The organism is Streptomyces sp. B8-7 (assembly GCF_058833805.1).
The window spans coordinates 576,716-690,029 of record NZ_JBYRRL010000003.1; the positions used below are offsets into that span (position 1 = coordinate 576,716).

The window sequence follows — 113,314 nt, forward strand, 5'->3', positions numbered from 1 at the left end:
GTCACATTCCGTTTCGACCAGGAGCAGCGCATGCGCGACCTCGCTCTCGCTCCGCCCGTCGTCCCGCCGCCGACCGGCGGGCTCGCCGACAGCGTCTTCGAGACGGCTGCCCGCAGTCCGGGCCTGCCGCTGCTGGCCCGCCGCACGCCGTCCGGCGGCTGGCGGCAGGTGACCGCGGCCGAGGTCCGGGACCAGGTCGTCGACCTGGCCAAGGGGCTGGTGGCGTGCGGCATCCCGCCCGGGAGCCGGGTGGCCGTGATGGCCCGCACCCGCTACGAGTGGACGGTGTTCGCACACGCGCTGTGGGCCGTGGGTGCCGAGGTCGTGCCGGTCCATCCGTCGTCGTCGCGGGAGCAGGTGGAGTGGATCCTGCGGGACGCGGGCTGCGTCGCGGTGGTGGTCGAGGACGAGCACGCGGTGATGACGGTCGGCTCGGTGTGCGCGACTCTGCCGGGTCTGCGGCACGTCTGGCAGCTGGACGCCGGAGGCATCGACCAGTTGGTGCAGCGGGGGGTGTACATCCCCGCCGCGACGGTCGACTCGCTGCGCCGCATCGTGCTGCCGGACGCCACCGCCGTGGTCGCCTACACCTCGGGCACCAGCGGCCGGCCCACGGGGTGCGCGCTGAGCCACCGGGGGCTGGCGAACCCGTGCGACACCATCCTGGCGGGCTGGGGCCACACCGCGGCGCCCCCGGGGGAGCAGGCCAGGGTGCTGGCGTTCCTGCCGCTGTCGCACGCGTACGGGCTGATGATCCAGGAGACGTGCCTGCGCGGCGGTGTGCTGATGGGGCACGAGCCGGACCTGAGCGAGGCATCGTTGTCGGCGGCGCTGCGCTCCTTCCGGCCCACCTACTTCTACGGGGTGCCGTCCCTGTTCGAGAAGCTGTACAAGACGTTCCTCCGGACCGCCCAGCAGGCGGGCCACGGCGCGCTGTTCGAGCGCGCGGCGCGGACGGCGCGGGCCTTCGCCGCGGCGACCGAACGGCACCGGCTGGGCCGCGGCGCGGGGCCGGGGCCCAACCTGCGGTTCCAGCACGCCGTGTACGAGCGGACGGTGTACCGGAGGCTGCGTGAGGCGCTGGGCGGACAGGTGCGCCGGGCCACCTCGGGCGGCTGCCCGCTCAGCCGCGAACTCTCCCTGTTCTACGAGGGGATCGGCATCTACGTCCATGACGGCTACGGCCTCACCGAGACCAGCGGCGGCATCACCAACCAGCCGCTGGGCCGGGAGAAGTCGGGCACGGTCGGCAAGCCGCTGCCGGGCACGGAGATCAGGGTCGCGCCGGACGGGGAGATCCTGGTGCGGGGCCCGTCCGTGTTCCAGGGCTACGTCAACGACGAGGCCGCCACCCGGGCCGTGCTGCACGGCGGCTGGCTGGCGACCGGCGACCTGGGACGGCTGGACGCCGACGGCTATCTGACGATCACCGGCCGCAAGAAGGACGTCATCATCACCAGCGGCGGAAGCAGTGTGGCTCCGGCGCCGCTGGAGCAGCGGCTGCGGCTGCACCCGCTGGTGCACCAGGCCGTCGTGGTCGGCGACAACCGCCCGTGTGTGGGCGCGCTGATCACTCTGGACCCTGACTTCCTGGCCCACTGGCGCTCCGTGCAGCGCTGGCAGAGCGGGCTGCTGAGCCGGGAGGCCCGGGAGGAGAACGCGCTGCGGGAGGAGGTCGCGCGGGCGGTGGCCGCGGCCAACAGCGTGGTGTCGCGGGCGGAGTCCATCCGGGTGTTCCGGGTGCTGCCGGAGGCGTTCGACGTGGCGGGCGGGCTGCTGACCCCGTCGATGAAGCCCCGCCGGGACGCGATCGTGCAGCGCTACGCGCTGGAGATCGACGCCATGTACCAGGACGGCTCCCGCCCGGTGCGGCCGCCCGCCGCGGAGGACCCGCTCGGCTGGGACGACGCGGACGACGTGTTCCGCTGACGGGTCCGCGCGCATGACCGGTCCGTTCGGGGAAAGTCGTACGGCACCGGTCCGGTGGGGCCGGGGTGCCGCGGGGCGGCACCCCGCGGGCCGCGCGGGCCGCGCGGTTCGTCAGCCTGCCGCACTCGGCTGGCGGGACCGCCCGGGACACGGTGGGATCGGTGAGGTGCGACGCAGCGGCCCAGGCGGTCGGTCCGGCGCCCGCGCGCAGACCGCCCGGCACCGCGGAAAGGGATGGACACCGTGACACGACCCAGGATTCTGGTGGTGGGCGCAGGCTTCGCCGGCGTGGGGTGCGTACGCCGGCTGGAGCGCCGGCTCGCCCCCGGCGAAGCCGAGATCACCCTGGTGACGCCGTTCGCCTACCAGCTCTACCTCCCGCTGCTCCCCCAGGTCGCCTCCGGTGTGCTGACGCCGCAGTCGATCGCGCTGTCGCTGCGGCGCAGCCGCAGGTACCGCACGCGGATCATCCCGGGCGGGGCGATCGGCGTGGACCTGAAGGCCAAGGTGTGCGTGATCCGCACGATCACCGGCGAGGTTCTCGACGAGCGGTACGACTACATCGTGCTGGCGCCCGGCAGCGTCACCCGCACCTTCGACATCCCCGGCCTGACCGAGCACGCGTTCGGCATGAAGACGCTCGCCGAGGCCGCGTACATCCGCGACCACGTGATCTCGCAGCTGGACCTGGCCGACGCCAGCCAGGATCCGGCCGAGCGGGCCTCCCGGCTGCAGTTCGTGGTGGTCGGCGGCGGCTACGCGGGCACCGAGACGGCGGCGTGCCTGCAGCGGCTGACGCACAGCGCGATCAAGCGCTACCCGCGCCTCGACCCGGCCCTGATCAGGTGGCATCTGATCGACATCGCGCCGAAGCTGATGCCGGAGCTGGGCGAGAAGCTCGGCCGCAGCGCGATGGAGATCCTGCAGCGGCGCGGCATCGAGGTGTCGCTGGGGGTGTCCATCGGCAAGGCGGGCGCTCAGGAGGTCACCTTCACCGACGGCCGCGTCGTGCCGACCCGCACGCTGATCTGGACGGCGGGGGTGGTGGCGAGCCCGCTGATCGCGACCCTGGGCGCGGAGACGGTGCGCGGCAGGCTCGCGGTGAACGCCGAGATGACCCTGCCGGGACAGGACGGGGTGTTCGCGCTCGGGGACGCGGCCGCGGTGCCGGACCTGGCCGAGGGAGAGGAGGGCGCGGTCTGCCCGCCGACCGCGCAGCACGCCATGCGGCAGGGCCGGCAGGTGGCGGAGAACCTCATCGCGACGCTGCGCGGAGAGCAGCTGCAGCCGTACGTCCACAAGGACCTGGGGCTGGTGGTGGACCTCGGCGGCCGGGACGCGGTGTCCAAGCCGCTCGGGATCGAGCTGCGCGGGCTGCCGGCCCAGGCGGTGGCCCGCGGCTACCACTGGAGTGCGCTGCGCACGAACGTCGCCAAGACCCGGGTGCTGACGAACTGGCTGCTCAACGCGGTCGCGGGGGACGATTTCGTGCGCACCGGCTTCCAGGCCCGCAAACCGGCCACGCTGAAGGACTTCGAGTACACGGACTCCTACCTCTCGCCGGAGGAGGTGCGCGCGCGGGCCGAAGGGCCTGGTGGACCGGGGGGACCGGGCTGACCCGGCGGACCCGGTCGACGGCCGGCGGGCGGCGGGCGGCCGGCGGCGGGCGGCAGGCCCGGCGGAGGCGGAGGAGCCGTGGAAGGAAGCCCCGCGCGTAGGAGGTGTGAAACACGGGACCGGGTGAAACCCGTCACGGGAGCCTGTTTCGGTTGCGCGAAGCGATGGCCAATGGTTTATCGTTCATGCATATGGCGTGATCGAGTGCCACTGTCATGACGGTGTGACGGTCCACTGCGACCCCCGCGAGCTGCCCTGGCTGGTTTCCCCCGTCCAGCCAGGGCTCTTCCTTCTCCGGGTGGCGGCCCGCCGGTCCGCCGAGGTGCTCTCGCGGCCGTCGGCGGCTGAAATGGGCGTAGGGAAAACACCGGAACCTCACCCGGCAGGAGCCCCGCGCCATGACCAAAGCGACGAAACTGCTGACCGCTCTCCCTCCGGCGCAGCGCGAGCGTCTGATGGCCCTCGCCCGGGAGGTCTCCTTCCCCGAGGACGCCCGCATCTTCGAGGCCGGCGGCACCGCCGACCGGTTCTGGATCGTGCGTTCCGGCGCGGTCTCCCTCGACCAGCAGGTGACCTCGGTGCAGCGGGTGACCGTGGCCAGCCTCGGCTCCGGGGACCTGCTCGGCTGGTCCTGGCTGTTCCCGCCCTACCAGTGGGACTTCGGCGCGGAGGCGTTCAGCCCCGTACGCGCCTACGAGTTCGAGGCCGAGCCCGTGCTGGCGCTGTGCGAGGAGGACCCCCAGCTGGGGCTGGCCCTGATGCGCATCGTCTCCGAGATCCTCGCCCACCGGCTGGAGTCGACCCGCAACAAGCTGATGGACCAGTACGCGCTGCACCGGCGCGGCGTGCTCTGAGCCCGCCGGGTCCGCCGCGCCCGGGCGGAGAGGGAGACCGCCCGGGGCGGTCCGCCGGCACGGGCCGCCGCGGGGGCCCGCCCGGCCGGACGGACGCCGGCGCGTACGGCGACCCCGCGGTCCGCGATCTCAGCGGTCCGCGATCAGCAGCGCACCCAGCGTGATCATGGTGGCGGCGACCAGCCCGTCCAGCACCCGCCACGCGCCCGGCCGGGCCAGATGCCGGCCGAGCAGTCGCGCCCCGAAGCCGAGCGCGGTGAACCAGGACAGGCTCGCCAGCGTTGCTCCGAGGCCGAACGTCCAGCGCAGCGGGCCGCGGTCGGCGGCGACGGAGCCGAGCAGGAACACCGTGTCGAGGTACACGTGCGGGTTGAGCCAGGTGATGGCCAGGCAGGTGAGCACCGCCCGGCGCAGCGACCCGGCGGCCTCGCCCTGCGCGCTGAGCGCACCCTGCGGGCGCAGCACCCGGCGCGCGGCCAGGACGCCGTAGCCGATCAGGAACGTCCCGCCGGTCCAGGCGACCGCGGTCAGCGCGCCCGGCCAGGCCACCACGACCGCGCCCACCCCGGCCACCCCCAGCGCGATGAGCAGCGCGTCCGACACGGCGCAGATGCCGACGACGGCGAGGACGGCGTGCCGGCGCACGCCCTGGCGCAGCACGAAGGCGTTCTGGGCGCCGATGGCCACGATCAGGGACAGGCCGGTGCCGAACCCCGCGGCGGCGGCGGAGAGTGTGTTGCTCATGGCGTCGACGCTAGGGAAAGGATCACTGGCGGTACAGCTAAAGATTCTTACGTATCCTTAGCCGTTATGATGTCAGATGCGGTGGGCGGCCTGCCCGAGCTGCCCCTGGACCAGGTGCGCACGCTGCTCGCGGTGGTCGACGAGGGAACCTTCGACGCGGCCGCGGCGGTCCTGCACGTGACGCCGTCGGCGGTCAGCCAGCGGGTCAAGGCTCTGGAGCAGCGCACCGGGCGGGTGCTGCTGCTGCGCACCAAGCCGGTCCGGGCCACCGAGTCGGGCGAGGTGGTGGTGCGGTTCGCCCGCCAGCTGGCCCGTCTGGAACGCGACGCGCGGGCCGAACTGGGCATGCGGGGCGCGGGCGAGGCGACCCGGGTGTCGGTGGCGGTCAACGCGGACTCGCTGGCGACCTGGTTCCTTCCCGCGCTGTCCCTGGTGCCGCCGGAGGCGGCGCTCTGCTTCGAGCTGCGCTGCGAGGACGAGGACCACACCGCCGCGCTGCTGCGCGCGGGCGTGGTGATGGCCGCGGTGACCTCCTCGGCCGCCCCGGTGCCCGGCTGCACGGTGCGCGGGCTGGGCGTCATGCGGTATCTGGCCGCCGCGCACCCGGACTTCGCCGCCCGGCGGCTGACCGGCCCGCTCGCCGAGGCGCTGGCCGGGGCGCCGGTCGTGGTCTTCGACCGGCGCGACGACTTCCAGGACGGATTCGTGCGGAGCCTGGGGCGTCCCGCGGCGAGCGCGGCCAGGCACCATGTGCCGACCTCCGAGGGCTTCTGCGAGGCCGTCGCCGCGGGGCTCGGCTGGGGGATGCTCCCGGAGGCGCAGGCCCGCCCCCTGCTCGCCGCCGGCCGGCTCGTCGAACTCGCCCCCGGGCGGCCGGTCGACGTGCCCCTGCACTGGCAGCAGTGGAAGCTCGACTCCCCGGCCCTGGCATCGGTCGCGGAGGCGGTCGCCACCGCCGCGGCCGGGGCGCTGCGGCCCGCGCCCGGCACCCCCCGCTGACGCCCGGCCACCCCGGACGGTGCGCGGGCCGGCCGGCCGGGACCCGGGCGGGGACGTCCCGGTCCGCCCCGCCCGCGGTGTCCCCGGGTCCGCCGCCGCGGTCAGCCCGTCCGGGCCGCGGCGGCCCGGCCGGCCGCCCGGCCGGAGAACAGGCATCCGCCGAGGAAGGTGCCCTCCAGGGCGTTGTAGCCGTGGACGCCACCGCCGCCGAAGCCGGCCACCTCTCCGGCCGCGTAGAGACCCTCCACGGGCCGTCCGTCGGCGCCGAGGGCGCGGGAGTCGAGGTCGGTCTGGATGCCGCCGAGCGTCTTGCGGGTGAGCACGTGCAGCCTGACGCCGACGAGGGGGCCGGACCCGGGGTCCAGGATGCGGTGCGGGGCGGCGACGCGGCCGAGACGGTCGCCGATGTAGCGGCGGGCGGTGTGGATGCCCTGGATCTGGGAGTCCTTGGCGTAGGGGTTGGCGAGTTGCAGGTCGCGCGCCTCGATCTGGCGGCGCAGGGCGCCCGCGTCGAGGAGGTCCTCGCCGGTGAGGGCGTTCATCTTCGCCACGAGCCGTTCCAGGGTGTCGGCGACGACGAAGTCGGCGCCGTGCCGCAGGAAGGCCTGCACGGGGGCGGGGGCGCCCCTGCCGAGCAGCCGGTCGCGCAGCACGGCCTTGCGGTCCTTGGCGGTGATGTCCGGGTTCTGCTCGGAGCCGGACAGCGCGAACTCCTTCTCGATGATCTTCCGGGTGAGGATGAACCAGGAGTGGTCGTGGCCGGCGATGTCCTCGGTGGTGCGCAGGTGCCGGAGCGTGCCCAGGGTGTCGTAGCCGGGCAGGCAGGGGTCGGGCAGCCGGCGGCCGAGGGCGTCGAACCACAGGGAGGACGGGCCGGGCAGGATGCGGATGCCGTGGCCGGGCCAGACGGGGTCCCAGTTGTGCAGGCCCTCGGTGTAGTGCCACATGCGGTCGCGGTTGACCAGGCGGGCACCGGCCCGCTCGCTGATGCCGAGCATCCGCCCGTCGACGTAGGCGGGGACGCCGGTGACCATCCGGGCGGGGGGCGTGCCGAGCCGGTCGGGCCAGTGGCGGCGGACGAGGTCGTGGTTGGCGCCGATACCGCCGGAGGTGACGATCACGGCCTGGGCGGTGAGTTCGAACTCGCCCGCGGCGTCGCGGTGGGAGGCGACGCCGCGGGGCGCGTCGTCGGGGGCGAGGAGCGTGCCCCGCACCCCGCGCGCGCCGCCGCCCTCGATCAGCAGCTCGTCCACCCGGTGGCGGTGGTGGAAGGTGAGCAGCCCGTCCCGGGCGGCCTGCTGCGCGGACGCGACGAACGGCTCGACGACACCCGTGCCGGTGCCCCAGGCGATGTGGAAGCGGGGCACGGAGTTGCCGTGGCCGTCGGCGCGCAGGTCGCCGCGCTCGGCCCAGCCCACGGTCGGCAGCAGCCGGATGCCGTGCGCGTCGAGCCAGGAGCGCTTCTCCCCCGCCGCCCACTCGACGTAGGCGCGCGCCCAGCGCACCGCCCAGGAGTCCTCGTCGTCGGTGCGGTCGAAGCGGGCGCTGCCCTGCCAGTCGCTCCAGGCGAGGTCGAAGGAGTCCCTGATCCTCAGGCGCCGCTGCTCGGGCGAGTCGACGAGGAACAGCCCGCCGAACGACCAGTGGGCCTGGCCGCCCAGGTTGGCGGCGTTCTCCTGTTCGACCAGGGCGACCCTCCTGCCCCGGCTGGTGAGTTCGTGTGCCGCGACGAGGCCGGCCAGTCCGGCTCCGACGACGATGACGTCCGCGTTCATGGGTGAGCTGTTCCCCTCTCAGTCGGCGGTGCCGCTGCCGTCCGTCAGCAGCGCGGTGAGCAGGTCCCCCAGCCAGGTGCGGGCGCCGTCGACGTCCCGGTCCAGCAACAGCTGGACGGTGACGCCGTCGTAGGCGGCGACCACGGCACGGGCCGCGGCGTCGGGGGCGCCGAGCACGGCGGGCAGCGCGGTGCGGGCCCGGGCCAGGCGCCCGGCGATGGAGCGGCGCAGGGTGGCCCGGTGCTCCAGCAGGGTCCGGGCGACGGCCGGGTCACGGGCCGCGTGCACCAGGAAGTCGGTCTTCACCAGCAGCCAGTCCACGTCGAGCAGCAGCACCTCGGTGACCCGGCCCACGGAGGCGGTGACGTCCAGGTCCTGCTCCGGTCCGTCGGGCGCGAGGGCCGCGGCGACCTGTTCGGCGATGAGGTCGGCCCGCTGCCGGTAGAGGGCGAAGAACAGCTCGTCGAGGCTGGAGAAGTTGGAGTAGAAGGCGCCCCGGCTGTAGCCGGCGGCCTCGCACACCTCCTCGATGGAGACCCGCCCGAAGCCCTTCGCGGCGAAGACGGCGAACGCGGCGTCGAGAAGGTTGGCGCGGGTGCGCTCGCGCCGCCGCGTCACCCGCCCGGCCGTGTTCCCTCGCGTCGTCATGGTCAGCTCCCGGTCGATCGGATACGTCAATGTATTCGATACATCGACGTATCGAAAGGTCCCGGAGGCCGGGAACGCCGGTGGAGCCGGGGGCGGCCGCGAACACCGGTGGAGCCGGAGCACCGGGGAACGCCGGTGGGGCCGGGGGCGGCCGAATGCCGGGGAGAGCCGGGTCGGTCCGGACCCCCGCCGGACCCCCGCCGGGCCGCGCCGGGCCGTACGATCCGCAGCCGGATCATTCGATCCGAACACATTTTCGAACCTGGAGTACGCTGGACGCATGACCACGCACCTGCAGGGCTCCCTCTTCGACCAGGCCGACCGGCTGGGCCTGGCCCCGCTGGCCGGGCTGCGCCGCACGGTGCTCTCCGCGGGTGCCTGGATCGACGTGCTGCCGGGCTGGCTCAGCGGCTCCGACGCGCTCTTCGGGCGGCTGGCGCAGGAGGTGCCCTGGCGGGCCGAGCGCCGCACCATGTACGACCATGTCGTGGACGTGCCCCGGCTGCTGGCGCACTTCGGCGAGGGCGACCCGCTGCCGCACCCGGTGCTCGCCGAGGCACGCGCGGCGCTGTCCGCGCACTACGCCGCGGAGCTGGGCGAACCGTTCGCGACGGCCGGCCTGTGCTACTACCGCGACGGCCGGGACAGCGTCGCCTGGCACGGGGACCGCATCGGCCGGGGCGCCCGCGAGGACACCATGGTCGCCATCCTGTCCGTGGGCGCACCCCGCGACCTGCTGCTGCGCCCCGCGGGCGGCGGGCCCGCGGTGCGCCGCCCGCTGGGACACGGCGACCTGATCGTGATGGGCGGCTCGTGCCAGCGGACCTGGGAGCACTGCGTCCCGAAGAGCGCGCGCGCCGCCGGACCCCGTATCAGCGTGCAGTTCCGCCCGCGCGGGGTGCGCTGAGCCTGCACCGCGCACCGCACGCAGGCGCGGCCCACCGCCGCGAGACCGGCCGCGGGCCCCTTGAGGTCCGTGTCTCAGTCCATGGATCACGGCCCCGCCGCGGCAGCCGGTCTGCTGTGCTGTCCCCGCCGGACCACCTCACCTCACTCCGCGGGGACGACGATGCGCGCAGACGTACAGCAGGTCGCCGACGGCGCCTGGCTGGTGCACGGCAGCGACACCAACTGGGTGATCCTCCGCGAGGGCGACGACGTCACCCTCGTCGACACCGGATACCCGGGCGACCGCACGCGGCTGCTCGCCTCCCTCGCGGCCGTCGGCAGCGCCCCGGAGGCGGTCGCGGCGGTGCTGATCACACACGCCCACAACGACCATCTCGGCTCGGCCGAGCACCTGCGCACCGTGTACGGTACGCCGGTCCATCTGCACCCGGCCGAAGTCCCGCACGCCCGGCGGGAGTTCCTGCACCAGGTGTCCGTCGGCTCGGTCCTGGCGAACGCCTGGCGGCCCGGTGTCCTGCCCTGGTCCCTGCGCGCCCTGCGCGTCGGCGGCACCGCTCATGTACCGGTCGCCGAACCCACCGCCTTCCCCGCCGAGGGCCCCCTCGACCTGCCCGGCCGGCCGGTACCGGTGCACACCCCCGGGCACACCCCGGGCCACACCGTGTTCCACCTTCCGCAGCTGGGCGCGGTGCTCACCGGGGACGCCCTGGCGACCGGTCACGCCACCTCACGGCTGCGCGGCCCGCAGCTGCTGCCGGACATGTTCCACCACGAGCGGGACCGGGCCGCCGCCTCCCTCGACACCGTCGCCGCTCTGGACGCCGATCTCGTGCTGCCCGGCCACGGGCCGCTGCACCGGGGTCCGGTGGCGGAGGCCGCACGCCGCGCACAGCACCTCGCCGCATAGGGTCGGAGCATGGCATTGCAGATCAGCGCCACCAAGCCGGAGCACCCGGCCCTGCTGTTGGAACTCCCCTGGCACCTGCCGCTTCAGGACTGGCCGGACGACTGCCTCGTGCCGCTGCCCCGCGGCATCTCCCGGCACGTCGTGCGCTACGCCCGCGCCGGCGACGAGGTGATCGCCGTCAAGGAGCTCGCCGAGCGGCCCGCGCTGCGCGAGTACAAACTGCTGCGCGACCTCGACCGGCTCGGCATCCCGGCGGTGGACGCGCTCGCGGTGGTCACCGGCCGCACCGACGAGGCGGGCGACCCGCTGGAGCCGGTGCTGGTCACCCGCCACCTGGGCGGTTCGATGCCGTACCGCTCGATGTTCGAGACCACCATGCGGCCGGCCACCATGCACCGGCTGATGGACGCGCTCGCCGTGCTGCTCGTCCGACTGCACCTGTCCGGCTTCGCCTGGGGCGACTGCTCGCTGTCGAACACCCTGTTCCGGCGGGACGCCGGCGCCTACGCGGCCTACCTCGTCGACGCCGAGACCGGCGACCTGCACCCCGGGCTCAGCCGCGGCCAGCGGGAGTACGACCTGGACCTCGCCCGCGTCAACATCAGCGGCGAGCTGCTGGACCTGGAGGCGTCGGGGGCGCTGCACCCCTCGGTCGACCCCGTCGACTTCGGCACGGAGATCTGCGGCCGCTACGGGGAGCTGTGGCAGGAGCTGACCCGCGTCTCGGTCTACCCGGCCGGCAAGTACCACTACATCGAGCGGCGCATCCGCCGCCTGAACGACCTCGGCTTCGACGTGGCCGAGATGCAGATCGAGCACTCCCCGCAGGGCGACACCGTCACCTTCGTGCCCAAGGTCGTCGACGCCGGCCACCACCAGCGCCAGCTGCTGCGGCTGACCGGCCTGGACACCGAGGAGAACCAGGCGCGACGGCTGCTGAACGACCTGGAGAGCTGGATGGCGACCCAGGAGGACCACACGCCCGGGGACCCGCTCACGACCCGCCCGGAGGTACTGGCGCACCGCTGGGTGCGTGAGGTGTTCCGGCCGACCGTGCGGGCCGTGCCCGTCGGACTGCGCGGCTCCATGGACGCGGCGGAGATCTACCACCAGCTCCTGGAGCACCGCTGGTACCTCTCGGAACGCGCCCAGCACGACATCGGCCTGGACACGGCAGTGGCGGACTACGTGGCGAACGTCCTGCCCCGGGCCCGGGAGACCCTGGAGTCCCCCGGCCGCGCGTGACCCGGCCCGGGGCGTCCTCCGGGGCCGGAGCGCCCCGGGCCGGCGACCGGGTCACCGGTGCGGAGGCCGGGCCCCACCCGATCGGCCCGCCCGTCGAGGACGGGCGGGCCTCCCGGCCCCGGACACGGTCTTCGGCCTCGGACGCGTTCCCTCGGCGCGTCAGGTGTGCGGGACCACGGCGACCGGGCAGGGCGCATGGTGCAGCACGCCGTGGGCCACGGACCCGATGCGGGCGCCGACGGCGGTGCGGTGCGCGCGCCGCCCGACGACCACCAGCTGGGCGCGTCCGGCCACCGACAGCAGCACCTGTCCCGCGCTGCCCATCTCGACGTGCTCCACGACATGGACGCCGGGGAACCTCTCCCGCCAGGGCCGCAGGGCGTCGGCGAGCGCCTCCTGCTCGTACGGCTCCGGGCCGCCGGCCTCGTCGAGCAGCTTCATCGAGGCGGGGCTGTAGGCGAACACCGGCGGCAGTGTCCAGGCCCGTACCGCCCGTACGGCCGCGCCGCGCGCCGCGGCGGCCTCGAAGGCGAAGCCGAGCGCGTCGGCGCTGTCCTCGGGACCGCCGTGCTGTCCGACGACGATCTCGTGCCCGGCGACCTCGGCGGACGCCTTGTCGCCGGCCCGCACCAGCACCACGGGACAGGTGGCCTCGGCGATGACGGCCTGGCCCACGGAGCCGAGCAGGAAGCCGAGTACGGCGCCGTGCCCGCGCGAGCCGAGCACCAGCATCCCGGCGCCCCCGGCCGCGGCGAGCAGGGTCCGCGCCGCGGGCCCCTCGACCGCGTCGGCGGCGAGGTCCAGCCCGGTGTGCCGTGCGGCGACGTCCGCCGCGGCCGCCTCCACCGCCCGGCGCGCCCAGTCCGCCTGGGCGGCGCGGCCCCCGTCGAGTGCCTGGTGCTCCTCGTACTCCCACGCGTGCACGACCCGCAGCGGCCGGTCGCGCCGCACGGCCTCCCGGGCCGCCCATGCGAGGGCCGCCCGGCTCTCCTCGGACCCGTCGACGCCTGCCGTGATCGGCCCCGTCATTCCGGCTGCCTCCCTGTGTCGTCTGTTGCTGATCACCGCCAGTCTTCCCTACGCCCGCGGCGCCGGGCCGACCGGTCCGGCGCCGGACCGCTCCCGGCTCCCTCCCTGCTCCGTTCCCACGCCCCCGCGGCCCCGTGCCCCCGTGCCCCCGCGGCCTTCCGCCGCCGGCGCCTGCTGCGGCGTGCGGGCCCGGCCGGGCGGCCCCGCCGGGCCGGGCGGGTGGTGGGACGGGGTCGTCCGTGTGTCGCCCTGGGCGCTGTGACGGGATGCGGGACCGTTGCACCGCCCGGACACCGCGAGGCGCACACCGACTCCCGCCTCGTCCACGGACCCGACCAGCCGTCCGGGCGGAAGGAGAGCCCGAATGGCCAGGACGGCGCGGACGGCGGGACCGGTACGGCCGGCCGGGACGGGGAGGACTGCCGGGACGGCCAGGGCGGCCGGGGCGCGGCTGGGTGGCCGGGTCGCGGTGTCCGGGATGGCGATGCTGTCGCTGCTGGGGGCGGCCGTCCCCACCGCGGCGGCCGGTGGCGCGCCCCGGCCCGCGGCCCTGCCCGCTCCCGACCTCCCGGGACTGCGCGCGGTGCTGGACACCGCGCGGCGGCAGGGAGCGCCCGGTGCGCTGGCCCGGATCGACGACGGCACGGCCGTGCACCGGGTGGCCGCCGGGACCGCCGACCGGGCGACCGGGCGGCCGGTGGCGACGACCGACCGCTTCCGCGTCGGCAGCGTCACCAAGGTCTTCACCGCGGTGGTGCTGCTCCAGCTGGCCGACGAGGGCCGGCTGGACCTGGACTCCTCCGTGTCGAGGCATCTGCCGGGGCTGCTGCCGGACGACCGCATCACGGTGCGTCACCTGCTGAGCCACCGCAGCGGGCTGTACGACTACACCGACGACATGTTCGCCCGGTCCGTGGAGGGCTTCGAGGCGGTCCGCGACAGGGTCTTCACCTACCGCGAACTGGTGGGCCTCTCCCTGCGCCACCCGCGCACGGGCCGGCCCGGCGAGACGTACGCGTACTCCAACACCAACTTCGTCGTCGCCGGTCTGCTGATCGAGAAGCTCACCGGACAGCCGGTGGGGCGGGCCTACCGAAGCCGCGTCATCGAACCGCTGGCCCTGCGCGACACCTTCTACGTGCACCCCTTGGCAGCCCTGCCCGGCACCCACGCGCGGGGCTACCTCACACCGGACCGGGCCGGGGCCCGGCTGGTCGACTCCACCCGGCAGACGATGTCCTGGGCGCAGAGCGCCGGCGCGCTGATCTCCAGCGCCCGCGATCTGAACGCCGTCACCTCGGCCCTGTTGCGCGGGGAGCTGACCTCGCCCGCCGCGCTGGCCGAGATGACCCGGTGGACCCGGGTCGGCACCGACTCGGCGTACGGGCTCGGGCTGCGGCGGCGCGATCTGTCCTGCGGGGTGTCCGTGTACGGGCACACAGGCGCTGTACAGGGCTACTACACCTACGCGTTCACCACCCGCGACGGCACCCGCAGCCTCACGGCACTGGCCAACACGTCGAACAACGGACGGGTCCTGGACACCATGCTCGGGACGCTGGAGCCGGCGTTCTGCGGGAAGCGCGGCACGAAGCGGGCGGCCGCACCCGACGGGGCAGGCGCGGACGACGCACCGGGCACGCGTCCGCGTGTACGGGACGAGGGCTGACGGAGCCGGCGAGGCTACGAGGAGACGGGGAGGACCCCGGAGGACCGGAGGACCGGAGGACCGGAGGACCGGAGGACCGGAGGACCGGAGGACCGGAGGACCGGAGGACCGGAGGACCGGAGGACCGGAGGACCGGAGGACGGGGGGGACACGCCGAGGAGACAGGGGGACACCGGGCAGGGGCGGGCGGTCCGGGACGGGGCCCGGCCCGGGCGGGACGGGGCCCGCGCGGACGGTCCCGGGCGGCCTCGGCCGGTCCCGGACAGGCCGTCCGCGGCGGGTACGTCCTGACGTACGGTCAGTGTTGCCCGCCACGTTGAACGCACGGCCGCTCACCCGCCGTACCTGTGGGAAAGGGTGGCAGCACGGGGCACAGCGAGGGAATGACCATGGCCGAGGGGCGTGTCGTCGCGCACGGGTTGATCGCAGGCAGGTTCCGGCCCCTTGAGGTCGTGAGCGAGGAGACCAACCGCGCCGGATGGTACGGGCAGGACGTCGCGACGGGCCGGGCGTGCCTGCTGACGCGGGTGGGGCTGCCGGAGGCGACCGACGGGCACGGGGCGCGGCGGACGGCGGGCCGGGTGCTGCGCGCCTCGGAGGCGATGCGCGTGCAGTGCCCGGAGCAGGTGGCCGGCGTCGTGGACGCGGTGATCCACCGGGGCGCCCTGTGGACGGCGTCGGACTGGGTGGCCGGCACCCCGCTGGGGCAGCTGGTGGCCCGGGGCGGCGCGCTGGACCACGTGCGGGCGGCGCGGATCGGCCTGGAGCTGCTGGACGTGCTGGACGCCGCGCACACCGCGGGCATCACGCACGGCGAGCTCAGCCCCGGTCAGGTGATCGTGCCGGAGCGCGGGCCGGTCGTCGTGGGCGGGTTCGGGCTGGCGGGCTCGACCACGGTGCCGCGGCTGGCCGCGCCGTCGTTCGCCTCCCCCGAGCAGGCGCGGGACGAGCGGATCGGACCGGCGGCGGACCTGTGGGCGCTGGGCGCGATCCTGTACACGATGGTCGAGGGCTGCCCGCCGTTCCGGGAGCGGGAGCAGGCCGAGGCGACGCTGCGGGGCATCGACCTGCTGCCGCTGCGCGAACCGGTGCGGGCCGGCCCGCTCGGCCGGGCGGTGCTGGGGCTGCTGCGCCGCAACTCCCAGGACCGGCTGTCCCGTCCGGTGGTCCGCGAGGCCCTGGCCCGGGTTCTGCGGGAGGACACCGACGCGGTCGCATGCGCGACCGGACAGACCCGGCTGCGGCGCGCGTACACGGCGGTGCGGCATCCCGGTACGGGGCGGCGGGGCGGCCTGCTCGCCGCCGGTACCGCCCTGGCCGTCGTGACCGTCGCGGTCGCCGCGCTGCTCGCGACGGGCGCGCTGCCCGGCTCCGGCGGCACCGCGGGCCCGTCCGCTCCGGCACCGCCCGCGGGCACGGGGGCGGCGGCGTCCCCGTCGCGCGGAGCCGCTCCCCCTGACGGCCCGTCGGCGGACGCCGGCCTGCCCGCCGGGTTTGGCCGCTTCGCGTCCCCCGAGGGGTTCTCCGTGGCCGTGCCCGCGGGCTGGGGCCGGCTGAGCACGGACCGCGGGGCGGATCTCGCCTACCGCGTGGTGCTGGGCCGGTCGGGTGACCGGCGCACCCTCACCATCACCTACAGCGAGCAGCTCGGCCCGGATCCGGTGGGCGAGTGGCAGGAGGTCGAGACGGAGCTGCGGGCGGCCGGCGACTACCAGCGGGTCGGGGAGATCCGCGCCCTCACGTACCAGGGCCGGCCCGCCGCGGACCTGCAGTGGCTGAGCACGGGCTCCGGCACCCGGCTGCGGACGTTCGGCCGCGGCTTTCTGATCGGGGACGGCCGCGGCTACTCCCTGCGCTGGTCGGGCCCCGCCGCCGACTGGGACTCCGCGGCGAACCGGGACGCGCTGGACACCGCGCTGCGGACGTTCCGCCCTCCGCCCGGCGCATGACGCGTCCGGGCCGCGCAGGGGGCGCGGCCCGGACGGGACCGCGGACCCGCGGGGGCCGCGCCGCCGCTCACCGCTCGGTGTGACGGTAGCGGGTCCACAGCCCGACCCCGAACCAGCACAGCAGGAACCACACGACGACGGCTCCCACCAGATAGGGCACGAAGCCCGCGTCGGTGGCCACTCGGAGGATCAGCAGCAGGGAGCTGGTCATGGTGGCGAGCAGCAGGACCAGCCCCACGAGGGTCAGCCGGGCCGCCCAGCGGACCGCCTCCGGTTTGACCCTCCGGCCGGAGACGAGCCGGTGCAGGGAGACGGGGCCGATCAGGGCGCCGGTGGCGGCGGCACCGAGCACGACGGTCACGATGTAGATCGTCTGCTCGGTGCCGCCGAGTTTCGTGTAGGTCGGGGTGAAGACGACGGTCAGCAGAAAGCCGAAGAGGATCTGCACGCCCGTCTGGGCCACGCGGACCTCCTGGATGACCTCGCCCCACATGCGGTCCGCGCGCTCCTCCTCGGACTCGTCGCGGCCCGTGCGCTCCGACGGCTCAGTCATGTACGCCGGGTAACCGTGCGGCCGGCCGGGCAAACCGTGTGAACGCGGGGTCACCCGCACGGGTGGCGCGGTCCGGGCGCCCGCGCGCCCGGGGCGTGGCCGGGGCGTGGCCGGTGCCGTGGGCGTGCGGGTACGGGGGCTGCCGGGGCGGGCCGGGGCGGGTCCCGGCGGGCCGGGCGCGGTTCACCGCGGCCGGCGAGCCCCGTGGAGAGGCGCGGGGAACCGCGAGACCGGACGCGGCGGCACCGCGGTCGACGGACGTCGTGCCACGGCGCGTCCGGCGGAGCGTTCAGTCGCGGGGGGTCAGGGTGCGGGCGTGGACGGTGCGGGAGAGGTGGGGGCCCAGCCAGCGCTTGAGGCGGCGCAGGGGTTCCAGCCGGCCGGCCGCCCGGTCCAGTCGGTAGTAGAGCTGAGGCGGGATGTACGGGAGCAGGGGCGAGTGGCGCTGGCCGAGGAGGGCGAACATCCGCTCGGGGGGCAGGTGGATGTAGCGGGGCAGGTTCTCGTACCACTGGGCGCTGTAGCGGGCCGCGCTCTGCACCGGGAGCAGGGCCTGGCGGCGCTCCCGCTCGTAGTGGGCGAAGGCGTCGGGCAGCGCGGGGTGGGCGTGCAGGGCCGCGGCGAGGGCCATCGCGTCCTCCAGGGCGAGGGTGGTGCCCGCCCCGATGGAGTAGTGGGTGGTGTGGGCGGCGTCGCCCAGCAGGACGAGGTTGCCGTGGTGCCAGGTGCGGTTGGTCAGGGTGCGGAAGGTGAGCCACTGGGCGCTGTCGTCCGACTGGCCGCGGCCGATGAGCGGATGCCCGTCGAGGACGTCGGCGAACAGCTTCTCCAGCACGGCCAGCCCGTCGGCCTCACCGGCCCGGTCGAGTCCGAGGCCGGTCCAGGTCTCGGGGGCGCACTCGACGACGCAGGTGCTGTGGGTGGCGCTGTAGGCGTAGCCGTAGCACCAGATCCAGCCGTGGCCGGTCTCGACGAAGGCGAAGGTGAAGGCGTCGAAGACCTTGGTGGTGCCGAGCCAGATGTAGGAGTTGCGGCCGAGGCCGACCTCGGTGCCGAAGTGCCCGGCCCGGCGGGTGCGCAGGGTGCTGCGGACTCCGTCGGCGGCCACCGCGAGGTCCGCGCCGGCGGACAGGTCCGTGTCCCCGGCCTCGTGCCCGAAGTCGATCCGCACGCCGAGGGAGCGGGCCCGGTCGGCGAGGATTCCCAGCAGGCGGTGGCGGCCGATGCCGAAGCCCTGGTCGCCGTGGTGGCGGGTGGTGGAGCCGCCGACGTGGGCGATGCCGTCGCTCCACCGGACGGAGGCCTCGTCGACGGCCCGGGCGGAGACCGGGTCGTGCGCGTGGAGGTTGTCGAGCAGCCCCTGCCAGTAGGTGACGCCCCAGCCGTAGGTGGAGCCCTCCGGGTTGCGCTCGTGGACGGTGATGTCGTGGGCGGGATCCTGGAGTTTCAGCAGGATCGACAGATAGAGGCCGGCGGGCCCGCCTCCGGCGATGGCGACCTTCACACACTCCCCTGGTGATTACTCGGAGCAGTCGTTGCGCGACGCAGAGTAGCAGCGCATGGGTCGCGGATCGCGTCACTTTCCTCGCGCGGGTCGCGCCCCTCCCTGACCGCGGGTAACACCAAAGATCACCGCGAACGGCGTGCCGCTCGCAAGGAATTCCCCCTTCCGGGTGCGCCCGGGGGCACGCCACAGCAAGATCATCTTGGTTCAATCCTGCACCACATATAAGCAATTGTCCGGATCGGAGCCAACCGGTTCGGGGGGATTTCATGCCGTGCTCCCCGGCCCGGTAGGCATGCGGCGACGTCCGATTCCCGAACCAGGGAGGTCCGCATGCCGGAACTCACCCGCCGCCGCGCGCTCACCGCCGCGGCCGCCGTGGCCGCCGCCGCCGGCGCCACCGCGGCCGCCGCGCCGGCCGCCGCCGCCCGCCGCTCCGCCCCTCACGGCCACGACGGGCCGGAGCCCTTCGAGGAGGTCTACCGGGGCCGCCTGATACAGGGCCGGCCCGGCGGAGCCCACCACCACGGTGGCGGCTACGCGGTGTTCATCGACGGCGCCGAGCTGCACGTGATGCAGAACGCCGACGGCAGCTGGATCAGCGTGGTCAGCCACTACGACCCGGTGCCCACCCCGCGGGCCGCGGCCCGCGCCGCCGTCGACGACCTGCAGGGCGCGCCGCTGGTGCCGTTCCCCGCCAACTGACCCCGCCGCACGCACTCCTGGAGCAGCCCGTATGACCGTCCGCAAGAACCAGGCGAGCCTGACCGGCGAGGAGAAGCGCCGTTTCGTCGACGCCGTCCTCGCCCTCAAGCGCAGCGGCCGCTACGACGCCTTCGTCACCACGCACAACCAGTTCATCCTCGCCGACACCGACAACGGCCCCCGCACCGGGCACCGTTCGCCGTCGTTCCTGCCCTGGCACCGCAGATTCCTGCTGGAGTTCGAACGCGCCCTGCAGGAGGTGGACGCCACGGTCACGCTGCCGTACTGGGACTGGTCCACCGACCGCTCGCCGCGCTCCTCGCTGTGGGCGCCGGACTTCCTCGGCGGTACCGGGCGCAGCCTGGACGGCCGGGTGATGGACGGCCCGTTCGCCGCGGGTTCCGGCGGCTGGCCGATCAGCGTCCGCGTCGACAGCCGGACGTTCCTGCGCCGCTCGCTCGGCACGTGGGTGCGGGAGCTGCCCACCCGGGCCGAGGTCGAGTCCGTGCTGGCGATGCCGGTGTACGACATGGCGCCGTGGAACAGCGGCTCGGACGGGTTCCGCAACCACCTGGAGGGCTGGCGCGGGGTGAACCTCCACAACCGCGTCCATGTCTGGGTCGGCGGGCAGATGGCCACCGGGGTCTCCCCCAACGACCCGGTGTTCTGGCTGCACCACGCCTTCGTCGACAAGCTGTGGGCCGAGTGGCAGCGTCGCCACCCCGGCTCCGGCTACCTGCCCACGGGCGGCACCTCCGACGTGGTGGATCTGCGCGAGACGATGGACCCGTGGAACGACATGCGTCCGGCGGACCTGCTGGACCACACGCCGTTCTACACCTTCGACACCGACTGAGCGCGGCCGCGCCGCGGCGCTCAGGCGTCCCCGGCGCGGCACTCCGGGTGGCCCCAGCCCGAGGCGTTCTTCGCGATCGGCTCGCCGGCCGCGTAGGAGCGGCCGCACACGCAGCGGCCGGGGAACTTCGCCTTGAGCGTGCGGGCGCCGCCGCCCGCGGCGCCGGCGCCGGTGCGGGAGCCGCGCGCGGCGGGCCTGCGCCGCGGGGCGGCCTTGACCGGGGTGTCCGGCGCGGGCGGCGGCTCCGGGGAGCCGAGGGCGCTGCCCGCGCTCTCCTGGACGCTCGCCGCCTGGCTGGCGGCCCGGTCGGCGTAGTCGTTGAGCCGGTCGCCGTCGGCCTGGTGCGCGGGGACGTAGCGGAACTCCACCTCGCGCCCGGAGAGCAGGGTGTCGATGCGCACCACGAGGTCCTGGTTGGCGACCGGCTTGCCGGCGGCGGTCTTCCAGCCGTTGCGCTTCCAGTTGGGCAGCCAGGCGGTGACGGCCTTCATGGCGTACTGCGAGTCCATCCGGATCTCGATCGGCACGGCAGGGTCGGTGGCCGCCAGCAGGCGCTCCAGCGCGGTGAGCTCGGCGACGTTGTTGGTGGCCCTCCCCAGCGGCCCCGCCTCCCAGCGGACCGGGGTCTCGCTCTCGTCCGCGACGACCCACGCCCAGCCCGCCGGGCCCGGGTTTCCCTTCGAAGCCCCGTCGCACGCGGCCACCACACGTTCACGCATGGTCCGATCATGCCATGACCGGACGGGCCGCCCGTCCGGGGTCCGGCCTGCCCGGGCCCCGGGCCGGCCCCGGGCCGGCCGGGAACGAGCGGCCGGGGGCCGTCGGGCTGCTTCAGGTGACGTCCTCCATCACCGGCATGTCCCCCTCGGTCCGGTTCATGTCGATCACCGAGAAGCTCGCCCCCTGCGGGTCGCTGAGCGCGGCGAACCGGCCGAAGGGCGTGTCCATCGGCCCGAACCGCAGCACACCTCCCCGCTCGGTGGCCTTCGCGACGGCCGCGTCGCAGTCGGGGACCGTGAAGTAGACGTTGATGTACGGCGGCACCTCGGGCGGGAAGTCGTCCGTCATGGTCATCCGGCCGAGGACCATGGTCTCGCCGAGGCTGAACACCCGGAAGTCCACCTGATCGCCCTGCATCTGCTGCGCGCGGTAGCCGAACACGCCGGGGAAGAACGCGTCGGACCTGGCGGGCTCACGGGTGAAGACCTCGGCCCAGCAGAACGCGCCGGGCTGCTCGGGCTGCGCCTCGAAGCCCTCGTGCGTACCGCCCTGCCACACCCCGAACACCACCCCGCTCGGGTCACGGGCCAGGGCCATCGTGCCGAAGTCGCCGACCTGCATCGGTTCCATCAGCACCTCGCCGCCCTGCTCGCGGATCCGGCCCGCGGTCGCCGCGGCGTCGGGCGAGGCGAAGTACAGGCACCACTGCGACACGTCCTCCTGGCCCGGCATCGGCGGTACCACGGCGGCGGCGGCCTTGCCGCCCGCGAAGGCCTGCGTGTAGTTGCCGTACTCCGACGAGGCCTCCCCGAAGGTCCAGCCGAGGACGTCGCCGTAGAAGCTCTTGGCCCCCTCCAGGTCGGTGAACATCGCATCCGCCCAGCAGGGGGTTCCCTCAGGTAGTGCGGCCATGATCGGCCCTCTCGGATCGGGGACGGGTCCGGGAACTCACGCTAGCCACCCTCCGGCGCACCCGCGCGCCGAAGGGGTCCGGGGGCACGACACTGGAAGCGGACGGTCCCCGGGACGGCCCCGCGGGACACCCGCCGCAGAGGGGTGCGCGATGACGGGTGGCACACGATGACGGGTGACACGATGCGGGCCTGGTCGGTCGTGGCGCCGGGTCCGGTCACCGGGCGGCCGCTGCGGCTCGTCCGGCGTCCGGTGCCGGTGCCCGCGCCGGACGAACTGCTGGTGCACGTGCGCGCCTGCGGTGTGTGCCGCACGGACCTGCACGTCACCGAGGGTGACCTGCCGGTCCGGCGGGAGGGGGTGACACCCGGTCACGAGGTGGTCGGCGAGGTGGCGGCCCTCGGCGCCGGGGCCGACGGCTTCGCGGTGGGCGACCGGGTCGGCGTGGCGTGGCTGCGCCGCACCGACGGCACCTGCGCGTACTGCCGGCGGGGCGCGGAGAACCTCTGCCCGGCCTCCTCCTACACCGGGTGGGACGCCGACGGCGGATACGCCGAGTACACGACCGTTCCGGCCGCGTTCGCCCACCCGCTGCCGGCCGGCCTGGACGACGAGGCGGCGGCCCCGCTGCTGTGCGCGGGCATCATCGGCTACCGCGCGCTGCGCAGGGCCTCCCTCCCGCCGGGCGGCAGGCTGGGGCTGTACGGCTTCGGCGGCAGCGCCCACCTGTGCGCGCAGGTCGCACTCGCCGAGGGCGCCACGGTGCACGTCCTCACCCGCGGCGCGGCCGCCCGGCGGCTGGCTCTCGGCCTGGGTGCCGCCTCGGCGGGCGAGGCGTACGGGATGCCGCCCGAGCCGCTGGACAGCGCGATCCTGTTCGCCCCCGTGGGCGACCTGGTGCCGGTGGCGCTGCGCGCCCTCGACCGCGGCGGAGTCCTGGCGGTCGCCGGCATCCACCTCAGCGACATACCGCCGCTGCACTACGAGACGGACCTGTTCTACGAGAAGCAGCTGCGCAGCGTCACCGCCAACACCCGGGCCGACGCCCGGGAGTTCCTCGCGTTCGCGGCACGGCACGGGGTGCGCGCGACCACCCACGCCTATCCGCTGTCCCGCGCGGACGACGCGCTGCGGGACCTGGCGGCGGGACGGTTCGACGGGGCGGCCGTCCTGGTGAACGACCTGGGCCGGCCGGGCGCGGCACCCGAGTGACGGGGGCGTGTGCGCCGGGGCACGCGGAGTCGGAGGCCGGGAGACTCATCGCTCTGCCTGCGGCAGATCTGCCGCAGGCAGAGACATCCCCGGCGGGCGGGGTTCCCGGGCGAGAGTGGGGCGACGACGTCCACGACGAGACGAGGACCGATGCCCCCGTTCACCGCACTCGCGCCCCGGGCCGAGGAGGGCGGCACCCCGCCCACCCGGTTCGACGAACAGCTCGCGGCCCAGCTGCTCGGACAGCGGATCGTGCTGCTGGGCACCCAGGTCGACGAGGTGTCCGCCCAGCGGGTCTGCGCCCAGCTGCTGATCCTTTCGGAGGAGGACCCGCGGACCGACATCAGCCTGTTCGTCAGCAGCCCCGGCGGCTCGGTGTACGCCGGGCTCGCCGTGTACGACACGATGCGGCTGATCCCGAACGACGTGTCCACGCTGGCGGTGGGCTTCGCCGCCAGCATGGGCCAGTTCCTGCTCAGCGCCGGCACGGCCGGCAAGCGGTACGCGCTGCCGCACGCGCGGATCATGATGCACCAGCCGTCCGCGGGGATCGGCGGCACCACCGCCGACATCGAGATCCAGGCGGAGAACCTGGAGTTCACCAAGCGGACGATCGAGCGGATCACCGCCGAGCACACCGGGCAGAGCCCGGAGGCGGTCTCCCGGGACGGCGACCGCGACCGGTGGTTCACCGCCGAGGAGGCACGGGCGTACGGGCTGGTGGACCACGTCGTGGAGTCGCTCGCCGCGGTGCGGCCGGCCGCGGCCCGGCGGAGGATGGGGCTGTGACCGTGAGCTACCCGATTCCGAGCGTCATCGAGCGGACCCCGCGGGGCGAGCGGTCCTTCGACGTGTTCAGCCGGCTGCTCAACGAGCGGATCATCTTCCTCGGCACCGGGATCGACGACGGGGTGGCGGGCGCGGTGATCGCGCAGCTGCTGCATCTGGAGTCGGCGGCGCCGGACAGCGAGATCGCGCTCTATCTGAACTCGCCCGGCGGCTCCTTCACCTCGCTCATGGCGATCTACGACACCATGACGTTCGTGCGGGCGCCGGTCTCGACGTTCTGCGTGGGCCAGGCCGCGTCCACGGCGGCGGTGCTGCTCGCGGCGGGGGATCCCGGGCGGCGGTTCGTGCTGGAGCACGCGCGGGTGCTGCTCGGACAGCCGGCGTCGGGCGGCCGGCAGGGCACGGTGTCCGACCTGGCCCTGCAGGCCAAGGAGATGGTGCGGATCCGCGCGCAGGCGGAGGAGGTGCTGGCGCGGCACACCGGGCAGGACGCCGGGGCGCTGCGGGCGGACATGGACCGGGACAAGGTGTTCACCGCGCGGGAGGCGGTGGCGTACGGCCTCGCGGACGAGGTGCTGAGCCGGCGTCTCCCCCTCGGCTGAACCGGCGTCTCCCCCTCGGCTGAAGCGGCGTCAGGCGGCCAGGCACAGCCCGCCGGGCGTGGAGCGGACCGCACCGCGGCGGGGACCGGGCGCGGCGGCGGGCCGGCCGGTGAGCCGGACCAGCTCGTCCTGCGTCCGCGACAGCAGGGCGCCGAGGCCGAGTCCCAGGGCGTGGGCGGCGGCCGCGAGGACCTCCGAGGAGGCCTCCTTGCGGCCGCGCTCCACCTCGGAGAGGTAGGGCAGGGAGATCCGGGCGGCGTCGGCCACGTCCTTCAGGGTGCGGCCTTGGGCCTGCCGCTCTCTGCGCAGGACGCCACCGACCAGGTCGCGCCAGAGGGGCTCCCGGGGTGCGGCCGGTGCCGCTGGGGCGGGACCGGCCGCGGCGGGGCGGCGCAGGGGGACGGCGCGGGCTGCGTTCGGCGCGTGGTCGGTCACCCCTTCAGCCTAGGAGGCGACGCCGTGCGGGGAAGGGTACGGCGTTCCGCCCTCGGTGGAACCGGATGCCTGCATTCCGATCCGGGCGGGGACGGGCTCGGGACGGGTGGTCCTAACTCCGGGGGTGCCCTGCGCGTCGTCGGCCAGGCCGAGCAGGGCGCGCACCCGCTTGCCGACGGGGACGCGCTCGGCGGTGACCTCGGCGGCGAGGGCGTGCACGATCTCCAGGCCGTGCCGGCCGACACGGCCGGGGTCGCGGGGGAACCTCAGCGGCAGGGCGGCGCTGGAGTCGGTGACGCTCACCGCGACCGCGTCGTCGGTGCCCTCCAGCTCCAGGATGTAGGGGCCGCTGCTGTGCCGGTCGGCGTTGGTGACCAGTTCGCTCACCACGAGCAGCACGGCGCCCTCGGCGCGCTCGTCGACGGCGGCGCACCACTCCGTCCTGAGCCGTTCGAGGAAGCGCGCGGCGAAAGCCCGCGCTTCGGCTATGCAGCCCGGTTCGCCGGTGTAGTGCGCCGCCCTCCGCAGGGGTTCGACCGGCACGTCGAAACCCGCGCGCGTCACTGTGTCGTCCCGGTGCTCGATCATCCGTTTCTCTCTCCGAGTCCCGCCTGGCCGGCCGAGGGGGTGCCTGGCACCCCCTGGGCCGTACGGGTGCTCGTACCCAGTGTGCGGCCGGGCAGTCCCGGTCCCTCGTCACATCAGACCGGGGGCCGGTCCGCCGGTGGAGCCGGAGGTCGCGGGGGAGGCACTGCGCGGGGAGACGGGTTGCGGCTCCGACTGCGGCTGGGACTGTGTGCCCGGGGGTTCCGCCGGTGAGGCGGGGGCCTCGGAGGTCGGGCCCTGCGGGCTGGTGGGCGGCGTGGACGGAGGACTCGACGGGGCGGAGGGCGACGACGGCTCCGACGGGGTGGACGGCTCCGAGGAGCCGGAGGACGGGGAGGACGGCGGGGTCGACGGCGGCTCGGAGGTCGGCGGGCTGGTCGGCTCGTCCTTGCCCCCGGTGTCACCGGCGTGCCGGCTGATCCATTCGTCGTGCTCCGGGTCGAAGAGCACGAAGACGTTGATCACGACCGGTGCCGGGGTCACCACGACCACGTTCGAGGAGCTGTATCCGGGCCAGGAGTCGCCGGTGGTCTTGAGGGTGCCCTGCTGGGCGACCGGCGGGGTCAGCGGGTTGCCGCAGGCGCAGCGCACCCGCGGCACACCGCGGTCGTCGACCAGGACGGCGGTGCCGGCCTGGAGCACGGCCTGGTAGCTGGTGGCGGAGCCGTCGCGGTAGCCGTGGTTGGTGACCCGGGTGTCCATGCGCAGCTGTACGGGGGTCAGGGAGCGCAGGTAGCCGGGCACGGCATCGGGCGCGACGTCGGCGACGGAGGCGAAGGCCCGGTTCTTGTCGGGCTGCGTCTGGAGGGCCTTGACCTGCTTCTCCACGTCGCAGGCGGAAGCGTTGCGGGTACCTCCGTAGAGTCCGGGCTCGCCGCCCTCCACGCCGCGCACGGTGTTGGGCGAGGCGGTGGAGGGGGCCGGGCTGCTGGAGGCGGGGGGCGCGGAACTGTCGTTCGCGGTGGACTCGGTGAACGGTTCGGGCCCGGTCTCGCCGGCGGCCTGGAGGAAGACCTCACCCCCGGATCCGGAGGAGCCCCCGTCCGGGCGGGTCAGCACGACCGCCACGACGACGGCGGCGACCACGGCGGCGGCGGCCACGGCGATCCGCGGCCCGGACCGCCACCAGGGCCGCCGCGGCCCGGGGCCCTCCCCGCCGCCGGAGGGCTGGGAGGGCGGGCCGGACGGGGGCTGTGACGGCGGCTGCGAGCCGGGGCCGCCGGGGCCGGAGGCCGGGCGGTCGGGGCCCGACAGGGGGCCGGAGGGAGGTCCGGTGGGGCGGCCGGAGGCCGGCGGGTCCACACTCACGAGTCCTGCTTCCCGACGGGGACGGCACCGTGCCCGCCACCGTCTTGTACTGCATGACAGCGTTTCACCCTCATTGTCTGTATGGAGGCGGTTCATCCCGCAAGCGGACGCGGACGGACCACCCGGCGGGCGCGCCGCGCGCCCCCTGCCTAGCGTGGCAGGCGTGAGTGCGCACACCCCCTCCGAGCATGCCGTCGCCCGTCACGGCTGGGTGCAGGCGGTCGCCGTGGTGCTGGCCGCGGTGGTCGCGATGGGGATCGTCGCGGCCCTGGGACTGTGGGCGGCCGGCGCGACCGGACTGCCCGGCGGGGCGTTCTGGCGGGTGACCGCGGCGACCATGGTCACGGCGGTCGGCGGAAGCATCGAGCTCTCCGGCGACGTCGGCGGACTGGCCGAGTCCTCGGCCGGGCTGACCGCGATCCCGCTGTCGGTCACCCTGGTCGGAGCCCTGACGCTCGCCGCCGGATTCCTGCGGCCGCTGCGCCACCGGGCGGTGGCCGGTTCGGCGGAACTGGCCGGCTGGGCCGCCCGGATCGCCGTGCTGTGGGCGGCGGTGCTCCTCGGCCTGTCCCTCGCCGCCCGCCAGAGCTTCGCGGTCCCGCTCGGTGAGGGCACCATCGCCGACCTGGGCGACGTCTTCGGCATCTCGCCCGAGGTGCGCTTCGCGACGGACGTGCCGCCCACGCTGCTCTTCGGTCTGCTGTGGCTGGCCGGAATCCTGGTGCTGGCGCTGCTGGTGGCGCCGGGGGCACCGCTGCCGGGCCGGCTGCTGCGATTCCAGGCGTCGGTGCGCCCGGCGGCGTACGCCATGGTCCTGCTGCTGCTCGCCTACGTCGTCCTCGGGGTGCTGGTCGGGCTGGTCGTGGCGGCCACCCGGGGGCACACCGCCGAGACCTTCGCGGTGCTGCTGCTCGGCCTGCCGAACCTGGTGTGGCTGGCTCTCACGCTCGGCCTGGGCGCCGTCTGGCACGGCAGGGTGGACGGCCCGTTCGGGCTGCCGATGCCGCATGTGCTGGACGAGGTCCTGCGCGGGCGGGAGACCACCGAGCTCAGCCTGTCGACGCTCGCCGAGTACGACGGCCGGGTGTGGTGGCTCGTGGTGCTCGACGCGGTGCTGCTGCTGGCGGCCGCGTTCGTGATGGCGGTCCGGTCCCCCGCCGCGATGCGTCCCTGGCAGCACGCGCTGCACATGGCGGTGGCGCTCGCCCTCACCGTGCTGATGATCTGCCTGGTCGGCCGGATCTCCGCGGACTACGGCCTGTCGGTGCTCGGCATCGGGGACCTCGGCGGGGGGCTGAACGGCCGGCTGTACCTGCGCCCGGACCTCTGGCCGGCCCTGGGACTGGCGCTGCTGTGGGGCCTGGTGACGGGCCTTCTGGGTGCGCTGCTGGCCCGTGGGGTGCGCCCGCGCGGCGAGCTGAAGGCCTGAAGCCGCCGGTCCGCGGCGTACCGCTGTTGCGGCCCTCTCGCGTGCTGCGGCCCTCTCGCGTGCCGCGGCCTTCTCGCGCCGGGGGCCGTTCTCCGCCTCAGGTCCGCCGGAAGACGGGCGCCGCCCACGCCGGCGGCTGTTCGGGAGGCCGCGCCGACGGCACGTCGTCGCCGTGATCGCCTTGGTCGCCTTGGTCGCCTCGGTCGCCGTGATCCACGACCCGGGTCGACGGGTGGGCCTGCCGGGCGGCGAGCGCGGCCGTCCGCAGCTCCGCCACGAAGTCCAGGCAGGAGTCGTGCCGGTCGTCGGGGCTCTTGGCCAGGGCCCTGGCGAACACCGGGTCGAGCGCCGCGGGCAGGCCGGGCCGGGCCTCGGTGGGCGGCGGCGGGTCGTCGTACTGGTGTGCCCACAGCAGGGCCATGTCGTCGTCGCGGAGGAACGGCGGCCGGCCGGTGAGCACCTCGTAGAGCACGCAGGCGAAGCCGTACACGTCGCAGCGGCCGTCGACGGGGCGGCCGGAGATCTGCTCGGGGGCGACGTAGTCGAGGGTGCCGACGAACTGGCCCACGGTGGTGAAGCCGGTCAGCGACAGGGACTTCTTCGTGAGGCCGAAGTCGGTCAGATAGGCGTGCTCGGGGTGGTCGCTGTCGGTGCCGCGGGCGATGAGGATGTTCCCCGGTTTCACGTCCCGGTGGACCAGTCCGTGCTCGTGAGCGGCGTCCAGCGCGGAGGCGACCTGGCCGGCGATGCGCAGGGCGGCGGGCAGCGCGAGCGGGCCCTGACGGTCCAGCAGGTGGCGCAGGTCGCTGCCGGGGACGAAGCGCATGGCGATGTAGAGCACGCCGTCGGTCTCGCCCGCCTCGAAGACCGGCACGATGTGCGGGTGGTCGATGGCGGCGGCCACCCTCGACTCGTGGCTGAAGCGGCGGCGGAAGGTGTCGTTGCGGGCCAGCTCCGGGGCGAGCAGCTTCAGCGCGACGGTGCGGTCCAGGCGCAGGTCACGGGCCCGGTAGACGACGGCCATGCCGCCGCGGCCGATCTCCTCCTCGATGCGGTAGCCCGCGACCTGCCGGCCGACCAGGTCGGAGGGCCGGCCCGAGTCCAGTCCGGTGTCACGGGCCATCGGGGCTCACGACCTGGGTGGGCGCGTGGCCGTGGTCCTCGGCCGCCGCCCGGGGACCCTCGTCGGTGGCGTACGGGGCCTGTCGGGCGCCTTCGCCGTACACCCACCGCCCGTCCTCGGTGTCGTAGAGCCACACCGACTCCCGGTCCACGACGACGCCGAGGCGCAGCCCCCGGGTGCGGCGTGCGAAGGCCTCCCCGTCGAGGGAGCCGGCGGCGAGCTCCTCCACCGCGGCCCGGTAGCGGGCCAGCGTCCGTTCGGCGCGGGCGAGCAGGGGGCGCGGGTCGGCGCTCGCGTCCGGCGGGCCGGTGGGCGGCGGGGTCCGCGGCACGGCGATCAGGAGTCGCCCGTCCACCCAGGCGGACCAGTCGTTGGCGCACAGGATGTGGGCCCAGTCGCCCTGGCGCTCCAGCAGCCGCACCGGCAGCAGCGGGTCCAGCGGCATCGTCGGGCGCGCCGGATCGGGGGCCTCCCAGGCGGGCAGGCCGTCCCCGGGGACGACGTGCGTGGGCTGGAAGCCGGGAGTCGTCATCGGCGCCTACTTCCGCATCACGACGGGTTCCTGCCGGCGCAGCAGCCGGGAGACGAGGTAGCCGAACACGGCGGAGAGCACGACCAGCATGGCGATGTTGAGCAGCCACACCCCGGCCGAGTGCTCGAACAGCGGGTCGGAGGTGAGGTCGCCGGGGACGATCCGGGACAGTTCGAGCGTACCGGCCATGGCGCCCAGCGCCCAGCGGGAGGGCACCAGCCAGGACAGCTGCTCCAGGCCGGGGACGCCGTCGAGTTTGAGCAGGGCACCGCAGAAGACGACCTGGACGATGGCGAGCAGCACCAGCAGCGGCATCGTCACCTCCTCCTTGCGCACCAGCGCGGAGACGACCAGGCCGAGCATCATCGCGGTGAACGCCAGCAGGGCGACGGCGAGGGTGATCTCGATCAGCGGCGGCATCAGCACGCCCTCGCCGCCGGGGGCGTCGAGGTCGACGCCGAGCAGGGCCACGAGGGTGAGCACGACGGCCTGCAGGACGGTGACGGTGCCCAGGACGATCACCTTGGACATCAGGTAGGCGGATCTGGACAGGCCGACGGCGCGTTCGCGGCGGTAGATGACGCGTTCCTTGACCAGTTCGCGCACCGCGTTGGCCGCGCCGGTCAGGACGCCGCCGACGCAGAGGATGAGCAGCGCGTTCATCGCGGTGTCGCGGGTCAGCTGCCCGCCCGCCAGGGCGCGGGCCATGGCGCCCATCACGAACGGCAGCGCGATCATGATGGCGAGGAAGGTGCGGTCCGCGGCGAGAGCGGTGGTGTAGCGCCGTACGAGGGTGCCGAGTTGGGCGCCCCAGCTGCGCGGCCGGGGCGGCGGCGCGATGATCACGGGGCCGGTGCGGGACACGGCGGGCTGGGCGGTGGCGTCGCTGACGTACCGGCGGTGCTGCGGGGAGGCCCGGTAGGCCCCGGCCCAGTCGCGGTCCTGGTCCCGTTCGAAGGACTCGAAGGCCTCGGGCCACTGGTCGTGTCCGAAGAAGCCGAGGGCTTCGCCGGGCGGGCCGTAGTAGGCGATCCGGCCGCCGGGGGCGAGGACCAGGAGGCGGTCGCAGACGTCGAGGCTGAGCACGCTGTGGGTGACGACGATGACGGTGCGGCCGTCGTCGGCGAGGCCGCGCAGCATGTGCATCACGGAGCGGTCCATGCCGGGGTCGAGTCCGGAGGTCGGCTCGTCGAGGAAGAGCAGCGACGGTTTGGTGAGCAGCTCCAGGGCGACGCTGACGCGTTTGCGCTGCCCGCCGGAGAGGCTGTGCACGGGCTGCGCGGCGCGCTGCTGCAGGCCGAGCTCCCCGATGACCTCGTCGACCCGGGAGCGGCGCTCGGTCCTGGCGGTGTCCTGGGGGAAGCGGAGTTCGGCGGCGTAGGACAGGGCGCTGCGGACGGTCAGCTGGGCGTGCAGGATGTCGTCCTGGGGGACGAGGCCGATGCGCTGGCGCAGTTCGGCGTAGTCCCGGTAGAGGTCGCGGCCGTCGTACAGGACGGTGCCGTGGTCGGCGGGGCGCAGCCCGGTGAGCGCGTTGAGCAGGGTGGACTTGCCGGCGCCGCTCGGGCCGACGACGGCGAGCAGGCACTTCTCGCCGACGGGGAAGGCGACGTGGTCCAGGAGGGTCTTGCGGCCGTGGTCGACGGCCACGGTGAGGTCCTGGACGTCGAGGGAGACCTCGCCGGTGTCGACGTACTCCTGCAGCTCGTCGCCGACCAGGCAGAACGCGGAGTGGCCGATGCCGACGACGTCACCGGGGTCCAGACGTGCGGTGGTGACGGGGCTGCCGTTGAGGTAGGTGCCGTTGTGGCTGCCGAGGTCGGCGATCTCGTGGCTGCCGCCGGGCAGGACGCGCAGTTCGGCGTGGTGGCGGGAGACGACGAGGTCGTCGATGACCAGGTCGTTGTCGCCGGCGCGGCCGATCCGTACGGTGCGGGCGGGCAGCGGGCGGACGCTGGTGGGCTGCCGGAAGGTGCCGGTGGCGCCGGGCCGGGACACGGCGGAGAGCGCCGAGGGCCGGGCCGGGGCGGGCGGGGCGCGGCCGACGAGGACGGCGCGGGGGCCGTCGGCGGGGCTGCCGAAGCGGATCTCGGTGCCGGGGCCGACGTCCTGCTCCTGGACGCGCCGGCCGTCGGCGTAGGTGCCGTTGGTGCTGTGCTCGTCGGTGAGGGTCCAGTGGTCGCCGTCGGGGTGCAGGACGGCATGGTGCCAGGAGACGCGGGCGTCGTCGATGACGACGTCGCACAGGGGGTCGCGGCCCACGTGGTAGTCGCGTCCCGGACTCATCACCGTGGAGCCCCAGTCGGTCTCCAGCACGAGCTCGGGCGCAGTCGGGGCGACCGGCCGTTCCGCCATGCCAGAATTCTACCGATCTGTCCGATGGGGCGCCCGTGCGCGGACGGCACCCCGGCCCGGTCCGCCGCAGCCCCTGCGGGCTCTGCCGCGGCCCCGCGGGCCCACGGGCCGCACCGGGGCCGCGGCGCTAGGGCGTGTTTCGAAAGTAGCGTCGTCTGCCCGAAGGGCAGGTCTGGCGGCGTCTGGTGCGTGCGATCGCAAGGCGGAGGGTCGCCCCGATACTGGATGTATCGGGGCGAGCCCGACAACGCGGCGAGCGTGCGTGCCAGACGCCGCCAGGCAGGCGGGACTTCCGAAACACGTCCTAGGCGACGGGGACGACCAGCGCCGGGATGGTCCGCTGCATGCGCACGGCGTCCACGGACTCGGCCAGCAGCTCGTACTCGGTGGTGTCGTCGCTGGCCGCGATGCGCACCATGCGCCCGGTGGCCAACTCGTCCGCCACGATCTGCTGTCGGGCGGTGTCGGCGCACCAGGAGCGGAGCAGTGCGGGGACGTCGGGGACGGTGTCGGCGACGGGGACGAGCGCACTGGGCGGGAAGTGCTCCGCGCCGGGCCCGGGGTCGAGCCGTTCGGCGATCCAGGAGGCCCGGTCGCGCAGCCACCACAGGGCCAGCGCGAGGGTGGGCGCACGGTAGGTGCCGAGCGGGACGCCGATGCGCCGCCCGTCGCAGGTTCCGTACGCGGTGACATGGCACAGGAATTCGTCGTGCACGGTCCACTCCCCCGTTGCGACACCTCGCTGCCGTCGGGCCTCGCTTTCGTGCGGCTCAGGGCGGTGAACCACCCTCCGCCGTCGAGTATCTTCAGTCTTGAATCACTGTCACCACGCCTTTCCGGCCACTCTCCTGGCATATTCGGGGCCGGTTCTGGCCGGAATCCGCGAACCGGCCGGACAGGGGGACGGCGCCCGCCGCCGTCCCCCTTCAGGAGCGTCCGCCCGCCGGGGCCGGCGCGGTCAGGGCGCGACCGCCGCGTCGATGCGGGACAGCTCCTCCGGGGCGAAGTCGAGGTTGCCGGCCGCGGCCACGCTGTCCGTCACCTGGCCGGGGCTGCTCGCTCCCACCAGGGCGGAGGTCACGCGCCCGCCGCGGAGCACCCAGGCGAGGGCCAGCTGGGCCAGGGTCTGGCCGCGGGCGGCGGCGATCTCGTTGAGGGTCCGCAGCCGGGCCACCAGGTCCTCGGTGACGGCGTCGCGGCGCAGGAAGGGACTGTCGCCCGCGGCCCGGGAGCCCTCCGGGACGCCGTTCAGGTAGCGGCCGGTGAGCAGGCCCTGCTCCAGCGGGGAGTAGGCGATGGAGCCCACCTGGAGCTCGTCGAGGGCGTCCAGCAGGCCCTCGGTCTCCGGGCGGCGGTCGAGCATCGAGTAGCGCGGCTGGTGGATCAGCAGGGGCGTGCCCAGACCGCCCAGGATGCGGGCGGCCTCGCGGGTCTGCCCGGCGGAGTAGTTGGAGACGCCGACGTAGCGGGCCTTGCCCTGCTGCACCGCGGAGTGCAGGGCTCCCATCGTCTCCTCCAGGGGAGTGTCCGGGTCGAAGCGGTGCGAGTAGAAGATGTCGACGTGGTCCAGGCCCAGCCGGGTCAGGCTCTGGTCCAGGGAGGCCAGCAGGTACTTGCGCGAGCCCCACTCGCCGTACGGGCCGGGCCACATCAGGTGTCCGGCCTTGGTGGAGACGACCAGCTCGTCGCGGTAGGGGGCGAAGTCCGTGCGCAGGAAGGCGCCCAGCGCGGACTCGGCGGCGCCGGGCGGCGGGCCGTAGTTGTTGGCCAGGTCGAAGTGGGTGACTCCGAGGTCGAAGGCACGGCGCAGGATGGCGCGCTGGGTCTCCGCCGGGCGCTGCGGGCCGAAGTTGTGCCACAGGCCCAGGGACAGCGCGGGGAGTTTCAGGCCGCTGCGCCCGGCGCGCCGGTAGGGCATGTCGTCGTAGCGGTCGGGGTGTGCGGTGTACAACGCGGCTCCAGGGCATCGGGGGAAGTGACAGGAAGCGACAGAAACAGCAGAAACAACAGAAACAACAGAAAGGACAGAAAGGACAGAAAGGACAGAACAGTACGTGACAGACCGTGACAGGGCATGAGGGGACGACAGGCGGCGCGAGGCGCCGCGAGGGGCGGGGTCCGAAGGCGGGCCGTCTCCACTCTTCCCGCTGCGCGGGCAGCGGTCCAACAGGAGAATCCGATGGAATTGAGCGGATAGGCTTCTCAGTCATGGAACTGCGCCATCTCCGGCACTTCGTCGCCGTCGCCGAGGACCAGCACTTCACCCGGGCCGCCGAACGGCTCATGGTGTCCCAGTCGGGTCTGTCGGCGTCGATCCGGGCGCTGGAGCGGGAGCTGCGGGCGCCGCTGTTCGTGCGCACCACCCGCCGGGTGACGCTCACCGAGGCGGGGCGGGCGCTGCTGGCCGAGGCCGAGCGCATCCTGGCGCAGGTGCGGTCGGCGCACGAGGCGGTGGCCGCGGTGCAGGGCGTGCTGCGGGGCACGCTCTCGCTGGGCACCGAGCAGTGCATCGCCGGGGTGCGGGTGGCGGCGCTGCTCGCGGTGTTCCGGCGGCACCATCCGGACGTGGAGATCCGGCTGCGCCAGGCCGGCTCGCAGGCCCTGGCCGACGAGGTGGCCGCGGGGCGGCTGGACCTGGCGTTCGCCTACCGCACCCGGGAGGACGGCGAGCACCTGAGGTCGGTGTCCCTGGCGGGCGAGCCGATGACGCTGCTGTGCCATCCCGGGCACCCGCTCGTGGCGGCGGGCCCGGCGGTGACACCGCACCGGCTGGCCCGGGAGGTGTTCGTCGACTTCCACCCCGGATGGGGCCCGCGGCGGGCCACGGACGCCGCGTTCGCCGCCGCCGGGGTGCGGCGCGCGGTCACCCTGGAGGTCAACGACGTGCACGGGCTGCTGGACCTGGTGGACGAGAACCTGGGCGTGGCGGCCGTACCTGCGCACTTCCGGCACAAGCGGACGTCGCTGGCCGCCGTGCCCCTGGCGGACACCGGCGGGGCGGTCTACGAGACGGTCGCCCTGCTCCCCTCCGAGCAGGCCACCAGCCCGGCGGCGCGGGCGCTGATGGCGCTGCTGGAGGCGCAGGCGCGGGAGGCGGCGTGATGCGCGAAGGTGGAGCCATGCACGCCAAGGACATCCTCATCGACGGCTTCGGCCGCGTCCGGGAAGAGGTCCATGCCGCCGTCGAGGGCCTGGGCCCCGAGGCGCTGGGCGCCCGGCCCACCCGGGCCGCCAACTCCATCGCCTGGCTGGTCTGGCACCTCACCCGCGTCCAGGACGACCACGTCGCCGACGCGTTCGGCCTGGAGCAGGTGTGGCTGGCGCAGGACTGGTACGGCCGGTTCGGCCTGGACCTGCCGCCCGGCGACACCGGGTACGGGCACGGCCCGGACGCCGTGGCCCGGGTGCGGGTCGCCTCGGCGGACCTGCTGACCGGCTACTTCGACGCGGCGCACGCGCAGACACTGGGCCGGCTGCGCGCGCTGACCGCGGCCGGCCTGGAGCGGATCGTGGACGAACGCTGGGATCCGCCGGTCAGTCTCGGCGCGCGCCTGGTGAGCGTCCTGTCCGACGACCTCCAGCACGTCGGACAGGCCGCGTATGTGCGCGGGCTGCTTCAGAGCGCGGCGGCGTAGCCGGGCAGGACCACGTCCTCGATGAGGGCGCGGCGCTCGTCGAACGGCACGAACGCGCTCTTGAGGGCGTTCAGGGTGACCGTGCGCAGGTCCTCCACGCCCCAGCCCGCCTCCTCGACCAGCAGGGACATCTCCCGGGTCATCGAGGTGCCGGACACCAGGCGGTTGTCGGTGTTGAGGGTGACGCGGAAGCCGAGGTCCTTGAGTGCGGTGATCGGGTGCTCGGCGATCGAGGTGGCGGCGCCGGTCTGGAGGTTGGAGGTGGGGCACATCTCCAGGGCGATCCGGCGGTCGCGGACCCAGCCCGCCAGGCGGCCCAGCTTGCCGTCGACGATGTCGTCGGTCAGGCGCACCCCGTGGCCGATGCGCTGGGCGCCGCAGATCTGGAGGGCCTGGTGGATGCTGGACAGCCCGTCGGCCTCACCGGCGTGGATGGTGAAGGGCACACTCTCACGGCGCAGGTGCTCGAAGGCGTCCAGGTGGTCGGCGGCCGGGAAGCCGGCCTCGGCGCCGGCGATGTCGAAGCCGACCACGCCCGCGTCGCGGAACGCGACGGCCAGGTCGGCGGTGGCGCGGGTCCGGCCGAACATGCGCATGCCGCACAGCAGGGTGCCCACCCGGACGGGCGTACCGGCGGCCGCGGCCTTCGCCATGCCCGCCGCGAGCCCCTCCTGCACCGTCTCGACGACCTCGGGCAGGGTGAGCCCGCCGTTGAGCATCAGCTCGGGGGCGTAGCGGACCTCCGCGTAGACGACGCCGTCCGCGGCCAGGTCCAGCACGTACTCCTCGGCGGTGCGCAGCAGGCCCTCGCGGGACTGCATCACGGCCAGGGTGTGCTCGAAGGTGGCGATGTAGCGGACCAGGTCGCCGGAGTTGGCGGCCTCGAAGTACCACGCGGCCAGGGCCTTGGGGTCGGTCGTCGGCAGGGTGTGGCCGATGGCGTCGGCGAGCTCGACGACGGTGGCGGGGCGCAGGCCGCCGTCGAGGTGGTCGTGCAGGACGGCCTTCGGGAGGCGGCGGATCAGATCGGCGTCTACGCGCGTAGCAGTCATGGCGGACTTTCCTTGGGCAGGTGCGGTTCGCGAGCCGCTGAGGGCTCGCCGGGCGGTGGGTGTGCGGGGCGGCGGGGCCGGGACGCGGGGGTCAGCCGGCGGGCTGGAGCAGGTCCCAGCGGTTGCCGTACAGGTCCCGGAAGACGGCGACCGAGCCGTACGGCTCGTGGCGGGGCTCCTCCAGGAAGGTCACGCCGGCCGCGAGCATGCGGGCGTGGTCCCGGGCGAAGTCGTCGGTGTGCAGGAAGAAGCCGACCCGCCCGCCGGTCTGGTCCCCGACCCGGGCCCGCTGCCCCTCGTTCCCGGCGAGGGCGAGCAGCAGCCCGGTGCCCCCGGCTCCCGCGCCGGGCTCGACGACGACCCAGCGGGACCCGTCGGGCCGCGGACTGTCCTCGGCGAGCCTGAAGCCGAGCGCCCCGGTGTAGAAGCGCACGGCCTCGTCGTAGTCGTCGACGACGAGGGTGACCAGGGCGACGCGCTTCATCGAGACCTTTCGGAGGGAGGGACCGCGGGAGGGACCGCGGAAGGACCCGGCGGTGACAGCCGATGTCGACGCATGAGGTTATACGTAAAACGTACGACCCGCCAGCCCGGGCGGGCGGAAGGTGAGCGAGCTCGCAGGCCGGAGGGCGCGCCGGGCGCCGACCGGGGGCCGGGACGGCACGGCACCGGCGCACGCCCGCCCGGCCGAGGCGCGCGAGGGGCCGCCCGGGCACCGGCCGGACGCACCGCGGACGGCCGGCCTCCCGCGGCCCGCAAGGCGCCGGCGTGCGGCCCCGCACGGGGGCGTGCGGAGGCTCGCACCAAGGCGGGTGGAGGCTCGCACGGGGGGTGGCACGGGGGGCACGGGGGGGGTGGCACGGCGTGCCGTCCTCCCCGGCCGCGCGGGGCCCGCCGGGCCCGGACGGCGTCCGGGGAGGACGGCCCGTTCGCTGCCGCGCCGCCCGGCACCGCCGGGCCCGGCCGGCGCGCGGCCGGCGGCATCACGGCCGCCGTCCGGCCGGCACACGGGGCCGGGCCGGGGACCGCCGCAGGTCCGGCAGGGGCGGGCGGCCGGAGCGGGGACGCCGCCCGGGGTTCTCGGGAGACCGGGAAAGTGCCGCACTTGTCTGGACAGGTTCGGCGGGCGTACCTCCGCACGCCATCGAATTCGCCCGCGCCTGTTACCTCAGGGTAATCCCTGGTGGTTTGATGTGCGGCGCCACTCAACCCCCTTACCTCACAGGGAGATCCAGTGACGCTTTCCGCACAGCGCCGTGCACAGGGCTCGGCCGCGCTCGCCCTCTGCCTCGCCGTCGCCGGCCTCGCCGGTGCGGCACCCTCCGCATCGGCCGCCGGCCAGACGCCGCCGGTGAAGGTCCTCACGTACAACACCTTCCTGTTCAGCAAGAGCCTGTATCCCAACTGGGGCCAGGACCACCGGGCCGCGGAGATAGCGAAGGCCCCGTTCGTGCACGGCAACGACGTCGTGGTCCTCCAGGAGGCGTTCGACAACTCCTCCTCCGACGCCCTCAAGGGCGCCGTCGCGAACGAGTACCCGTACCAGACGCCGGTCGTCGGCCGGTCGAAGTCCGGCTGGGACGCCACCGGCGGTTCGTACTCCTCGCTCACCCCGGAGGACGGCGGCGTCACGATCCTCAGCAGGTGGCCGATCCTGCGCAAGGAGCAGTACGTCTTCAAGGACGCGTGCGGCGCGGACTGGTGGTCCAACAAGGGCTTCGCCTACGTCGTGCTGGACGTGAACGGCAGCCGGGTGCACGTGCTCGGCACGCACGCCCAGTCCACGGACCCGGGCTGCGGCAGCGGCGAGGCGGCGACGATGCGCAGCCGCCAGTTCAAGGCCATCGACGCGTTCCTCGACGGCAAGAAGATCCCCGCGAACGAGCAGGTGCTGGTCGCCGGCGACTTCAACGTGGACTCGCGCACACCGGAGTACGCCTCCATGCTCGCCGACGGCGGCCTGGTGGGCGCCAACGCGCGCACCGGGCACCCGTACTCCTTCGACACGCAGGAGAACTCCATCGCCCGGGACCGCTACCCCGCCGACCCGCGCGAGGACCTCGACTACGTCCTGCACCGCGCCGGGCACGCCCGTCCGGCGGTGTGGAAGAACGACGTGGTCAAGGAGGAGAGCGCGCCCTGGACCGTGTCCAGCTGGGGCACGTCCTACACCTACACCAACCTGTCGGACCACTACCCGGTGACCGGCTTCGCGGGCTGAACCCCGCAGCCCCGGACTCCGTGAGGCCGTGAGCGGCCCTGAGCGGCCCTGAGCCGAGCCGGAGCCGCCGGCACACCTCCGGGCCGCCGTGCCCCGCCACCCCCGGCGGGGCACGGCAGCCGTCGGCGCCCCCCGGCGGCCGTCGGCGCCCCCCGGCGGCCGTCGGCGCCCCCCGGCGGCCGTCGGCGGGAGAGGCCGCCGGGACGGCCTCTCCCGCCGTGTCCGCGCGGCCGGCCCGGCCGGCCCGCTCGCCGCCGGGTGCGGGACGGGGCCGGGGAGCGGGCGACCGCGCGCCTGCGGGCCGCGGTCAGGGGCGGTGCGATCGCCGCCGGGAACCCCTCAGTCGCTCTCGCCGGTGCGCACCACGACGAGGAAGGCGTCGGACTCCAGATCCATCACCACGGTGGCGGGCTCGCCCTCGGCCCGTCTGCGGGCCGCGTACTCCTCGGCCGGCCACGAACCGCGCGGCGCTCCCGCGGGAAACCGCTCCAGCACCTTCGCTCTCACGACGACACCCACCTCCGGGTCCGCGGGGGACACCCTCGTGGGAGCGCCTGCCCCGGATCGTCGCGCACATGCCATCCGCGCCTCCTCACCTCCGCCGGCGACGACATATCGCCCACCTCTACACATAAAGGAAAAATAAGAGCAGAATGCAGAGAGGCGGCATCAGTCCGCATACCGCACCCGTTGCGGTCGGCCAGCGAGTCGAAGGAGACGAGTCATGGCCAACGTCCAGCCCACCAGGGGTGACATGACGACCCACCCCGATGTCTCAGAGATGCGGGAGCGCTACGCCCGCATGCTCGGCGGTCGCGATGTGGCGCTCATGGACGGGCCGGTGTTCCTGCTCGGCCTGTACTGCGCCGTATCACCGTGGATCGTCCACTACACGGCCAGCCAGCCCGACCTGGTCCCCCACAACCTCGTCATCGGCATCGCCATCGCCCTGCTGGCACTGGGCTTCACCCGGGCCCCGGAGCGCATGTACGGCCTGAGCTGGGCCATGTGCGCGCTGGGAGTGTGGATGATCGTCTCGCCGTGGATCGTCGGGAGCAGCCCCGACGCGGGCGTGGTGTGGAACAACGCGGTCATCGGCGGTCTGGCCGTGGTCCTGGGCCTGGCATGCGCCGGGGCATCGGCCAGGAGCGGGTCCACGTCGTAGCGACGCGAAACGGCCACAGCCCGGACCCCGGCCGGAGGGACCGGCTCCGCCTGGGCGGGACCGGCCCCTCCGGCATGCGGCGCGGTCCTCGACGAGGCCGCGCGTGACCGGCGGCCCGCGCCCGGGGCACACCGCCGCGCCGTGCGCCGCGCCTCACGGGCCGCCCCGGTGCGCGGCGGCTGACGGCGGAGCCCACCGGCCGGCGCCGACGAGGTCCTCCGTGCGCCGGGACCGGCAGGACGGGCCGGGATCAGTCCGCGGACCGGCGGCGCCGGGTGCCGCGGTGCAGTGCGACACCGCCCAGGAACAGGGCGGCGGCGCCCGCGGCGGCGGGCAGGGCGGCGTCCGTGCCGGTGCGGGCGAGCACCGACCGCTCCGACGGGGCGTCCACGACGGCCGGCGGTGCGGGCGGGGCCTCGGGCGGGGACAGCGGCGACTGGGGCCGCGGGTCGGGCCGGTCCGGGTGCTGGGGCTCGTCGGGGCCGGGCTGCTGCGGGGACGCCGGGCTCTCCTCGGGTCCGTCGGCGGAGGCGTTGACGGACTCGTTGCCGAAGGAGGGGTTGCCGACACCGACGGCGTTCACCGAGTTGCCGCTGAGGTTGACCGGAAGGTCCACCGGGAGCCCCAGGCCGTTGCCGGACAGCAGGCCGGGCGAGCCCTCGGCGGCGCCGGCCGCCGCGCTCGCGGCCCGGGGCCCCGGGACACCGGCCGGGCGGTCGGCCCCGGTGAGGGAACGGCGGCCGGAGGTCGAACTCGCCCCGACGGCCCGGTCCGGGCCCGCGGCGGTGGAGCGGCCGGCGCCGGAGGCGGCCCGGTCCGCGCCCGACGGCCCGGGGGCGGCGGCGCAGAAGTTGCCCACGGCCGGGTTGAGCAGCCCGACCACGTTCACGGTGTTGCCGCACACGTTCGCCGGGACGTGCACCGGGAGCTGGAGGCCGTTGCCCGCCAGCACACCGGGCGAGCCGGCCGCGGTCGCATCGGCCGTGGAGTCGGCGTGCGCCGTTCCCGCCGCGGCCATCGCGCCCGAGGCGGCGACGACGGCGATCACACCGTTTCGGGTGGCCCGTCTCATAGGTTCCTGCCTTCCACAGAGGGATACGGGCACTTGCCCGCACCAGGTAAAACGCGGGCGAACCAGCGGAGTTATGGCTAAACGACCTTTCACCCCATCGAGTGTCAGGTTCGACGAACGGCGGGTAGAAGATCAGAACCCTCGCCGGATCCGGCGAAAAGGACGCATCGTAGCCCAGGCCGCGCGCAGTTGCCCGCCGGCGGGCGCCGCCCGGCGGGGCGGCCTATCGTGAGCGAGGGCCCCGCTCCCCGGACTGTGGCTGGAGGGAACGATGCCGACCGAACCGTCCGTCTGGTGGCCCGCGATCCGGCGCTGTGCGCTCGCCGGAACCGCGGGACTGGCCCTGCTGGGCGCGGGACTCCCGGCCGCCGCGGCGGGCGGGGAGGACCCGCCCGGTGCCGGCCTCTCGCGCTTCTACGACCAGCGGATCTCCTGGTCGGCGAAGGCCTGCGCGGGCGAGCCCGGCAACCGCCCGGAAGGCCTGCAGTGCGGCAAGGTCACCGTCCCGCTCGACTACGCCCGGCCCGAGGCGGGAACGCTGGAACTGGCGCTCGCCCGCTACCGGGCCACGGGCCGCTCACAGGGCTCGGTGGTGCTGAACTTCGGCGGTCCGGGCGGCTCGGGCGTCCGGGAACTCGCCTACGGCCCGGACGACTTCATGGATCTGGCCGAGGGCTACGACGTGGTCTCCTTCGACCCCCGCGGCGTCGGCCGGTCCTCCCCGGTGAGCTGCACGGACGGCGGGTACGAGGCGCCGGACGACGGCGGGGGCGAGGAGACCGGGCAGGACGCGGGCGCCGATCCGCTGCGCGACCCCGAGACCGCCCTGCGCACGCTGCGGCGGACCGCCGCCGAGTGCGCCGAGCACTCCGGCCCGGTCCTGCCGTACATGGGAACCGTGCACGTCTCCCGCGACCTGGACGTCATCCGGCAGGCGCTGGGCGAGAAGAAGCTCGACTACCTGGGCTTCTCGTACGGCACCCGGCTCGGCGCGGTGTACGCGGCGCAGTTCCCGGACAGGGTGGGCCGGATGGTCCTGGACGGCGTGGACACGCTGACCGAGCCGCTGTCCGAGCAGGGCGTCGCCGGCGCACGGGGGCAGCAGACCGCGCTGGAGTCGTTCATCGACTGGTGCGCGAGGGACATCGCCTGCCCGTTCGGACAGGACGCGCGGGCCGCCCGCGAGGACGTCGTCAGCCTGGTGCGCTCGCTCGACGAGGACCCCGTACCCACGCCGTTCGGCGGCCTGTTCACCGGCCAGGACCTGGTGGGCGCGCTGGCGCAGGCGCTGTACAGCGAGGATCTGTGGCCGTCGCTGGAGCGGGCGCTGGCGTCCCTCGTGGAGGACGGCGACACCCGCGCGATCGAGGGTTTCGCGGCCGGCGGCGGCCGGCCGGCCCGCGGGACCGTCCGCGACGGCGGGGGCACGCTGGTGGACGAGGAGGACGTCCCGCCGGACAACCTCCCGGCGGCGCTGATGGCGGTCAACTGCGCGGACGATCCCGACCGCCCCTCGGCCGGGCAGATCGTCCGCGACCTGGACCGGCTGCGCGCCGAGTACGAGCGCGCCTCACCGGTCTTCGGCGCCTACCGGCTCACCCAGGTGCTGATGTGCCACGGCCGCCCCAGGGGCACCGACTACGTCCGCGAGCAGGTCAAGGACGTCCGCACGCCGAAGATGCTGCTGGTCGGCACCCGCGGGGACCCGGCCACCCCGTACCGGTGGACGGTGGAGACGGCCCAGCGGCTCGGCTCCTCGGCCGTGGTGCTCGACAACCGCTCCGAGGGACACACCGGATACGGCTCCTCGGCCTGCGTGCACCGCAAGGTCGACGACTTCCTGCTCTACGGCTCGCTGCCCGCCGACGGCAGCTCCTGCGGCTCCGACGACGACCGCTGAGCGCGGTCCCCCGGGCCCCCGCAGGGCCTCGGTACGGCCGGTGCGCGTCCTCGCGGGCCGCCGCACGGTCTTCGCACGCTCACCGCGGAATGCGCTGATTACCCCGAATGCCCGACCAGCGGATTGGACCTATGGTGCTGTCATGGAGCACGCACTCACCCCCACGGTCCTCAGTGAACTGCGGCGCCCGCGCCCCTACCCCGCGGTGTCGGTGCTGACGCCGACGCACCGCCGCGAGCCCGACAACGCCCAGGATCCGGTCCGGCTGCGCAACGTGGTGGCCGAGGCCAAGCGGCAGTTGGAGACCGACCCCGCGGTGACCCGGGAGCGGCGGTCGGACGTGGCGGAGCACCTCGACCTCGCACTCGCCGAGGTCGACCTCGCGCACACCGAGGAGGGCCTGGTGATCTTCGCGGCTCCGGGTGAGCACCAGGTGTGGTCGCTGACCCGTGCGGTGCCCGAGCGGGTCGTGCTCTCCGACACCTTCCTCACCCGCAACCTGGTCTCGGCGCGCGCCGCCGAGCAGCCGTTCTGGGCGCTGTCGGTGTCCGCCGACCGCGTCACGCTGTGGAACGGCGGGGCGGACCGGGTCGCCGAGGAGCACTCCGGCGGCTTCCCGCTGACCCGGCAGGCGGAGAACTTCGACCCCGAGCGGCGCGAGCGCATCGGGGACAGCCCGAGCACGTTCCGCGACGAGGGTGTCCGCCGCTTCCTGCGCGACGCCGACACGGCCATGGGCGCGGTACTGCGCGCCGCCCCGCGCCCGGTGTACGTCACCGGCGACCCGGCCGCGCTGTCCGCGTTGCAGGAGGCGGGCCTGCACACCCGGAACGCGGTGCAGGTGCCGCGCGGCGGGCTGGCGCACGCGACGGCGGAGACGGTGTGGCAGGCGCTCAGCCCGGTCGTGGCGGAGGAGGCCGAACGCGGCACCGACCGGGTGGCGGCGGAGCTGGAGTCGGCGCGCGGGCGGCGGGAGTTCGCGGCCGGGGTGGACGAGGTGTGGCAGAACGCGCGGGACGCCCGGGTGCGGCTGCTCGCCGTCGAGGAGAACTACCGGATCGTGGTGCGCGACGACGGCGAGCACCTGGTGCCCGCCCTCGGCGGCGACCTCGACGCCCGGGAGGACATCGTCGACGAGATCGTCGAGCAGTGCCTGGAGACCGGCGCGGAGGTCCGCTTCGTCCCGGACGGCACGCTGGGCGAGGCCGGCGGCATCGCGGGCGTCCTGCGCTACTGAGCCCCCGTGCGGCGCTGCCGCCCGAACGGCCGCGTGCCACCGGCCGGGGCGGGCCGCACGCCCGGAGCGGACGGGCCCGGCAGCGGCCGTCGGCCGCGCCGCGGCCGCCCGTCGGGAGGGGTTGACCGCGGCCCTCCGCCCGAGCGCCCCTCCGCGGCGCCGGGGCCCCCGCCCGCCGCCCGTGACGACGACCGGCCTACGCTGCGACGGAACGGACGGCGGGCGGGAGCGCCGGCCGGGCATCTGGGGAGGGCACGGGTGAGTGACCTGCTGGGCGTGGCGGTGCTGGGCGCCGGCCACATGGGGGCGGACCATGTCCGCCGGCTGGACCGGGTGGTGAGCGGGGCGCGGGTCGCCGCGGTCGCCGATCCCGACACCGACCGTGCCGGGCGCGCCGCGGCGGGGATCGACGGGGTGAGCGTGCACGCCGAGCCGGAGGCCGCCCTGGACGCGCCGGGGGTGCGGGCGGTGCTGGTCGCCTCGCCGGGCGAGGCCCATGAGAAGGCGCTGCTGGCCGCGTTCGCCCGCGGGCTGCCGGTGCTGTGCGAGAAGCCGATGGTGCCGGGCTCCGCCGGTGCGCTGCGGGTGGTGGAGGCGGAGGCACGGCTCGGCCGGCGGCTGGCCCGGATCGGGTTCATGCGGCGCCATGACGCCGAGTACCGCCGGCTGAAGGAGGTCCTGGACGAAGGGCGGCTGGGGCGGCCGCTGATGCTGCACTGCGTGCACCGGAACGTGTCCTCGCCGCCGGACTTCACCTCCGGGATGCTGATCGGGAGTTCGGTGACGCACGAGATCGATGCGGCGCGCTGGCTGCTGGGCCAGGAGCTGACCGCGGTGACCGTGGTGCGCCCGCGCCCTTCCTCGCTGGCCCCGGCGGGGCTGCGGGACCCGCAGTTCGTGCTGTTCGAGACGGACGGCGGGGCGCTCGTGGACGTGGAGGTGTTCGTCAACTGCGGCTTCGGCTACGAGGTGCGGTGCGAGGCGGTGTGCGAGGCGGGCAGCGTCCGCATCGGAGAGGACCGCGGGGTCCGGATCACCTCGGCGGGCTCCGCGGGCGAACGCGTCGCGCAGGACTACCTGGTGCGGTTCGCCGACGCCTACGACCGCCAGGTCCAGGCATGGGTGGACGACACCCGGCGCGGACGGGTCACCGGTCCCAGCGCCTGGGACGGCTACGCGGCGTCCGCGGTCGCGGAGGCGGGGGTCCGGGCGCAGGAGAACGGCGGCCGGGTGGCCGTCGAACTCGCCCCGCGCCCGGCGCTGTACGGGTGAGCGGCCGCTGACGCCGGGCGCGCCCCGGGCGCCCGGCCGGGCGGCGTGTCCGCGGGCGGGGCGGCGGCCGCCTTCCGCTCGTCTGTCCGCGCACCCCCGCGCCCGCGGTTCAGACTCCGTCGAACAGGGCGCTCAGGCCGCGCTCGACGGCCTGGGCGAGGTCCTCGTCCTCGCGGCCCGTCCCGACGACGGCGTAGGTGCGCACCAGGAACCGGCCGAGGGCGGCGGTGTCGAACTGGAGCAGGGCCATGCCGTGGGGCGAGTGGAACTCCAGCACGGTGTCGGCCGGGCCGCAGGGCCAGATGTGCACGTCCCCGTTGCCCGCCGGGCCTTCCAGGCCCTGCGAGAGGAGGGCGCGGGCGAAGGTCCAGGTCACGCCCTCGCCCTCCAGGGAGACCTCGGGCGGGAAGTCGATCTGCATCGCCAGCGGGTCGCGGGAGTCGTAGCGCAGGGTCGCGGGGACGGGCAGTTCCTGCTCGTCCGCGGTGATCAGCCGGGCGGGAGCGGGCTGTTCGAGCGTGATGTGCATGGGCGTCCTCCTGCGCGCGGGCGAGGCCGGTGTTCCGGCCCGCAAGTACGACCTCGCTCGGGGCTCGGCATGACACCGGCCACGCCAGGAATCCGTGTGACCTGCACCACACCCCTCATCGCGCTCCCACAGAAGGGAACAAACGACCGTCGAACTGGCGGACGGGTCGCGGCGGAGGCTCCCCGCACTGCGTCAACTCACGTATACCGCCTACGACTTGCGCAGGCCCCGAGGTGGCCGGGGGGTGCGCCGGGGATCCATCGGGAAGACACTGGCATATGCCAGAAGCACCGCCGTCTCGTGTGTCGCCGAATCCCTTACGGGGCGTCGCGCGCTGTGCAACAGTCGTAACCGTCCCATCGCGGCCCGGCGACAGCTTCCGGCGGTCCGGTCGGCCCGCCGACAGCCCGCCGGGCCCGCCGGGTCACCGACAGCCCGCCGACAGTCCCGGTCGTTCAGACCCGCCTTCCGGAGTGCGTCATGCCGCCCCATCTCTCCGCGGACCGCCCGGCCGCCCAGCCGCCAGGGCGTGGCACCGTCGACGCGCTCATCACGCAGACGCGGCGGCTCAGAGGCGACATGGACGCGGTGCGGCAGGACGTGCCGGGCGACGGGACCGACCCCCGGGACCGCTGGCAGCGCGCCCTGTGCGACCTCGCCCTGCACCAGCTCGACGACCTCGACGAGCACCTCGCCCAGCTGCGCGACGGCCCGGCCGCCCCCGCTGCCGGACCGCCCGCGGCCGGCAGCGCGACCGGCGGTGCCGCCGGGGCCGCAGCGCTGCTCGGCCGCGTCGGCAGCGCGGAGTGGAACCTGCTGACCGACGAGGCGAGCTGGTCCGGCGAGCTGTACGAGATCCTCGGCCGCGACCCCGCCACCGCCCCGCTGACCCTCGACGAACTGCCCTCCCTGGTGCCCGACGAGGACCGGCCGCTGCTAACCGCGATGGTCACGGACTGCCTCGTCGACGCCCGGCGCATCGACGGCGAGTTCCGCGTCGTACGGCCGGACGGCGAGGTCCGTACCGTCCACATGATGGGCGAACCCGTCCTCGGCGCCGACGGCGGTACCGCCTCGATGTGGGCCGTACTGCGGGACGTCAGCGCGCTGCGCCGCAGCCGGCAGGCGGTGCGCGAGACCCGCGACTCGCTGTACGACCACCGGCGGCGGGCGCAGAGCGAGCACCGGCTGGCGGCCGAACTCCAGGAGGCCGTCCTGCCGTCGTGGCGCGGCACCCCGCGGCTGCCTCACCAGGGATCGGGCACCCTCCCCTCGGCGCTCTCCCCCGCCCGCTCCGCCCTCCCGCCCGCGCTCGACCTGGCCGCCCACCGCATCCCGCCCGCCGCCGGGACACCGCTCGGCGGCGGCTGGTACGACACCCTCGAACTGTCCGACGGCGAGACCCTGCTCGGTGTCGGCGACCTCACCGGACAGGGCGTGGCCGCCGCCTCGGGCATCGCGATGCTGCTCGGCGCGGTCCGCGGCATGGCGATGGCCGGCACCGGCCCCGGCCTCCTGCTGTCCTGGCTGAACCAGCTCCTCGACGCCACCGCCGAACCGGCCCTCGGCAGTGCCGTGTGCGGCCGTTACCGGCCCGCCACCCGCACCCTGGTGTGGGCACAGGCCGGACACCCCGCCCCGCTGCTCTTCCGCGGCGGAACAGGGCGCAGACTCCCGGCTCCGGGCGGAGCGGTCCCGCTCGGCGCCACCGCGCACACCGCCTACGCGGAGACCGAGACCGCCCTGGAACCCGGCGACGTGCTGCTGCTGCACACCGCGGCCCTGGTCCCCGGTGACGACGAGACGGCCACCCGCCGCCTGCTGGACCTCGCCCCACGCCTCACCGCCGCGCACACGGCACGGGACTGCCTGCGCCTCGTCGTGGCGGAACTCGACGCGGCGGCGCACGAGGACGACACCTGCGTACTCGCCGCCAGGGTCACCCGGTGACGCGGCTGCTCCGGCCGGGACCCCGCCGCACCGCCGGACGGCACGGGGAAGGGGACCGCCGGACGCCCTGCGGGACGCGTGGCCGACGGCGCCGCCGACGGACCGGCCACGGCGCAGCACGCGGACCCGCACCGCACCCGCACCCGCACCCGCACCCGCGGTGAACTCCCCCCGTACCGTGCCCCCATCGGGGCCGGCTGCCCTGCGCCTCCGGCTCCGGCCGGTCCGCGCCGCCGCCGGCGCACACCGGGGGACGGAGCTCCTAAGCCGGCGCGACACCTCCTTTGCCCTTCGTCCTGGGCAGCGCGAGCCGGATCTCCTCCCGGAGGTCGCTGATCTTCGGGTACTCGGCGTACTCGGCGGTGAGCCGGTACATCTGGCGCAGCCGGTCCCAGGTGCGCCGGGAGGAGTTCTGACCCATCGACACCAGGGCGAGCCGGGCGAAGCTGTCCGCCTGCTCCGGATCGTCCGCGATGAAGCAGGCCGAGGCCATGGACAGGAAGTCGAAGATCTTCGACCGCTCCTGTGCGTCGACCCGCAGTGCCAGGGCCTTGTCCGCGTAGTACCGGGCGTGGACCGCGGCCTCCGGCTCGAACTCGGCCAGCGTGCGGTAGGACAGCGCCTGCATGCCGTACAGGTCCGCCTCGTCGAACAGCTGCATCCAGTCCGGCGGCGCCTCGTCGGCCCGGTCGGAGACGAACAGGTCCTCCGCCCGGCCGAGGGTGCGCCGCATCGCCTGCCCCTTTCCCATCGACGCCTGCGCCCAGGCCTCGATGGTGTGGAACATCGCGCGGGTGCGCGGCAGCACCCGCTCGCCGGCGCCGGACTGCGCCAGCTTCATCAGGTCGAGCGCGTCACCGGGCCTGCCCAGATGAACCATCTGACGGGCCGCCCGGGAGAGCGCCTCCCCGGCCCGGGGCCGGTCACCGCCCTCGCGGGCGGCATGCGCGGCGATGACGAAGTACTTCTGGGCCGTGGGTTCGAGGCCGACGTCGTGCGACATCCAGCCCGCGAGGACGGCCAGGTTGGCGGCGACGCCCCACAGGCGCCGCTGGAGGTGAGGAGGATGGTGGTAGGCGAGGATTCCGCCCACCTCGTTCAGCTGGCCCACGACCGCCTTGCGCTGAAGGCCGCCGCCGCGGGCCGCGTCCCAGGCCCGGAACACCTCCACCGAGCGCTCCAGTTCCTCGATCTCCTGCGACCCGATGGGGGCGGCCTCGTACCGGTCGAACCCGACGGGGTCGGCGTGGAGAAGGGAGTCGGGGGCTGAAGCGCCGGAGACCGGCACCGGGTCGGTGTGCAGCCAGTCGTGCATGGCGCTGCTGAGTACGGGTCCCGCGGCGAGCGCGGCGCCCGCGCCCACCAAGCCGCGTCGGTTGAGCATGAGGTCCATTCCCGTGAATTCGGTGAGGACCGCGGCGGTCCGCTCGGGCGCCCACGGCACGCCGTCGGGATGCTGCTGACTCCCGCCGGCCTGCCGTCTGCCGGCACGCCCCTGCCGGACCAGACCGAGGTCCTCGATGGTCACGACACGGCCGAGACGCTCGGTGAACAGGGCCGCCAGCACCCGCGGTACAGGGTCGCGCGGGATCTCTCCCATGTCGATCCACCGCCGCACCCGCGAGGTGTCGGTCGCCAGCTGGGGGTGGCCCATGGCCGCCGCCTGCCGGTTGACCAGCCTCGCGAGTTCTCCTTTGGACCAGCCGGCCAGGCCGAACAGGTCCGCAAGGCGGGTGTTGGGTTGTCCGCTCACGTCAAGCCCCCAGGTTCTCGGCTGAGTTGACCGTAGCCCGTGCGGAGTTGCCGGGCGACTATTCGCCAGGGTTCGCCAGGGTGCGCCAGATGGTGTGCCACGGGGCGCCGGGTGTCAGGTAGGAACGCGCCACCCCGACCCGGTCGCCGGCTCTCCCCCGGAACACGGGACCAGGTGCATTCCCCAGGATGCGCGTCGGCGGCCGGGACGGGTGGCGCACTGTCGTAGGGCTCACGAAGGGATCTGTATCGCCCATGTACGCAGCATCGTCCTCCGTGTCCGCCCCGCCCCGGCCGCTGCGCCCGCGCCCCCCGGCGCCCGGTACCACCCGCACGGGGGAAGCGCCCCCACCGGGCGGCGGCCCCTATCTCACCCCCGCGCGGCCGCCCGCCCCCGCCCTCGGCGCGGGCCGGACGCGGCGCGCGGCGGGACCCGGCGGGCAGCCGCTGAGCGGGCGACTGGACCTGTCCGGCCCCCAGGGCGCCCAGTTGCGCGCGGCGATCGCCGCGGTGCACCGGATCTGCCCGGAGTTCACCCCGGTGCAGGTGCTGCGCCGCAGCGGACGCTCGGTGCTCCTGGTCGGAACGACCGGGCGCAGCACCGCGGTCGCCAAGTGCTTAACGGACCGGTCCCCGGCCTGGGCGGAGCGCAGCCGGCACGAGATAGCTGCCTACCGCTCGTTCGTGCGGCAGCGCCCCCCGGTGCGGGTGCCGCGGCTGATCGCGGCGGACCCGGACAACGGCACCCTGGTGCTGGAGCGGATGCCGGGACGGGTGGCCGCCCTGCAGCGCCACCCCGTGGAGGCCCCGCCGCGCGCCGACATCCGGGCGACGCTGGGCGCGGTCTGCCGGCTGAACTCGTGGCGGCCGCCGGCGGGCACCTTCGACGCGCCCCTGGACTACGCGGCCCGGATCTCCCGCTACCACGAACTCGGGCTGCTCACCGACCGGGATCTGGGCGACCTGCAGAAGCTGCTGCACGGCATCGCGGCGAGCTCCGGCCGGCAGGGCATGGGGCAGTTCTGCCACGGCGACGCACTGCTCAACAACGTGCTGCTGTCGCCCGCCGGACCGGTGCTGGTCGACTGGGAGCACGCCGGCTGGTACCTGCCCGGCTACGACCTCGCCACTCTGTGGTCGGTGCTCGGGGACGCCCCCGTGGCGCGGCGGCAGATCAGCCAGATCGCGCAGGCGGCCGGGCCCGCCTCGCGGGACGCGTTCCTGGTGAACCTGATGCTGGTCCTCACCCGGGAGATCCGCACCTACGAGACCGCCGTGCAGCGTTCGATGGACGAGGCGGCCCCGGTCGCGCAGGGCGCCGCCCACCCGGGTGCCGTGCCGTCCGGCGAGGAGCAGCGGCTGCTGCTCAGGCGGCTGCACGACGACTGCCAGATGGCCCGCCGGGCCGTCCGCGCGGCGGTCGGCACCCGCTGACGGGCTGGGCGGGCCCCGCTCCGCCCCGCGGTGCGCACGCCTCCTGGGCGCACCGCGGCCCACCGGCGCCGGACTCTCCGCCGCAAGCGCCGCGGCAGGGCGCCGGCGACCGCCGCGCCGTCGCGGCAGGGCGCGCGGTTCCCCGCCCCTCCCCGGGGTGCGGCACCGCAGGGGACTGCGCCCGGCCCGCCGGGTCCCGCGCCCGCGGGGCGGCCGGCTCCGCGGCCGGAAGGGGTACAGGTGTACGCCTCCGACGCCGCGCAGGCCCACCGCCCGCCATCGCGAAACTCCGCGCATCCGGCGTTGACATGGGAATACAGCCTCCTGTGGGCATGATTGACGGACCGTCGGCATGCCGGTAGCACTCCCCCGCCCGGCCCGGCACGGTTCATCACGCCCGACCGTCACAGGAGGCCGTTGTGCGACGACCCGTCACCGCTGTTCCCGGAGCGGCCCGCCGCCGACGTGCGCGCCGTACGGCCGGCGCGGTCGCGGCGGCCGCCCTGCTGCTGCCGCTGCTGGGCGCGGCCCCCGCCGGGACCACGGGCGGACCGACGGCCGCGGCGGGCCCCGCGGGCCGTCTGCAGCGGGCGTTCGCCGCGGCGGCGGCCGCGTACCGGGTGCCGCAGAGCGTGCTGATGGCCGTGTCGTACCTGCAGTCCCGCTGGGACTCGCATCCCGGGGCACCGAGCGTGACCGGCGGCTACGGTCCGATGCACCTGACCGACGTGCGGACGGCGCTCGCCGCGGCGGCGCATCACGGCGAGGGCACCGAGGACCCCCGGGGAGACGGCGCACGCGCCGCGCTGCGGCCGGCGGCGCGGCTGCCGGAGCCGGCCGAACCGCCCGCCCGGCTGCGGACCCTGCCCGCGGCCGCGGAGCTGACCGGGCTGAGCCCCGAGGCGCTGCGCACCGACCCGGTGGCGAACGTGGCGGGCGGTGCCGCGCTGCTCGCCTCCGAGCAGCGCGCGCTGGGCGAGCCGGCCGGCGCCGGTCCGGCCGACTGGTACCGGGCGGTGGCCGCCTTCTCCGGCGCCGACGACCCGGCGGCCGGCGCGGCGTACGCGAACGACGTGTACGAGGTGCTCCGCAGCGGCGCGGAGCGGTTCACGGACGCCGGCCAGCGGGTGGTGCTCGCGGCCCGCCCGGACGTCGTCCCCGACACCGGTCCGCCGGCCCGCGCCGGACTGCGCGCGGCGGCCGCGGCCGGCACGGAGTGCCCGCGGACGGTGTCCTGCGCATGGATCCCGGCTCCGTACGAGGAGTTCGGCGACGGCGACTACGGCAACCACGACCTCGGTGAGCGGCCCGCCTCCCAGCGCATCCGGTACATCGTGGTGCACGACACGGAGGGCGGCTGGGAGGGCGTCCTGAACCTGGTGCAGGATCCCACCTACGTGTCGTGGAACTACACGCTGCGCTCGACGGACGGCCACGTAGCCCAGCATGTGCGGGCGAAGGACGTCGCGTGGCACGCCGGCAACTGGTACGTCAACGCCACGTCGGTCGGCCTGGAGCACGAGGGGTTCCTGGCCGCCCCCGACTCCTGGTACACGGAGGCGATGTACCGGTCGTCGGCGCGGCTGGTCCGCCACCTCGCCCACCGGTACGGCGTCCCGCTGGACCGGCAGCACATCCTCGGCCACGACACCGTGCCCGGCCCGACCGCGGCGACCGTGCCCGGCATGCACACCGATCCGGGCCCGTACTGGGACTGGGCGCACTACTTCGCTCTGCTGGGCCGGCCGCTGCGGGCGAGTGCGGGGCCGCGCGGCGGGCTGGTGACGATCCGGCCCGGCTACGCGGCGAACCGGCCCGCCTACACGGGGTGCGCGGGCGGGGGCGGGGCGTGCCCGGTGCACGGGTCGGGCGCGGTGCGGCTGCACTCCGGGCCCGGGGCGTCGTATCCCCTGGTCAAGGACATCGGGCTGCGGCCGGACGGCGGTGACTCCACGATCGACGTCAACGACGTCGGGGCACGTGTGTCCACCGGCCAGCAGTTCGCGGTGGCCGGCCGTGCGGGCGACTGGACGGCGGTCTGGTACCTGGGGCAGAAGGCCTGGTTCCGCAACCCGCCGCGGGAGCCCGCGGCCGTACCCGCCAGGGGGCTGGTGGTCACGCCCCGGGACGGCCTGGAGAGCGTCCCGGTGTACGGCCGGGCCTACCCGGAGGCGGGCGCCTACCCGGCCGGGGTGCCGGTGCAGCCGGTGTCGCCGCTGCCGTACCGGCTGCCGGCGGGGCAACGGTACGTGGTGGGCGACCGGGTGCCCGGCGAGTACCTCTACGCGGTCGGCTTCGACCCCGCGAGCCATCGCGTGGTGACGGGTGAGGACGTCTACTACGAGATCCAGTTCGGCCACCGGGTGGCGTTCGTGCGGGCGGCCGACGTCCGGGTGGCGCCGTCGGGGTCCTGACAGGGACGGGCCGGGCCGCCGTAGACGGCCCGGCCTGGCCCCTCGCGGGCTCAGCCCTGCTGGAACAGTTCGGCGGGCAGCGGCTTCAGCAGCGCGTACAGGTCGTCGGTGATGGGACGGTCCCAGGCGGCGATGGTGACCAGCACCTGGTCGCTGCGGTCGAACTGGACGCAGGAGATGCGGCTCTCGGAGAGCTTGAGACGGCGCACGACGAGGAGGTTGTCGCCCTGCATGACGGGCACGTCCTCGACGCCGGTGACGGTGACCTCCTCGTCGTTCTCCAGCGCCATCAGCAGCTGCGCCACCTCGAAGGGGATCTGGCTCTCGTCGGTCACCCGGGCCGGGGAGCCCTGGGGCAGATTGCCGATGATCATCGCGGGTCCGCGGCCGCCGAACAGGTCGTAGCGCAGGAACACGCCCTGGCAGGTGCCGTCGGGGGCGGGCAGCAGACCGGCGCCGAGATTGCCGGGCCAGTCGCCCGGGTCCATGGCCAGGACGTCGAATTCGGGGCCGGCGGGGGTGGCGCTGCGGCGGCGGAGGAACGACATGCCGCCATGGTACGTGGCCGGAGGCCGACGGTGCCGTGCGGGCGGGCCCGGGGCCGGCGGGGCGGGGGGGCGGGGGTCAGCCGCCTCCCAGCGCCGAGGCGAGGCCCTCGGCGTCGGTGCCGATCTTGCGGTAGACGGCGGACAGCAGACGGGTGACGGCGGGCTCGTCGGTGCGCAGGTCGCGGGCGATCTCGCCGGGGGTGCGGCCGCGCAGCGCGAGCGCGGCGGCCCGGCGCTCCCTGCTGGTGAGGGTGTCCGTCTCGGTGCCGTGCAGGCGGCGCGGGCGCAGGCCGGCGGCGCCGAGCTCCTCCCGGGCGGTGGCGGCCAGTCCGTCGGCTCCGCACTGCACGGCGGCGTCCAGGCCCCGGCAGAGGTGGTCGGCGGCTTCGGCGGGGCGGCCGGCCCGGCGCAGCTCCGTGCCGAGCGAGACCAGGGCGCAGGCCAGTTCGTAGGCGGCCGGGGAGCGGGTGAGGTGGGCGACGGCCTCTTCGAGGCGGGCGATCCTGGCCGGCCCGGCGGAGACCGCGGCGACGGTGCGCAGGGCCTGGCCGACGGCGGACGGGGTGCCGAACTGGCGGGCGCGGGAGAGGGCTTCACCGGCGGTGGCGAGGGCCTGCTCGGGGGCGTGCCGGCGCTGGGCGCGGGCGAGGTGGAGCTGCCAGGGGCACCAGGCGGGGTTGCGGATGCCGCGCGGGTCCAGCCGGCGTCCGGCGGCGGTGAGTTCGGCGACCGCCTCCTCGACACGGCCGCGGGCGAGGAGGAGTTCGCCCTTGACGGTCTGGGCGTCGGGAAAGACCACGGCGGCCGGGTAGGGCGCGCCGAAGTGGTGGTCGTCGCCGATGCGGGCGGCCTCGTCCACCCGGCCGCGGGCCAGGAGGATCTCGATGAGGATGCCGACGGCGTACCAGTGGGCGGGGGTGTCGGGGCCGACCCGCCCGGCCAGGCGCAGTCCGGCGCGGACGAAGTCCTCCGCCTCGGCGAGCCTGCCGCGGCGGAGGCGGACATAGCCGAGGAGCGTGTAGGCGAACGACAGGTGTGCGCCGCGCCAGCCCTGGCGTTCGAAGTCGGCGGTGCCGGCGGCGAACAGTTCCTCGGTGCGGCCGGGCCGGTCGGCGTACATGAAGGCGAGCGCGACCAGGACGGGCACCTCGAAACCGCGGTCGGGCTCGGCCCAGCCGAGGCCGCCGGCCAGGGCGCGTTCGGCGTGGTGGAGGGCGACCCGGGCGGGTTCGCCGCGCTGGACGGCGTCCCAGGTGCGCAGGCCGATGATGTAGCGCTCGGTGAGGTCGCGGCCGGTCAGCCGGTCGGCGAGCCGGGCCAGGCGGCGGGAGCGGGCGGGGTGGTCGGGTTCGTCGGCGCGGAAGGCGTCCCACATGAACTGTTCGGCCGTCATCCGCAGCCGGACGCGGGCGTCGCCGGTGCGGCGGATCTCACGGGCGAGGGTGCCGGAGGCCTCCGCGAGGTGGTCGCTGTGCGCGAGCACCTGGGAGAGCCGGTAGACGATGAGGTGGCGCAGTGCGGGTTCGGCGATGGGCTCGTCGAGGGCGGCGCGCAGGTGGTTGACGGTGGTGGCCGGTTCGGTGAGCAGGGAGGCGCAGCCCAGTTCGTACAGGACGGCGGCGCGGTCCTCGGGGGCGGGCGGCTCGCGCAGGGCGCGGGCGAGGTAGCGGCAGGCGGCGTCGGGGGCGCCGGCGCGGAGGGTCTCGGCGGCCGCGGCGCGCAGTTGCCGCACCACCCAGGAGTCGCCCTCGGGGTGGGTCTCCAGCAGGTGGCGGGCGGCGGTTCCGGCACCCAGACCGGCCTCGACGACGCACCAGGCGGCCTGGCCGTGCAGGGCGACGCGGACGGCGGCGGGGATGGCCCGGTAGACGGCGGTCGCGACCAGCGGGTGGACGAACTCCAGCGTGCCGGCCGGGGACTCGGGGCCGGTGAGGATGCGGGCGCCGCGCAGGGCGTCGGCGGCGTCCGCGGCGGCCTCCTGGCCGAGTCCGGCGACGGCGGCGGCGAGCGGCGGGCGGATCTCGGTGCCGAGGACGGCGCAGGCCCAGGCGAAGCGGACGGTGGCGGAGCCGAGCCGGTCCAGGCGGTCGGTGAGACCGCTGCCCTTGACGGCGGCGGCCAGGTCGCGCAGCAGGTGGGCGCCGGACTCACTGGGGTGCAGTCCGCGGTCGCGGACCTTGGCGGTCAGTTCGACGGTCTCGAAGGGGTTGCCCGCGGTGACGGCCCAGCACTCGCGGCAGAACGCGTCGTCGGCGTGGGCGCCGAGGCTCTCGCGCACCAGGCCCGCGACGGCGCGGGCGCTGAGCGGTTCGAGGTCCAGGGGGCGGCCGCCGGCCCGGCCGGGCAGCCGTCGCAGCGCCTCCGCGTGCTCGGGGAGTTCGTCGGGCCGGTAGCCGACGGCGATGAGCAGCGGCAGCTGTTCCGCGCGGGGTGCGAACGCGGCGAGCCAGCCGAGGGACTCGGGGTCGGCCCAGTGCGCGTCGTCGAGGACGAGCACCATGGGGGCGCGGCGTACGGCGAGGTGGGTGAGGACCCAGTCGAGGCCGTCGCGCAGGCCCTGTGCGTCGGGCGGGGCGCCGTCGGCCGGGGCGCACAGGCCGAGGGCGGGGCCGACGATGTCGTACCAACTGCCCAGCGAGGCCCGCAGGTCGCCTTCGGCGCCGCCGGCGAGCTGGGGGTGCAGCAGCTGGCGGGCGACGTGGAAGGCGACGCGCTGCTCCTGGTCACCACCGCGCGCCGCCAGGACGGTGCAGCCGAGGGCGGCGGCCCGGCGGCGGACCTCGCGCAGCAGGGTGGTCTTGCCGATACCGGCCCGCCCGGCGAAGGCCAGCAGGGCTCCGCGCGCGTGCTCGCGCGGCGCGGAGCGGTCCGCGGCGAGGCCGGTGAGCTCGCCCAGCGCCCGGTCGACGACGGCGAGTTCGCCCTCGCGCTCGAACAGCGTGCCCGACGATCGTTCGCTGTGCTGATCCATGTCCTGCCTGCCCACCCCCTGCCACGGAGGTGCCCGCGCGGTGCGGCGGGTGCCTTCCGTGACCGTCAGGCAGCTCAGCGTACGCTTCCGCGAGGCCGCGCGCCCCGGTCTGGCCACTACTGTCCGGGCCGGTTTCCGGCCGCCCGGGCCGGTGGACGCGGCACCGGCCGGTGGACGCGGCGCCGGCCGGGGGCCACGGTGCGGTCCGGGGGCGGGGAGCGGCGAAGTCCTCGGGCGCAGACCGGTGAAGGCCTGGACGGCGGGCCGGTCAGGAGCCGCTCTCGGGGGCCGGCGGGACCACCGCGACCGGGCTCGCCGCGTGCAGCAGCACCGCGTGGGTGACGGAGCCGAGCATGCGGGCGGGCGCCAGCAGACGGCGCCGGTGCCGGCCGACCACGGTGAGTTCGGCTCCGGGCGAGGCGGCGACGAGGGCACCCGCCGCGTCGCCGGGGACCGTGCGGACCTCGGCGCGGACCTCGGGACGGCGGGCCCGGTGCGGGGCGAGGAATCCCTCGGCGAGGGCGAGGGTCTCGTCGGCGAGGGCGCTCTGGTCGACGGCGTCGGTGACGATCTCCCCGGGTGCCGACCAGTCCTGGACGGGCCAGGGGTAGGCGGCGACCGCCTCGACGCGGGCGTTGCGCAGGGCGGCCTCGGTGAAGGCGAGACCGAGCGCGGCCTCGTCGGGGCCGTCCACCTTCAGCCCGACGACCACCCGTGGTCCCGGCTCCGGTTCGGGGGCGTCGGCCACCTCGCGTCCCGGCGGGGGCACCACCACCACCGGGCACTCGGCGTCGCGTGCGGCCGTGACGCTGTTGGAGCCCATCAGGAGCCCGGTGAAGCCGCCGCGGCCGCGGGTGCCGAGGACCAGCAGCGCGGCCTCGGCGCCCAGGTCCGGCAGCAGCGCGCCCGGTGCGCCGTCGAGGGCGACGTACTGGGTGCCGGACGGTTCGGTCCGGCCGGCGAGCCGGGCGCGGACGTCGGCGAGCACCGGGTCGTCCTCGGCGGGCGGGGGCAGCACGACCGGGGCGCCGGGCTGGGTCCAGGCCATGTCGTGCCGGACGTGCACCACCGTCAGGGGAGCCCTCCTGCGGCGGGCGGCGTCGACGGCCCAGTCCAGGGCCCGCAGGCTGGCGTCCGATCCGTCGACCGCGGCGATGACCGGCTCGGTGCTCATGTTCCTCACCTCTGGGGTACGACCGTGCGCTTCCTCGCCCCAGCCTGGCGCAGGCCCGGCCCGGGGTGCTGACGTACGGACGCGTGTCCGGCAATTCGCCGGTGACACCCCCGGATCGGAACACCGGTGGTCGCCGGGCTGGTGCCGCACGACGGCCCGGAGCGGTGCGCGGCCCGCGGCGGCGCGGACCGGCGCGCGCGGCTCTCCGGCGCCCCGGGGCCGGCGCGCCGGGGCCCTGTCCCGGGGCGTGGCGGCCCGTCCGGTGCCGCCTGAGCGGATGCCGCCGGATGCCGCGGAGGCCGTTCTCTCGGACGCCGTCGCGCGCACGCCGCTCTGCGAAGCCGCGGCACCGGCACCGGCACCGGCACCGGCACCGGCACCGGCACCGGCCTGGAACGGCTGAGGTCCGGGCCGGGTACGGCGCGGAAACACGCGGCGCGGGCGTGCGCGGGCCGGCCTGCGGCGGCGCGGCCGGACGGGGCCGTTCCGGCGTGCCGGGCCCGCTCAGGTGAGGTCGAACTCGCCCTCGCGCGCGTTGCACACGAACGCGCCCCACTCCGCGGGGGTGAAGATCAGCGTGGGGCTGTGGGGGCGGCCGCTGTTGCGCATCGCGACGAAGCCCTCGACGAAGGCGATCTCCACATCTCCCAGTCCCCGGCTGCTGGACTGCCACTCGGCGTTGCTGAGGTCCAGCTCGGGCTTGTCCCAGCCCGCGAGCGGCTGCTGCTGGATGATGCTCTCGGCCACGTCCGTGCTCCTCCCGGTTCGCGTCGTCCGCAGTCAGCCTATCGATCGTCCCGCGCCCCCGACAGGCCGCCCGGAAAGGGCCCGCCGCGGCCGGCCGGGAGACCGCCTCAGGTCTGCGGGGGCCGCTCCCCCACCAGCCACATGGAGAAGAACTGCGAGCCGCCGCCGTAGGCGTGGCCGAGCACCCGGCGGGCCCGCTGCAGCTGGTGCTCCCCGGCCTGGCCGCGCACCTGCAGCGCGGCCTCGGCGAAGCGGATCATGCCGGAGGCGCCGATGGGGTTGGCCGACAGCACCCCGCCGGACATGTTGACCGGCAGGTCCCCGTCGAGCCCGGTCACACCGGCCTCGGTGAGCTTCCAGCCCTCGCCCCGCGCGGCGAAGCCGAGGTTCTCCAGCCACATCGGCTCGTACCAGGAGAACGGCACGTACAGTTCGGCGGCGTCGATCTCGCGGCGCGGATCGGTGACGCCTGCCTGCCGGTAGACGTCGGCGGCGCAGTCGCGGCCGGCCCGCGGCGAGACGAAGTCCTTGCCCGCGAACAGGGTCGGCTCGCTGCGCATGGCGCCGCCCAGCATCCAGGCGGGCCGGTGCGGCGCGCGGGCCGCACCGGCGCGGTCGGTGAGCACCATCGCGCACGCGCCGTCGGAGGACGGGCAGGTCTCGGAGTAGCGGATCGGGTCCCACAGCATGGGCGAGGCCTGGACCTTCTCCAGGGTGATGCCGTGCTCGTGGAGGTGGGCGCAGGGGTTCCGCAGCGCGTTGCGGCGGTCCTTGAGGGCCACCTGCGCGCCGACCGTGTCGGGGGCGCCGCTGCGCCGGATGTAGGCGCGCACGTGGGGGGCGAAGAACCCGCCGGCTCCGGCGAGCAGCGGCTGCTGGAAGGGGACCGGCAGGGACAGGCCCCACATGGCGTTGGACTCGGACTGCTTCTCGTAGGCGAGGGTGAGGACGGTGCGGTGCACGCGGGCGGCGACGAGGTTCGCCGCGACGAGGGCGGTGGAGCCGCCGACCGATCCGGCGGTGTGCACGCGCAGCAGGGGTCTGCCGACCGCGCCGAGCGCGTCGGCGAGGTACAGCTCGGGCATCATCACGCCCTCGAAGAAGTCGGGCGCCTTGCCGAGGACGACGGCGTCGAGGTCCGCCCAGTCCAGTGCGGCGTCGTCGAGGGCGCGGCGGGCGGCCTCGCGGACCAGCCCGGCGAGGGACACGTCGCGGCGTGCGGCGGCGTGCCGGGTCTGGCCGATGCCGACGACGGCCACGGGCTCCTTGCTCATCGCGGATCCCTTCCGAGTGCGGCCGCGGTCATCGCGGATCCCCTTCGAGCACCGCGACCAGGTTCTGCTGGAGGCAGGGGCCGGAGGTGGCGTGGGCGAGGGCCCGGTCGGAGTCGCCCCGGTGGACGCGGGCCGCGGCCTCGCCGATCCGGATGAGCCCGGTGGCCATGACCGGGTTGTCGGCGAGCGCCCCGCCGGAGGGGTTGACGCGGACGCCGCCGTCGAGTCGCAGCGCCTTGCGCAGCACGATCTCCTGCGAGCTGAACGGCGCGTGGAGCTCCGCGGTGTCGACGGGCCGCCGGAAGGCTCCGGCGTGCGCGGCGGCGAGGCGGGTGGAGGGCGAGTCGGTGAGGTCGCGCACGCCGAGCGCGTGGGCCTCAATGCGGTGGTCGATGCCGCGGATCCAGGCCGGCCGGTCGCACAGTTCGCGGGCGCGCCGCCCCGCGGCGAGGATCACGGCGGCGGCGCCGTCGCCGACCGGCGGGCAGTCCCCGGTGCGCAGGGGGTGGACGACGTGGCGGCCCTGCGGCAGCTCACCGCGCGGCCGGGCGTGGCGGTCGGGGGCGGCGGCCCGTCTGCTGCGGCGCCCGACCGCGGCGAGGGCGTCCTCGTCGGCGTCGCCGGTGTCGATCAGGGCCTGCGCCTGGAGGGCGGCGAGCGCGACGGCGTCGGGCCACAGGGGCGCGACGTAGTACGGGTCGAGCTGGCGGGTGAGCACGTCGCGCAGCGAACCGGCCGAGGAGGTGCCCCAGGCGTACACCAGCGCGGTGTCGGCGTCGCCGGTCAGCAGAGCCGTCCAGGCCTCGTACAGCGCCCAGGCGCCGTCCGTCTCCACGTGCGACTCGGAGATCGGCGGCCAGGCGCCGACGCCGTCCAGGGCGAGGGTGAAGGAGAAGGCGCGGCCCGCGAGGTAGTCGCTGGAGCCGGAGCAGGTGAAGCCGATGTCGGCGGTCCGCAGGCCGGTGCGGGCGAGCACCTCGTGCAGCACCGGCATCAGCATCTCGACCTCGGAGACGTCCCCGGTGGTGCGCCGGGTCTCACTCCGGGCGAAGGCCACGACCGCGATGTCCCGTGTCACAGCAGCTCCTTGTACGACGCGTAGTCGGCGTCGGGTTCGCCGGACGGCCGGTAGTGGTCCGGGTGGCGGCTGTCCCCGGTCCACACCGGCTCCACGCGCAGGCCCATGCGGACCTCGTCGTAGGGGATGCCGGCGATGCGGGCGTGCAGGGCGAGGTCGGCCCCGTCGAGGGCGATGTGGGCGTACACGTAGGGGACGTCGATGTCGCGGTGGGCGGGGTGCGTGGACTTGATGTTGACGATGCAGTAGGTGGTGACGGTGCCGCGCGGTCCGCACTCGACGCGTTCGGCGGTGGCGACGCCGCAGGTGGGGCAGGCGCCGCGGGGCGGCACATAGACCTTGCGGCAGGACGGGCAGCGTTCGCCGACGGTGCGCCGGCCGGCGAGCGCGTGCAGATGGGCGGACTGGGCGCGGCCGGGGGTGTAGGTGTAGTCGAGGCGGGCGGGGGCGACGATGCCGGTGACGGGGTCGGTGAACGCGCCGGTGTGGCCGCCCGGCCGGGCCGGCGGGCCGTGGTGGGGTTCGAAGCAGGCGATGTCGGTGATGGCGCCGCGACGTTCGGCGGCCCAGCGGACGCGGACCCGCATGCCGGTGCGTACGGCGTCGGGGCCGGGAGCGTCGAGCGCGTGCAGGAGGGCGGTGTCGGCGCCGTCGAGGCGGACCAGGACCCAGGCGAAGGGGGTGGTCAGGGGCTGGCCGCGGCGGGGAGCGGGGTTGAAGGCCCAGGTGGTGACGGTGCCGGTGGGGGCGACCTCGACGAGGTCGCCGATCTCCTCGGCGGTGACCGGGTCGTACTCGACGGGCGGCACGAGGACGCGGCCGTCGCGGGTGCGCACCCCGAGCACGACGCGTTCGCGCAGGCCGGTGAGGAAGGCGCTCTGGACGGGGCCGAGGGAGCGGGTGAAGGGGAACTCGACAACCAGCGGGGCGGTGAGCGGTTCGGGCACGGGGGCTCCTCAGGCGCGCTTGTAGACGGGCGGCCGCTTCTCGGCGAAGGCGCGGGTTCCTTCCCGGGCGTCGGCGGTGTCGAACACGGCTTGTCCGCGGGCGAGTTCGGCGGCGAGGGCGTCGGTCTCCGCCATCCCGGCGGTCTCGTACACGGACGCCTTGACGGCCTCGACGGCCAGCGGGCCGCAGGCGTTGACGCGTTCGGCGATCTCCAGGGCCCGGTCCAGGGCGGTCCCGTCGGGCACGACGTGGCCGACGAGGCCGATGGCGGCGGCCTCCCGGGCGCTGTAGGGGCGGCCGGTGAGCAGCATCTCCAGGGCGTGGGTGCGCGGGATCTGGCGTGGCAGGCGGACGGTGGAGCCGCCGATCGGGAACAGGCCGCGGCGCACCTCGAAGAGCCCGAAGACGGCGGACTCGCCCGCGACGCGGATGTCCGTGCCCTGGAGGATCTCGGTGCCGCCCGCGACGCAGGGCCCCTCCACGGCGGCGATCACCGGCTTGCGGGGCCGGTGGTGGCGGAGCATCGCCTTCCAGTGCAGGTCGGGGTCGGCGTCGAGGCGGTGGCGGTACTCGCCTCCGGGCGGGCCGGCGCCGGCCAGGGCCTTCAGGTCCATGCCGGCGCAGAAGGCGCCGCCCGCGCCGGTCAGCACGACGGACCGGATGCCGTCCTCCGCGTCGGCGGCGAGCCAGCCGTCGTACAGGCCGACCAGCATCGGGACCGAGAGGGCGTTCCTCGCCTCGGGCCGGTCGAGTGTGAGAACCAGTGTGGCGCCCTCGCGCCGCACGGTGAGGTGCTCCGTGCCGCTCATGTGCGGTCTCCTTCCTGCCCCGTGCCGGAACGAGAACAGGTTGCAGGAGGGGGGCGGGGAGGACAAGGGCTTTCTGACAGACAGTCAGATTGGTGCGGGCGGGGACCTTCACAGTTGGGCCGCCCTTTGCTCTGATGACCGGCATCCGGAAGGGGACGGGGTCAGGAGGAGCCGGTGGAGTTCAACCTTGCCGACCTGTTCGAGTCGGTCGTGGACGTGGTGCCGGACCGCGAGGCGCTGGTCCATGTCGACCACCCCGGCAGCGGGGCGGAGCGGCGCCTGACGTACGCCGGGCTGGACGCGGCCGCCGACCGGATCGGCCACCATCTGCTGGACAGCGGGATACGGCCGGGGGAGCACGTGGGGCTCCACCTGTACAACGGGGTCGAGTACCTCCAGACGGTACTGGGCTGCCTCAAGGCGCGGCTGGTTCCGGTGAACGTCAACTACCGCTACGTCGCTGATGAGTTGGTGTATCTGTACCGGGACGCGGACCTGGTGGCGGTGGTCTTCGACGCGGAGTTCGAGGACCGGGTCGCGGGGGCTCTCCCGCGTGTCCCCGCGCTGCGGCACCTGCTCAGGGTGCGGCGGGACGGCTCCGGGACGCGGGCCGGGACCGGTGTACCGGCCGTGGGCGCCCCAGCGGCCGTGGCCTGCGCCGAGGGCGCGGCCGCGGACACGGACACGGACGCGTCCGGCGTGGTGGACGCCGTGGACGCCATGGGCGCCTTGGACGCCGTGGACGCCGTGGACTTCGCCGACGCCGAGGCCGGCGGCTCGCCGGAGCGCGGCTTCCCGCCCCGGTCGGGCGACGACCGGTTCATCATCTACACGGGCGGCACGACCGGTATGCCCAAGGGCGTGGTGTGGCGCCAGGAGGACCTGTTCTTCGCCGGGCTCGGCGGCGGGGCACCGACCGGGAAACCGGTGAGCACGCCGCGGGAACTGGCCGAGCGGGTGGCGGCGGGCGGCGCGGGGATCACCTTCTTCCCCACTCCCCCGCTGATGCACGGCACCTCCACCCTCACCGCGTTCATCGGCTTCGACTTCGGCCAGCGCGTGGTGCTGCACCGCAGGTTCGTGCCCGTGGAGGTGCTGCGCACGGTGGAGAAGGAGCGGGTGACCAGTGTGTCGCTGGTCGGCGACGCGATGCTGCGACCGCTGGTCGACGCGCTGGCGGGCCCGATGCGGGGCACGGACTGCTCGTCGCTGTTCAGCGTCTCCTCGTCCGGGGCGGTCATGTCCGAGACGGTCCGGCGCCAGTTCCTGGAACTGCTGCCGCACGTCACGCTGCTGAACAACTTCGGCTCCTCCGAGTCCGGCTTCAACGGCACCGCGACCCCCGACTCCGGCCCCGGCCGGGGGTTCCGCATCCGGGTCAACTCCCGTACGAAGGTCGTCGATCCGGAGACTCGCAGGCCCACCGCCCCGGGGCGGACCGGCCGTATCGCCCAGTGCGGCCACGTCCCGCTGGGCTACTACAACGACCCGGTGAAATCGGCGGAGACCTTCTTCGAACGGGACGGCCGGCGCTGGGTCCTCCTCGGCGACATGGCCACGGTCGGCGAGGACGGCGTCGTCACGGTGCTCGGCCGGGGTTCGCAGTGCATCAACACCGGGGGCGAGAAGGTGTACCCGGAGGAGGTCGAGCAGGCTCTGAAGTCCCACCCCGACGTGTACGACGCGCTCGTCGCCGGTGTGCCCGACGCCACCTGGGGCAGCCGGGTGGCGGCCGTGGTGCAGCTCCGCACCGGCGCGGCACCGCTGTCCCTGGCCGACGTCCAGGCCCACTGCCGCACCCGTCTGGCCGGCTACAAGGTGCCCCGCCTGCTGGTCCTCACCGACGCCGTGCGGCGTTCGCCCAGCGGCAAGGCGGACTACCGGTGGGCGCGGAAGGTGGCGGGCTCGGCGGACCGCTAGCTAGGGCCTCGGCAGGCGACGGTCGCCCGCCGAGGAGCGGCGCCGGGTGCGTGCTCCCGGCGGGCCCGCCGGGAGCCCCCGTACGGGACGTACCCGGGTTTCCGGGCGGTGCGGCGAGCGAGCGTGCCGGGCGTCGCTACGGGGCGAACGTCGCCTGCCGCGGCACCGGACCGGGCCGGGGCGCACCGCGGCGGCGGGCCGCGCCGGGGGCAGGCGGTTCGGCGGCGGACCGACGGGGGCGGCGGGCCGCGCCGGGGGCAGGCCGGACCGGGGCGCTCCGCTCCGCCGTCGGCCACCGGCGGGCCGGGGCACTCCCGCCGGTCGGGACGTCCCGTCCGGTGGGGGCGCTCCCCGGTCCCGGCGGTGGCCTGCTGCGGGCGTCCGCGGACGCCCGCAGCAGGTCACACCGCTCCCCGGGAGCCGAACGGCCCCGTCCGCCGCGCACGCCCGTGGGGAAGCTGGGAATCTGGGAGATGGGCTGCCCAGGCCTCAGGGACGGTGGTGGTCGCCATGACCGTGACGGACCGGCCGCGGGAGGGACCGGCCGAGGATCGCGGACGGCAGGAGCCGGAAGGGCCGGGAGAGCCTCGGGAACCGGAGGCCCCGGGGAGGGGGGAAGGGCCGGACGGGCCGCCCGAGGGGGCGGACACCGATCCCGCCGGCCACCCCTTACTGCCCGTGCGTACGGCGGTACCGGCCAGACCCCACACCTTCCTGCGGCGCGAACGGCTGCGGGCCCGCCTCGACCGGGGTCTGGACACTCCGCTGGTCATGGTGGGCGGATCGGCCGGCGCGGGCAAGACGCTGCTGGTCGCGGACTGGGTGGCAGGCCTCGGGCGGCCGTCCGTCTGGTTCACCGCCGGTGCGGGCGAGACACCCGGCCAGTTCTGGGCGTACCTGCTGGCGGCGCTCCGCGCCCGGGGCGTGCCCATGCCGGCGGACGTCGGCTGCCCGGCGCACGCCCACCAGGTGGACGCCCGGCTGCTGTCCCGGCTCGCCGTCGCGCTCAGCGCCCTGGACGACCCCGTGGTCGTCGTCCTGGACGAGTTCGACCGGGTGACGTCGGCCGAACTGACCCGACAGGTGGAGTTCGTGCTGCACCACGCGGCCCCCGGGCTGCGTCTGGTGCTCGTCACCCGGACCGAACCGCTGCTGCCGCTGCACCGCTACCGCGCCGACGGCAGCATGACGGAGATCCGCAACGCGGAGCTGGCCTTCACCTCCGAGGAGGCGGCCGCGCTGCTCCGGCTGCACGGCCTCGACCTGAGCGTGCAGGCGGCGGGCGCGCTGGTCGAGCGCACCGAAGGCTGGGCCGCGGGTCTCAGGCTCTGCGCGCTGGCCGCTGCCGAGACGGACGACCCGGCCGCCTATCTGAAGGAGTTCGAGGCGGGGCAGAGCACGGTCGCCGACTTCCTGCTGGCCGAGGTGCTCAGGCAGCAGCCCGAGCACACCCAGGACCTGCTGCTGCGGGTCAGCGTCCTGGACCGGTTCTGCCCCGACCTGGCGAACGCGCTGACCGGCCGTCCGGACGCCGGGCCGATCCTGGACGAGCTACGCCGCCGGAACGCCTTCGTCGAACGGCTGGGCCGCTCCTGGTACCGGCTGCACCCGCTGTTCCGGGAGATCCTCAGGTCCCATCTGGAGGTGCGTGCCCCCGGGCTCGGGCCCGAGCTGCACCGCCGGGCCGCGACCTGGCTGCGGCGGGCCGGGTTCCTGCCCGAGGCCCTCGGCCACGGGGCCGCGGCCGGCGCCTGGGAGTTCACCGCCACGGCCCTGGTCGACGACCTCGCCCTCGGCGAGCTGTTCACGGGCCTGCGCTCCGGGGCGACGGACGACCTGTTCGCCCGCATGCCGCCCGAGACACGGGGTCCGGCCGCGGACCTCGTCCGCGCGGCACGCGCCCTGTCCCACCACGACGTGGACCACGGCCTGGCACGGCTGCACCGCGCGCGGCAGGTGCTGGACCGGGCGACGGACCCCGCCTGTGCGGCGGCCCGGCTCGGTGCCGCGCTGCTGGAGGCCTACGCGGGCCGGCTCGGCGGCGACCCGGACCGCGCCGAGGCGGCCGCCGGGCAGGCCCGGCGGCTGCGGGCCGAGGTCCCCGACCGTCTCCTGGAGGAGCACCCCGAGCTCGACGCGCTGCTGGGGGCCCACCTGGGCGCCGCCCTGCTGTGGGCCGGACGGTTCGGGGCCGCACGCGAGGCGCTCGCCGCCGTCGCCGCGGGTCCCGCACAGGCCGTCACGGCGCTGCCGCGTCAGGAGAGCCTCGGGCATCTCGCGCTCGTCGACCTCCTCACGGGGTGGCCGGGACGGGCCGAGCGCAGAGCGCTCGCGGCACGGGCCGAGACGGAACGGTTCGGTCTGCCCCCGTCCGCCGGCTCGGGTGTCGTCCCCCTGGTCCGGGCCGCCGTGGCCGTCGAGCGCGACGACGCGGAGGAGGCCCGCAGGCTGCTGGAGGAGGCCGCGAGGTCCGGGCCGGCCGGGCCGGACCTGGTGCTGGAGGCCGGCCGGGCCGTCGTCACGGCCCGGCTCCTGCTGGCCCTGGGCGACACCCGGGCTGCGCTCGCCGCCGCCGGGTCCCCAGCCGGGGCCGGGGCCGCCACCGCGTCCCCCTGGGCCGTGGGGCAGGCGGCAGCCGTGGCGGGGGCCGCCCAGCTGGCCGAGGGCCGCCCGCGGGACGCCGTGCGGACGCTGCTCGGCTCCCCGGACGACCAGGCGCTGTGCCGGGTCGAGGCGGCCCGGGCCCTGGTCCTGGCCGGACAGCCAGGCCGGGCACTGGCCCTGCTGGACGCCGTGCGAGCACGGGCCGGCACCGGGCCCGCGATCACCGTCCGGGCGCTGCTGGTGCGCGCGCAGGCCGCGGAGCGGGCCGGGGACGCGGCGTCCGTGCACCGCGCGCTCGGCCGGGCGCTGTCCCTCGGCCGGCGCGACCGGCTGCGCCGTCCGTTCCGGGAGGCCGGCCCCTGGCTCCGCCCGCTGCTGTACGCGGGCCCGTCGGCCCCGCTCGCCGAGGGCTGGCTCACCCCCGCCTCGCGCCCGAACGGCCGGACGTCCCCCGGGCCGCGCCGGGCACCGGCCCCGGCCGCGACCGTGGTGGAGGAGCTGAGCGCCCGCGAGCACGACGTCCTGGAGCGGCTGGCGTCGATGATGTCCACGGAGGAGATCGCCGAGGACCTGCATGTGTCCGTGAACACCGTCAAGACGCACCTCAAGAGCGTCTACCGGAAGCTGGCGGTGAACCGGCGCACCGACGCCGTACGCCAGGGCCGGGCCCGGGGGCTGCTGTGAGCCGGGGGCCGCGGCCCCGGTCCGCGGCGGCGGGCGGCGCGCGTCGGTCTGCTGCCCGGGCCCGCGGCCGCCTCTCAGACCGGCCCCGAAGCCGTCCCTGAAGCCGTCCCTGAAGCCGGTCCTGAAGCCGGTCCGGGCGGTGCGTGCACCTGTTCGCCCGTTCACCTGTGCGAGGTGAGGCCGGGCCGGTGGGCCGGAGGGAGGATCGCCGTGCGGGTCTTCTCCGCCCGCCCCTGCGAACCGCGGGAGAACCGCCCATGCGCTACGAGATCCGTGTCGACGGGCTCATGTCGGAAACGCTGACCAGGGCGTTCCCGGAGCTGGACCACGTGGCGATGTCGGGCCAGACCGTCCTGTTCGGGCCGGTGGTCGACGAGGCGCAGCTGTACGGGCTGCTGGCCCGCTGCCAGTCGCTGGGGCTCCGGGTGCTGGAGATGCGGCGGGTGCCGGAGTGAGGACGCGGGGCCGGGCCGCGCGGGCCGCCTTCGGGACAGGTCCCGCGGCCGCAGGTCAGGGCCCCCGGGCGGCTTCCGGCAGGACCCGCGGAGCGCGACACGCCTGGAGGGCTCCCGCCGCCGCGCGGCGCGACACCCGGAGACCGCTCCGGACCGCTCGCGGGGCGCGACGTTCCGGGCGGCTCCAAGGGGACACGGGGCATGGGACGCGGGGCGGCTCCACGGGGACGCGGGACTCGGGGCACGGGACTCGGGACACGGGGCATGGGACGCGGGGCGGCTCCACGGGGACGCGGGACTCGGGGCACGGGACTCGGGACGCGGGGCACGGGACGCGGGGCACGGGACGCGGGGCACGGGACGCGGGGCACGGGACGTGCGGGACGCGGGGCACGGGACGCGGGATGCGGGACGCGGGACGCGGGATGCGGGACGCGGCCGGAGTGCGCGGGCCGGAGTGCGCGGGCCGGAGTGCGCGGGCCGGAGTGCGCGGGCCGGAGTGCGCGGGCCGGGTGGATCACCCGTCGCGGGTGATCCGGTGCGGCGGCGCGGCCCGGCAGCCTGGCCGGGCGGGTTCTCCGCGCACCGTACCGCCGGATGTCCGGAGGTACGGATGACCGGCGGTACCCCGCCCGATCCGCCGAGGAGGAGCCATGACCGCATCGCGCACATCGGCGCAGCCGGCCGGACCCGGGCCCGGCGGGACGGGTGACACCGAGCAGTTGCTGGCGGAGCTGGGCCGCTCGTGGACCTGGATCCTGGCGTCCGCCGTCGCGACGCTGGTGCCCGGCGTCCTGCTGCTGGTCTGGCCGGATGTCACCCTGCACGTGGTGGCGGTGCTGATCGGGCTGTACCTGCTGGTCGGCGGTGGTTTCCGGTTCGTCGCGGTGTTCGCCCAGGACCGCGGGGAGCGCCTCGCGGGGCTGCTGCTCGCGGTGCTGTTCGTACTCGCCGGGGTGCTGTGCCTGCGCAACCCGCTCCAGACCATCGCCGCGCTGTCGGTGATCGTCGGGATCGTCTGGCTGGTGTCGGGGATGCTGACCGCCTACACCGCGATCGCCGCGAAGGACCTGCCGCACCGCGGGTTCGTCTTCGGTGCGGCCCTGCTGGGCATCGTCGCCGGGATCGTGGTGCTGGCGCTGCCGAGCGAGTCCGCGGTGGCCCTGACCCGGCTGCTCGGCCTGTGGCTGGTGCTGCTGGGGGTGGTGGAGCTCGCGGTGGCCTTCGCCTGGCGGTCGGCGCTGCACCGGGCCGGGGGCGGCGGCCGCGGGGCGCCGTGAGCGGCTCCGCCCGTCCCCGGCGGACCGCCGCACCGCGCCGGTCACGCGGCAGGACGCCCGCCTCCGTCGCACGGACCGCCGGGCCGTCCGGACCACAGGTCCGCATTCCCCGTCGATCACCCGATTCGGGTGAGGTCGTCCCGTTTCGTGCGGGGCACAGTGAGAGCGCAGTCAACGGCTACCCGGCACCCGCCGGGGACGGAGGCAGAAGATGAGCAGTGCGACGTACCTCGCATACGACTACCCGCTGCTGAGCGCGTTCTGGTCGATCCTCTGGTTCTTCCTGTGGATCCTCTGGTTCATCCTGCTGTTCCGGATCATCGTGGACATCTTCCGCGACGACGAGCTGAGCGGCTGGGCCAAGGGCGGCTGGCTCGTGTTCGTCATCGTGCTCCCGTTCCTGGGCGTCTTCATCTACGTGGTCGCGCGCGGGAAGAACATGGGGCGCCGCGAGTTCGCGCACGCCCGCGCCCAGCAGGACGCCTTCGACAGCTATGTGCGCGAGACCGCGAGCGGCGGCCGCCCGTCCAGCGCCGACGAGCTGACGAAGCTCTCACAGCTGCGGGCGAACGGGGACATCACGGACGACGAGTACCGCCGGGCCAAGGAGCACGTGCTGAGCGGCCATCACCCGGCCGGCGCCGCGACGGGATCCACGTCGCCGCCGCAGGGCACGGCCCCTCCGGTGGCGGGCCAGTGACTCCGGTGCACGAGGCGAGAGGAGCAGGCACATGACCACGACACCTTCAGCGACGGGCGGCGGCCGGCCTCCGTCGTCCTCCGGGGCGAGTCAGGGCTGGGCCCAGGGGCTGACGGTGTTCGCCGCCGTCATCCTGATGGTCGGGGGCATCCTCGACATCCTGCGCGGCATCATGGCGATCGCCGACGACGACGTGTTCGTCGCGACCCCGAACTACGTCTTCCAGTTCAACCTGACCAGCTGGGGCTGGATCCACCTGGTCTTCGGCGTGGTCGCCGTGCTGGTGGCCTACGGGCTGTTCAGCGGGGCGGTCTGGGCCCGTGCGGCCGGCGTGGTGATCGCCTCGCTCATCATCATCGGGAGCTTCCTGTCCCTGCCCTACTACCCGGTGTGGTCGGTCGTGATGATCGCGTTCTCCGCGCTGGTCATCTGGGCCCTGTGCGTGCGGCGCACCGACTCGGCCGGCTACTGAGCCCGGCCGGGCCGCGGCCGGGGCAGGTGCCGCGGCCGGGCCGGCCCGACCCGCCGTGCGCGGCACCGCCCGCACGGCGGAGCCCTCCTCGCGCGTACCGTGTGCGCCCCGGCACGCCCGCCGTCTGAACGCCAGGCGGCGGGCGGCCGTACGCATGTCGACAGGTCACGCACGGAAGGGACCACGGGTGTCGCAGCTCACGACGGATTCGGCGGACGCACCGGCCGGGGAGGGAGAGGGGCGACCGGCGCAGAACCCGCCGCGGCGCCGGAGGCCGAGGCTGCCGGTGCCGCGGCGGCTGCGCGGGTGGCCGGGGCGGCATCCGCGCGCGGTCCGGGGCGCCGCGTCGGCCGTGTCCGTGCTCGCGGTGGCGCTGGTGGTGGGCGCGCTGCTGCTGCCGAACCGGCTGGACCGGCTGTCTGTGGGCTCCTTCGTGCGCATCCCCGGCGAGGCGGTACTGCTGGCCGGGCTGCTCCTGGTGCTGCCGGTCCGGCCGCGGCGCGTCGCGGCGGCCGCGGCCGGGGTCCTCCTCGGTCTGGTCACCCTCCTGAAGTTCCTCGACATGGGCTTCTACCAGGTACTGGCGCGGCCCTTCGACCTGGTGCTGGACTGGATCCTGCTCGACGACGCGGCGGAGTTCGTGCGGGAGTCCTTCGGGCGGACCGGCCAGGTCCTCGCGGTGGCCGGGGCGTCGCTGCTCGCGGTCGTCCTGGTCGCCCTGACGGCTCTGGCAACGGTCCGCGTCACCGGGCTGATGGCCCGTCACCGCGACAGAGCGGCCCGGACGACGGTGGTGCTGGGGACCGTGTGGGTCTTCTGCGTGACGTTCGGGGTGCAGGCCGGCGGGGTGTCGCTGGCGACCAGGGGGACCACCGAGATGCTCGGCAACCGCGTGGACATGGTGCGGGCAGGGCTGCGGGACGCCGAGCTCTTCCGGCGGGAGGCCGCCGTCGACGCGTTCGCCGGCACCCCGCCCCGGGAACTGCTGGGCGGGCTGCGCGGCAAGGACGTCCTGTTCACGTTCATCGAGAGCTACGGCCGCACCGCGGTCGAGGACCCCGGCATGGCGGCGCAGGTCGGCGCGGTGCTCGCGGACGGCACCAAGTCCCTCAAGGCGGCCGGGTTCGAGGCGCGCAGCGGCTGGCTGCGCTCACCGGTGACCGGGGCGGGCAGCTGGCTCGCGCACTCCACGTTCCTCTCCGGACTGTGGATCAAGAACCAGCAGCGGTACCGCAGCCTCACCACGAGCGACCGCATGACGCTGACCGGCTACTTCCGCGCGTCGGGCGCGTGGCGCACGGTGGGCGTCATGCCCGGCGTGCGGCGGGCGTGGCCGGAGGGCCGGTTCTTCGGCCTGGACCACATCTACGACTCGGAGCATCTCGGCTACCAGGGACCCTACTTCAGCTGGACGCCGGTCCCGGACCAGTTCAGCATGGAGGCGTTCGAGCGGCTGGAGCACTCCCGTGCGGACCGCGAGCCGCTGATGGCCGAGATCATCCTCGCCTCCAGCCACAACCCGTGGGCGCCGGTCGCCCACATGGTCGACTGGGACGACCTCGGCGACGGATCGGTCTTCAAGGGCATCGAGGCCGAGGGCAAGGACCCCGAGGAGGTCTGGCGGGACGCGGACAGCGTGCGCACCGAGTACCGGCGGGCCATCGAGTACTCGCTGCGCAGCGTCACCGGCTGGCTGGAGCGCTACGGCGACGACGACACGGTGCTGGTCTTCCTCGGCGACCACCAGCCGGTGCCCACGGTGACGGCCGGCAGCACCAGCCGGGACGTGCCGGTCACCCTCGTCGCCCGGGACCCCGAGGTGCTCGACCGGATCGCCGGCTGGAACTGGACGGAGGGTCTCAAGCCGGCCCGCACGGCTCCGGTGTGGGGCATGGACCAGTTCCGGGACCGGTTCATGACCGCGTACGGGGATCCGTCCGCGAAGAACCCGGCGAGCCGGGCCACGAAGGACGCCGGGTCGTCCGGCCACGGGTAGTGCCCGGCGCCGGGCTGCACCACGGGCTCGGCGCGCGGGAGGACTCCGGCCGCCCTACGGCGGGCCCGGCCGCCGCATTCGGCCACGCAACGGCGAGAAAGTCCGGGCCGACCACTTGCCCCGTGGCCCGTTGACCTGGATTACTGATCATCAGCTCTCGACCGAATGCTCGGTCGTCCGAGTTGTCAGGTTCGGGACTGGGTGAGGGAGGCGTCCCCATGGTGGACACGACGGAACTGCTCGACGCGGGCGAGCGTCTGGACCCGGGCGGGCTGCGCGCGCTGCAACTGGAGCGGCTGCGCGCCACGCTCCACCACGCCTACGCCAACGTGCCGTTCACCCGGCGGGCCTTCGACCGGGCGGGGGTGCACCCGGACGACTGCCGCTCGCTCGGCGACCTTGCCCGCTTCCCGTTCACCACGAAGGCGGACCTGCGCGAGAACTACCCGTACGGCCTGTTCGCCGTGCCCCGGGAGCGGATCCGCCGCATCCACGCCTCCAGTGGCACCACCGGCCGTCCCACCGTGGTCGGTTACACCGACGACGACCTGACCCTGTGGTCCGACATGGTGGCCCGGTCGATCCGCGCGGCCGGCGGGCGGGCCGGGGACACGGTCCACGTCGCCTACGGCTACGGCCTGTTCACGGGCGGACTGGGGGCGCACTACGGCGCCGAGCGGCTGGGCTGCACGGTGGTCCCGGCGTCGGGCGGCATGACATCCCGTCAGGTCCAGCTGATCCAGGACCTCCGACCGCGGGTGATCATGGTGACGCCGTCCTACATGCTGACGTTGCTGGACGAGTTCGAGCGGCAGGGGGTGGACCCGCGCGGCACGTCCCTGGAGGTCGGGGTGTTCGGGGCCGAGCCGTGGACCGAGGAGATGCGGCGTGAGATCGAGGAGCGGTTCGCGATCGACGCGGTCGACATCTACGGCCTGTCGGAGGTGATCGGGCCCGGTGTCGCGCAGGAGTGCGTGGAGACCAAGGACGGGCTGCACATCTGGGAGGACCACTTCTACCCGGAGATCGTCGACCCGGTCACCGGTGAGGTGCTGCCCGACGGCGAGGAGGGCGAGCTGGTGTTCACCTCTCTCACCAAGCAGGCCATGCCGGTGATCCGCTACCGCACCCGCGACCTCACCCGCCTGATGCCCGGCACGGCCCGGGTGTTCCGGCGCATGCGCAAGGTCACCGGCCGCAGCGACGACATGGTGATCCTGCGCGGCGTGAACCTCTTCCCCACCCAGGTCGAGGAGATCGTCCTGCGCACCCCGGGCGTGGCCCCGCACTTCCAGCTGCGGCTGACCCGCGAGGGCCGTCTCGACGCGCTCACGGTCCGCGCCGAGGCACGCGCCGACGCGGGCCCCGAGGTCCGGGAGGCGGCCGCCCGCTCGATCGCCGCCGCCGTGAAGGACGGCATCGGGGTGTCGGTCGCCGTGGAGATCGTCGCCCCGGAGACGCTGGAGCGGTCGGTGGGCAAGATCCGCCGGATCGTCGACGAGCGGGGGCGCTGAAGGCCGGCCCGGCCGGCGGCCGGGAGGGCTGCCGGCCGGGCCGGCGGGCCCGCCGGGGCGTAGCGGGGCCGGCCCCGCCGCCGGCACCGGGCGGCGTCGCAACAGCACACCGGACGGCGGACCGGACGGCACACCGGGAGGCCGACCGGGAGGCGGACCGGGAGGGACGGCGCGACGGCACGACGGCACGACGGCACGACGGCGCGACGGCACGACGGCGCGACGGCACGACGGCACGACGGTGCGACGGCGCGGGCGGAACGGGCGGCCACGGCCCAGGACCCGCGACGGGCGGGGCCGGTGCGGTGCACCGGGGGGACCGCGGCGGTGCGGCGGCGAGCCGGGCTGCGGCCCGGCGGCAGCCCGGCCGGGCTGGCGCCCGGAGGGCGCCTCACACCGGGCGGGAGCGCCCGCGCCAGTACGGCTCGCGCAGGCGGCGCTTGTACAGCTTGCCGTTGGGGTCGCGGGGCAGCTCGGCGACGAAGTCGACACTGCGGGGCCGCTTGTAGCCGGCCAGCCGCTCGGCGCAGTGGGCGAGCAGCGCGGCGGCGAGGTCCGGACCCGCCCGGTGCCCGGGAGCCGGCTCCACCACCGCCTTCACCTCCTCGCCCCGGTCGTCGTCCGGGATGCCGAACACGGCCGCGTCGGCGACCCCGGGATGGGCGAGCAGCACCGACTCGATCTCGGCCGGGTAGACGTTGACCCCGCCGGAGATGATCAGGTCGATCTTGCGGTCCCGCAGGAAGAGGTAGCCGTCCTCGTCGAGCAGTCCGAGGTCGCCCACGGTGAAGAAGTCGCCGACCCGGGCCCGGCGGGTCTTGTCCTCGTCCCCGTGATAGGCGAAGCCTCCGGTGTTCATCCTCATGTAGACGGTGCCCACCCGGCCCGGCGGCAGCCGCTCGCCGTCGTCGTCGAGGACGGCGAGTTCGCTGATGGGCCAGGCCCTGCCGACGGTGCCGGGCTTCTTCAGCCAGTCCTCGGCCGTGGCGAAGGCACCGCCGCCCTCGCTGGCCGCGTAGTACTCCTCCACGCAGGTGCCCCACCACGCGATCATGGCGCGCTTGACGTGGTCGGGGCAGGGCGCGGCACCGTGGATCGCGTGCCGCAGGGACGAGACGTCGTAGCGGCCGCGGACCTCCGGCGGGAGCGCCAGCAGCCGGTGAAACTGGGTCGGCACCATGTGGGTGTGGGTGCAGCGGTGGGTGTCGATCAGGCGGAGCATCTCCTCGGGCGTCCACCGGTCCATCACCACCAGCGGGTGGCCGATGTGCAGGGAGGCGCCGGCGAACTGCAGGACGGCGGTGTGGTAGAGCGGTGAGCACACCAGGTGGACGTTGCCGTCATGGGGCCGGATGCCGAAGATGCCGAGGAAGCCGCCGAGCCGGGCCTGCTCGGGCGGAACGCCCGGCAGCGGGCGGCGGATGCCACGGGGGCGGCCGGTGGTGCCGGAGGTGTAGTTCATCACCCAGCCGAGGGTGCGGTCCTGAGGCGGCGACTCCGGCTGCCCGTCCAGGAGTTCTGCGTACGGCCGGAAGCCGTCCGCGGCGCCGGCGGCGTAGCGGTGGGTGGCCGGGAGGCCGGACTCCTCGGCGGCCCTGCGGGCCGCGTCGGCGAACCGTTCGTGGGTGATCAGCGCCCTGGCCCCGGAGTCGGCGACGATCCAGGCGATCTCGGAGGCCACCAGGTGGTGGTTGACCGGCACGAGGTAGAGACCGGCCTGCTGGGCCGCCAGGTAGGCGGTGAGGAACTCGGCGCCGTTGGGCAGCACGACGGCGAGGGCGTCGCCGGCCTCCAGGCCCGCGGCCCGCAGTCCGTGCACGAGGCGGTTGGCGTCGGCGTGCAGCCGCCCGGCGCTCCACCGTGTGCCGTCGGGGGTGACCAGCACGGTGCGGTCGGGTTCGGCGCCGGCCTGGGCCCAGAAGCCGGTGGGGGGTGTCGTCATGGGCGGCCGCTCCTTGGGGTGGACGGAGGTGGCGCGGGGACGGCTGTGACGGGAACGGCGGCGGGGCGGGGGAACGGGAGGGGGTGAGGGAGCGGGAGGGGGATCGGGAGGGGGGAGCGGCCGTGAGCGGAGGGGACGGCCGTGGGGAGGGCGGCGGGAGGGGAGCGGCGGGGCGCGGGGACGGTCCGGCTCGGGCCGCACGCGCGGGGACACCGGCGGCGGCCCGCGCGCAGGGAGGCGGCGGCACCGGACGGCGGCGCGAGGACGGTGGCGGCGGGGTGCCGCCGTGCGGGAGCCCTGGTCACGGGGCACCCCGGCCGGCGATGCGGTGGATGCGGTCCACGGCCTGTTCGAAGCCGCGGGTGAGGTCGTCGACGACCTCCTGGACACTGCGCACGCTGGTCATGCGGCCGACGATCTGGCCGACGGGGGTGCCGAGGAGCGGTTCCACCTCGTACCGCTGGATGCGGGAGACGGCCTCGGCGACGAGGAGGCCCTGGAGGGGCATCGGGAGCGGGTCCGGCCCGGCGGGGTCCTCCCAGGCGTCGGTCCAGGCGGTACGCAGCTGCCGGGCGGGCTTGCCGGTCAGCGCGCGCGAGCGGACCGTGTCGCCGGACCCGGCCGCGAGGAGCTTGCGGGTGAGGGCCGGTGAGCCCAGATCGGCCTCGGTGGTGGCCAGCCACACGGAGCCGAGCCACACGCCCTGGGCGCCGAGAGCGAACGCGGCCGCCGCCTGCTGTCCGCTGCCGATGCCGCCCGCGGCGAGCACGGGCAGCGGGGCGACGGCCTCCACGACCTCCGGGGTCAGCACCATGGAGGCGATCTCGCCGGTGTGGCCGCCCGCCTCGTACCCCTGGGCGACGACGATGTCGAGCCCCGCGTCCCGGTGGGTGCGGGCGTGCCGGGCGCTGCCCGCGAGCGCGGCGACGCGGACGCCCCGGCGGTGCGCGCGCTCCACGACGTCGGCCGGGGGCGGGCCGAGCGCGCTGGCGAGCAGCCGGACCGGATACTCGAAGGCCACGTCCAGCTGGCTGCGGGCGACCTGGTCCAGCCAGCCGGTGACGCGCCACCCGGACGCCTCGCCCTCGGGCAGGCCGGGCACGCCGTGCGCGGCGAGGGTGTCGCGCACGAACTGCCGGTGCGCGTCCGGGATCAGCGCCTCCACCTCGGCCTCGGTGACCCCCTCGGCCCGGCGCGCGGGCATGACGACGTCCACGCCGTAGGGCCGTCCGTCCACGTGCGCCTCGATCCGGTCGAGGTCGCGCCGCAGGTCGTCGGGGTCTCGGTAGCGGACGGCACCGAGCACTCCGAAGCCCCCGGCCCGGCTGAGGGCAGCGGCCACGGCGGGGAACGGCGTGAAGCCGAAGACTGCGTGCTCGGTGCCCAGTTGCCGGCTCAGCTCCGTCTGCATGGGCGCAGGATGCCGGAGACCCGCGAAGGACGGAAGAGCAGTTCTGACATTGCGTCAGATCTGTGGGGGGGCCGGTCCGGAGGCGGGTGCGGGGTTCAGCCGGGCGGCTGCTCCAGCACGGCCATCGCGGCGTTGTGCCCGGGCACCCCGCTCACTCCGCCGCCGCGGACCGCGCCCGCCCCGCACAGCATGACGTTGGCATGGGCGGTCTCCACGCCCCAGCGGCCGGTGTGCTCCTGGGCGTACGGCCAGGACAGGGCGCGGTGGAAGATGTTGCCGCCGGGCAGGCGCAGGTCGCGCTCCAGGTCCAGCGGGGTCTTCGCCTCGATGCAGGGGCGGCCGTCGGCGTCCGTGGCGAGGCAGTCGGCGAGGGGCTCGGCGAGATGGGCGTCGAGCTGGGCGAGGGTGCGCCCCAGCAGTTCCCCGCGCATGGCGTCGTTGTCCCGCCGGAACAGGCGGGCCGGGGTGTGCAGACCGAACAGGGTGAGGGTCTGGTAGCCCTGGCCGGCCAGGGCGGGACCGAGGATGCTCGGGTCGGTCAGGGAGTGGCAGTAGATCTCCGACGGCGGCGCGGCGGGCAGTTCACCGGCCGCCGCCTGCCGGTGGGCCACGGCGAGCTGCGCGTAGCCCTCGGCGATGTGGAACGTGCCGGCGAACGCCTCGCGCGGGTCGGCCGCGCTGTCGCGCAGCCTGGGCAGCCGGGTGAGCAGCATGTTCACCTTCAGCTGGGCCCCTTCGGCGGGCGCGGGCGGCTCGCCGCCGGTCAGGTCGGCGAGGGCCTGCGGGGAGGCGTTGACCAGCACATGGCGCGCGGTGGCGACACCCTCGCCGTCGGCGGTGCGGTAGGTGACCTCCGCGGTGCGCCCGTCGGTCTCGATCCGTACCGCCTCGTGGCCGGTGGCGATCTCCGCCCCGGCCTGCCGCGCCGCGGCCGCGAGGGCGTCGGTCAGCGCCCCCATGCCGCCGACGGGCACGTCCCAGTCGCCGGTGCCGCGGCCGATCACGTGGTAGAGGAAACAGCGGTTCTGGGCCAGCGAGGCGTCGTGGGCGTCGGCGAAGGTGCCGATGAGCGCGTCGGTCAGCACCACGCCCCGGACCAGGTCGTCGGCGAACCGGTCCTCGATCGCCGCCCCGACCGGCTCCTCGAACAGGCACCGCCACGCCTCCTCGTCGGCGACCCGGCGGCGCAGCTCCGCCCGGGTGGGCAGCGGCTCGGTGAGGGTGGGGAACACGCCGCGGGCGACCCGGCCGGTCATGGCGTAGAAGCGCCGCCAGGACTCGTACTCGCGGTCGCCTCCGGTGAGCCGCGCGAAGGCCTCCCGGGTGCGCTGCCCGCCGCCGCCGACGAGCAGGCCGGTGGGCCGCCCGGCCCGCTCGGTGGGCGTGTACGACGAGATGGTGCGCGAGCGGACCCGGAAGCGCAGTCCGAGGTCGTCGACGATCTTCTCGGGAAGCAGGCTGACCAGGTAGGAGTAGCGCGACAGCCGGGCGTCCACGCCCGCGAAGGGGCGGGTGGACACCGCCGCTCCGCCGGTGTGCCCGAGCCGTTCCAGAACCAGCACCGACCGGCCGGCCCGGGCCAGATAGGCGGCGGCGACCAGGCCGTTGTGGCCGCCTCCGACGACGACGGCGTCGTACGAGCGGGCTGCGGGGGCTTCCTCGTGTGCGGGCATGGTTCTTCGTAGCACGGCGTGATCACCGACGGCCAGAGGCGGAGCGCCGCCCGAAAGGGAGCGGGGAGCTGCGCGGCCGGCCACGACGGCACCGCGGCCGGCCGGCGGCGCACCGCGGCCTTCTCCGGCGGAGCGCTCAGCGGCGGACGCGGGGCATGCCGAGGCCGATCCAGGAGATGATCTCCCGCTGGATCTCGTTGTTGCCGCCGCCGAAGGTGAAGATGACGGCGGAGCGGTAGCCGCGTTCCAGTTCGCCGCGCAGCACCTCCCCGGCGGAGCCCTCCTGGAGGGCGCCGGGGGCCGCGGCGACCTCCAGGAGCCAGGCGTAGGCGTCGCGCCGGGCCTCGGAGCCGTAGACCTTGACCGCGGAGGCGTCCTGCGGGGTGAGGGTGCCGTCCTGGAGCGCGCCGACCATCTGCCAGTTGAGGAGCCGGAGGGCGTCGAGGCGGGTGTGGGTCTGGGCGAGGCGGCGGCGCACCCAGGGCAGGTCCAGGACGCGGCGGCCGTCGGCCAGCTTGGTGCCGGCCGCCCAGCGCTGGACGTCGTGCAGGGCGCGCACCGCCATGGTGCCGTGGGCGGCCAGGGTGACCCGCTCGTGGTTGAGCTGGTTGGTGATCAGCCGCCAGCCCTGGTTCTCGGCGCCGACGCGGCGGGTGAGCGGCACCCGGACGCCGCGGTAGAAGCTCGCGGTGGTGTCGTGCCCGGCGAGGGTGTGGATGGGGGTGCAGGAGTAGCCGGGGTCGGTGGTCGGCACCAGCAGGATGGTGATGCCGCGGTGCGCGGGGGCGTGGGGGTCGGTGCGCACGGCCAGCCACACCCAGTTGGCGGTGTCGCCGTTGGTGGTCCAGATCTTGTGCCCGTCGACCACGTAGACGTCCCCGTCCCGCACGGCCCGGGTCTTCAGCGCCGCCAGGTCGGTGCCCGCGTCCGGCTCGCTGTAGCCGATGGCGAAGTCGATCTCGCCGGAGAGGATGCGGGGCAGGAAGTACGCCTTCTGCTCGGCGGTGCCGTAGCGCATGATCGTGGGGCCGACCGTGTTGAGAGCCATCAGCGGCAGCGGGACTCCCGCCTGGGCGGCCTCGTCGAAGAACACGAACTGCTCGGTGGGGGTCAGCCCACGCCCGCCGTACTCCTGCGGCCAGCCGACACCCAGCCACCCGTCGGCGCCGAGGCGGCGGACGGTCTCCCGGTAGAACTGCTTCTGCCGGGCCGGGCCGGCCTGCCGGGTGCGGGCCTCGTCGGGCATCAACTCGGCGAAGTAGGTGCGCAGTTCGCCGCGCAGCCGCAGTTGTTCCGGGGTGTGGTCGAGATGCACGGCGCCTCCAGGGTCCCGCTGGGCCGGTCCTGACGGCGCACACCGTAGAACGCGTTCCAGAAATTGGGAACGCCCGGACCGCGCCGGGACGCGGCCCCGCGCGGCCCCGCGCGGTCCGGCACGGCCCGGCCGGTTCGGGCCGGCCGGTTCGGGCCGGTTCGCTCGCAGCCGGTGCACTCCGGGCCCGGTGCACTCCGGGCGGGTCCTGGCGGCGGGCCCGGTCCAGTGCCGCGGCGGGCGACGTTCGCCCCGTCGCGCCGCCCGGCACGCACGCCCGCCGCACCGGACGGAAGCCCGAGTACGTCCCGCACGGGGGCTTCCGGCCGGCCCGCCGGGAGCCCGCACCGGACACCGCTCCTCGACGGGCAGACGTCGCCCGCCGCGGCACCGACCGGCGCGTGACGCCGGCCGGCCGGGCCCCGCCCGGGCGGTGCGCTCCGCGGCGGGTGTGTCCAGGGGGCGATTCGCGGGTATTTTTACTGCTATGAGTACCGCTTCGATGCAGTTGGCCGACCCGAGCGGTCTCCTCAGCCTCGGGCTGTTCGGCATCGGCGTCGCCCTTCTGGCGCTGCTGGCCGGAGCCTTCTGGCTGGGCAACCGCGTCCGCAGCCAGGAACCTCCGCGTCCCACGCCGGAGGAGCAGCCGCACGTGCCCGAGAGCGGGCCGGTGCGCGAGATCCGCGAGAACCGCGAACCCGAGGAGATCCCGGAGATCCCCAAGGGTGAGCGCCCGCTCACCCCCTACGAGCTGACCAACATGCAGACCCGGTCCAGCACCAAGAAGGACCGACCACGCTGGAGCAAGGGCTCCAGCGGCTCCTTCGGCGGCGGAGGCCTGGGCGCGCACTGAGCGGCGGCCCGGCCCTGCGGTCCCCCCACTGCCCCGGCGGATCTCGCCGGGGCACCCGCCGTCCCACACGTCCGGCGCCCCGGCCCGCACCGCCCGGTCCCCCGGGGCTCACTCGGGCAGCGTCAGCTGCACCGTCTCCCCCGGCTCCAGCCGGACCGCGCGGCCGGGCAGCCGCACGTCCACGGTCCCGGCCCCGGAGGGCGGCACGGCGACCTCGAGCCTGCCGTGCCGCAGCCCCAGATGGATGCCCCAGTGATGGCGGTGGCGCAGCGAGAACCCGTAGGACGACAGCTCCGGCAGCGGCACCGGGTCGAGCCAGAGGGCGCCGTCGCGGGTCTCCAGGCCGGTCAGGCCGCGCTGGACCAGGTCCAGGGTGCCCGCCATGGCGCCCAGGTGGATTCCCTCACCGGTGGTGCCGCCCTGCACGTCGGCGATGTCGCCGCGCAGCGCCTCCTGGCAGAACTCCCAGGCCTCCGCACGCCGGTCGCGGGCCAGCACCCAGCCGTGCACCAGGCCGCTGAGGGTGGAACCGTGGCTGGTGCGGTGCAGGTAGTGGTCCACGGTGCGGCGCCACACGGTGTCGTCCAGATGCACGCCGAGCCGCGCGAACAGGCTCTTCAGCGCGGCCGGCGGGAACAGGTAGCCCAGCATGAGGACGTCGGCCTGCTTCGAGGCGCGGTAGCGGTTGACCGTGTCGCCCTCGGACTCCAGGATCCGGTCCAGCCGGCGGATGTCGCCGTAGCGGGTCCGGTAGTCGTTCCAGTCGAGCTCTTCGAGGTCGCCGTAGCCGTGGAACTGGCTGATGACGCCCTCGTGGAAGGGCACGTACAGGGTGCGGGAGATCTCCTCCCACAGTTCCAGCTCCCCCTCGTCGAGACCGGTGCGCTCGCCCAGCTCGCGGCGCCGCGGCTCGGGCAGCGAGGGCAGCAGCTCCACGGCGCGGGCCAGCACCCAGGCGGCGGTGACGTTGGTGTACGCGTTGTCGTCCAGGCCGGGCCCGGCCGCGTCGGGGTAGGCGTCGTGGTACTCGTCGGGGCCCATCACGCCCTTGATGCGGTGCCGGCCCAGATCCTCGTCCCAGGCGGCGGCGTCCGCCCAGAACCGGGCGATCTGGAGCAGCATCTCGGCGCCCTTGGTGTGCAGGAACTCCGTGTCGCCGCTGGCGTCGCAGTACCGCAGCACGTTGTAGGCGATGGCCGAACCGACGTGGTGCTGCAGGCGGGAGTGGTCCGGCAGCCAGCGGCCCGAGCGCGGGTTGAGGTGGACCCGCTGCGCCTCCTCCCGCCCGTCGCTGCCGCTCTGCCACGGGTACATCGCGCCGCGCCGCCCGGCGTCCCGGGCCGCGCTGCAGGCCTGCTCCAGGCGCCGGTGGCGGTAGTGCAGCAGGGCCCGCGCCACCTCGGGAAAGTGCAGGTCCAGGTACGGCAGCACGAACAGCTCGTCCCAGAAGACATGGCCCCGGTAGGCCTCCCCGTGCAGGCCTCGGGCCGGTACGCCGACGTCCAGGTCGGCGGTGTGCGGGGACAGCGTCTGCAGCACGTGGAACATGTGCACGCGCAGGATGCGCCCCGCCTCCCCGGGCACCTCCAGGTCGGCGCGGCGCCACAGCTGGGCCCACGCCGTGCGGTGCGTGGCGATCAGCGTGTCCACGCCGGGCGCCCGCCCGACCCGGTCGACCGCCGCGGACAGCGGGTCGCTGATGGCCCGGTCCCGGGAGGTGTGCAGGGCGACCGTCTTGTCGACCGTGACGGTCCGGCCGTGCCGCAGGTCGAGCCGCACGTGCTGGACGGCGCCCTCCCGGGTGTGCCGCACGGTGACGGGGGCCTCGCAGGCCAGCCGGCAGGCCATGCCGATCCGGATGCCGGAGCCGCGGGTGCGGCAGCGCAGCCACACCGTCTCGGTGTCGGCGGTGCCGGTGCGCACATGGCCGATGTGGCGGCCGTCCAGGTCCCGGTAGCGGGCCACGCCGGAGTTGGTCACCCCGCCGTCCAGCGCCGCCTCGACCTCTAGTTCGCCCTCGTGGTCCGTCACGGTGAACTCGGTGCGCAGCGCCGCCAGGTGCGGGTCCGCCATGTGCACCAGGCGCAGCTGGCGCACCGCGAGCACACCGCCCCGGGCGAGGCCGTAGCGGGTGCGGCGCTCCAGCAGGCCGGACGTGAGGTGCAGCACCTGCGTGTGCTCCAGCACCTTCGCCGTGTCGGGGGTCAGCCAGGCTCCGCCGTGGACGCGGAAGCGCAGCGGCAGCCAGTTGGGGAGGTTGACCAGGTCCTCGCTCTCGACGGCGCGGCCCGCCACGTGCGAGACGAGCCGGTTGTAGCAGCCCGCCGCATAGGTGCCCGGATAGTGCACGTCGTCCGCGGTGCACTCGGGCAGCGCGCCGCGCGTGGCGAAGTAGCCGTTGCCGAGCGTGCACAGCGACTCGCGCAGCCGTTCGTCGGCGGGCTCGTAGCCCTCGTACTCCCAGGTCCAGCCCGTCACCGCGCCTCCTCGCCGACGGCCGTCGTACGGTCGTGCCCCCTGGTGTCCCGTCGCGGGCTCCGCCTCCGTGCCGCGCCCCTCCCCGCCCGGTCCGGGACGCCGGTCAGCCCGGCGGAGCGCCGCGCGCGGAGTCGAGGCCCGCGACGCGCGCCAGGTTCGCGTGGTCCTCGGCGTCCTCGCTGGGCGAGGCGGCGAACCAGGCGTCCAGGATCTCACCGAGCACGGGCTGGGAGGTCAGCCGCAGGCTGAGCGCCAGGACGTTGGCGTCGTTCCAGCGTCGGGCGCCGTCCGCGGTGCCCGCGTCCGTGCAGAGCGCGGCCCGTATGCCGGGCACCTTGTTCGCCGCGATCGACGCACCCGTGCCGGTCCAGCAGCACACGACCGCCTGGTCGGCGCCGCCGTCGGCGACCTCGCGGGCCGCCGCGGCGGAGCACACCGCCCACCGCGGGTCGTCGCCCGGGCGCAGCGCCCCGTGCGTGCTGACCTCGTGGCCGCGCTCGCGCAGCTCCGCGACGAGCCGCCGGGCCACGGGTTCGTCCATGTCGGAGGAGACGGAGATCCGCATGCTTCGGAGCGTACCGGGGGCCCCGGGGTCAGCGCCGCTCGTACGGGGCCGGTGCGGCCGGTGCGGCCGGTGCGGCCGGTGCGGCGACCGGGCGGAGCGGGGTCCGGGCCACGCCGCCGGCCCCCGGGCGCCGGGCATGGGCGTCCAGGTGGGCCTGGACGTAGGGCACCGCCACGCTGTGGAGTTCGCCGTCGACGAAGGCGGGCTGGACGTTGACCTCGAAGACGACGCCGCCGTTCTCGATCGCCAGGTCCGCCCCGGAGAACGGCAGCCCCAGCGAGGCGGTCGCGGCGACGGCGAGTTCACTCAGGCGGGGGTGCAGGCCGGGCGGCGGGATGTGCACCGGGAACGCCCCCTGACAGGTGTTGCAGGGCGTGTCGGGCGCCGACTGGATGTGCTCGCGGGCGTGGATGACCCGGCCGTGCAGGACGAACACCCGGAACTGGTGGCGGGCACCGCCCGCGGTCAGGTTCCCGGCGTCCCGGGACAGCAGCCAGTCGGTGCCGCTGCGGGCGTAGTGGTCCACCGCCCGGTGCAGGGCGTCGGGGCCGGTGACGTGGAAGGTGTCGTCCCCGCCGGTGCCGACGGCCGGCCGGGCCCAGGCGTCACCCCCCAGCCGGTCCAGGGCGGCGGCCGCCTCCTCCGGGGCCGGCGCGGACAGCAGCACGGTCTCCATGTGGGCGATGCCGTCCCGCCGGAACCGCTCGACGGTGAGGTTCTTCTCCGTCGCCGCCCGCCACGCCTCGGGGTGCCCGGCGAGAGTGACCACGTCCTGGCGCTCCAGCAGGCGTTGCAGCGGGGCGAGGGCGCTCCTGCGGTGCGGGGGGATCTCGTAGACGACGGCGATGTCGGGCACCAGGTCCAGCCCCTGCTCGGGGACGACCAGGCGGAGCCGGTCGCCGGACGGTACGGCGCGGCCGGTGCCGCCCGGGGCGAGGTGCCGGGAGTCGACCCGGACCGGCGGGGCGCCGGTGAGCAGGTCCACCGCCTGCGCGAGGACGTCCGCGCAGCCTTCGGGGGACGAGGGGTCGGAGATCAGGGCGATGCGGGGTCGGGACACACGGCCTCCAGCGGTCGGCGACGCGCCGCGCCGCGCGCCGGCCGGCGCGGTGCGGGGCGGTCTCACGGATGGTGCCTTGTCACGCGGGCGGTCATCGGCACCGTCCGTGGCGGGCCTCGCCGGGCCCGGGCGGCGCTCGCGCGGCGCCGCGGGAACCGGGGGCCGGTCGTGGGCCGGGCGGCCGTTGACCGAAGGGCTCGGTCACGCCCTGGCGGCAGGGCCGCCCAGAGCCGTGGAAAGGCACACTGTAGGCGTCGGCGGGGTGGCCGTGGCAGGGCGCACGCGTGCACGCGTTCTGCTTCGCCCTCTGCGCCGTCCGCCCCCGCTCGTGCGCCTGCGGATTCCCGGCCAAGGTCGCGCTCGGCCGGGTGCGGTGGGACCGGTCGTCGGACCGCGCGCCGTCGCGGCCGGTCCCGCGGTTCCCCGCGTCCCTCGGACGTCGCCGCCTCGCAGCATCCCCCCGCGGCACTCGGCCACCGCGTGCCCCGTCCGGCGGGTACCGGAGCGCCGCGGCCGGTCCCGGGGCCGCCTGTCCGCCGGGCGGCGTTCGCGGTCCGTACGGCCGGAACCACGCTGCCCGCCCGGCCCGCCTCCGCCAGGAGGTGCCGGCGGTGCGGGACGGGCGAGACGGGCCGACGGCCGCCTCCGGCGGCGCCCGACACCCGTCGCGGCACCGGTGACGCCCACGTGACCTTCGTCCCGGCAGGGCAGATACTGGCGGACAGGGCTCACCAGGAGGCAGGCATGAAGATGCTGATCAACGTCCCGGAGACCGTCGTCGCGGACGCGCTGCGGGGCATGGCCGCCGCGCACCCGGAGCTGACCGTGGACGTGGAGAACCGGGTGATCGTACGGCGCGACGCGCCCGTCGCCGGGAAGGTCGCGCTGGTGTCCGGCGGAGGGTCGGGGCACGAACCGCTGCACGGCGGGTTCGTCGGTCCGGGCATGCTGTCGGCGGCCTGTCCGGGCGAGGTGTTCACCTCCCCCGTGCCCGACCAGATGGTGCGGGCGGCGGCGGCCGTGGACAGCGGTGCGGGCGTGCTGTTCGTGGTGAAGAACTACACCGGCGACGTCCTCAACTTCGACATGGCGGCCGAACTCGCCGAGGACGAGGGCATCCAGGTCGCCAAGGTGCTCGTGGACGACGACGTGGCGGTCTCCGACAGCCTCTACACCGCCGGCCGGCGGGGCACGGGCGCCACCCTGTTCGTGGAGAAGATCGCCGGCGCGGCGGCGGAGGAAGGCCGGCCGCTGGAGCGTACGGAGGCCGTCGCCCGCCGCGTCGCCGGCAGCTCCCGCAGCTTCGGCGTGGCCCTCGGCGCGTGCACCACCCCCGCCAAGGGGAGCCCCACCTTCGAGCTGCCGCCCGGCGAACTGGAGCTGGGCGTCGGCATCCACGGCGAACCGGGCCGGGAGCGCCGCCCGATGATGACGTCCCGGGAGATCGCCGACTTCGCGGTCCACGCGATCCTGGAGGACCTCGCGCCGCGCGACCCCGTGCTGCTCCTGGTCAACGGCATGGGCGCCACCCCGCTGCTGGAGCTGTACGGGTTCAGCGCCGAGGTGCAGCGGGTGCTCGGCGAGCGCGGCGTGCCCGTCGCACGCACCCTCGTCGGCAACTACGTCACCTCCCTGGACATGGCGGGCGCTTCGGTGACCCTGTGCCGGGTCGACGAGGAACTGCTGCGGCTGTGGGACGCGCCGGTGAAGACGGCTGCCCTGCGCTGGGGCGTCTGAGCGCAACGTACGCGCCGTCAGCGAATCTGCGTACCCGGGTGAGTGCGTATCCGGGTATCCGGGTATCCGGGCATCTGCGTATCTGCGTATCTGCGTATCTGCGTATCCGCCACCCGAGGAGGTGCAGTGCTCGACGCCGAGTTCTTCCGCCGGTGGAGGACGGCGGCCGCCGCGGCCGTGGACCGGGCCGCGGACCAGCTCACCGCCGTCGGCTCCCCCGTCGGGGACGCCGGCCGCGGCGGCGACGTGCGGCGCGGCGTCCAGGCCGGGCCGGCCGCGCCACCGCGCCGCCGCCGGAACCCGGGGGCCGCCGCGTCCGCCCTGCCGACCGCCGCACCGGTGGAGGCCTGCGATGAGTGACGGGCAGCGGGTGGGGATCGTGCTGGTGTCGCACAGCGCCGAGGTGGCCGCCTCGGTGGCCGGGATGGCCCGCGGGCTGGCCGGCGGCCCGGTGCCCGTGCCCCTCGCCACGGCCGGCGGCACCGAGGACGGCGGGCTGGGCACCAGCGCGGAGCTGATCGCCGCGGCGGCCGCCGCCGTGGACCACGGCGCGGGCGTCGCCGTCCTGGCCGACCTCGGCAGCGCCGTCCTCACGGTGAAGGCGCTGCTGGCCGAGGACGGCGAACTCCCCGCCGGCACGCTGCTGGTGGACGCGCCGTTCGTGGAGGGCGCGGTCGCGGCCGTGGTCTCCGCCGCGGCGGGCGCGGACCTGGACGGGGTCGTTGCCGCGGCCTCGGAGGCCTACGCCTACCGCAAGACGTGAGGCCGCCGGGCGCCGTCGCGCGGCCGGGTCCGCAACGGGTTTTGGCCCGCCGTCAGCCGGCCGGGATCGGCCGCGGGTCCGGTCCGCGGTCGCCGCGCACGAACCGCCCTGCCAGCCGCTCCCCCGCCTCCCGCGCGGCGTCCGCGCTCTCGATGGGGGTGGCCCGCGAGTCCCGGAAGAGGATGTAGGTGACGCCCGAGGCGACGCCCCCGCCGTGCGGATCGGGGTCGATACCGAGCGCCTCGGCGGTGGCGTAGGACGCCTCGCCGATGAGGTCGCGCGGGCCCCTGTCGCCGACGACGGCGTACTGGACGCGGTCGCGGTAGACCACGGCCGCGACCGTGCCGCCGCCCACGCCGTGCTCACGGTGGTCCCAGCGGTGGCTCGGCACCGGTACGACGACGTACGGCAGCCGCGCGGCGTCCAAGGGGCGCCCGGCGGAGTCCGGATAGGCCGTGCCGGCCGAGAAGTAGGGGTCGGTACCGCGGTTGCAGCGGCGGGAGGGGCGGCCGTCGCAGTCGATGTCCATGTCCGCCGTCCAGAACACGACCTCGTCGGTCGCGCACACCGGGACCGTGGCCGGGGCGCCGTCGTCGGTACGGAAACGGGCGCGGGAGACGGGGGTGCAGTGGCGCACCCGGTCCAGCAGGTCCGCGGCGCTCACGCCGGTGCCGGCCTGCGACCCCGGGGGTCCGGGCAGGCCCCCGGGCGCGGCGGCGGATGCTGCGACGGGCCGGGTCGCCGGGGCGAGCAGGGCGATGCTCGCCGCGGCCAGCGCCAGCGACTGGACACGCACGATGGGGGACCCTCTCCTGGACGGCCTGACGGACACTCAGCCCAATCTGGTGCCGTTTCGGCCGCCCGGCCATTCCGAGGGGGCCGGAAGGGTAGGCGGGGGCGGGGAGCACCGGACCGGGCGGTCCGGAGGGGGCGGCCGCCGGGCAGGCGGAGACCGGGGCCCGCAGCTCGCGTCCGGCTGCGGGCCCCGGCCGTCGGCGCGGGGACCAGCGACGACAGCAGTCCGCGCCACAGGTGCGAACTCCCCCTTCTGCGCGAGGAGTTCGACCGCGAGGTGATTCAGCATACGTAACCGGAGGGGCTGCCCACCAACACCCCTCTTGAGGGGAACGCGCCCAGCGGGCCATAGTGGTCCGGGCTATTGGTCCGGACCATTCCCGCAGTGTGGCCCCGGGAGGCAGAACCGTGCGAAGCGTTCCCGTTCCCGCCGCTCTCGCCTGCGGCGCGCTGCTGCTGGCGGCCGGCTGCGCGCAGAGTGCCGCGGGCGAGCGCCCGCCCGGCGTGCCGAGCGGCGTCACCGCCGACGCCGGCAGCGCCACCAGCGTGCACGTCATGTGGAACCGGGTCCTCGGCGAGCCGCCGGTGACCGCCTACGAGGTGTACCGGGGCGGCACCAAGGTCAAGGAGGTGCCGGCCGGGGAGCACATGGTGGACGTCGCCCGTCTGCGGCCCGGCACCTCGTACGTCTTCACCGTGCGCGCCCGGGACGGCCGGGGGCGGCTGGGCCCGCCCAGTCGTCCGGCCCGGGCGACGACCCCGCGGGCCGTCGCGAGGGACACCGCCGCGCCGTCCCGGCCGGGCTCCCTGCGCGGCCGGGCGGTCGGCAGCCGCGCCGCACAGCTGACGTGGACGGCGTCGTCGGACGACCAGAAGGTCGTGTCGTACGACGTCTACCAGGGTGGTGCGAAGATCCACAGTGTCGGCGGGTCGCAGACGGCCGCGGTGATCACGGGGCTGCGGCCGGGCACCCGCTACGCCTTCAGCATCCGGGCCCGGGACGCCGCGGACAACCTCTCCCCCGCCAGCGCCACCGCCCGGCTCACGACCGCCCCGGGGGCGGACACGGGCGGGGCGACCGCTCCGGGCGGCTTCCGCGCCTCGACGCACGCGGAGGACGGGGCGTACTACGTCGACCTGTCCTGGACCGTGCCGGAGACCGACGGCGTGGTGACGGAGTACCAGATCCGGCTGGACGGCCTGCCCGCCACCTCGCTCGTCTTCGGGGGCCGTCCGCCGGAGGGCCGGGCCACCCACTCCTTCTACGTCGGACGCGAGGCCGGCCAGGAACACCGCGTACGGCTGCGGGCCCGGCTGCCCGACGGGACATGGGGCGCGCTGTCGCCCGAGCGTACGGTGACGACCGGCACGGACGGCTGAACCCCGGGCCGCGCCCCGCGGCGCCCGCGGCACGGCCGGAACGGCACGGGCGACAGGCCCCGGCGGGGGGCGGCGGGGGCTGCAGGGGGGCGACAGGGGGCTGCGGCCACCTGCGGCGGCACCCGTGGCCGCCGCGCCGGGCGGGGCCCGCGGGGCCGGCGAGCGGGCTGGGCCGTGCGGGGGAATCCGTCACCTGGCCGGAGGCGGCCCGGGTGCGGGGCGGGCGGGGCGCGCCTTGGCTGGCCCTGAGGCTGCACGGGCGTTCCCCGATCTCGGCGGCGCAAGGGATGTACCGCCAACCGTGCCGCCGGAGGACACTCCCATGCGCATCTCCACGCCCCTTCTCCGCGGGCTGACCGCCGCAGCCGCCGCCGCGCTGCCGCTGGCCCTCACCGCAGCACCCGCCGAGGCCCGCGGGCCCGGCATCTCCGTGAGCACGACCGGCTCCACCGTGTCGGTCACCACCACCGCCTGCACCCTGGTCAACGGCAGCTGGGGCAACGCCTCGCTGCTGACCAGGAGCCAGACCTCCTTCGCGCAGGGCCGCCAGGCGGCGCTGTCGGGCACCAGCGCGCTGCAGTCGGCGGCGTGGTCGGGGGTCAGCCCGGGGACGTACACGGTGGTCGTGGTCTGCTCCAACACGGTGACCGCGGGCACCCAGGCCGTGATCGTCTCGGCGCCCTCCACCCCCACGGCGTCCGCCACGGCCTCGCCGTCGCGCGGGGTGATGGGCGGCCTGGGCGGCGGCCACCGGGACCTCGGCACCCTCACCCTGGTGGGTGGCGGGGCGCTGGTGGCGACCGGAGTGGGCGCCACGGTGTGGTTCCTGCGCCGGCGGTCGAAGCCGTACCGGCTGTGACCCGGCGACGCCGCCGCTCACGCGGCCGGAGGGAGGTCAGCGCCGGTCCGCCGGCAGGTCGGCCAGCTCCTCCAGGGCGTGGGTGAGCCAGCGCGTCCAGAACGTCTCCAGGTCGATCCCCGCCCGGAGCACCAGGTGCTGGATGCGGTCGCGTCCGCTGTCCCGGCCCGGCGGGAAGTCCCGCGCCTCGATCTCCTCGTACTCGGCGAGCTGCCTGCGGTGCAGGTCGAGATGGCGGCGCAGGTCGGCCTCGATGCCCTCGGTGCCGACCACCGCCGCGGCGCGCAGCCGCAGCAGCAGCGCGTCCCTCATCTGCCGGGGCTCCTGGGGGGCGGCCGTCCAGCGGGCCAGCTCGTCGCGGCCCGCGGGCAGGACCTCGTAGCGCTTCTTCTGCCCGCGGGCCGGCTGGTCGCCCGGCAGGGCCCGGATGTAGCCCGCCGCCTCCAGCCTTCCCAGCTCGCGATAGATCTGCTGGTGCGTCGCCGACCAGAAGTAGCGGATCGACCGGTCGAAGCGGCGGGTCAGCTCCAGCCCGGAGGACGGCTTTTCCACCAGGGCGGTGAGGATCGCGTGCGGGAGTGACATGGGCTCATCCTAGGGACGGCCCTCACAGGGCGGCCGCGACCTCGGTGCCCTGTTTGATGGCGCGCTTGGCGTCCAGCTCCGCGGCCACGTCCGCGCCGCCGATCAGGTGGGCGTGGCGGCCGGCCGCGAGCAGCTCGTCGTACAGGCCGCGGTGCGGCTCCTGCCCGGTGCACAGCACGACGGTGTCGACCTGGAGCACCGTGCTCTCCCCGCCGACCGTGATGTGCAGGCCGGCGTCGTCGATGCGGTCGTAGCGCACGCCCGGGACCATGGTGACGCCGCGGTGCTTGAGCTCGGCGCGGTGGATCCAGCCCGTGGTCCTGCCGAGTCCGGCGCCGACCTTGGTGGTCTTGCGCTGGAGCAGGTGGACCGTGCGCGGCGGCCGGGGCCGCTCGGGAGCGGTGAGGCCGCCGGGCGCCCGGTAGTCCATGTCGACGCCCCAGTGGCGGAAGTACGTCTGCGGGTCCTCGTTCGCCTCGTCGCCGCCGTCGGTGAGGAACTCGGCCACGTCGAAGCCGATGCCGCCCGCGCCGAGGACGGCGACGCGGTCACCGACGGGGGCGCCGTCGCGCAGCACGTCGAGGTAGCCGACGACGCTCGGGTGGTCGACGCCGGGGATGTCCGGGACGCGCGGGGTGACGCCGGTGGCGACGACGACCTCGTCGAAGCCGGCGAGGTCGTCGGCGGTGACGCGGGTGTCGAGGCGTACGTCGACGCCGTGCGTGTCAAGCTGGTGGCGGAAGTAGCGCAGGGTCTCGTCGAACTCCTGCTTGCCGGGAACCCTGCGGGCCACGTTGAGCTGGCCGCCGATCTCGCTCGCGGCGTCGAACAGGGTGACGGCGTGACCGCGTTCGGCGGCACCGGCCGCGCAGGCCAGGCCGGCCGGACCGGCGCCGACGACCGCGACGCGCTTGCGCAGCCGGGTCGGGGAGAGCACCAGCTCCGTCTCGTGGCAGGCCCGCGGGTTCACCAGGCAGGAGGTGATCTGCAGGCTGAACGTGTGGTCCAGGCAGGCCTGGTTGCAGCCGATGCAGGTGTTGATGGCCTCCGGGCGGCCCTCGGCGGCCTTCTTCACGAACGCGGCGTCGGCGAGCATCGGACGGGCCATGGACACCATGTCGGCGGTGCCGTCGGCGATCAGCCGCTCGGCCAGTTCGGGGGTGTTGATCCGGTTGGTGGTGACCAGCGGGACCCCGACCTCGCCCATGAGCCGCCTGGTGACCCAGGTGTAGGCGCCGCGCGGCACCGAGGTGGCGATGGTGGGGATGCGGGCCTCGTGCCAGCCGATGCCGGTGTTGATGATGGTGGCGCCGGCCGCCTCGACCGCCTTCGCGAGGGTGACGACCTCGTCGAGGGTGGAGCCGCCGGGCACCAGGTCGAGCATGGACAGCCGGTAGACGATGATGAAGTCCTCGCCCACCGCCTCCCGCACCCGCCGCACGATCTCCACCGGGAAGCGCATCCGGTTCTCGTACGAGCCGCCCCAGCGGTCGGTGCGGTGGTTGGTGCACGCGGCGATGAACTCGTTGATGAGGTAGCCCTCCGAGCCCATGATCTCCACGCCGTCGTAGCCGGCCCGGCGGGCGAGGCGCGCGGTGCGGACGTAGTCGTCGATGGTCCGCTCGATGTCGGCCTCGGTCAGCTCACGCGGCGGGAAGGGGCTGATCGGCGCCTGGAGCGGGCTGGGGGCGACCAGGTCCTGGTGGTAGGCGTAGCGGCCGAAGTGCAGGATCTGCAGCGCGATCCGGCCACCCTCGCGGTGCACGGCACCGGTGACGGCCCGGTGCTGCTCGGCCTCGTCCTCGGTGGTGAGCTTGGCGCCGCCCTCGTAGGGCCGCCCCTCGTCGTTGGGGGCGATGCCGCCGGTGACGATCAGTCCGACACCGCCGCGGGCGCGCTCGGCGTAGAACGCCGCCATCCGCTCGAAGCCGCGCTCGGCCTCCTCCAGGCCGACGTGCATCGAGCCCATCAGGACGCGGTTGGGGAGCGTGGTGAAACCCAGGTCGAGCGGGCTCAGCAGGTGCGGGTATCGGCTCATCGGGCCCCTCCGTGCGCGGTGTCGTGCCCTCTGTTGTAGAGGACCGCCCACGGATTATGCAACTAGTTGCAGAAAGGGCTTCCGGAGGTGTGTCCGAGGTCACCCGGCAGCCGGCGCACGGCCCGGCCGAGGCACGGGCCGACCGAGGCGCAGGCCGACCGAGGCGCAGGCCGACCGAGGCACGGCCCGGCCGAGGCACGGCCCGGCCGAGGCGCAGGCCGACCGAGGCACGGGCCGGCCGAGGCACGGGCCGGCCGAGGCGCAGGCCGACCGAGGCACGGGCGCTCACGCACCCGCCGGCCACCGCCGGGTCCGGAGACCGACAGGACAGACGACGGCCTGCGCGACCGGCCGCTCGCTCACCTGCTCACCTGCTCACCCGCTCACCTGCTCACCTGCTCACCTGCTCTCCAGCAGTACGTGCAGCTCCCGTTCCTGGTCGCCGGAGACGGCGGAGAGGTCCCGCACGGTGAACAGGGGGTCCAGAGTGGTCCGCAGCCGGTTGACGGCCCAGTAGCCGCCCAGGGCGTCGACCTCGACGGAGGCCGACAGCGCGTCCGGCGGCGGGCACGCACGGGCCTCGGTGACCTCGAAGGTGCCCAGCCACACCATAGGACGGGTCTCGTGCAGTTGCTGGGGCACGTCCTCGCTGCCGCGGTCGGACGCGAAGCAGGCGCACAGCGTGTCGAACACGATGCGCGCGTCCTCCTTGGTGCATCCGCTGATCTCGACGGAGACGGACTCCTCGTGCGGGGGTTCACGGCGCATCGCTATGGCTCCTCTCATGCGGGGCCCGGCTCCGCGGGTTTCCCGGGGAAACGCGCCACATGCCTGGTGCTGTGACCAGAAAAGCACCGATTCGCCGCCCGGGCACCAGCGTGACCGGGGTTCAGGGCCGACACCGTCGCGCCGGGTACCCGGGGGACGGCGGTGCGCGCCGCTGCGGCGCCTCCGGCGGGCGTCGGCGCCGCCCCCGCCCATGCCCTCACCCCCGGACGACCCGGTACGTCCTGCCGGCGGTGAGCAGGCAGAACCCGGGCGAGAGCACGATCACGTGCACGGTGCCGGTACACCGGTGGCAGTCCACACCCTCGGCCTCGAAGGAGCCGGTGCGGCCGCTGCGCGGGGGCAGCGGCCGCACCGCCGCGGTGACCTGCCCGGAGACATCGGCTGCGCCGGGCGGAGCCGACAGGTCGACCCGCAGGAGCGGCCTCGCCGTGGCGAAGAGCGCCCCCCGGGGGTCGCCGGTGGCGCACAGCCGGGGGGGGTGACGGAGGCCCGCGGAGAGCTACGCGTGAACGCGTGAAGCGGACGGCGACGCGTGGGTACGGCGCGGTGTCCGGGTGGCCGGCGGTCCCGGGCAAGGCCCCGTGGAACACCCCGGCCGCTCCCCGTCGCCCCGGACGCCCGTCCGATGCCCCGATCCGCCGCGTCACCGGGACGAGGAGGCCCGCTCTGGGGGATGGTGGAGACGGGCACGGTGGCGTATGAGAGATGGTTGAGCGTGGTACGGCAAGGGAGTCGGCACGGGGGACAGCGTGCCGGGCGGACGGGTGAAGGCGGTGCGTGCGATGGGTACACCCGGACCTCCGCCGGTGACGGGCGGTGAACCGGTGACGGGCGGTGAGCCGGCACGCGAGCCGGGGCGGCCGAGCGGGCTGCTCGACGTCATCGGCGTGGCCTCGATCGTCCTGGACGACAAGGGCCGCATCGTGCTGTGGAGCCCGCAGGCCGAGGAGCTCTTCGGCTACACCGCGCAGGAGGCGCTCGGGCGGTACGCGGCGCACATCATGGTCCACGAGCAGCACACCGACCTGGTCGTCAAGCTGTTCGCCGACGTGCTGGCCACGGGCGAGGGCTGGGCCGGGGCGTTCCCGGTGCGGCACAAGGACGGCTCGACTCGGGTGGTGGAGTTCCGCAACATGCGGCTGCTCGACGACCGCGGCGACGCCTACGCCCTCGGACTGGCCGCCGACCAGACGACCGTACGGCGCCTGGAGCGCGACGTGGCGCTGTCCGACCGCATGGTCGCCCAGTCGCCCATCGGCCTGGCGGTGCTGGACACGACGCTGCGCTACGTGTCGGTGAACCCGGCCCTGGAACGCATCGACGGCGTGCCCGAGGCGGAGCATGTGGGCCGCACCCTCGCCGAGGTGCTGCCCCGGATGGACGTGGCGGGCCTGCAGGACGCGGCCCTGGAGACGCTGGCCACCGGACGGCCCGTGGTGGACCGGTCCCTGGTGGGACGCATCCCGGCCGACCCGGACGAGGACCACGCCCTGTCCATGTCCGTGTACCGGCTGGAGGACGCCCTGGGCTCGGTGCTCGGCGTAGCCATGTCGGTGGTCGACGTCACCGAGCGGTACCGGGCGGGCATCGAGGCCGAGGCCGCCCGCCGCCGGCTGGCTCTCATCGCGGACGCCTCCGCCCGTATCGGGACCACCCTGGACCTGGAGCGCACCGCGGGCGAGCTGGCGGACGTGGCCGTCCCCGAACTGGCCGACGTCGCCGCCGTGGACCTGCTCGACGACGTGGTCAAGGCACGCCGCATCCGCCTCGGCCCCGCGCAGCCCGCCGTGATCCGGGCGCTCGCCGTGCGCGCCGACCGCTCACCGCTGGCCCTTCAGGCGGCCGACCCGCCCGGCCAGGTCGCCCGCTACGGCCCGGAGCGCCTGGTGACCCGGTGCGTGCGGTCGGGCCGGCCGGTGCTGCTGCCGCACATGTCGGAGGCGGACCTGCCGCGGATCGCCCGCTCACCGGAGGCGGCCGTGCTGCTGGCCCGTGCGGGCGTGCACTCCTACCTCGCGGTGCCGCTGATCGCCCGCGGCGAGGTACTGGGCGCCCTCGACCTCAAACGCATCCGCAACCCGCTGCCCTTCACCGAGGACGACGTGCTGCTCGCCCGCGAGCTGGCGGCCCGCGCGGCGGTGCAGATCGACAACGCCCGCTGGTACCAGGACGCCCGGGACACCGCGCTCACCCTCCAGCGCAGCCTCCTGCCCAGCCACCCGGCCGTCACCGGCGGCCTGCAGGTGGCCTCCCGCTACCAGCCGGCCGGCGCCACCACCGAGGTCGGCGGCGACTGGTTCGACGTGATCCCGCTGGACGGCGGCAAGACCGCGCTGGTCGTCGGCGACGTGATGGGCAGCGGCATCTCGGCGGCCGCCACCATGGGCCGGCTGCGCACCGCGACCACCACCCTCGCCACGCTCGACCTGGACCCGGCCGTCCTCCTGGAGCACCTCGACCGGATCACCGCGGGCCTGGACCAGGCCATCGCCACCTGCCTGTACGCCGTCCACGACCCGGCCCTCGGCCAGTGCCGGATCGCCAACGCGGGCCATCTGCCGCCCGCCCTGGTGCGGGCCGGCCGCGACCCCGAACTGCTCGACCTGCCGACCGGGGCCCCGCTGGGGGTGGGCGGCGTCGCGTTCACCACCACCGCGTTCGACTTCGCCCCGGGCGATCAGCTGGTCCTCTACACGGACGGGCTGGTGGAGACCCGCAGCCACTCCCTCGACGAACGCCTCGACACCCTTCTCGACCTGCTCGGCGGGCCCACCAGACCGCTGGACGAGGTCTGCGACCACCTGGTCCGCACCCTCCACCACCCGGACAACCACGACGACGTGGCCCTCCTCATCGCCCGGGCCACCCCTTCCGCCGGACCCTCCGCGCAGACCGCGGACCCGCACTGAGCCGGGCTCGGGGCCGGCCCGGGCGCCGCACAGTCCGGTCCGGCCCCTGGCACCAGGGACGGAGCGCCGTGAGTCAGCCGCCCTGTCAGCTGCCGCACGAGTGGCAGGACTCCTTGCATCGCCTGCACGAGGCGGGGCATCAGCCTTGTTCTCAACAATCCCCATCAGGTACGGGTACCGCCGAGACCACGGAGTTGTGGCCCGCCCGCGGCTGTCAACGGGGCCGGGGGCAAGGGCTGGTGGAGGTTGCGGGTGGTCCACTCGGGTTCGAGGGCGTGGAGGCCCCGCCCGGTGCGGCGGAGGATTCCTTCGCGGACCCAGCGTCCCGGTTCCGCGCGGTCGGGTGGGCCCGGAGCTCCTGCCGGACCCCGGTCGCGTCCTGGGAGCGCAGTACCAGGCCGCGTTGCAGGGTGTGGCGGAGCGCGCAGAGGGCCGACTCGATCTCCCCCTACGCGCAGACCCTTGCCGAGACCCCCGAGCGGGAGTTTCTGCGCTACCGGAGGATCACCGCCGACGCCCGGGAACTGTCCACCGATCCCCCCCGGTCTGGTGGCACCGGTCTTGTTCCGTGACCGGTCCGCCTCGTCGCTGGACAGGGTGACGTGGTCCACCACCCCGTCCAGACCCAGATCCCGCCCCGCTGTTCAGCCCCTTCCGTCACCCCCTGCACCCGGTATCCGGGCTGGACGGTAGAGGCGGCGGTGTACAGCGGGCGGGGGTATCGGCGAAGTGTCCCGCCGGGGTGGGCGGACCTGGCAGATGCACGGTCAGGCCTCCCGGGCGGGGCCGTCTCTCTCCCCACCCGGGACGCCGGGAGCGTACGGGCCGTATCAGGGCCTGGGCAGCGGCAGGCCCGCGTGGTCAGCCGCTGCTCGCTCGAACGTGGGTTTCCTGCGGGGTGGTGGTCTTCGGGTAGTGCGGGCGGAGGGCGGCCGCACTGATGCGGTCGAGCATCCGGTCCGGCAGTACCCGCGACAGTCGGGTGAGTACGGCCGCGTCGCGACCGACGGTGTAGCGCGTGCGGGGCTTCCTGGTGGTCACGGCCTTGGCGATCACCCGGGCGGCGTCGTCGGCGGTCTTTCCGCTCGCGGTGCCCGCGGCGGTCAGCGCGATGACCGCCTGGACCAGCGGCCCGTAGCGATCCCGCTGTTCCGGTGACATGGCCTCGGCCAGCCGGCTCGTGGTGGCGATGCCCCGGTCGCCCATCTCGGTGCGGACCCCGCCGGGCTCGACCACCACCACCCGCACGCCCAGCGGCGTCACTTCCCGGCGCAGCGCGTCGCTGACCGCCTCCAGGGCGAACTTGGTGCCCGCGTAGGGGCCGAAGGTGGCCATGGCGACCTTCCCGCCGACCGAGCTGATGTTGACCACCCGGCCACAGTTGCGCAGCAGGGCGGGCAGCAGTGCCTGGGTGACGGCGACGTGGCCGAACAGGTTGACCTCGTACAGCCGGCGCCACTCGTCCAGCGGCAGGGCCTCGACCGGGGCGTTGACGGAGATGGCGGCGTTGTTCACCAGCGCCCGCAACGCACCTGTCTGCGAGCCGACGCGGGCGGCCAGCTCGGCGATGTGGTCGGGCCGGGTGATGTCGAGGATGACCGGCTCGATGCCCGGGGCGCGGAGCGCGTCGGCATCCTGGTCGCGGCGGACGCCGGCGAGGACGTGGAATCCCCGGCGGGCCAGCTCGCGGGCGGACGCCGCGCCGATCCCGGTCGAGGCTCCGGTCACGACGACGCAGCCGCGGTCTTCCAGCGCAGTTTCAGATGACGTTGTCACCTCAACAAGAGTGGACCACTCAGATGACAGTGTCAACTGTATAGTGATCGGCATGGTCAGCCGAGTGGAATCCGCCGCCGCAACGCGACGTGCCCTGCTGGACGCTGCCGCCGAGCTGCTGGACAGCGGCGGGCCGGGCGCGGTGACGTTGCGCGAGGTCGGGGCGCGCGCGGGGGTCACCCGCGGGGCGCCGTACCGGCACTTCCCCGACAAGGACAGCCTGCTGACCGCCGTGGCAGCCGAAGCCCTGGACCGGCTCGCGGATCAGGCACGGGACGTGCGCACCGATCCGCAGGCGCCCCCGGCCGACAAGCTGCGCCGCGCCCTTTGCGTGCTGATGACGATCGGCCGCCGTCAGCCGCACCTGTACCGGCTGATGTTCGCCTCCCCGGCCGGCGACCCGGCCGCGATCCACGCGGCGACGCAGGCGGGCGACCGCGCCCAGGACGAGTTCCTCGCCATGGTCGGCGATCTGGTCGGCGCCCAGCACACCAGTCGATACGCGGCGCTGCTGTTGACCAGTGTGCACGGGATCACGGATATGGAGGTCAGCGGGCACCTGTCCGCGGACAAGTGGCACATCACGGCCGAGGAACTCGTCTCGACCCTGGTCTCCATGATCGACCGGCAGACCCGCAGCGGGTAGCCGTGCGGGAGCGGCAACGCGCCACCCTCCCGCCACCGCGACCCGCATGCGCTGCCACTGAGGCGACCTGCCGGCCGGGCGCTGACGGAAGGGCCCCGGGCCGCCATTTCCGATCTTGCTGATGTACCGGTCGACAGATGAACAAGATTCAGAGCTCCTGCGCGAGCTCGGAGACCTGCAGCCCCGTGCGGAGCTCTTCCGGCTACCGGTCCCGGCCGTTGAGACGGAGAGCGGCGCGCAGGCGAGCGTACAGCCCTCCCCGTCGGGCTCCTCTGCCCGGCCCGCCGGTCCGGGGTGGGGCAGAGTCGGGGAGGTCCCTGAGGATGTCGTCCGGATGAACGCCCTTGTCCCGGCGGATCTCATCCGGTGACTTGCGTTTTCTCTTGGCCTGGCAATCGGCGCAGAGGTGGTCCTGGGGTCTGACTCCCCGCGAGTGGTTGGGGCCTTGACGTCCTCCCCGGCCTAGAGGCCGGGGATTCCCGCCTGCTCCCACCGGATGGGTGAGGGCTTCGGGTGGGTTCCTGCTTCGCTGCGCGGTGCCGGGACGAGTCCCGGTCTTACCTGCGCTCCGCAGGCTGACACCGCCAGTCCGGCGGCCTTGGCGACGTTGACCGCCGCATTCACGTCCCGGTCGAGGACGGCCCCCGCATGCCGGGCACGTCCAGAGGCGGACGTTCAAAGGCTTGGGGCCGTCCTTGACGCCGCACCGCGAGCACACCTGGGAGGTCGGCTCGAACCGGCCGATCTTCACGAAGGTGCGCCCGTACCGGGCGGCCTTGTACTCCAACATGTTCACGAACGCCGACCATCCGGCGTCGTGCACGGACTTGGCCAGACGCGTGCGCGCGAGCCCCTTCACCGCCAGGTCCTCCACCGCAACCGCTTGGTTCTCGCGGATCAGCCTGGTGGAGAGCTGGTGGTGGAACTCGTGGCGCGCGTCCGCGACACGGGCGTGTGCCCGTGCGGCCTTGATCCTGGCCTTGTCCCTGTTCTTGCTGCCCTTCTCCTTGCGGGACAGCTCCCGCTGGGCTTTCTTCAGGCGCTTCTCGGCCCGGCGCAGGAAGCGCGGGCTGTCGGCCTTCGTACCGTCGGAGAGGACCGCGAAGTGCCCGAGCCCAAGGTCGATGCCCACCTCGGGCGCGACCTCGGGAAGGACTTCCTCCGGACCGGTCTCCACGACGAAGCTTGCGAAGTACCGGCCCGCACTGTCCTTGACCACCGTCACCGTGGACGGCGTCGACGGCAGGGAGCGGGACCATTTGACCTTGAGGTCGCCGGTCTTCGGCAGGCGCAGCTTCCCGCCGGTCGTGATCGACCAGCGGGCGTTCGCCGTGAACCGGACCGACTGCCGGGTGTCCTTCCGCGACTTGTACCGGGGCGCGCCCATGCGCGGACGCTTGCCCTTCAGGCCGTCGAAGAAGTTCTTGTACGCGGTGTCCAGGTCGCGGAGGGACTGCTGGAGGACGGCCGCTGAGACCTCGCCGAGCCAGGCGCGTTCCGGGGTGCTCTTCGCCTCGGTGATGAGCTGCTTCGACAGGTCGCCGGTCTTCGGGAACGGCATGCCTTCGCGGCGGGCGGTCTCCCGAGCGCGGAGGGCGTCGTTGTAGACCGCCCGCGCACACCCGAACGCCCTCGCCAGTGCCGTGCGCTGACCGGCGCTCGGGTACAGGCGGAAGCTGTACCGAAGCTGCACACGGATCATGATACACAGTTGGTTTATGGGTATCGATGAGAACGTTCGCACTGGTCGTCACTGCGTGTTCCGGATGCATGTCCACTTGGTTTTCGTGACGAAGTACCGGCACTCCGTCTTCGCCGACCGGCATCTGACGAGGTGCGAGGAGATCATGCGGGCCGTGTGCGAGGACTTCGAGGCCGAGCTGGTCGAGTTCAACGGCGAGGCCAACCACGTTCACCTGCTGGTGAACTTCCCGCCGAAGGTCGCCGTGTCCAGGCTGGTGAACTCCCTCAAGGGGGTGTCCTCGCGCAGGCTCCGCCAGGAGTTCCCCGACATGGTCCGCCACTACTGGCGGGCACAGCGCCTGTGGTCCGGCTCGTACTTCGCCGGTTCCGTCGGCGGCGCACCGCTCAGCATCGTGAAGCAGTACATCGAGCAGCAGAACCGGCCACTCTGACGCGTAAATAGGTGGAGGTCAGGGTGGCGTGAGGCAGATCTGAGTGCCCGGTGGCCGTGGTGGTCGCCGGGTGTCCGGGCCCTGGGCGTCAGGCTGCGTCCTCGATCGGGTTGAGGGTGACGGTGTAGCCGAGCTGGTTGAGCGCGGTGATCGCGCGGCGGGTGGCGCGTTCGGGGTCACGTTGGGCGAAGTAGGTGCCGCCGAGCTCGCGGTAGGGGACGTTGTCGGTGAGCATGTGCCAGATCGCGGTAATGATCGAGTGCTCGACGGCGACCAGGGCCTTCATCGGGCCGCGGCGGGCGGTCAGCCGCTTGTAGCGGGCCTGGAGGTAGGTGTCCTTGGTCCTCACCGCGCCGAAGGCGGCCAGGCCGAGGGCTCCTTTGAGGTACGGGTTGCCGGGGCGGACCTTGGTGTTCTTGGTGCGGCCGGCGGACTCGTGGTGGCCGGGGCAGACCCCGGCCCAGGACGCGAGGTGCCTGGCGGAGGTGAACCGGGCCATGTCGCCGCCGGTCTCCGCGATGATCACTTCGGCGACGGCCTGGTTGATGCCGGGGATGGTGTCGAGCAGGTCGAGGGCGGGACGAAAGGGGGCCATCGCCTCCTCGATCCGCTCATCGAGCTGTCCGATGGCGTCGGTGAGCTGGTCGTAGTGGTCCAGGTGCAGCCGGGTGAGGAAGGCGTGGTGGTCGCGGAAGCGGCCGGTCAGGGCCTCGGTGAGTTCGGGGATCTTGTTGCGGAGCTTGCGTTTGGCCAGGTCTGCCAGCGTCTGCGGGTCGCGTTCCCCGCCGATGAGGGCCTCCAGCATGGCCCGGCCGGAGACGCCCATGATGTCGGAGGCGACCGCGGCGAGTTTGATGCCGGTGTCCTCCAGCAGCTTCTCCAGCCGCTGGACGATCTGCCCGCGTTCGCGGGTCATCTGGGTGCGGGCCCGGGTCAGGTCCCGCAGTTCGCGCACCGGTGCGGGTGGCACGAACGAGGGGCGGACCAGGCCGTGTGCGCCGAGCTGAGCCAGCCAGGCGGCGTCGGAAACGTCCGTCTTGCGGCCGGGCAGGTTCTTGACCTGCCGGGCGTTGACCAGGATCACGTTCAGGTCCTCGGCCAGCAGGTAGTAGAACGGCTTCCAGTAGTCCGAGGTCGCTTCGATCACGACGAGGGTGACCTCGGCAGCGACCAGATGATCCCGCAGGGCGAGCACGGCGTTCGTGGTCGAGCCCCAGGTCGTGGTCTCGTTGGTGAAAGAGCCTCGCCGTTTCGTACTCGGGCTGCGGACACACGCCTTGGCGTCCTTCTTGCTGATGTCCACACCGGCGCAGCGTTCGTGCAGCACGTCCACGGCCCCGCTCCCTCCCTCACCGAACGGCCAAGCGGTACGCCGTTCCGGGAGGGCCAGGGTGGAACAGGAATTCTGACGCCCGTGCTTCGCAGCAACACTCCACGGTTCCCGTGGACGGCCCTCAGCGCCACGCTGACCTGCGAGCTCACCGGCATCACAGAGCAATCGGCTTCGGCCGGAACGAACCCCACCAGCGTCCCGGACCGGCATCAACCCCCGTCAGGGCAGACAGGAAGCACCTCGGCGCACGCCACGACATTTACCACGCCCCCGGCGCGCACCGAAGGTGCGCTGGATCGCTGACCTGGGCTGAGGCGAACAGAGCAGATCCGTGCACACAGCCGAGGTCAGAGCAGCTCTCAGATTCGCTTCACCACCGGGCTGAAGCCCGGTGCACTGCGAACAGTCCCGGTAGCTCAGCGCGGACATGCCGTGGCGCCTGGCAGCGGCCAGTCCGGAGACCGCGCCGGTCACCGGCAGGCTGACCAGCAGCGTCAGCGGAGCCTGGGTGGCGATCAGACCGTCCGCCATCAGGATGACCGCAGCAAAGATCGTCGCGTTCCGCGACAGCCCGCCGAACCCGGAGCTGCGGCGGGCCCGGAAGCCCACGGCATCCGTGGGGGGGGCTCGCTCTCTCCCCCGCCGCCCTTTCCGCCGTCGCCCCTGCTCATACGGCCCGCGAAGTAGCTCGCTGCGCCACCAAGTGCTCCAACGGCGCCGCCCGATGACATCCCGGCACCGACCGCCGCTCCGAACGGCGCGAAGATCCTGGTGAGAGGGCCCGGGGCCAGGACCGCGAGGACCAGCATGGCGCAGCCGCGCAGCCACTCCGCCAGGGTCTGGGACTTCCCGAACTCGGCGAACCCCGTGCAGCTGATCACGGCGACCACCGGCTTGTACGCCACGATGACCAGGCCGGAGGTGATCAGGCCGGGTGCCCACTTCCGGGTGGCCTCACCGCTTGTGCGGCCGCCGCCGGCCACGGGGATCAGCAGGCAGATGATGGGATGGCGCTCTGCCGAAGGAAGATCATCACCATCAGGACGAAACCGATCAGCAGCACACCCACCACGCAGAGCATGGTGACGTGGTTCGAGACGGCTTCGGGCAGCAGGACAGCGGTGATCCGCTCGTAGGCCTCCTGGTCGTTCTTGAACACCTCCCCCACCAGGCCGGAACTCAACGCATCCCCGAGCGTCGCAGGAACGCGAACAGCCACACCCCGAGGGCGGACAGGAGGAGGTTCGGTGGAGAACGGCCGCCTCCGCTGTCCCGGAAAGAGCCGCAGGTCGGGTGACCCGCGAGGTCAAACGCAATGCTGAGTCAAGGCCAACCCACTGTAACGGCCAGCAACCGCCTAGATTCCAAGGCCAGTTGCGGCATTTGTTGTCTACGCCAGGGGTCTGCCCCTAGCCGGTCGCATCATGCGACCACGCACCGTGGCAACCACCACGCTCCTCCTCGTCACCATCACCGGCTGTATGAACACCTCACCGCTGCCGGACGCATCACCAGAGGTCGAGGTAACCGATCACGGAACTCGGTGGCATGGGAAAGAGTTCGTGGCCATCGCCGACTACACGATCCGAAACCAAGGCCCGGCCCGAGTCCGATACAAAGTCAGGTTCAGCTTCACCAACGACGACTACACCAGCATGACGTGGGCCACGCGTACCGTGGACGCCGAACAGACAGCCGCCGGAACCGTATCCATTCCCTGGCCGAACCACATGGCTTCACCCCAGGTCAAGGTGGAGGAGACACTGGAGACGCCGCTGTAGGACCATCCGCGTCGACGCGGGTCTGGACGGGTGAGGTTCCCCCACCATCCGCGAGTGCTGATCAGCCGGTCGGAGAGGGTGACGGGACTTCAGGTCCGTCGGCCCGGCCGTCGTCTGCTCGGTGTGGTGCTTCTCCGTGAACTCGATGGGGCTGAGCCGGTCGAGCCGTTTTCTGGATGCGTCGGCTGTCGTAGAAGCCGTCGATGCACCCGAAGAGCGCGTGGTTCGCGGGCGTTTTCCTTCGCAGAGCCACGAGCTCGGCCCGCTCGTCGGGGGTGAGCCGGTCGTCGCGCTAGCCGGCGTCTGCCCCGGCGCCCGGCGGATCCAGCCGCGCAGGGCCTCGGGATACACGCCGAGGTCTACGGCCAACTTCCTGACCTGCGGCTTCGGATCCGTGGTGCGATACATCCGCACCGCACGCTCACACAGCTCCAGCGAGTACCTCCAAGACCACGGAGTCATGGCCGGTCCGCGGCTGTCAACGGGGCCGGGGAAGTCAGGGAAGTGCAGGTCGCGGCAACGGGGCTCCTGGTAGAGCGAGGAGGCCGACCAAGGTCTTCCCGCTTGAAGGAGCCCCGTGGCCCGTTCAGTGTTCCACCGTCACGCTCACGTCGTCCGCCACCGTCGCCGACGGCGTCTTCGCTGCGGGGCATCTGGGCGAACTGACCCGGCAGTTGCCCTTTGAAGTGGTCGATGACGTGCTGAAACGTACCGGCGGCACTCAGCGGGGGCTGCGGCTGCTTCCGTCGAGGGTGCGCGTGTACTTCATCCTGGCACTGGCTCTCTTTCCGCAGCTGGGGTACGTGCGTGTGCGGGACAAGCTGGCCGCCGGGCTGTGCGGACTCCTTCCACGGCGTCCGTCGGAGAAGGCACTGCGAGAGGTGCGCCGGCGGCTGGGGGTCGCGCCGCTGCGGTTGCTGTTCGAGACGCCGGACGGCCCCGTGGCGCAGGCGGTCACACCCGGGGTGCGCTACCGGTGCCGGCGCACGGTTGCCTTCGACGGGTGCAGCCCCACCAAGGCCCCTGACCGGCCGCGAGTCTGTGCTTGGCCAGGTAGACACAAACACCGATACGGCACGGACGGCTATCCGATGCTGAAGGTCGAGGTGCTGTGCGAGACCGGGACACGGTCGCTGCCCCTGGTACTGCGCTCCCAGGACGCGACCGGGGTCCGGCAGGAGCTCCGGGCCCACCCGACCGCGCGGAACCGGGACGCTGGGTCCGCGAAGGAATCCTCCGCCGCACCGGGCGGGGCCTCCACGCCCTCGAACCCGAAGGGAACACCCCCAACCTCCACCAGCCCTTGCCCCCAGCCCCGTTGACAGCCGCGGGCCGGCCACAACTCCGTGGTCTTGGGGTACATCCACGGCGACCCGCGCCCGAGCGCTTCGCGGGGTGACGTCTTCTAGACCTCCGCGGACGCGCCCTCGCCCGGGCCGCACGGGTTGGTGTGGTCGAGGTCGGCGGCCTTTGCGCGGCGCTTGCGCCACCATGCCGCCAGGACGATCAGGGATCCAGCCACGAGAGCACCGATCTTCATCGCGATCTTGACGGACACGTAGCCGACAGCGATGGGGATGTCCCAGCCCTGCCACCAGATGAAGGCCATCAGACAGAGGGCGACCAGGATGGCGGCGACCAGCCAGCCGGCGGTAGACAGCGTGGCGTTGCTGTCGGTGCGGTCCATCGTGTGATCGTTCATGCACGGGATCGTAGTTGGTGCCGTCGGCCGGGGTCGTACTCCGGAAGGATGACGAAGGGTTGACGAAAGTCGTTCCGAGGTGACCGTAGCGGCTGCCGTGTCCGCGGGGCCACATTCGGCTCTGCGGGCTGGGACAGCATGCCGCAGACGTCGCGCGGGGGCCGACCAAGGTCTCGGGTCTCAGATCACGGTGCCATGCTGTTCGCCGCCACGCCAGAGGACCGTCACCGTCCGATGGGCGCGCGATCGCCCGAGAAGAGCGCTCTCGCGTGCCTGTCCAGCCCTTCGGTTGCAGCGTGCGGACCGTTTTCGGACATGGTCGGTATGCTGCCGTGGATCAGGCGGCCACTGTCTGGCCGTCGTCGAGAGGAACCACCCCACGCTGCACGAGCGGGTCCCGCGGCGCCCTGGCGCGACATCCGCCTCGACCATATGGAGCGCACCCGGGCCCATCACCGCGACGAGATCCGCCGCCTGGAGACCGCCGCGTTCGCACACCTCGGATACCCGCACGCATGCCAGGCCCTGCAAGTCGTGCGCCGGAGGCGCGGCCTGGGCTCCGGCAAGCTGACGATCGAGCGCATCCATCCGGTCACCAGCCTGCTGCCCGACGCGGCCGCCGGCGCGGAACCCGCCGCCTGGATCCGCGGCCGCTGGAAGGTCGAAACCGGCTCAAGACCGAAGACATCCCGCGCAGCCTCCTGCTGTTGACCGACGCCGAGGTGTTCTCCGTCCAGCAGATCGCAGTCACCCCGGCCCAGCGGCTGATCGTCGCCCTGGCCGCCGGCGGCGCCGCCCGCGCCACGGCCATCCGACACCTCACCCTGGACGGCCTCGACCTGCCCAACCGCCGGATCACCATGGCCGGACACGTCCGACGACCCGGTGAACCGCCCCCACAGACTCTGCCGGCCCGGCTCACCCAGCGACGCGTCACCTGGCCGAAGACCCCCAACCGGCACGTACTGATCAACGCGAAGACGGCCCTGGGAACGCGGCCCGTCAGTGCCGAACACCTCAAGTGGCCCGCACGGCGATGCAACCCCGGGATCTCGGTGAGAGGCACGCGCCACTACGGTGGACCGATGTCATCGATCAAGAAGTTCCAAGTCACCTTCGACTGCGCTGAACCTGAGCGCCTCGCTCGATTCTGGTGCGAGGTGTTGGGGTATGTCGTACCGCCGCCACCAGAGGGGTTCGCCACCTGGGACGACTTCAAGCGCTCGCAGCCACCTGAGCAGCAGGATGCATGGTTCGCCTGCGTAGACCCCTCAGGTGTGGGCCCGCGGCTGTACTTCCAGCGCGTCCCCGAGGGCAAGGCGGCCAAGAACCGGCTGCATCTCGACGTGCGGGTCGGCACCGGACTCGTGGGTGAAGAGCGCCTCGCCGCACTTGAGGCCGAATGCGCACGGCTGGTCCCACTCGGCGCGGTACACGTGCAGACGCTGTACGCCGACGAGGAGAACGAGTCGTGCATCCCGATGCAGGACATCGAGGGCAACGAGTTCTGTATCGACTGAGGGGCCACGCACGCGTCCTCGTTCTGCCCCATGGGCCGGGACGAAGAACTCGACTCGCAGGCACGGAGGCTCCGGCTCCAACCGACCGGAACGGCAGCGACGAACCCACCGCACTTCCGGGCCCGCCTGCCGAGGACGCCGTGGGTTCCCGGTGAAAGTCCCCCAGTCACGCTGAACCCACGGCCATCGTGCCGGTGGGAACCGTGTCGGTGCGTCACCCGACGGGCGGGCATCCCGCCCCACGGTGGCGCGGTTCAGGCCGGGCGGGTGCCGATGAGGGTCTGGGCGTGGAGGTCCTCGTCGACGGCCAGGCGGGGGGTCAGGCCGGCTGCGGTGAAGGCCCGTTCGGCTTCGGCCGCCTGGTGCTCGCTGGTCTCGACGAGCAGGCGGCCGCCGGGGGCCAGCCAGTGGGGGGCCTCGGCGGCGACGCGGCGCAGGACGTCGAGGCCGTCGAGGCCGCCGTCGAGGGCGGTGCGCGGCTCGTGGTCGCGGGCCTCGGCGGGCAGCAGGGCGATCTCACCGGTGGGGACGTAGGGCACGTTGGCCGCCAGGATGTCGATCCGGCCGCGCAGGGCGGCGGGCAGCGCCTCGAACAGGTCGCCCCGGTGGACGCGCCCGCCGGCCGCCCCGGTGTTGCGCACGGCGCAGCGCACCGCGGCCGGGTCGATGTCGGCGGCGTGCAGTTCGACCGGGCCGAGGGCGGCTGCCAGGGCGGCTCCGACCGCGCCCGAGCCGCAGCACAGGTCCACCACGACCCGGGCGCCGGGAACCTCGGCGACCGCCTCGCGGACCAGGAGTTCGGTGCGCCGCCGCGGCACGAAGACGCCGGGCTCGACGGCGATCCGCAGGCCGGCGAACTCCGCCCAGCCGACGACGAGTTCCAGCGGCAGCCCGGCCGCGCGGCGGCCGGCCATCGCGGCGGCCTCCTGCGGGCCGCTCGCGGCAGCCAGGATCAGGTCGGCCTCCTCCTCGGCGAAGACGCAGCCGGCCGCGCGCAGGGATCGGACCAGGCGGGCTCGGGTCACGGCATCGGGGGCGGAGGAGAGCATGAGGGGGCCACTTTAGCCCAGTGATCGGACGGACGGGTGCCTCGGCCGTCCGCGGTCCCTCCAGGACGCGGACACTGCCCCTCCTCGCCCTCGGCCGGGCGGCCTCTGTCTTCGCCGCCGGCACCCCGGGGAGCCCCGGCGGCCGGCCCGGGGCGGGCTCCGGTGCGCCCCGGCATCCGCCTCGGGCCGGCGCGGGGCGGACGCCGGGTGCGCGCGCCACCGGCGGGCACCGTACACGGACGGGCGGACGGACGGGCGGACGGACGGACGGACGGACGGACGGACGGGCGGACGGACGGACGGACGGGCGGACGGACGGACGGACGGGCGGACGGGCGGACGGACGGACGGACGGGCGGACGGACGGACGGACGGACGGGGACAGGAGGGCACGGGCGGACTGACGGGGACGGGAGGACACGGACGGACGGACGGGACAGGAGGGCACGGGCGGACTGACGGGGACGGGAGGACAGGGACGGGCGGACGGTCCGCGTACGGTTGAATAGCTGAGCACCAGGTGAACACCTGAACACCTGAACACCACGATCGCCCCGCACACAGGCAGGCACCCCCTCCATGAACGTCACCCGAGGCTTCTCCGGGCGGCCGCGCGTCGACCGCCCCGGGCTGCCGCCCGGCCAGTACGACGTCGGCGACGACTGGCCCGTACTCTCCGCCGAGGTCACCCCCGACCTCGCCCCGGCGGACTGGTCCTTCCGGATCGACGGCCTCGTGGCGCGGCCTCAGAGCTGGAGCTGGGAGGCGGCGCACGCCCTGCCGGGCTCCGTCTACGAGGGCGACATCCACTGTGTGACGAGCTGGTCGAAGTTCGGGGTGCGCTTCGGCGGGGTGTCCCTGGACACGTTCCTCGCGGCGGCCGGCCCGCTGCCGGAGGCGACCCACGCCGTCGCCTGGTCCCACACCGGCTACACCACCAACCTGCCGCTCGCCGACCTCACCGGGGGCAGGGCCTGGATCGCCTGGGACGTCGACGGCGCGCCGCTCAGCCCCGAGCACGGCGGCCCGGCCCGGCTGCTCGTGCCGCACCTGTACTTCTGGAAGAGCGCCAAGTGGGTGGCGGGCGTACGCCTCCTCGACCACGACGAGCCCGGCTTCTGGGAGCAGAACGGATACCACGGGCGCGGCAACCCCTGGCAGGAGGAGAGGTTCTCCGGTGACTGACACGGCCTGCGCCCCCATGGCCCGGTTCGCGATCCCCGGCCGCATCGCGGTGCCCGCCGGCGCATCCACCGCCTGGCAGCCCGCGACGATCACCGAGATCCGCCGCGAGACCCCGCGAGCCTCCACCTTCCGCCTCGCCGTGCCGGCCTGGCCGGGCCACGTGCCCGGCCAGCACCTCCAGCTGCGGCTGACCGCGCCCGACGGCTACACCGCGCAGCGCCACTACTCCCTCGCCTCCGCGCCGGACGGCTCCGGGCACATCGAGCTGACCCTGGACCACGTCGCGGGCGGCGAGGTGTCGGGCTGGTTCCACCGCGAGGCCCGGCCCGGCGACACCGTCGAGGTGCGCGGCCCGCACAGCGGCTTCTTCGCCTGGCCCGGCGACCGGCCCGCGCTGCTGATCGGGGCCGGCTCCGGGGTCGTCCCGCTGATGTCGATGGTCCGCCACCACCGCGCGCAGGGGCTGGGGGTGCCCCTCCGGCTCGTGGTGTCCGCGCGCAGTCCGGAGGATCTCGTCTACGCGCGCGAGTACGGCGCCGAGACGACGCCCGTGTTCACCCGCAGCGCCCCCGCGGGCGTGCCGGTGGGGCGGCTCGCCCGCTCGCATCTGACGGAGCTGCTGGCCGAGCCGCCGGCCGGCGGCTGGGAGGCCTATGTCTGCGGCTCCAACGCCTTCGCCGAACACGCCTCCCGCCTGCTGGTGGCGGCGGGGCAGCCGGTGGACCGCATCCGCATCGAACGTTTCGGCTGAGCCGGGCGTCCCTCCGGTGCCCGGCCGGTCACCACGGGAACGGCCGACACTACGGGAACAGCGGGCACCACGGGACAGGCCGGCACCACGAGACAGGCCGGCACCACGAGACAGGCCGGCACCACGAGACAGGCGGGAACGGCGGACGCGGTTGTCCGGCCGCGGTCGGCACACGGCGGTGACGCGGCCGGCACGGCACGCCCCGGCGGGTCTGGCCGCCCTCCGCGACCCCTCGTACGGTGTGATCGATCGTCCCTGCCCCTCTGCCCCCTGCCGAAGGCGGTTCCGCATGGCCCTGTTCGACCTGCCCCTCGACAGCCTCCGCGGCTATCGCAGCACCTCGGCCGAGCCGGAGGACTTCGACGCCTTCTGGGCCGCGACGCTGGACAAGGCCCGGGGGTTCGCCCTGGACGCCGGGTTCGTGCCGGTCGAGGCGGGGCTGTCCACGGTGCGGGTGTACGACGTGACGTTCGCCGGGTTCGACGGCCATCCGGTGCGGGGCTGGCTGCGGCTGCCGGCTGACGCCGGACAACCGCTGCCGCTGGTCGTGGAGTTCGTGGGGTACGGCGGCGGGCGCGGGCTGCCCCACGAGAACCTGCTGTGGGCGTCCAGCGGCCGGGCTCACTTGGTGATGGACACCCGCGGGCAGGGGGCCTGTGGGATCGGCGGGGTCGGCGACACCGCCGACCCGGTGGGCGGGGCTCCGGCGTACCCCGGCTTCCTGACGCGCGGTGTGGAGGCTCCCGAACAGTACTATTACCGGAGGGTGTTCACGGACGCCGTGCGGGCCGTCGAGGCCGCTCACGCGCACCCGCTGGTGGACGCCTCGCGCACCGCCGTCGTCGGCTCGAGCCAGGGTGGCGGGGTCGCGCTGGCCGTGGCGGGACTCGTACCGGATCTGGTGGCCGTCGCGCCCGACGTGCCGTTCCTGTGCGACTTCCCGCGCGCCACGGCCCTCACCGACCGTCCCCCGTACCGCGAGATCGGGCTGTATCTGCGGGCGACCCGCGGCCGCGCCGAGGACGTGCTGCGCACCCTGTCGTACTTCGACGGGGTGCACTTCGCGGCCCGCGGCAGCGCCCCGGCACTGTTCTCGGTGGCGCTGGAGGACCAGACCTGCCCGCCGTCGACCGTGTTCGCGGCGTTCAACGCCTGGGCCGGGGACGACAAGTCGATCGAGGTGTACGAGTTCAACGACCACGAGGGCGGCGGGCCGCACCACGAGGCGGTCAAGCTGAACTGGCTGCGTTCCCGCCTCTGAGTGCCGCGCCCGGCGGGTTTCGGACGCGGACGGAGGGCCCTCCGGGCCGCCGTCGGGCGGGCGGTACGGTGCGTTCCGAGCGGCGCCGCGGGCGGTCGGCGCCGCAGCGGGTGCCGGGGCGCACCGGCCCGTGCGGGACCGCTCATGCGGGCCGACAGGCCCGGACACGGGTGCGCCACCGGGCCGGCCGACGCACCGCGCGCGATGCCGCGCTCCGGCTTCGCGGCGCGGGATCTGCTGGTGGCGGCGGTGGCGGCGGCCGTGCGAGGCCCTCGCCCGGCACACGGTTTCGGACGAACCATCC

95 protein-coding genes and 3 pseudogenes are annotated in these 113,314 nt (G+C 74.7%); 49 read left to right on the top strand and 49 right to left on the bottom strand.

Annotated elements, in window-relative coordinates:
- The first annotated feature begins 30 nt into the window (after positions 1–30).
- From AC5K6T_RS17685 to AC5K6T_RS17695, 3 genes are all read left to right on the top strand, one after another.
- Positions 31–1,929 carry an AMP-dependent synthetase/ligase gene (locus AC5K6T_RS17685; RefSeq protein ID WP_493210139.1) on the top strand — a complete coding sequence of 633 codons (1,899 nt, stop codon included), beginning with the start codon at positions 31–33 and terminating at the stop codon, positions 1,927–1,929.
- A gap of 234 nt (positions 1,930–2,163) precedes the next feature.
- Positions 2,164–3,546, top strand: a complete 1,383-nt coding sequence (locus AC5K6T_RS17690) for an NAD(P)/FAD-dependent oxidoreductase (protein ID WP_493210141.1) — start codon at positions 2,164–2,166, stop codon at positions 3,544–3,546.
- Positions 3,547–3,944: 398 nt separating this feature from the next.
- On the top strand, positions 3,945–4,400 hold the full coding sequence (locus tag AC5K6T_RS17695) for a cyclic nucleotide-binding domain-containing protein (protein ID WP_493210143.1): 456 nt from the start codon (positions 3,945–3,947) through the stop codon (positions 4,398–4,400).
- A gap of 129 nt (positions 4,401–4,529) precedes the next feature.
- On the opposite strand, the gene AC5K6T_RS17700 is transcribed toward AC5K6T_RS17695, so the two are convergent.
- On the bottom strand, positions 4,530–5,144 hold the full coding sequence (locus AC5K6T_RS17700; protein WP_493210144.1) for a LysE/ArgO family amino acid transporter: 615 nt from the start codon (positions 5,142–5,144) through the stop codon (positions 4,530–4,532).
- A 66-nt stretch (positions 5,145–5,210) separates the two neighbouring features.
- On the opposite strand from AC5K6T_RS17700, the gene AC5K6T_RS17705 reads away from it, so the two are divergent.
- The gene (locus AC5K6T_RS17705) at positions 5,211–6,143 is read left to right on the top strand and encodes a LysR family transcriptional regulator ArgP (protein ID WP_493210146.1); all 933 of its coding nucleotides are present in this window, start codon (positions 5,211–5,213) and stop codon (positions 6,141–6,143) included.
- Between the two features lie 101 nt (positions 6,144–6,244).
- Here the strand turns inward: AC5K6T_RS17705 and AC5K6T_RS17710 are convergent, their stop codons facing one another.
- Positions 6,245–7,918, bottom strand: coding sequence for an FAD-binding dehydrogenase (locus AC5K6T_RS17710; RefSeq protein ID WP_493210148.1), 1,674 nt, complete (start codon positions 7,916–7,918; stop codon positions 6,245–6,247).
- Between the two features lie 18 nt (positions 7,919–7,936).
- Positions 7,937–8,566, bottom strand: a complete 630-nt coding sequence (locus AC5K6T_RS17715; RefSeq protein WP_493210150.1) for a TetR/AcrR family transcriptional regulator — start codon at positions 8,564–8,566, stop codon at positions 7,937–7,939.
- A 280-nt stretch (positions 8,567–8,846) separates the two neighbouring features.
- Here AC5K6T_RS17715 and AC5K6T_RS17720 point away from each other — a divergent pair, with 280 nt between their 5' ends.
- From AC5K6T_RS17720 to AC5K6T_RS17730, 3 genes are all read left to right on the top strand, one after another.
- On the top strand, positions 8,847–9,473 hold the full coding sequence (locus AC5K6T_RS17720; protein WP_493210152.1) for an alpha-ketoglutarate-dependent dioxygenase AlkB: 627 nt from the start codon (positions 8,847–8,849) through the stop codon (positions 9,471–9,473).
- Between the two features lie 162 nt (positions 9,474–9,635).
- Positions 9,636–10,382, top strand: a complete 747-nt coding sequence (locus AC5K6T_RS17725; RefSeq protein ID WP_493210153.1) for an MBL fold metallo-hydrolase — start codon at positions 9,636–9,638, stop codon at positions 10,380–10,382.
- Between the two features lie 9 nt (positions 10,383–10,391).
- On the top strand, positions 10,392–11,627 hold the full coding sequence (locus AC5K6T_RS17730) for a DUF4032 domain-containing protein (RefSeq protein WP_493210154.1): 1,236 nt from the start codon (positions 10,392–10,394) through the stop codon (positions 11,625–11,627).
- 159 nt (positions 11,628–11,786) lie between these two features.
- Here the strand turns inward: AC5K6T_RS17730 and AC5K6T_RS17735 are convergent, their stop codons facing one another.
- Entirely contained in the window at positions 11,787–12,656 is an 870-nt protein-coding gene (locus AC5K6T_RS17735) for a universal stress protein (RefSeq protein ID WP_493210156.1), read from the bottom strand.
- Positions 12,657–13,134: 478 nt separating this feature from the next.
- Between AC5K6T_RS17735 and AC5K6T_RS17740 the strand changes: the two genes are divergently transcribed.
- Entirely contained in the window at positions 13,135–14,325 is a 1,191-nt protein-coding gene (locus tag AC5K6T_RS17740) for a serine hydrolase domain-containing protein (RefSeq protein WP_493210830.1), read from the top strand.
- Between the two features lie 389 nt (positions 14,326–14,714).
- Complete coding sequence (locus tag AC5K6T_RS17745) at positions 14,715–16,274, top strand: serine/threonine-protein kinase (protein WP_493210158.1); 1,560 nt, start codon at positions 14,715–14,717, stop codon at positions 16,272–16,274.
- Between the two features lie 67 nt (positions 16,275–16,341).
- On the opposite strand, the gene AC5K6T_RS17750 is transcribed toward AC5K6T_RS17745, so the two are convergent.
- Together AC5K6T_RS17750 and AC5K6T_RS17755 are read right to left on the bottom strand one after the other, a co-directional pair.
- Entirely contained in the window at positions 16,342–16,827 is a 486-nt protein-coding gene (locus tag AC5K6T_RS17750; protein WP_493210160.1) for a DUF6328 family protein, read from the bottom strand.
- 289 nt (positions 16,828–17,116) lie between these two features.
- Entirely contained in the window at positions 17,117–18,331 is a 1,215-nt protein-coding gene (locus AC5K6T_RS17755) for an FAD-dependent monooxygenase (RefSeq protein ID WP_493210162.1), read from the bottom strand.
- 333 nt (positions 18,332–18,664) lie between these two features.
- Between AC5K6T_RS17755 and melC1 the strand changes: the two genes are divergently transcribed.
- Together melC1 and melC2 are read left to right on the top strand one after the other, a co-directional pair.
- Positions 18,665–19,036 (top strand): apotyrosinase chaperone MelC1, encoded by a 372-nt coding sequence (gene melC1 / locus AC5K6T_RS17760; RefSeq protein ID WP_493210163.1) that lies wholly within the window; start codon positions 18,665–18,667, stop codon positions 19,034–19,036.
- Between the two features lie 31 nt (positions 19,037–19,067).
- Positions 19,068–19,892: a tyrosinase MelC2 gene (melC2, locus tag AC5K6T_RS17765; protein WP_493210165.1), complete on the top strand. Its 825-nt coding sequence runs from the start codon at positions 19,068–19,070 to the stop codon at positions 19,890–19,892.
- A 20-nt stretch (positions 19,893–19,912) separates the two neighbouring features.
- Here melC2 and AC5K6T_RS17770 read toward each other — a convergent pair whose 3' ends face one another.
- Together AC5K6T_RS17770 and AC5K6T_RS17775 are read right to left on the bottom strand one after the other, a co-directional pair.
- Positions 19,913–20,611 (bottom strand): ribonuclease H family protein, encoded by a 699-nt coding sequence (locus tag AC5K6T_RS17770; protein ID WP_493210167.1) that lies wholly within the window; start codon positions 20,609–20,611, stop codon positions 19,913–19,915.
- Positions 20,612–20,723: 112 nt separating this feature from the next.
- Positions 20,724–21,524: a VOC family protein gene (locus tag AC5K6T_RS17775; RefSeq protein WP_493210168.1), complete on the bottom strand. Its 801-nt coding sequence runs from the start codon at positions 21,522–21,524 to the stop codon at positions 20,724–20,726.
- Between the two features lie 183 nt (positions 21,525–21,707).
- Here AC5K6T_RS17775 and AC5K6T_RS17780 point away from each other — a divergent pair, with 183 nt between their 5' ends.
- The 3 genes from AC5K6T_RS17780 (at position 21,708) to AC5K6T_RS17790 (ending at position 24,127) form a co-directional block, all read left to right on the top strand.
- A complete protein-coding gene (locus AC5K6T_RS17780; RefSeq protein ID WP_493210831.1) occupies positions 21,708–22,736 on the top strand; it encodes a zinc-binding alcohol dehydrogenase family protein in 1,029 nt (342 codons plus the stop codon).
- Positions 22,737–22,886: 150 nt separating this feature from the next.
- Positions 22,887–23,525 (top strand): ClpP family protease, encoded by a 639-nt coding sequence (locus AC5K6T_RS17785; RefSeq protein WP_493210170.1) that lies wholly within the window; start codon positions 22,887–22,889, stop codon positions 23,523–23,525.
- A gap of 2 nt (positions 23,526–23,527) precedes the next feature.
- Positions 23,528–24,127: a ClpP family protease gene (locus AC5K6T_RS17790; RefSeq protein ID WP_493210833.1), complete on the top strand. Its 600-nt coding sequence runs from the start codon at positions 23,528–23,530 to the stop codon at positions 24,125–24,127.
- A 30-nt stretch (positions 24,128–24,157) separates the two neighbouring features.
- Here AC5K6T_RS17790 and AC5K6T_RS17795 read toward each other — a convergent pair whose 3' ends face one another.
- The 3 genes and pseudogenes from AC5K6T_RS17795 to AC5K6T_RS17805 all read right to left on the bottom strand — a co-directional run bounded on the left by AC5K6T_RS17795 (position 24,158) and on the right by AC5K6T_RS17805 (position 26,476).
- Positions 24,158–24,562, bottom strand: a complete 405-nt coding sequence (locus tag AC5K6T_RS17795; protein WP_493210172.1) for a helix-turn-helix domain-containing protein — start codon at positions 24,560–24,562, stop codon at positions 24,158–24,160.
- 138 nt (positions 24,563–24,700) lie between these two features.
- Positions 24,701–25,150 (bottom strand): annotated as a pseudogene (locus AC5K6T_RS17800) (ATP-binding protein); the annotation flags it as partial.
- A gap of 108 nt (positions 25,151–25,258) precedes the next feature.
- Positions 25,259–26,476 carry a DUF6777 domain-containing protein gene (locus tag AC5K6T_RS17805; protein WP_493210174.1) on the bottom strand — a complete coding sequence of 406 codons (1,218 nt, stop codon included), beginning with the start codon at positions 26,474–26,476 and terminating at the stop codon, positions 25,259–25,261.
- A 163-nt stretch (positions 26,477–26,639) separates the two neighbouring features.
- On the opposite strand from AC5K6T_RS17805, the gene AC5K6T_RS17810 reads away from it, so the two are divergent.
- Entirely contained in the window at positions 26,640–27,905 is a 1,266-nt protein-coding gene (locus AC5K6T_RS17810) for a streptophobe family protein (protein ID WP_493210176.1), read from the top strand.
- A gap of 97 nt (positions 27,906–28,002) precedes the next feature.
- Here AC5K6T_RS17810 and AC5K6T_RS17815 read toward each other — a convergent pair whose 3' ends face one another.
- The 5 genes from AC5K6T_RS17815 to AC5K6T_RS17835 all read right to left on the bottom strand — a co-directional run bounded on the left by AC5K6T_RS17815 (position 28,003) and on the right by AC5K6T_RS17835 (position 33,866).
- Entirely contained in the window at positions 28,003–29,028 is a 1,026-nt protein-coding gene (locus tag AC5K6T_RS17815; RefSeq protein WP_493210178.1) for a serine/threonine-protein kinase, read from the bottom strand.
- Complete coding sequence (locus AC5K6T_RS17820) at positions 29,018–29,560, bottom strand: hypothetical protein (RefSeq protein WP_493210180.1); 543 nt, start codon at positions 29,558–29,560, stop codon at positions 29,018–29,020. The genes AC5K6T_RS17815 and AC5K6T_RS17820 overlap by 11 nt, the downstream gene beginning before the upstream one ends.
- 6 nt (positions 29,561–29,566) lie before the next feature.
- Positions 29,567–31,915, bottom strand: a complete 2,349-nt coding sequence (locus AC5K6T_RS17825; RefSeq protein ID WP_493210182.1) for an ABC transporter ATP-binding protein/permease — start codon at positions 31,913–31,915, stop codon at positions 29,567–29,569.
- A 304-nt stretch (positions 31,916–32,219) separates the two neighbouring features.
- Positions 32,220–32,630 carry a hypothetical protein gene (locus AC5K6T_RS17830; RefSeq protein WP_493210184.1) on the bottom strand — a complete coding sequence of 137 codons (411 nt, stop codon included), beginning with the start codon at positions 32,628–32,630 and terminating at the stop codon, positions 32,220–32,222.
- 243 nt (positions 32,631–32,873) lie between these two features.
- Positions 32,874–33,866 carry an aldo/keto reductase gene (locus tag AC5K6T_RS17835; protein ID WP_493210186.1) on the bottom strand — a complete coding sequence of 331 codons (993 nt, stop codon included), beginning with the start codon at positions 33,864–33,866 and terminating at the stop codon, positions 32,874–32,876.
- A gap of 257 nt (positions 33,867–34,123) precedes the next feature.
- Here AC5K6T_RS17835 and AC5K6T_RS17840 point away from each other — a divergent pair, with 257 nt between their 5' ends.
- Together AC5K6T_RS17840 and AC5K6T_RS17845 are read left to right on the top strand one after the other, a co-directional pair.
- Positions 34,124–35,017, top strand: coding sequence for a LysR family transcriptional regulator (locus AC5K6T_RS17840; protein ID WP_493210188.1), 894 nt, complete (start codon positions 34,124–34,126; stop codon positions 35,015–35,017).
- Between the two features lie 17 nt (positions 35,018–35,034).
- The gene (locus AC5K6T_RS17845; RefSeq protein WP_493210190.1) at positions 35,035–35,550 is read left to right on the top strand and encodes a mycothiol transferase; all 516 of its coding nucleotides are present in this window, start codon (positions 35,035–35,037) and stop codon (positions 35,548–35,550) included.
- Here the strand turns inward: AC5K6T_RS17845 and AC5K6T_RS17850 are convergent.
- Together AC5K6T_RS17850 and AC5K6T_RS17855 are read right to left on the bottom strand one after the other, a co-directional pair.
- Positions 35,532–36,602, bottom strand: a complete 1,071-nt coding sequence (locus AC5K6T_RS17850) for an adenosine deaminase (protein ID WP_493210192.1) — start codon at positions 36,600–36,602, stop codon at positions 35,532–35,534. The genes AC5K6T_RS17845 and AC5K6T_RS17850 overlap by 19 nt on opposite strands.
- 91 nt (positions 36,603–36,693) lie before the next feature.
- On the bottom strand, positions 36,694–37,086 hold the full coding sequence (locus tag AC5K6T_RS17855; protein ID WP_493210194.1) for a VOC family protein: 393 nt from the start codon (positions 37,084–37,086) through the stop codon (positions 36,694–36,696).
- 750 nt (positions 37,087–37,836) lie between these two features.
- Here AC5K6T_RS17855 and sph point away from each other — a divergent pair.
- Positions 37,837–38,823, top strand: a complete 987-nt coding sequence (sph, locus tag AC5K6T_RS17860) for a sphingomyelin phosphodiesterase (RefSeq protein WP_493210196.1) — start codon at positions 37,837–37,839, stop codon at positions 38,821–38,823.
- Between the two features lie 339 nt (positions 38,824–39,162).
- On the opposite strand, the gene AC5K6T_RS17865 is transcribed toward sph, so the two are convergent.
- Positions 39,163–39,330 (bottom strand): DUF8839 family protein, encoded by a 168-nt coding sequence (locus tag AC5K6T_RS17865; protein ID WP_493210198.1) that lies wholly within the window; start codon positions 39,328–39,330, stop codon positions 39,163–39,165.
- Between the two features lie 217 nt (positions 39,331–39,547).
- On the opposite strand from AC5K6T_RS17865, the gene AC5K6T_RS17870 reads away from it, so the two are divergent.
- Complete coding sequence (locus AC5K6T_RS17870) at positions 39,548–39,988, top strand: SPW repeat protein (RefSeq protein ID WP_493210200.1); 441 nt, start codon at positions 39,548–39,550, stop codon at positions 39,986–39,988.
- Positions 39,989–40,238: 250 nt separating this feature from the next.
- On the opposite strand, the gene AC5K6T_RS17875 is transcribed toward AC5K6T_RS17870, so the two are convergent.
- Positions 40,239–41,060: a chaplin family protein gene (locus tag AC5K6T_RS17875; protein ID WP_493210201.1), complete on the bottom strand. Its 822-nt coding sequence runs from the start codon at positions 41,058–41,060 to the stop codon at positions 40,239–40,241.
- A 271-nt stretch (positions 41,061–41,331) separates the two neighbouring features.
- On the opposite strand from AC5K6T_RS17875, the gene AC5K6T_RS17880 reads away from it, so the two are divergent.
- The 3 genes from AC5K6T_RS17880 to AC5K6T_RS17890 all read left to right on the top strand — a co-directional run bounded on the left by AC5K6T_RS17880 (position 41,332) and on the right by AC5K6T_RS17890 (position 45,469).
- Positions 41,332–42,960 (top strand): alpha/beta hydrolase, encoded by a 1,629-nt coding sequence (locus tag AC5K6T_RS17880; RefSeq protein WP_493210203.1) that lies wholly within the window; start codon positions 41,332–41,334, stop codon positions 42,958–42,960.
- 142 nt (positions 42,961–43,102) lie between these two features.
- Positions 43,103–44,197 carry a baeRF3 domain-containing protein gene (locus AC5K6T_RS17885; protein WP_493210205.1) on the top strand — a complete coding sequence of 365 codons (1,095 nt, stop codon included), beginning with the start codon at positions 43,103–43,105 and terminating at the stop codon, positions 44,195–44,197.
- Positions 44,198–44,455: 258 nt separating this feature from the next.
- A complete protein-coding gene (locus AC5K6T_RS17890) occupies positions 44,456–45,469 on the top strand; it encodes a Gfo/Idh/MocA family protein (RefSeq protein WP_493210206.1) in 1,014 nt (337 codons plus the stop codon).
- 109 nt (positions 45,470–45,578) lie between these two features.
- Here the strand turns inward: AC5K6T_RS17890 and AC5K6T_RS17895 are convergent, their stop codons facing one another.
- A complete protein-coding gene (locus AC5K6T_RS17895) occupies positions 45,579–45,998 on the bottom strand; it encodes an SsgA family sporulation/cell division regulator (protein ID WP_493210208.1) in 420 nt (139 codons plus the stop codon).
- A gap of 480 nt (positions 45,999–46,478) precedes the next feature.
- On the opposite strand from AC5K6T_RS17895, the gene AC5K6T_RS17900 reads away from it, so the two are divergent.
- Positions 46,479–47,948, top strand: a complete 1,470-nt coding sequence (locus tag AC5K6T_RS17900) for a PP2C family protein-serine/threonine phosphatase (RefSeq protein WP_493210209.1) — start codon at positions 46,479–46,481, stop codon at positions 47,946–47,948.
- Between the two features lie 262 nt (positions 47,949–48,210).
- Here the strand turns inward: AC5K6T_RS17900 and AC5K6T_RS17905 are convergent, their stop codons facing one another.
- Positions 48,211–49,701, bottom strand: a complete 1,491-nt coding sequence (locus AC5K6T_RS17905) for a DNA-binding protein NsdB (RefSeq protein ID WP_493210210.1) — start codon at positions 49,699–49,701, stop codon at positions 48,211–48,213.
- 254 nt (positions 49,702–49,955) lie between these two features.
- Here AC5K6T_RS17905 and AC5K6T_RS17910 point away from each other — a divergent pair, with 254 nt between their 5' ends.
- The gene (locus AC5K6T_RS17910) at positions 49,956–51,134 is read left to right on the top strand and encodes an aminoglycoside phosphotransferase family protein (RefSeq protein WP_493210211.1); all 1,179 of its coding nucleotides are present in this window, start codon (positions 49,956–49,958) and stop codon (positions 51,132–51,134) included.
- Positions 51,135–51,553: 419 nt separating this feature from the next.
- Positions 51,554–53,548, top strand: coding sequence for an N-acetylmuramoyl-L-alanine amidase (locus AC5K6T_RS17915; RefSeq protein WP_493210212.1), 1,995 nt, complete (start codon positions 51,554–51,556; stop codon positions 53,546–53,548).
- A 50-nt stretch (positions 53,549–53,598) separates the two neighbouring features.
- Here the strand turns inward: AC5K6T_RS17915 and AC5K6T_RS17920 are convergent, their stop codons facing one another.
- The 8 genes from AC5K6T_RS17920 to AC5K6T_RS17955 form a co-directional block, all read right to left on the bottom strand.
- On the bottom strand, positions 53,599–54,096 hold the full coding sequence (locus AC5K6T_RS17920; protein WP_493210213.1) for a hypothetical protein: 498 nt from the start codon (positions 54,094–54,096) through the stop codon (positions 53,599–53,601).
- Positions 54,097–54,172: 76 nt separating this feature from the next.
- The gene (locus tag AC5K6T_RS17925) at positions 54,173–57,067 is read right to left on the bottom strand and encodes an ATP-binding protein (protein ID WP_493210215.1); all 2,895 of its coding nucleotides are present in this window, start codon (positions 57,065–57,067) and stop codon (positions 54,173–54,175) included.
- A gap of 268 nt (positions 57,068–57,335) precedes the next feature.
- Entirely contained in the window at positions 57,336–58,241 is a 906-nt protein-coding gene (locus tag AC5K6T_RS17930) for a universal stress protein (RefSeq protein ID WP_493210216.1), read from the bottom strand.
- A gap of 504 nt (positions 58,242–58,745) precedes the next feature.
- Positions 58,746–58,988 carry a DUF397 domain-containing protein gene (locus tag AC5K6T_RS17935; protein ID WP_493210217.1) on the bottom strand — a complete coding sequence of 81 codons (243 nt, stop codon included), beginning with the start codon at positions 58,986–58,988 and terminating at the stop codon, positions 58,746–58,748.
- Positions 58,989–59,095: 107 nt separating this feature from the next.
- The gene (locus AC5K6T_RS17940) at positions 59,096–60,262 is read right to left on the bottom strand and encodes a thiolase family protein (RefSeq protein WP_493210219.1); all 1,167 of its coding nucleotides are present in this window, start codon (positions 60,260–60,262) and stop codon (positions 59,096–59,098) included.
- A 28-nt stretch (positions 60,263–60,290) separates the two neighbouring features.
- Complete coding sequence (locus tag AC5K6T_RS17945) at positions 60,291–61,340, bottom strand: thiolase family protein (protein ID WP_493210221.1); 1,050 nt, start codon at positions 61,338–61,340, stop codon at positions 60,291–60,293.
- Positions 61,337–62,287 (bottom strand): Zn-ribbon domain-containing OB-fold protein, encoded by a 951-nt coding sequence (locus tag AC5K6T_RS17950; protein ID WP_493210223.1) that lies wholly within the window; start codon positions 62,285–62,287, stop codon positions 61,337–61,339. Before AC5K6T_RS17950 ends, AC5K6T_RS17945 begins: the two co-directional genes overlap by 4 nt.
- Before the next feature lie 9 nt (positions 62,288–62,296).
- Complete coding sequence (locus tag AC5K6T_RS17955) at positions 62,297–63,097, bottom strand: crotonase/enoyl-CoA hydratase family protein (protein WP_493210225.1); 801 nt, start codon at positions 63,095–63,097, stop codon at positions 62,297–62,299.
- 174 nt (positions 63,098–63,271) lie between these two features.
- Here AC5K6T_RS17955 and AC5K6T_RS17960 point away from each other — a divergent pair, with 174 nt between their 5' ends.
- The 8 genes from AC5K6T_RS17960 to paaK all read left to right on the top strand — a co-directional run bounded on the left by AC5K6T_RS17960 (position 63,272) and on the right by paaK (position 74,722).
- Positions 63,272–65,017 carry an acyl-CoA synthetase gene (locus tag AC5K6T_RS17960; protein WP_493210226.1) on the top strand — a complete coding sequence of 582 codons (1,746 nt, stop codon included), beginning with the start codon at positions 63,272–63,274 and terminating at the stop codon, positions 65,015–65,017.
- 510 nt (positions 65,018–65,527) lie between these two features.
- Positions 65,528–68,305, top strand: a complete 2,778-nt coding sequence (locus AC5K6T_RS17965; RefSeq protein WP_493210228.1) for a winged helix-turn-helix domain-containing protein — start codon at positions 65,528–65,530, stop codon at positions 68,303–68,305.
- Positions 68,306–68,562: 257 nt separating this feature from the next.
- Positions 68,563–68,760 carry a DUF8691 family protein gene (locus AC5K6T_RS17970; RefSeq protein WP_493210230.1) on the top strand — a complete coding sequence of 66 codons (198 nt, stop codon included), beginning with the start codon at positions 68,563–68,565 and terminating at the stop codon, positions 68,758–68,760.
- A 653-nt stretch (positions 68,761–69,413) separates the two neighbouring features.
- Positions 69,414–70,040 (top strand): HdeD family acid-resistance protein, encoded by a 627-nt coding sequence (locus AC5K6T_RS17975; RefSeq protein ID WP_493210232.1) that lies wholly within the window; start codon positions 69,414–69,416, stop codon positions 70,038–70,040.
- A gap of 211 nt (positions 70,041–70,251) precedes the next feature.
- Positions 70,252–70,740 (top strand): SHOCT domain-containing protein, encoded by a 489-nt coding sequence (locus tag AC5K6T_RS17980; RefSeq protein WP_493210233.1) that lies wholly within the window; start codon positions 70,252–70,254, stop codon positions 70,738–70,740.
- 31 nt (positions 70,741–70,771) lie between these two features.
- Complete coding sequence (locus AC5K6T_RS17985; protein WP_493210234.1) at positions 70,772–71,212, top strand: DUF7144 family membrane protein; 441 nt, start codon at positions 70,772–70,774, stop codon at positions 71,210–71,212.
- A gap of 154 nt (positions 71,213–71,366) precedes the next feature.
- A complete protein-coding gene (locus tag AC5K6T_RS17990) occupies positions 71,367–73,208 on the top strand; it encodes an alkaline phosphatase family protein (RefSeq protein ID WP_493210235.1) in 1,842 nt (613 codons plus the stop codon).
- 218 nt (positions 73,209–73,426) lie between these two features.
- Entirely contained in the window at positions 73,427–74,722 is a 1,296-nt protein-coding gene (gene paaK, locus AC5K6T_RS17995; RefSeq protein ID WP_493210237.1) for a phenylacetate--CoA ligase PaaK, read from the top strand.
- Positions 74,723–75,113: 391 nt separating this feature from the next.
- On the opposite strand, the gene AC5K6T_RS18000 is transcribed toward paaK, so the two are convergent.
- The 4 genes from AC5K6T_RS18000 to AC5K6T_RS18015 form a co-directional block, all read right to left on the bottom strand.
- Complete coding sequence (locus tag AC5K6T_RS18000) at positions 75,114–76,664, bottom strand: acyl-CoA synthetase (protein WP_493210238.1); 1,551 nt, start codon at positions 76,662–76,664, stop codon at positions 75,114–75,116.
- A 301-nt stretch (positions 76,665–76,965) separates the two neighbouring features.
- Positions 76,966–78,075 (bottom strand): NAD(P)H-dependent flavin oxidoreductase, encoded by a 1,110-nt coding sequence (locus AC5K6T_RS18005; protein WP_493210240.1) that lies wholly within the window; start codon positions 78,073–78,075, stop codon positions 76,966–76,968.
- A 95-nt stretch (positions 78,076–78,170) separates the two neighbouring features.
- A complete protein-coding gene (locus AC5K6T_RS18010; RefSeq protein ID WP_493210242.1) occupies positions 78,171–79,748 on the bottom strand; it encodes a phytoene desaturase family protein in 1,578 nt (525 codons plus the stop codon).
- 136 nt (positions 79,749–79,884) lie between these two features.
- Entirely contained in the window at positions 79,885–81,063 is a 1,179-nt protein-coding gene (locus AC5K6T_RS18015; RefSeq protein ID WP_493210244.1) for an acyl-CoA dehydrogenase family protein, read from the bottom strand.
- Between the two features lie 484 nt (positions 81,064–81,547).
- Here AC5K6T_RS18015 and AC5K6T_RS18020 point away from each other — a divergent pair, with 484 nt between their 5' ends.
- Positions 81,548–81,913: a DUF6479 family protein gene (locus tag AC5K6T_RS18020; RefSeq protein ID WP_493210246.1), complete on the top strand. Its 366-nt coding sequence runs from the start codon at positions 81,548–81,550 to the stop codon at positions 81,911–81,913.
- Between the two features lie 108 nt (positions 81,914–82,021).
- Here AC5K6T_RS18020 and AC5K6T_RS18025 read toward each other — a convergent pair whose 3' ends face one another.
- The 3 genes from AC5K6T_RS18025 to AC5K6T_RS18035 all read right to left on the bottom strand — a co-directional run bounded on the left by AC5K6T_RS18025 (position 82,022) and on the right by AC5K6T_RS18035 (position 86,016).
- A complete protein-coding gene (locus AC5K6T_RS18025; protein WP_493210248.1) occupies positions 82,022–84,391 on the bottom strand; it encodes a glycoside hydrolase family 65 protein in 2,370 nt (789 codons plus the stop codon).
- 103 nt (positions 84,392–84,494) lie between these two features.
- On the bottom strand, positions 84,495–84,956 hold the full coding sequence (locus AC5K6T_RS18030; RefSeq protein ID WP_493210250.1) for an RpiB/LacA/LacB family sugar-phosphate isomerase: 462 nt from the start codon (positions 84,954–84,956) through the stop codon (positions 84,495–84,497).
- A gap of 28 nt (positions 84,957–84,984) precedes the next feature.
- Positions 84,985–86,016 (bottom strand): ATP-grasp domain-containing protein, encoded by a 1,032-nt coding sequence (locus AC5K6T_RS18035; protein ID WP_493210251.1) that lies wholly within the window; start codon positions 86,014–86,016, stop codon positions 84,985–84,987.
- 744 nt (positions 86,017–86,760) lie between these two features.
- On the opposite strand from AC5K6T_RS18035, the gene dhaK reads away from it, so the two are divergent.
- The 3 genes from dhaK (at position 86,761) to AC5K6T_RS18050 (ending at position 88,516) form a co-directional block, all read left to right on the top strand.
- Entirely contained in the window at positions 86,761–87,753 is a 993-nt protein-coding gene (dhaK, locus tag AC5K6T_RS18040) for a dihydroxyacetone kinase subunit DhaK (protein WP_493210252.1), read from the top strand.
- 126 nt (positions 87,754–87,879) lie between these two features.
- Positions 87,880–88,113 carry a hypothetical protein gene (locus tag AC5K6T_RS18045; RefSeq protein ID WP_493210253.1) on the top strand — a complete coding sequence of 78 codons (234 nt, stop codon included), beginning with the start codon at positions 87,880–87,882 and terminating at the stop codon, positions 88,111–88,113.
- Positions 88,106–88,516, top strand: a complete 411-nt coding sequence (locus AC5K6T_RS18050; protein ID WP_493210255.1) for a PTS-dependent dihydroxyacetone kinase phosphotransferase subunit DhaM — start codon at positions 88,106–88,108, stop codon at positions 88,514–88,516. The genes AC5K6T_RS18045 and AC5K6T_RS18050 overlap by 8 nt, the downstream gene beginning before the upstream one ends.
- A gap of 52 nt (positions 88,517–88,568) precedes the next feature.
- Here the strand turns inward: AC5K6T_RS18050 and AC5K6T_RS18055 are convergent, their stop codons facing one another.
- Positions 88,569–89,312: a glycoside hydrolase family 75 protein gene (locus tag AC5K6T_RS18055; RefSeq protein WP_493210257.1), complete on the bottom strand. Its 744-nt coding sequence runs from the start codon at positions 89,310–89,312 to the stop codon at positions 88,569–88,571.
- A gap of 407 nt (positions 89,313–89,719) precedes the next feature.
- Here AC5K6T_RS18055 and AC5K6T_RS18060 point away from each other — a divergent pair, with 407 nt between their 5' ends.
- A complete protein-coding gene (locus AC5K6T_RS18060) occupies positions 89,720–90,691 on the top strand; it encodes a fibronectin type III domain-containing protein (protein WP_493210259.1) in 972 nt (323 codons plus the stop codon).
- A 322-nt stretch (positions 90,692–91,013) separates the two neighbouring features.
- Positions 91,014–91,550, top strand: coding sequence for a hypothetical protein (locus AC5K6T_RS18065; protein WP_493210261.1), 537 nt, complete (start codon positions 91,014–91,016; stop codon positions 91,548–91,550).
- Between the two features lie 36 nt (positions 91,551–91,586).
- Here AC5K6T_RS18065 and AC5K6T_RS18070 read toward each other — a convergent pair whose 3' ends face one another.
- The 4 genes from AC5K6T_RS18070 to AC5K6T_RS18085 all read right to left on the bottom strand — a co-directional run bounded on the left by AC5K6T_RS18070 (position 91,587) and on the right by AC5K6T_RS18085 (position 95,314).
- Positions 91,587–92,135 carry a PadR family transcriptional regulator gene (locus AC5K6T_RS18070; RefSeq protein WP_493210263.1) on the bottom strand — a complete coding sequence of 183 codons (549 nt, stop codon included), beginning with the start codon at positions 92,133–92,135 and terminating at the stop codon, positions 91,587–91,589.
- A gap of 22 nt (positions 92,136–92,157) precedes the next feature.
- Positions 92,158–94,173 carry an oxidoreductase gene (locus AC5K6T_RS18075; RefSeq protein WP_493210265.1) on the bottom strand — a complete coding sequence of 672 codons (2,016 nt, stop codon included), beginning with the start codon at positions 94,171–94,173 and terminating at the stop codon, positions 92,158–92,160.
- A 399-nt stretch (positions 94,174–94,572) separates the two neighbouring features.
- Positions 94,573–94,941: a hypothetical protein gene (locus AC5K6T_RS18080; protein WP_493210267.1), complete on the bottom strand. Its 369-nt coding sequence runs from the start codon at positions 94,939–94,941 to the stop codon at positions 94,573–94,575.
- Between the two features lie 217 nt (positions 94,942–95,158).
- On the bottom strand, positions 95,159–95,314 hold the full coding sequence (locus tag AC5K6T_RS18085) for a hypothetical protein (RefSeq protein WP_493210269.1): 156 nt from the start codon (positions 95,312–95,314) through the stop codon (positions 95,159–95,161).
- Positions 95,315–95,744: 430 nt separating this feature from the next.
- Between AC5K6T_RS18085 and AC5K6T_RS18090 the strand changes: the two genes are divergently transcribed.
- A complete protein-coding gene (locus AC5K6T_RS18090) occupies positions 95,745–97,871 on the top strand; it encodes a SpoIIE family protein phosphatase (protein WP_493210271.1) in 2,127 nt (708 codons plus the stop codon).
- An 861-nt stretch (positions 97,872–98,732) separates the two neighbouring features.
- On the opposite strand, the gene AC5K6T_RS18095 is transcribed toward AC5K6T_RS18090, so the two are convergent.
- Positions 98,733–99,701 (bottom strand): SDR family oxidoreductase, encoded by a 969-nt coding sequence (locus tag AC5K6T_RS18095; RefSeq protein WP_493210272.1) that lies wholly within the window; start codon positions 99,699–99,701, stop codon positions 98,733–98,735.
- Between AC5K6T_RS18095 and AC5K6T_RS18100 the strand changes: the two genes are divergently transcribed.
- Positions 99,700–100,293 (top strand): TetR/AcrR family transcriptional regulator, encoded by a 594-nt coding sequence (locus tag AC5K6T_RS18100; RefSeq protein WP_493210274.1) that lies wholly within the window; start codon positions 99,700–99,702, stop codon positions 100,291–100,293. The genes AC5K6T_RS18095 and AC5K6T_RS18100 overlap by 2 nt on opposite strands.
- Positions 100,294–100,755: 462 nt before the next feature.
- Here AC5K6T_RS18100 and AC5K6T_RS18105 read toward each other — a convergent pair.
- Positions 100,756–101,986 (bottom strand): annotated as a pseudogene (locus tag AC5K6T_RS18105) (RNA-guided endonuclease InsQ/TnpB family protein).
- A 25-nt stretch (positions 101,987–102,011) separates the two neighbouring features.
- Here AC5K6T_RS18105 and tnpA point away from each other — a divergent pair.
- Positions 102,012–102,428, top strand: a complete 417-nt coding sequence (gene tnpA / locus AC5K6T_RS18110) for an IS200/IS605 family transposase (RefSeq protein ID WP_493210276.1) — start codon at positions 102,012–102,014, stop codon at positions 102,426–102,428.
- Positions 102,429–102,516: 88 nt separating this feature from the next.
- On the opposite strand, the gene AC5K6T_RS18115 is transcribed toward tnpA, so the two are convergent.
- The 3 genes from AC5K6T_RS18115 to AC5K6T_RS18125 all read right to left on the bottom strand — a co-directional run bounded on the left by AC5K6T_RS18115 (position 102,517) and on the right by AC5K6T_RS18125 (position 104,944).
- The gene (locus AC5K6T_RS18115; RefSeq protein ID WP_493208129.1) at positions 102,517–103,761 is read right to left on the bottom strand and encodes an IS110 family RNA-guided transposase; all 1,245 of its coding nucleotides are present in this window, start codon (positions 103,759–103,761) and stop codon (positions 102,517–102,519) included.
- Between the two features lie 219 nt (positions 103,762–103,980).
- Entirely contained in the window at positions 103,981–104,370 is a 390-nt protein-coding gene (locus AC5K6T_RS18120; protein WP_493210278.1) for a hypothetical protein, read from the bottom strand.
- A 379-nt stretch (positions 104,371–104,749) separates the two neighbouring features.
- A complete protein-coding gene (locus tag AC5K6T_RS18125; RefSeq protein ID WP_493210280.1) occupies positions 104,750–104,944 on the bottom strand; it encodes a hypothetical protein in 195 nt (64 codons plus the stop codon).
- A 256-nt stretch (positions 104,945–105,200) separates the two neighbouring features.
- Between AC5K6T_RS18125 and AC5K6T_RS18130 the strand changes: the two genes are divergently transcribed.
- Positions 105,201–105,542, top strand: coding sequence for a hypothetical protein (locus tag AC5K6T_RS18130; protein WP_493210282.1), 342 nt, complete (start codon positions 105,201–105,203; stop codon positions 105,540–105,542).
- 581 nt (positions 105,543–106,123) lie between these two features.
- A pseudogene (locus AC5K6T_RS18135) lies at positions 106,124–106,678 on the top strand (transposase domain-containing protein); the annotation flags it as partial.
- A 269-nt stretch (positions 106,679–106,947) separates the two neighbouring features.
- Here AC5K6T_RS18135 and AC5K6T_RS18140 read toward each other — a convergent pair.
- Positions 106,948–107,244: a hypothetical protein gene (locus tag AC5K6T_RS18140; protein WP_493210284.1), complete on the bottom strand. Its 297-nt coding sequence runs from the start codon at positions 107,242–107,244 to the stop codon at positions 106,948–106,950.
- 432 nt (positions 107,245–107,676) lie between these two features.
- Here AC5K6T_RS18140 and AC5K6T_RS18145 point away from each other — a divergent pair, with 432 nt between their 5' ends.
- The gene (locus AC5K6T_RS18145) at positions 107,677–107,955 is read left to right on the top strand and encodes a hypothetical protein (RefSeq protein WP_493210286.1); all 279 of its coding nucleotides are present in this window, start codon (positions 107,677–107,679) and stop codon (positions 107,953–107,955) included.
- Positions 107,956–108,329: 374 nt separating this feature from the next.
- Positions 108,330–108,764: a VOC family protein gene (locus tag AC5K6T_RS18150; protein ID WP_493210835.1), complete on the top strand. Its 435-nt coding sequence runs from the start codon at positions 108,330–108,332 to the stop codon at positions 108,762–108,764.
- Between the two features lie 254 nt (positions 108,765–109,018).
- Here the strand turns inward: AC5K6T_RS18150 and AC5K6T_RS18155 are convergent, their stop codons facing one another.
- Complete coding sequence (locus AC5K6T_RS18155; RefSeq protein WP_493210288.1) at positions 109,019–109,813, bottom strand: putative protein N(5)-glutamine methyltransferase; 795 nt, start codon at positions 109,811–109,813, stop codon at positions 109,019–109,021.
- A 579-nt stretch (positions 109,814–110,392) separates the two neighbouring features.
- Between AC5K6T_RS18155 and AC5K6T_RS18160 the strand changes: the two genes are divergently transcribed.
- From AC5K6T_RS18160 to AC5K6T_RS18170, 3 genes are all read left to right on the top strand, one after another.
- Positions 110,393–110,998 (top strand): sulfite oxidase-like oxidoreductase, encoded by a 606-nt coding sequence (locus AC5K6T_RS18160; protein ID WP_493210290.1) that lies wholly within the window; start codon positions 110,393–110,395, stop codon positions 110,996–110,998.
- Between the two features lie 16 nt (positions 110,999–111,014).
- Positions 111,015–111,749 (top strand): ferredoxin reductase, encoded by a 735-nt coding sequence (locus tag AC5K6T_RS18165; protein ID WP_493210837.1) that lies wholly within the window; start codon positions 111,015–111,017, stop codon positions 111,747–111,749.
- A gap of 289 nt (positions 111,750–112,038) precedes the next feature.
- Positions 112,039–113,010 carry an acetylxylan esterase gene (locus AC5K6T_RS18170; RefSeq protein ID WP_493210292.1) on the top strand — a complete coding sequence of 324 codons (972 nt, stop codon included), beginning with the start codon at positions 112,039–112,041 and terminating at the stop codon, positions 113,008–113,010.
- Positions 113,011–113,314 lie beyond the last annotated feature (304 nt).

Bases quoted from the DNA above. Each gene is read 5' to 3' on its own strand.
- AC5K6T_RS17685 (WP_493210139.1), top strand. From the start codon at position 31: ATGCGCGACCTCGCTCTCGCTCCGCCCGTCGTCCCGCCGCCGACCGGC.
- AC5K6T_RS17690 (WP_493210141.1), top strand. From the start codon at position 2,164: ATGGACACCGTGACACGACCCAGGATTCTGGTGGTGGGCGCAGGCTTC.
- AC5K6T_RS17695 (WP_493210143.1), top strand. From the start codon at position 3,945: ATGACCAAAGCGACGAAACTGCTGACCGCTCTCCCTCCGGCGCAGCGC.
- AC5K6T_RS17700 (WP_493210144.1), bottom strand. From the start codon at position 5,144: ATGAGCAACACACTCTCCGCCGCCGCCGCGGGGTTCGGCACCGGCCTG.
- AC5K6T_RS17705 (WP_493210146.1), top strand. From the start codon at position 5,211: ATGATGTCAGATGCGGTGGGCGGCCTGCCCGAGCTGCCCCTGGACCAG.
- AC5K6T_RS17710 (WP_493210148.1), bottom strand. From the start codon at position 7,918: ATGAACGCGGACGTCATCGTCGTCGGAGCCGGACTGGCCGGCCTCGTC.
- AC5K6T_RS17715 (WP_493210150.1), bottom strand. From the start codon at position 8,566: ATGACGACGCGAGGGAACACGGCCGGGCGGGTGACGCGGCGGCGCGAG.
- AC5K6T_RS17720 (WP_493210152.1), top strand. From the start codon at position 8,847: ATGACCACGCACCTGCAGGGCTCCCTCTTCGACCAGGCCGACCGGCTG.
- AC5K6T_RS17725 (WP_493210153.1), top strand. From the start codon at position 9,636: ATGCGCGCAGACGTACAGCAGGTCGCCGACGGCGCCTGGCTGGTGCAC.
- AC5K6T_RS17730 (WP_493210154.1), top strand. From the start codon at position 10,392: ATGGCATTGCAGATCAGCGCCACCAAGCCGGAGCACCCGGCCCTGCTG.
- AC5K6T_RS17735 (WP_493210156.1), bottom strand. From the start codon at position 12,656: ATGACGGGGCCGATCACGGCAGGCGTCGACGGGTCCGAGGAGAGCCGG.
- AC5K6T_RS17740 (WP_493210830.1), top strand. From the start codon at position 13,135: ATGGCGATGCTGTCGCTGCTGGGGGCGGCCGTCCCCACCGCGGCGGCC.
- AC5K6T_RS17745 (WP_493210158.1), top strand. From the start codon at position 14,715: ATGGCCGAGGGGCGTGTCGTCGCGCACGGGTTGATCGCAGGCAGGTTC.
- AC5K6T_RS17750 (WP_493210160.1), bottom strand. From the start codon at position 16,827: ATGACTGAGCCGTCGGAGCGCACGGGCCGCGACGAGTCCGAGGAGGAG.
- melC1 (WP_493210163.1), top strand. From the start codon at position 18,665: ATGCCGGAACTCACCCGCCGCCGCGCGCTCACCGCCGCGGCCGCCGTG.
- melC2 (WP_493210165.1), top strand. From the start codon at position 19,068: ATGACCGTCCGCAAGAACCAGGCGAGCCTGACCGGCGAGGAGAAGCGC.
- AC5K6T_RS17770 (WP_493210167.1), bottom strand. From the start codon at position 20,611: ATGCGTGAACGTGTGGTGGCCGCGTGCGACGGGGCTTCGAAGGGAAAC.
- AC5K6T_RS17775 (WP_493210168.1), bottom strand. From the start codon at position 21,524: ATGGCCGCACTACCTGAGGGAACCCCCTGCTGGGCGGATGCGATGTTC.
- AC5K6T_RS17780 (WP_493210831.1), top strand. From the start codon at position 21,708: ATGCGGGCCTGGTCGGTCGTGGCGCCGGGTCCGGTCACCGGGCGGCCG.
- AC5K6T_RS17785 (WP_493210170.1), top strand. From the start codon at position 22,887: ATGCCCCCGTTCACCGCACTCGCGCCCCGGGCCGAGGAGGGCGGCACC.
- AC5K6T_RS17815 (WP_493210178.1), bottom strand. From the start codon at position 29,028: ATGGCCCGTGACACCGGACTGGACTCGGGCCGGCCCTCCGACCTGGTC.
- AC5K6T_RS17820 (WP_493210180.1), bottom strand. From the start codon at position 29,560: ATGACGACTCCCGGCTTCCAGCCCACGCACGTCGTCCCCGGGGACGGC.
- AC5K6T_RS17825 (WP_493210182.1), bottom strand. From the start codon at position 31,915: ATGGCGGAACGGCCGGTCGCCCCGACTGCGCCCGAGCTCGTGCTGGAG.
- AC5K6T_RS17840 (WP_493210188.1), top strand. From the start codon at position 34,124: ATGGAACTGCGCCATCTCCGGCACTTCGTCGCCGTCGCCGAGGACCAG.
- AC5K6T_RS17845 (WP_493210190.1), top strand. From the start codon at position 35,035: ATGCACGCCAAGGACATCCTCATCGACGGCTTCGGCCGCGTCCGGGAA.
- AC5K6T_RS17850 (WP_493210192.1), bottom strand. From the start codon at position 36,602: ATGACTGCTACGCGCGTAGACGCCGATCTGATCCGCCGCCTCCCGAAG.
- AC5K6T_RS17855 (WP_493210194.1), bottom strand. From the start codon at position 37,086: ATGAAGCGCGTCGCCCTGGTCACCCTCGTCGTCGACGACTACGACGAG.
- AC5K6T_RS17870 (WP_493210200.1), top strand. From the start codon at position 39,548: ATGGCCAACGTCCAGCCCACCAGGGGTGACATGACGACCCACCCCGAT.
- AC5K6T_RS17875 (WP_493210201.1), bottom strand. From the start codon at position 41,060: ATGAGACGGGCCACCCGAAACGGTGTGATCGCCGTCGTCGCCGCCTCG.
- AC5K6T_RS17880 (WP_493210203.1), top strand. From the start codon at position 41,332: ATGCCGACCGAACCGTCCGTCTGGTGGCCCGCGATCCGGCGCTGTGCG.
- AC5K6T_RS17885 (WP_493210205.1), top strand. From the start codon at position 43,103: ATGGAGCACGCACTCACCCCCACGGTCCTCAGTGAACTGCGGCGCCCG.
- AC5K6T_RS17895 (WP_493210208.1), bottom strand. From the start codon at position 45,998: ATGCACATCACGCTCGAACAGCCCGCTCCCGCCCGGCTGATCACCGCG.
- AC5K6T_RS17900 (WP_493210209.1), top strand. From the start codon at position 46,479: ATGCCGCCCCATCTCTCCGCGGACCGCCCGGCCGCCCAGCCGCCAGGG.
- AC5K6T_RS17910 (WP_493210211.1), top strand. From the start codon at position 49,956: ATGTACGCAGCATCGTCCTCCGTGTCCGCCCCGCCCCGGCCGCTGCGC.
- AC5K6T_RS17920 (WP_493210213.1), bottom strand. From the start codon at position 54,096: ATGTCGTTCCTCCGCCGCCGCAGCGCCACCCCCGCCGGCCCCGAATTC.
- AC5K6T_RS17925 (WP_493210215.1), bottom strand. From the start codon at position 57,067: ATGGATCAGCACAGCGAACGATCGTCGGGCACGCTGTTCGAGCGCGAG.
- AC5K6T_RS17930 (WP_493210216.1), bottom strand. From the start codon at position 58,241: ATGAGCACCGAGCCGGTCATCGCCGCGGTCGACGGATCGGACGCCAGC.
- AC5K6T_RS17940 (WP_493210219.1), bottom strand. From the start codon at position 60,262: ATGAGCAAGGAGCCCGTGGCCGTCGTCGGCATCGGCCAGACCCGGCAC.
- AC5K6T_RS17955 (WP_493210225.1), bottom strand. From the start codon at position 63,097: ATGAGCGGCACGGAGCACCTCACCGTGCGGCGCGAGGGCGCCACACTG.
- AC5K6T_RS17965 (WP_493210228.1), top strand. From the start codon at position 65,528: ATGACCGTGACGGACCGGCCGCGGGAGGGACCGGCCGAGGATCGCGGA.
- AC5K6T_RS17970 (WP_493210230.1), top strand. From the start codon at position 68,563: ATGCGCTACGAGATCCGTGTCGACGGGCTCATGTCGGAAACGCTGACC.
- AC5K6T_RS17975 (WP_493210232.1), top strand. From the start codon at position 69,414: ATGACCGCATCGCGCACATCGGCGCAGCCGGCCGGACCCGGGCCCGGC.
- AC5K6T_RS17980 (WP_493210233.1), top strand. From the start codon at position 70,252: ATGAGCAGTGCGACGTACCTCGCATACGACTACCCGCTGCTGAGCGCG.
- AC5K6T_RS17985 (WP_493210234.1), top strand. From the start codon at position 70,772: ATGACCACGACACCTTCAGCGACGGGCGGCGGCCGGCCTCCGTCGTCC.
- AC5K6T_RS17990 (WP_493210235.1), top strand. From the start codon at position 71,367: ATGTCGACAGGTCACGCACGGAAGGGACCACGGGTGTCGCAGCTCACG.
- paaK (WP_493210237.1), top strand. From the start codon at position 73,427: ATGGTGGACACGACGGAACTGCTCGACGCGGGCGAGCGTCTGGACCCG.
- AC5K6T_RS18000 (WP_493210238.1), bottom strand. From the start codon at position 76,664: ATGACGACACCCCCCACCGGCTTCTGGGCCCAGGCCGGCGCCGAACCC.
- AC5K6T_RS18005 (WP_493210240.1), bottom strand. From the start codon at position 78,075: ATGCAGACGGAGCTGAGCCGGCAACTGGGCACCGAGCACGCAGTCTTC.
- AC5K6T_RS18010 (WP_493210242.1), bottom strand. From the start codon at position 79,748: ATGCCCGCACACGAGGAAGCCCCCGCAGCCCGCTCGTACGACGCCGTC.
- AC5K6T_RS18020 (WP_493210246.1), top strand. From the start codon at position 81,548: ATGAGTACCGCTTCGATGCAGTTGGCCGACCCGAGCGGTCTCCTCAGC.
- AC5K6T_RS18030 (WP_493210250.1), bottom strand. From the start codon at position 84,956: ATGCGGATCTCCGTCTCCTCCGACATGGACGAACCCGTGGCCCGGCGG.
- dhaK (WP_493210252.1), top strand. From the start codon at position 86,761: ATGAAGATGCTGATCAACGTCCCGGAGACCGTCGTCGCGGACGCGCTG.
- AC5K6T_RS18050 (WP_493210255.1), top strand. From the start codon at position 88,106: ATGAGTGACGGGCAGCGGGTGGGGATCGTGCTGGTGTCGCACAGCGCC.
- AC5K6T_RS18065 (WP_493210261.1), top strand. From the start codon at position 91,014: ATGCGCATCTCCACGCCCCTTCTCCGCGGGCTGACCGCCGCAGCCGCC.
- AC5K6T_RS18070 (WP_493210263.1), bottom strand. From the start codon at position 92,135: ATGTCACTCCCGCACGCGATCCTCACCGCCCTGGTGGAAAAGCCGTCC.
- AC5K6T_RS18075 (WP_493210265.1), bottom strand. From the start codon at position 94,173: ATGAGCCGATACCCGCACCTGCTGAGCCCGCTCGACCTGGGTTTCACC.
- AC5K6T_RS18080 (WP_493210267.1), bottom strand. From the start codon at position 94,941: ATGCGCCGTGAACCCCCGCACGAGGAGTCCGTCTCCGTCGAGATCAGC.
- AC5K6T_RS18090 (WP_493210271.1), top strand. From the start codon at position 95,745: ATGGGTACACCCGGACCTCCGCCGGTGACGGGCGGTGAACCGGTGACG.
- AC5K6T_RS18100 (WP_493210274.1), top strand. From the start codon at position 99,700: ATGGTCAGCCGAGTGGAATCCGCCGCCGCAACGCGACGTGCCCTGCTG.
- AC5K6T_RS18095 (WP_493210272.1), bottom strand. From the start codon at position 99,701: ATGCCGATCACTATACAGTTGACACTGTCATCTGAGTGGTCCACTCTT.
- tnpA (WP_493210276.1), top strand. From the start codon at position 102,012: ATGGGTATCGATGAGAACGTTCGCACTGGTCGTCACTGCGTGTTCCGG.
- AC5K6T_RS18140 (WP_493210284.1), bottom strand. From the start codon at position 107,244: ATGAACGATCACACGATGGACCGCACCGACAGCAACGCCACGCTGTCT.
- AC5K6T_RS18145 (WP_493210286.1), top strand. From the start codon at position 107,677: ATGGAGCGCACCCGGGCCCATCACCGCGACGAGATCCGCCGCCTGGAG.
- AC5K6T_RS18150 (WP_493210835.1), top strand. From the start codon at position 108,330: ATGTCATCGATCAAGAAGTTCCAAGTCACCTTCGACTGCGCTGAACCT.
- AC5K6T_RS18155 (WP_493210288.1), bottom strand. From the start codon at position 109,813: ATGCTCTCCTCCGCCCCCGATGCCGTGACCCGAGCCCGCCTGGTCCGA.
- AC5K6T_RS18160 (WP_493210290.1), top strand. From the start codon at position 110,393: ATGAACGTCACCCGAGGCTTCTCCGGGCGGCCGCGCGTCGACCGCCCC.
- AC5K6T_RS18165 (WP_493210837.1), top strand. From the start codon at position 111,015: ATGGCCCGGTTCGCGATCCCCGGCCGCATCGCGGTGCCCGCCGGCGCA.
- AC5K6T_RS18170 (WP_493210292.1), top strand. From the start codon at position 112,039: ATGGCCCTGTTCGACCTGCCCCTCGACAGCCTCCGCGGCTATCGCAGC.